The following is a 115,343-nucleotide window of genomic DNA, read 5'->3' on the forward strand; positions in this document are numbered from 1 at the left end:
ACTGTTGACCTAAAAATGTGTAAGAATAGTGACCTACTCTTGTTGATGATTCAAAGATAGGCAAGACGAAATATCCATGCAAGTTTATTTCATGTTTTTGCGCATTTTTTTTTCATTCACCACGAGAAAAGAAACAACAATGCTCAAATTTCGCCAAAATGGCCCATTTCAAGCAAATTTAGCCTCTTGGATTTTTTTAACACACCCGACTGCCCATGTATGAAATTTAACAACTTACGTCCTTTATTAACTCTTTCATCTTCCGTTTGGGCTAAAAATCCTCTCTCTAAATGCAAAACTTTAATGAATCAACTGGTTCAGGGTGTAATAAATGACCAATTTTCCGTTGAATCCTGCCCCAAATCGAGGCAGACGGCGAAAAATCGCCAAATTCCACCTTTCACAGTTGAACCACCCGCCTTAACCACCAAGCCGCAAGCGCAAGCCCACCCGCAAGGCACTTTGATTCCATGCAAATGATTCGCCCCATTCCCACACCCAAGGGCCTTCCGGCAGCGCCATCGCTCCAAGGCCGGAAGCAATGACCAACTAGAACCTCTATGCAGGAAAGCCAGAGGCTAAAGACAAAAAAGGGGAGCACCAATATGGCACTCCCCCTTTTTATTCCTAGTTGAATCGCTTCCTTACAGGCAAGGATTGCTATTGCAAGCACCGATCATATCCCCTGAGTGACCGCCGCCTTGATTGCCTTGGCAACCGCCGCCATGGTGTGAGCCGTGGCCATGTGCGTTCGAACCGCTGCCGTGACCTCCGCTGCCGCTGCCTTGGCCGCTGCCGTGACCGCTACCGCTACCACCGCTGCCAGAGCCGCTATGGCCATTGTTGCAATTGCCCCCTTGGTGGTGACCATTGCAGCTGTTGGAGTGACCGCCGCATCCGTGTCCGTTGCCGCCATTGCTGCCGGAGCCAGAACCACCGTTACCGCTTCCAGAGCCGCTACCGCCCCAACCTTGGCCAGAGCCAGAGCCGGAGCCGCTGCCAGAGCCGCCGTTGCCGCCACCACCATTATTGGTTGGGCATACGCCAGTCACGTGCTGAGAGAGTTGACCGTAGGTGACGCAGAGGGTTGTTGCACCGCCAGGGTTTCCTGGGGGCACATGGCAAACTTTCACACCTTGTACCGTGTTTGTGCCACCATTGCCACCATTGCCACCGTTGCCACCATGTCCAGAACCCGATCCGCTGCCAGAGCCACTGCCCGAACCACTTCCAGATCCACCATTGCCTCCATGACCGCCGTTGCCTCCATGACCACCATTGCGGCCAGGGCCGTTGTGGTTGCCACCACCGTTTCCGCCTCCACCTTGCGTGATTGTACAAGAAACATCAATTACGTTCACAGTGAAGATCACCAAGTGCGTCGGAACACCGTCGACACTAATCACGACGGAGTAGTCAGTGGTAACCGTTGGGCTTACAGCAAGATCTTGCGTGGTGGCTCCATTGCTCCAAGCATAGGTGATCACGCCAGACTCAGGTGTCGAAGGATGCAAAACGGTAGCGTTCAAATTATTGCCAGTACAAGTGAGACCGGTGTAAACCACTTCGCAAATGCGGGTTGTGTCGATCGAAGGTGGGGGTGGTGTGCTCATGCAGCGAGCAGGACTGAAGTGCATTACCCATTGCGAATTTGATGCAGACTTGTCTCCTACCTTATTCCAGTCTGCATTGCGACCCCACAAAGTGGTTGCTGAACCGGCAACGGCTGCGCCAAAGAGATTGAGCTTCACAGCACCTACGCGCAATGCCATGTCAAATTCGCCAGCAGGAAGGGAATCGACCACCAAACGCAATTGCCATTTATTTGCAACCGGATTGACCAATCGATGACTCCAGTCCACCGTCACCACCGGAATGCCATTTTGGTCAAAGCCAAAACCGTTGGTTGGACTAAACTCCCAATCATTGAACTCACAAAACCAACCTGGAGCCATCCAGAAATTGCAATCCAGATAGTTTTCGCTAGCAAGGTAACCTTCATTTATCACCAAGCCACCCCATTTCAACGGCATAGTCGGGTTACAAGCCACTGGCACACCGCCAGCCCCGAAACACTTGTCAACGACAGAACTGCCATTATCCTCCCTAAAAAGCCAAAGGGTATCCGATGTCTGACAAAGCGTATCGAGCATCGGATGCGGATCCCCTGCGGCTCCCGCAATTGAAGGTGCGCCCGAACGCCCCTCTTGCGGAGCAACCTTGTCAGCTTGACAGCCAAAGAGCACTGTGCCAGCAATCGCCAATACAGCGAAGTTGTTGAAAAACTTTTTCATTCTCTTAAAAATTGATGATTGATAAAATGTTGACCTGATCTCCACGGAGGACTCCACCTCCGTTGATGTTGATATACCAAAGATAACAGCCCGACATAAACCATGCAAGTTTTTCACATGTTTTGTCGAAAAAATATTTCTCCAAGAAATTCCATGTGATCCAGAATGGCTCAAATACGCCCGAAAATGGCATGATCAAACCCGATCAAAAAACAACAACCATATCTATCCAATAAATACCATGTATGATCCGCGAGCATATTCACAAAGAATGTTTGAATAAGCTGACGGCTCCAGCGTCAAAACAACCTCTTACATGACAATTCATACCCATTTTGATGCACCTTTCGCAAACGTACGTTTCGATTTGAATCAAGAATCGACAAAAAAAGGCTCCATCACGCTGGATGGAGCCTTGAAAGGTTGCCCTAATTCGGTCAACAAAACATCGATTCTTACAATATCAATTAACCATAATTTGGAAATCCAGTTGCACGTCCGTTGAACCCGGTGTGCAAGTCCCGTCTTTGGTGCCGTCAGGTTGATGCCTCAACTCTACCCTGACGGTTCCGCTACCTGGATTTCCGACCGACCACCGGGTCGTGATGCCGACTGGAAAAGTCCCGTCACTATCGGTTTTGATGATCGACACGTCTGCGGCAGACGGTGTGTAACAAAAAAGGTGATCCTGCGCCTCGGCAAGCACTTCATCTGTGATATTTACGATATTTCCGCCATCTGACTCGTCATACAAGGCAATGGAGACGTTGTAAGTCTTTCCCGAATCCACGCGGATCGAATCAAATCGCACGGCTGCATTGCCCCCGTCACCGTCGGGATCAGAATAAATCACCTGACTCACCGCCGCGCCGGTCGCGCTGTCAGTGAATGTCAGTTGAACCTTCGTGATCAACTCCTCTTCATTCGGATCCACGGGATCATCGGGTTTGCATGCGGCAAAGAGCAAAGTCATGAGCAAAAGGGCAAAAGCACTGAGATAAACTGTCTTTTTCATATTGATTCTGGAATAAGTTGCTTTGAAAATGAAATTGGAATCTTGATTCGAAGGGAATAGTTGCGCCCCATCTCGTCGGCATAGTACCGGAAACGGTTCAAATACTCACGGTATCGGGCATTCGTGAGGTTGTATCCGCCGAGGCTCACGTCCAGGGCAAGCCTACCGAATACCAAGGTTGCCGAAGCCTCGGCATTCAACAATGCCCAAGCCGCAGGCGGATTCGCATAGTCCACACCCTCGGGAAAGCGGTTTTGTTGGCGCACATACACACCCGAAACGCTCAACACCGGGGAGTGAACGTACTTGCCACCGTGAAATTCGAAGCTCAAACCTGAATCAAATCGGTCGGCGGGCATGTTGATCATGGGCAAATCGAGCGTCAGATTCTGCACCCTGACCATGGAAACCTTGCCATTCCAACGCCAATGGTGGGAAATCTGCCAGCCAAAAGCCGCATCCAACCCCACAAAACGTGCATCCACTTGCTTGTATACAAAGGTTGGAAAAGCGCCGCGAATGGTCAATGTGGCCGGCTGTGTGGGTTCCTGGTAAATGAAATCATTGATGTGATTATAGTAGACCCCCACTTCGCCGGAGAAATGCTCGTGGGCTTTGTACTGCATCGACAGCGTGCTATTCAATGCTTGCTCGGGACCAAGTGTACTGTCTCCGATCTCGTAGCTTGCCGCACCATGGTGCAACCCCTTGCTGTACAGCTCATTCATCGTCGGAGGACGCCAAGCTGTCCCGACGTTTCCATGAAGACTCAAGTGCTCATCCACACGCACGAGCCCGCCGAGGCTGCCACTGAAGTTCTGCCAGGATTTTTTCGGAGAAATGATTTCACCGCCTTGCCACATCCAAATTTGGTTCCAGCGTTTGTCAAATCGGATTCCCGCTTCAAGTTCCCAGCGCAACTTGACCAACCGTTCGATCCAAAACGGCCCGATGTTGAAATTCTGGAAGTTGGGAATGAAGAAAAAGCCCTCGTAGCGATTGACCTGTGTCTGCCCGGTGAGCCCGAAACTGCCCTTGAAGTCTTTGAATTTGTGGTGTTCCCAAACGATGTCCCCGGAAAGGGTACTGATTTCATAATGCAATTGCGCGGCATTAGGGGTGTTAGCTGCCGAACGGTGATTGTCAAATTCCTGCCGCAGATTGTGCTGGAAGGCGAATGTGGCGGTGAGATTGCCGACATGCCCGGTTTCCATCCAAGCCTTGACCTTGACCAAGTCGTGCACGATATGCTGCGAAGGCCTGCCGATCTTGTAAGTAAAGGTCCCATGCACCAATGGGGTATCGCTTGCAATGGCAGTCTGCAGGTCGGTCAAATTGCCGATATGTGAGCCCGCAAAAATGGCCAGATCGTTGCTGAAATGGCTGTAGAAGGCTTCGATGCCGTATCTTTCCTTGCTCCAGCCAACGGTTGCGCTATAATTTGCCTCGCGCAAGCCGGTATTTGCGAGCACATAGTCGGGCGTATGCACATTGCCACCGCGCTTGACCGAACCTTGGAGCCGCCAAGCGAGGGGCATCAGACCTTTGAATCGCCCTTCGACCATGGCAGCCGTGGCACCCATCCATCCGTTGCTCGATCCGACAAAATGAAGCCCACCTTTGACTCCTGCCGAATCGGGAAGCGGCCCCGGTTCCACCAAAACAACGCCCGCGATCGCATCGGGCCCGTAGCGCACACTATTGGCGCCCTTGATTACGGACAATTTGGTGGCGGTGAAGGGGTCGATTTCCGGCGCATGTTCGCTGCCCCATTGCTGACTTTCTTGACGCACGCCGTTGTTGAGTATCACGATACGGTTGCTGTGCATTCCGTGAATCATCGGTTTGAAGATCGAGGGACCTGTTTGAAGCGCATTCACGCCTGCAATTTCCTTCATTGCCTCACCAAGCGACTTGCCTGCAACCTTGTCGAGGTCCTTGCCGCTCAACGATGATTCCGCCTGCGTCGGTTTCGGGTCGGCGTGTTTGTCATGAATGTGTACCGTGTCCAAATGGCTCTGACTATGCGGAAGCTGAATGTCAAAGTGGGTATTTTCCTCGATGATGACTTCATAGTCCTGTTGACCGCAACCGATATGGGAAACGGTGAGGGTATCGGGCCCGTCACAGAGCCCGTCGATCTGATATTCGCCGTTCAAACCAGTGACAGCGCCTTTGTTTTTGGACTTGAAATAAACCTTGGCATACACCAATGGCTCCAACGTTTCGCTGTCGGTGACTACGCCAAATACGGTGTGGTTGCAATGCCGGCCCCCAGGCTGTGCCATGGCCAAAGGTGCCAAAGCCAACAGCCACAACATCCAGAAGGCAGACGACAATGTCGTTGACAATCTCATGGTAACAATCCGCAAAATGAATTCGAATGGAAAATCGGCCAATCAAACACATTTATATATATGTGTGGATCCGGCCAAAAGGATCGATCACTACTCAAGCAAACGGTGGACCTCTGAGATCAGCCTTGGGGAGGAAACGGTGGGAATGAAAATCAAGAATTGGTGAAGCTATTGCCCGATGGACTTCAGGGACAAGCAACGCGGCCATTTGCATCGGCGCGATCGAGGGTGCGGGCGCAAAATCACAAATCGGGCAGGAGGCATGGTCCACTTCGTCGTGATCACCTTCCTCATGATGCAAGCCATGCGCATCGCCCAGCGGACTGCAATCATGAATCCAAGTGCGTGGCACGGCGAATGTCACTGCAACAAGCAGCAGCATCCAAGCCAAATATGTACGCCTGCGTTTCATGAATCTAATCCTGATAAGCAAAGTTAGTCATAAAACAGCTGTTTGCAACATAGTTGCATAAAAGAAGCAAAATTTTTCGGCGTCAGCGCATTGAGCCCAGCGCGACATTTCGCCCAACGCATTTCGCTGATTGGCTTACCTTTGCACCATGTCTCCCTCCACTCTTCTCACGCTGATTGTCGCGCTGCTTTGCGGCAGTTTTGTTTTGGATCGCTTGCTCGACCTGCTCAACCTGAGCCGCATGAAACCGGAATTGCCGGAGAAACTTCGCCCCTTCTACGACGAGGAGCGGTACCGCAAGTCACAAAACTATCTGCGCGAGAAGTCGCGTTTCGGGTTGCTTACAGGTGCGTTGAACTTCGTGGGGACGCTGTTGGTGCTCATTCTCGGCGGATTGGGTGCATTAGACAGCTATCTCCGCACGTATGTGGACGATCCTTTTCTGCTGGCCTTGACCTTTTTTGGCGTTTTGGGCGCGGCGAGCAGCATCTTCGGGATGCCGTTTTCGCTGTACAGCACCTTTGTCATCGAAGAAAAATACGGATTCAACAAGACGACCTTCAAAACCTGGGTTTTGGACAAAGTCAAAGGCGCCCTCATCGGGGCGGTATTGGGATCGCTGATCCTCTTTGCATTCATCTGGCTGGTGGATACGCTCAAAGAAGATTTCTGGATCTGGTTTTGGGGCGGGATTTCGCTGTTTTCACTCGGTATCCAATTTTTCTATACCACATTGCTGATGCCCCTTTTCAACAAGCTTCAACCTTTGGAGGCTGGCGAATTGCGGTCTGCGATCGAGGCTTATTCCACCAAAGTGGGTTTTCCGCTCGGCAATATCATGGTAATGGACGGTTCCAAACGCAGCACCAAGGCGAATGCCTTCTTTTCAGGCTTTGGTTCGCAAAAGCGGATTGTACTCTACGATACCTTGATCGCGCAGATGTCCCAACCCGAAATCTTGTCGGTATTGGCGCACGAAGTCGGGCATTACAAACGTCGGCATATCATTTTGGGAACGATCTTGGGCATGCTCAATATCGGTTTGATGTTGTTTGTGCTTTCGCGGTTCATCCTGTTGCCCGAATTGTCGGCAGCTTTGGGTGCCGCAACGCCGAGCATTCACCTCAGCTTGATCGCTTTTGCGATGTTGTTTTCACCGATTTCGGAGGTGACGGGCTTGTTGATGAACCTCCTTTCCCGGAAAAATGAATACGAGGCGGATGCGTTTGCCCGGGAAACCTGTGATGGTCCGGCACTGGAGTCGGCCTTGATCAAGTTGCATGTGGAAACGCTCAGCAATCTCGACCCGCATCCGGCGTATGTGTTTCTGCATTATTCGCATCCCACGCTGATGCAGCGCATTTCTGCGTTGCGGGCTTAACCATTGAATAGGGCATTGTGCCCGTTGAAGCGGGAGGCTTGCCATTTTCTCCGCTTTCCACGAAATTTCACTTTATGAAACTGTCGAAACTCCTGTGGGGACTTGTGCCAATCCTCTTTTGGTCCTCTTGCCAGAGCATTTACGTGCCGAGCGGGCCCAATGTCCCCTTGATGAGCGAGGGCGACGAACTCCAAGTCGGCATGTCCATCGGCAGCAACGGCTACGGGGCGCAGCTTGCTTACAGTCCTTATTATCATTGGGCAATCACGGCAAATGGAAGCACATTTTCCATCAGCAGCGGAGGATCTTTCAGCACCAATGTCATTTTCCGGCATCTCTACGGCGAAATGGGAACCGGCTACTACACGAGACTCAGCAAATACATGCGTTTCGAGGCCTTGGCCGGATTCGGTTCGGGCAATTCGGGACATCCCATTGACGACAAGAACCTGTACCGCAAACTCTATTTTCAGCCGAGCATCGGCATCAGCAGCCCTTATGTCGACTTCGGATTTACACCGAGACTCAGCTGGGTCAACCATTACCTGACCAAATCCAGCGATGTCCCGACCAAATTCAATGAATCGGCCGTCTTCATGGAGCCCACGCTGACCGGGCGCGTCGGCTACGAGCAATTGAAGCTGCAAGTCCAAGGCGGACTGGCATTTGCACTCGGGGACTCGCCCTTTACCTACCGGAATTCGTTTTTGACCGTGGGCTTCCACCTGACCTTCGTCAAGGACTTTGAGAAATATCGGTAGGGACTTGCTATTTTTTCCTCACCCTTCGAATGCCGTCGCAAACTCCGAAAACAGCTTAGCTTGCCCCTCAGGATCTTGGTAGCGCCTCGAAAAATGGATGGGAACAGCCTTTTTGACGCCTGCCTCCCGCAACACCTTGCCTGACATTCCGGCCATGCTGTGTTTGTTTTTCAAGGCCATTTCGGCATCGTCCATACTGTAATAAGCTTCGATATAGACCTCATCCGCATGCTCACACAGCCCGCGAATGCGCTCAAAATTGGTTTCCGTAGCTGCGTGGTCCATCACATAAGCGACCCGGAATCCCGGCTCGACCTCCAAATATTGAAACAAGTCCTTGGCGGCAATGGCGGTGACCCCATCCACGATGATCAACCGTTCCCCATCTGATTCTTCAAATGCCGCTTTGAGTTCCGCCATCCATTTTCCCGGCCGATAAGGGCATTGGTCGGCGCGCACTTTCACCTTGGAATGGCAGGCAAAGAGGTACGCAATGCAATCCACGCCATGGTCCAAAATGGCCGTGGTGACCGCAAAAGCTTCATCCCGATACACTTCCGGCCCCTCCAAATCGGGCAGGGGCGCGAGGACCCAGGTCGGCGTCACGAGGTGAAAGCGTCGGATGCGACCGTCGGGATGCACTTCGCGCACTTCGTAACTCACCGCTTGATCGTCGTACACGAGCAGGTTCCAATTGAAGGCCAAGAGCGCATGTTGCACATGTTGCGCGAGTCCGGCAGGACCGCAGACGATCACGCGCCGCCCGATGGCCAATTGGTGACGCATCACCTGCCCAAAATTGACGAAGTGATCGATATGGGTATGGCTCACGAAAATGGCGGCCGTGTCACGGCAGTCCTTAACAGTCAAGTCGCTCCCAAATCCGCAATCGCAGAGATAGGTCAGCGGATGGTTCAATACGTTGAGCTGAAGACAGATGTCTTCGTGAAGTTTGCTCTTGAGTGTTGCGGTAATCATGGTTGTTGATCAGACATTGGATACTTTGAAAAATGCAGGAAGCTGGTACCTCTTCCAAAACAAAGTTGTTGTTCCATCGGGTTGCCAATCGCGCCGCCGCTTATCAGTTCAGCTCTCCGCCTCCTGCCGCAGCAGGTCGCGGGTTTCCATCAAGGCAAATCCAAGCAGATTTTCCCCTTGCCAATTTGCGGGATCCTGGACACCGGGTGCGTCGACGCTCAGACCGATGCCCCAAATATTGTCGTAAGGACTTGCTTCGACGAGGATTTTGTCCCCAGTACCCAGCAAAAATGCGCGGAGATTGGCATGTTGCCCGAATTTGAGGAGGTTGCCCTGCAAGACAAAGGCATATTTCTGCGCATCCCAGCGTCGGCTATCGAAATTGTGGACTTTTCGGCCGAGTTTTTTGGCATCAGCGGGTGTTTTGGCATGCAGAATTTGCTTCAACATGACGTCGTCACCAAAAAGCCTCGCTTTGCAAGCCATCATCCAGTGTTCGGCGGAGGCATAAGCGACACCGTCGAGGGCAAACGGGCTTTCCCACCATTGGCTGAGGCAGCCTTTGCCGATACTGCCATTGTTTTCGGGGCGATGGCCCCAGAAAAACAGGTATTCAACCGTGCCGAGTTGCCTTTGGGCTTGAATCCAGGGAATGTCGTATTTCATCTTCTTGGTGGTTGGAATCAGTTTTAGGGGACAAATCTCCTTGTTTATCCGCGCAATGACACCGCGGACATCATCAGCCGACGCGAATCAAGACTCAACGGTTATGATTCCGACACAAGCAGAACCCCTGTCGCAGAATAAGCGTCAAGTTCTCTACTTCGATGTCAGTGAACGTCCACTATTCGCAGACGCCTTCCAAACCCCTCAAATCGCGCCGCCGTCGGTCGATTGCTGCTGACCGCCGGTGAGGCTCTGACTTCCGCCGCCACCGCCACCGCCGAAGTTGAAGCCGACTTTGCCGCGGCCTGCGCCTGCGATTTCGTCGTTGTCCTTTTCAAACTCGATGACATCTGCCAAGATCAAGCTGTGCATCATATCGGGCTGCCGCTGAACTTCAGGCATATTCGCCAAGCGCAAATGCTGATTCTTTACGGCCTCCTCCACGACTTTGCGGACCGTACGGGCATTGCCAAAGAACTTGTCTTTGCGCTCGTAACGGAAGGCGAAGTACTTTTTCAAATGGGCTTCCGCAGCAATGTCGGCCACCAACTCGGAGGTCTTGAGCATTTGCACACAGATTTCCCAAAGATCGCTTGGCGAATAATCCTCAAAGTTGAATACCTTGTCGAATCGGGACTTCAAGCCGGGATTCGCCTCGAGGAAAGTCTTCATATTGTCTGGATACCCGGCCGCAATCACGATGAATTCGCCGCGCTTGTCTTCCATCCGCTTCAGAATCGTCTCCACGGCTTCCTTGCCAAAGTCATTGCCGCCCGAGGCGGTCAAAGCGTAGGCCTCGTCGATGAACAGCACACCACCCTTGGCCATGTCCAGCTTTTCGGTGGTCTTGATGGCAGTCTGCCCAACATAGCCGCCGACCAATGCCGAACGGTCGACTTCGACGATATGTCCGCGCTCCAGAATGCCCAAAGCCTTGAAAATCTTGGCCAAGATGCGCGCCACGGTCGTTTTGCCCGTTCCCGGATTACCGGCAAACACAGAATGCAAGGAGAAGGTGTTGAGCACATCCTTCCCGATTTCGCGGTAGAATTTGACGAGCTTGACCAACTCGTTGATTTCATTTTTGACGCTGCCCATGCCGATGAGCGCATTGAGTTCCGTCATGGCGTCGGAGAGCAAGGCATGATCGATCGGAATCTCGGCGATTTCCTTTTTGGTCTCCCCAAATATCTTGCGGATGTCTTCGGCCTTGATCAGGCTCAAATCCTCCTCGGTCAAGTCGGCGATGTCGATCCCCGAACTCATGACGCGGAGGCCCATGTTCATCTTGGCTTCGTCGATGTAGCCATTCACCAAACGGGCGTTGCCAAAGCTGCGGTCGCGGTTGCGGTAGGCTTCGACAAGCTTTTCGTTAAGCACGGTTTTAGCCTCCTCGGTGAGTTTGACGGCCCGCTTTTCCATACTGTACATTGCGATTTGCAGCAACTCCTGTGGCAAGTAGTCGGGGAAATCGTAGTACATGTTGAAACGGGACTTGAGCCCGGGATTGCTCTCGAGGAAGGTCCGCATCTCCTCGGGGTAGCCCGCCACCAGCACAGCGATGCCATTGGTGCCGTCGCTCATTTCCTTGATCAAAATCTCGATCACCTCGCGGCCATAGTCCTTGCCGTCGTCTTTGTTGCGGGCCAAGGCATAGGCCTCGTCAATGAAGAGAATGCCGCCCGCTGCCTTTTTGATTGCTTCTTTGACCTTCGGCGCCGTTTGACCGATGTATTCGCCAACCAAATCGGAACGGTCCACTTCGTGCACATGCCCTTTGGTGAGCAGGCCCATCTTCAAGTAAATCTGACCGAGCATTTTGGCCACCGTGGTCTTGCCCGTGCCGGGATTGCCCATGAACACCGCGTGCAGACTGATGCGTTGCGGGTCTTCGAATCCCTTTTCTGCCCTGATCTTGAGGAAGTTCAGATATTGGGTGTATTCGCGCAGCTTTCGTTTAATGGAAACCAAGCCGATGAGGCCGTCCAATTCGGCCATCAGGTCTTCGAGACTTGCCTCCTTGATCGGTGGCGGCACAAGGGCCGGGGCGCCTGTGGGCGTGAGCAGAACCTGTGTTTCGCCTTCGATATAGCCCGCGCCCACTTCAAAACTGACCACGGCCACCAATTGCTCCATGAAGACAATCTCCAAGGTATAGGTGTCGTTGAACCAGGTGCCGCGGGTGTCACTGCCCCAACCGGAGCAGATTTCGATGGTTTCCAAGTCTTTGCGGACCGTGACCAATTCCTCGGTTCGACCTTTGAGTTGCCGCGCGTCGTTGTAGAAATTGAACACGACTTCGCAGGTCCAGTCCTCGTCGCGGATTTGATTCGCCAGCGAAAACTCGCCCCAGATATAGCGGCTGTCGGCTTGGTCAAATTTGGTGAAATACTTCCGCGTAGGCTGTGCAGGCAAAGCATTCGGCCCTTCGAAGAGCCGCAACGACCGCAACATGAAGTAGGGATTGTTGTTGAAACTCACGGGGCCACGGGCCTCGACGTGAAATTTCGTTTCGCTCACGACCTTGCCATCGAGCGAAGCCACCCAAAGGAAACTACCCTTTTTCCAGAGCAGACCGGGCGTTGCATTGCCCCACCCTTCGCGGATGTAGACAATATTTTCGGCACTGCCGACCTTGCGATCGACGTCGATGCTGCAGATTTCCTTGACACGTAGGCCTTCCGGACTCAATTCGTGGCATTTGAGATTGACTTTTACGTCCCAATCCGACTCGTCAAAGAGCTTGTTGTAGAAGCTGAACTCCGTGTAAACATAGGTCAACTCGGCGCTTTCAAAGACGCGACGGTATTTTTTCTTGCCTTCGGCGAGCCACTCCGTGGAGGCGTAGCACTTGAGGTCGAGAAATTTGTAGGGGACGAAGCCCGGAACTTTTTCCATGGAAATGAGTCAGCTTTGAAACTGCGAATCGAACGAAAGGTAAATTTAAAGGAAATTGGAATCCCTACGCTATGATTCGGGATCGGAAGTGAATGATTTTGTGGAGGAGGTTGGCGAATGGGTGACGGGTCCAGTAGAACGGACAATTTTGGAGTTGCTTTTGGCGGAGGATAATGGCCGAAGGAGATGGAGGGAACTGGGGTGTTTCATTGATGTGGATTGAAGTCGAAAGCGGTTGAAATCCAAGGATTTCCCGCTCCTGTTGTCGCCTCACCCCCGCCCCTCTCCACGAATTTTCCTAACGGAAAAGTCGCGGAGAGGGGGGCCGAAATGCGGGATTTTTGCAGAAAATCAGTTGTTGCGGCCCCCCTCTCCAACGTTGAATCGGCGATGGAGCGCAGCGAAGGAGCAGATTCGACGATGGAGAGGGGCCGGGGGTGAGGCGAATAGGAAAAGCCGTTACGACTGGGAATTGAACCCGAATCTGAGCCCCATAACGCCTAAAATCAAAGGATTTCCCGCCTCCATTTGTCACATCACTACACACAATTCATCCCCCTCAAAAAAACACATTCTGCCGCTCTGCCTCGTCTTGCAACAAATCGACCGTGCCCGTCTTGGTGACAATGCCATTCGTCGTCGTGCGGGCGCAGCGGTAGCAGTACAGGCCCGGTGCGAGGTTGGCGAATTTGATTTTGCCCAATGCATCCGTGTCGCCGGAACGCAGAAACAGGCCCGAACTGCAGTCAGATTGCTGTAGCGCGATGCCGACCAAAATGCCTGGAATGCCCAGGGAATCCTTGCAGGTAAAGGTGATGCTTGTTTCGGGTGGCGTAGGATTGTTGTCGGGATCGGAAGGATCATCCTTCTTGCATCCGAAGGCGACCATCACCACCACAACCAAGGCCAGTAGAATTTTTGTCTTCATGCGGATTCCAATGCAATTGCCATTCGAAGATCAGATTAATCCATGAAATTGACAACGCTCGCCTCACTTCTTCATCATCGCACGGATGGCTTCCATTTGCCCGCTTTGCTTCAGGTACCAAATGGCAATGTCGCGGACGTCGTTTTTGGCTGGTCCGCCTTGGGCTGCAGGTGTCAGGGCAATGTCGCTCCAAGTAGTGAGGCCCTTGATGAAGCCCAAAGCAGCTTCGCCGCCGCCCGCCAAAAAGCCGGGAAGGCAAAGCACGTAGGTTTTGGCATCGTCGAGCGGCTTGCCGTCGATGAGGAAATTGCTGCCCTGCCGCGTCACATTGCTGCTGTATTGCAGGTGGGCGCCGCTCATGTTGAGGGCAGGTGCGAGTCCGGATTCGAGCAGGCGGCGCAAGTCGCGCCCGAGGACATTGCCATGCTGCAAATTGCCGCCAAAGGGCAGCGTTGCCAAAATATGCTTCTGCACCACAAAGCCGTTGATTTGGTCGTCGATGCGCACCGAACCGCTGTTCATGATGGCGAGATCAGCCTTGGAGTCGGCCTTCTTGAAGGCATCGCAGAGCAGGAATCCGAGGTTGGTCTGACTTGTGCGCATCGAGCCATCGCGGCCATCCATGGGGGCAAAGGCAAATCCGATGCTGTCATACGGTTGATATCCTTGGTCCTTCATGCATTGATCGCCGAATGTTTCCCACTTTTTCACCACCGCATCCACCGCAGGATCAGATGGAATGGCATCCGTGATCGGCATCAACTGCGACCAGATATCCATTTTTTTCGTGTCCATGTTCCAGGTGCACCAATGGAGGTAGAGGCTCTTGACATTCGCGTCGGCCTTGGCGATGAACGTTTCCCCGACTTTGCGGCTCATGTTTTGGTGCTCGTGCCCGCCCATGAGCAGCGGCATGCCCGGCACCTTGCGCGCAAGCGTATCGTCCTGCTCCATGCTCAAGTGCGTGATGCCAAAGACCACATCGCTGACCTTGCTTGCCTGGTCAAATGCATCCTTGCTCGCTTGGTAGGGGTTGATGTATTGCAGGTACTTTTGCTGTGTGAATTCGAGGGTGACGCCGATCAGGCCCAGTTTGAGCGTATCGCCTTGCTTGTTGGGAATCGCATGCACCATATAATCGGGCACCATTTGGTCGCCTTGGTTGAACCGGACCACGCCCTTGTCGGCCACGTAGCGGCAATTGCTGGAGATGATGCGGAATTGGCTTTCGTTGTTGCGGGCATTGAGGTCGGGCGCCTTGAGGTCAAATTCGTGGTTGCCAAAGGTCACATAATCGGTCCCGAGGGCATTGAGCACCTCGACCATGTGGCGGCCATTGACGCGTTCCTTGCCGGATGGGAAATTGCAGGAAAGGGTACCCAACAGCGACGGACTCAGATAGTCCCCGTCCAGGATCGTAATGACCGGCATCCCGGTTTCTTCGAGTTGCTTTTTGACCGTGGCCACCCGGGCCATGCCGCCGACCTTGCCATTGTCCATCGGCGAAATCTCATACACATCGTTGAACTGCAAAATCACAAATTCGACGGTGCGCGGAGAATTGGCCGCCGCCGGACCACTTTGCGCCGGTTTGGGCGTGCAGGCACTGAGGAAAAGTGCGGCGATTGCGAGGAAATAACCGACAATACGGTGGGATGAAGCCTTCATTTTTTCTGCGAATTGAAGCCGCAAGATACGCAGGATTTGATGTTGGATCGAATGACTTTTGTGGGATTTCCGGTGGAATTGACCTGGCAGTTAAGGATCAAACTACGACCTCCGCAATCCAATTTCTCCTAACTTGCCACCCAAATCCGATTCCCGATGCCTGCATTGATTACATTCGAAGACATTTTCCCGCGCCGTAAGCCGCTGATTGCCTGCATTCACCTGAAAGCATTGCCGGGGGCGCCGTTGTACAGGGGTGACTTGAAGGCGGTCTATGACCAGGCGATTGCCGAGACCGAATTGTTTGCCAAGGCGGGTGTGGATGCCTTGATCGTGGAAAATTTCGGGGATGTGCCCTTTTATCCGGACCGTGTGCCCTCCGAAACGGTGGCGGCGATGGCGGCCTTGTGCCGGGAGATTGTGAACCATGCGGGTGGTATGCCCATTGGCGTCAATGTCTTGCGCAACGATGCGGATGCGGCCCTCGGGATTGCCGTGGCGGTGGGGGCGCAGTTCATTCGGGTGAATGTCCACAATGCTGCCGCGCTCACAGACCAAGGCGTCATCGAGGGACGTGCCTATGCCACCCTCCGCAAGCGCAACAACCTCGGCGCCAAGGTGCTGATCTTCGCGGATGTGGCCGTAAAACATGCCGCGCCGATCGCCCACATTCCGCTGGACATCGAGACCCGCGACCTCAGCGAACGCAGCCTCGCCGACGCGTTGATCGTTTCGGGAACCGGGACAGGGGCAGCAACACGCCTCGAAGACCTCGCCATCGTCAAAGCCAATACCCATTTGCCGGTGATCATTGGCAGTGGCACAACCCCGGAAACCCTGCCCGGTTTGAACGAATTCGCCGACGGCTACATTGTCGGCAGCCATCTCAAAGTCAACGGCGTGGCCACCAATGCGGTCGATCCGGCAAGGGTGAATGCCTTTGTGGACCTGTTTGGCAAGACCGTCTGAGGACGAAGGTCATCTTGCTAGCACGGCTTTTGCGAATGCATTCGGGAAAATTCTCCAAATTTGTGGTATGCGGAAACGGATCCTGACGCTTTTTGTACTCTTGACCAGCCTATTGCCCTTGGCGACGATGGCCCAAACGCAGCCCTTGACCGGCCGTTGGATGGGGAAATTGTACCAAAATCAGGAGCAGCCCTTCATGGAATACAACCTGCGGATGGAGCTCAAACAAACGGGAACGCGGGTCACGGGCATTTCCTATATCTCGTTGATCAACAGGTCGGAGCTATTCGCCAAAATGGAATTGGAGGGACGCTGGGACAAAGGCGTTTTCAGTTTCCATGAAATCACGTTGATCGATTCGAAGCATACCGACGGATGGGGATGGTGTCTGAAGGCTGGCGAATTGAAACTCGAGCAGGTCGGCGAATACCAGCGTCTTTCGGGGAAATGGGAAGGGTATATGGATGATTTCCCCTGCAAACCCGGAACCTTGACCCTGGAGAAGCTCAATCAGCAACCCAAAGTCGCCGCGGATCCCGTGGCAGTCGATACGAAGGGCAATTTCGGGACGGTGAATGGCCGCACGATCACGCATCAAAAGGAAGTGCCGATGTACAATGAGGCGTTTACGGTGTATGTGTATGACGGCGACAAGGTGGATGGCGATATCATTTCGCTGCAATACAATGGGGTTTGGTTGTTGAAGAAATATCCGCTGAGCAAAAGCAAAAAGGCCTTGCGGCTCGAAATCGAACCGGGGGCCGAAAACCAATTGGTATTATTTGCGGAGAATGTCGGGACCTATGCCCCCAATACGGCAGCGATCACATTCTTTGACGGCAAACAGGAAAAAAACCTGAACCTGAGTTCCGACCTCTCCACAAGCGGGGCCCTGAAGTTTGTGTTTACGAAGTAGGGTGATCCCTGGTAAAATTTTGCCACGAAGACACGAAGGCACGAAGAAGACGTGGTTGACTTTGTGTCTTCGTGTCTTCGTGGCCTGAATACACAATCCTACAACGCCTCAAACCGATAACCCAACTGTGAAAAATGCGCGAGCGTCTGCTCCAACGCATACTGCATGTTGACTTTGGCCTTCTCGGAGTCGTGGAAGACGACGATGCTACCGGGTCGGGCATGGTCGATGACATTGCGAGCGACCCGCCCCGGACTGAGCTTTTGATTCCAGTCGCCGGCAATCACCTCCCACATCACAACCTCGTACTGCGTGCGCAGCCTGCGGCCCGCGCGGGGGGTCATTTTCCCATACGGCGGACGAAACAAGGTGACCTCCTCCCCCAACACGGCGGTCAAGGCCGCCTGACATTCAGCGGTATTGTCCAAATAGGTGGCGAGCGGCGTTTTCCAGAGATTGAGATGGTTGTGGGTATGGTTGCCGATGCGGTGGCCTGCGGCTTGCACCTTCAGCAGGGTTTCGGGGAATTGCCGCACCTTGTCACCGATGCAGAAAAACGTTGCCTTGGCATTGTACTTGGCTAAGGTCTCCAAGACCCATTCGGTGATGCCGGGCGAGGGCCCGTCGTCGAAGGTCAGGTACAAAACCTTGTCCTGCCGCGGCCCATGCCACCGCCACTGCGGAAACATGGATTGAACCAAGGATGGCATTTTGACCTGCAACATGCGGCAAAGATAGGGATTGAATTTGGCCGATACGATTGGCACGGAAATATTGACCATTCGACGGAAGCCGACATTACATGTCGCAACAGATGCTTAACTTGCTGTCTGATTGTCCGCACTTTACCTCCCACGTTCATGAAAAAATTCTATCTAGCCATTCTGTTGTTGACGGCACTGTTCACAGGCACATCCGCCTTTGCAAGCCACGAAATGGGCGTCGACATTACCTACCAATGTCTGAATGCCTGCACTACACGCATTTATTTGAAGGCCTACCGCGACTGCACTGGCTCCAATGCAATTGGCAACAATTTGACTTGGTCCGCCCCCGGCTGTACACCGCCAAACGCCATCAATGGTTGGTCCCCGCAATTCAACGCTGAGGTCACCCCCATCTGTCCGGGTTCCGCAACCGCTTGTACCGTTCCGGGCGCGCCCATCAATGGTGTCGAGGAATTGTCCTGGTTCAGGGACTATGACATCTGTACGGGCACACCCTGCGTCTTTACCTTGCAGTGGATGGATTGTTGCCGCAACCCGGTCATCACTTCGCTCAACAACCCTGGGGGCCAAGGCATTGCAACGAGCGGCACCACCATCAACACCTCCCTCGGAACCTGCAACAACAGCCCGTATTACACAAGTCCTCCGCTGTTTTACGCCTGTCAAGGGTATGACTACGATGTGCACCAAGGTGCTTTTGACGTCGAAGGGGATTCTTTGGTATTTTCCTTTGGAACTTGCTACCAAAACCTCGGTGCCCCAGTTGTGTATGCCAGTGGATATTCCCAATTGCAACCCCTTGGACCGACTTGGAATGTCACGATCAACTCTCAAACCGGCATGTTGCACTTGGATGCCAATCCCGGAAACATTGTGGTTGGCGTATTGTGCATCGCAATCCAGGAATACCGGAATGGTGTTTTGATCGGGACCATGCAACGCGACGTTCAGATTGTCATTTTGCCTTGCGGGAACAATGCCAATCCGACGTTTACGGGCATCACCAACCTCACCGGCGGCGCAACCGCGGTCGGCGACGATGTGTATCTGCCTTCTCCCGGACCGTTTTGCTTTGACTTGGGCATGGCGGATGTGAATTCGGGACAAAATCTGCGCATGTGGTGGGACGACAATACGTCGACCGCCACATTTGCCGATGCCACCAATGGCGCCGTGCTCGACACGGTGACCGGCAATACCTCAGCAACACCGACGGGCCGTTTTTGCTGGACCCCAACGACAAACGGCGATTACCAATTCCGCATTCGTGCTGAGGATGATTTTTGCCCCATCTACGGATTTGCCGACAAAATCATCACGGTTCATGTCGGTCAATGCAACGGTTCATCTGCCACGGGAACAGCGACCACCTGCCCGGATGCGATGTTTACCGCCACAACCTGCCTTCAAGGTCCGGTCACATTTACATGGTCGGGCGCCGGTGGACTTTCCGGGAATTCCGGAAATGTAAACCATATTTATCCGGCAGCGGGAACCTATCCATGGCAAGTGATCGTGAGCAATGGTACTGTCAGTGACACGATCCAAGATACCATTGTGATCGGCGCTGCACCGAGCCCAAACACCATCTTTGTTGGGGTGAACTTCGTATCTCCCTGCACCGGGAACCTTTATGACACGCTTCACGCCGGCAGTTGGAACAGCTATCTCTGGAACACAGGTGAAACGACGCCCGATATCACGGTTTTCCTCGGCGGCGTTTACAGCGTAACGGTGAGTGCCCCCAACGGATGCACGTATACGGATGATGTACAGCTATTTTGGTCATCCCCAGACATCTACGGGGTCGTGAACACAAGCTCCGGACAACCACTTCAAAATCAACGCATTCTCTTGATCGAGCACGATACCTTGACACAGTCATTGTGGGCCTCCGACTCGACGTGGACGGACAGCTTGGGCTACTATTTCTTCTGCAATGTGACCGATACCTTGGCCTTTTTGAAGGCGACTCCGAATGCATTTTACTACCCGACACAAATGCCGACGTATGCAGACACCACGCTGTTCTGGAACAACGCTGTGACCTTCCATCCGCAGTTGCAGATACCTTTCCAGCATGATTTCTCCACTTTGTCAGGTGTGAATCCCGGTGGTCCGGGTTTCATCGGCGGATTGATCACGCAGGGCGCCAACAAGGCAAGCGCCGTCGGGGATCCGGTTCCTGGGTTGATGGTGTTCCTGCGGAATGCGAACTCAGGTGCGATCTTGGGCAACGATGTCACGGACATCAACGGCTACTTCTCCTTCCCTGCCATCCCGTTGGGTGACTACGAAATCGTGGCCGACAAGCCCTTGGTGAGCACGACGAATGTCCCCGCGCTAACGCTCTCGGCGCAAACATCGATGATGGACAGCTTGGATTTCCAACTCCACAGCACGTGGCTCGAATTGGTCTTGCATCCTACCGGCGTGCCGATGGTGGCATCTGAGTTGGCCTTCACCGCGCAACCCAATCCATTTGGGAACAGCACAAGGCTCAGTTTGGAATTGCCCAATGACGCCGTCGTGTCGGTCAATGTCTATGATGTGTTGGGCAAAAACGTTGCGCACTTGATGAACGGTTCGCTTGAAAAAGGTGTGCACCGTTTCGAAGTCGGCAACGACTTGGAGGCTGGCATTTACTTCGTGCGCTTGCAGGTCAATGGTGCCACACAGATTCTGAAAGTATTGAAATCGAATTGATTACCCACTTCCTGAGTAGTTTCAGCAGCCCCCATCACGGTGCGCGGTGGGGGCTGTTGCTTGCTTTGGAAGCTTCAAATTGGACGGTCGTGCGCGAACGGTTTCCACTCAACAATGAATTCTGACCAATGAGCTGGTAGAATGTTACAATGTGCTGCAGGACATGGACATTCGAAGTATCTTACAAATAATAAAGATGATGGCTCCTACACGTAGTTTACTGAACATCAATCGGAAGCCCCTACGATGGCTCTGGCTGGTTTTGTGCATGCTTGGCTTAGGACCCTCGGCGTACGCCTCTCACGGCTTCGGAACGGACATCATCTACACCTGCATCAATCCTTGCACGACGCGCATATCGATTCGGATGTACAACGACTGCTCCGCCTCATGCTATTGGGGCTCGTGGTTTCGGCTCAAGGAGCGTACTCCTGGATGTGTTACGCCTCCCATTATCGGCCCTGTATTTGGACAAAATTACACGGAGCTATCACCAATTTGTCCCACCGTCTCTAGCAATTGCTCGATGTTGGGGTCGCCAATAAAGGGAATCGAAGAATGGGTTTGGTCTAGGGACTATGACTTATGTGCAGGCTCTGGCTGCGCATTTGATATCCTTTGGACGGAATGCTGCCGTTCTCCGATGGTGCAAAACCTCGTGAGTCCAGGATCTACAGGTAATGCCATCGTCGGAACGTTTATCAGCACCGGTCTTGGAAATTGCAACAACAGTCCGGTTTTTACCGATGCTCCGGTATCCTATTTCTGCAGTGGCCAAGACCATGAATTTGCCATGGGTGCATACGATCCCGACGGAGATTCCTTGGCTTATGCATTGATGCCCTGTTATGCTGACAGTGTCAATCAAGTGAATTATGCGGTGGGTTACAACGCCCTGCAACCCATGGGCCCAACTTGGAATCTCTCCTTGGATTCTCTCACTGGCATTTTGACCATGCAGGCCTTGCCCGGCAACAACGTCATCGCAGTTGTTGCCGTGCGCGTCGATGAATACCGGAATGGCGTCCTAATCGGCAGCATTCAAAGGGAAATGCAGTTTATTGTATCTGCATGTGGGGCCAATGTTGCGCCTTCGTGGCCCGGCATCACCAATGTCACAGGCGCAACCTCGGTCGTTGGCGATGTGATTTACCGCTGCTCACCCGGCACGATCTGTGTCGACATTCCATCAGCTGACCTCAATGCAAGTCAAAATCTGACAATGACTTGGGATCAGCACCTTGCCGGTGCGACCTTTGTCGATGCCAACAACGTCGGAATCCAAAATACCATTCTCGGTACAGGTGCCAATCCTCCCGTCGGCAGGCTTTGCTTCACAGCTCCCGCCAATGGACTTTACACCTGCCGCATCAAAGTCCAGGACGACAACTGTCCTTATTATGGCTACGCTGACAAGGTGATTGCCTTTGTGATCGGCCCGGTATCAGGCGGTTCGACTGCCACAGGCAACTTGAACTGCGTCATGAGTGGTTATTCGGCAACATTTTCTGCGAATGGCTGTGGCCCAGGGCCCTTCACGTACACTTGGTCTGGCGCTGGCGGATTTGCAGCGACTGGACAAAACACAACCTTTACTTATCCCGCAACCGGCACTTTTCCTTGGCAGGTGATCGTCACCGATGGCGCAACCGTACACGATACCATCCGCGACACCATTACTGTTTTGGGCCAAACTCCTTTTCAGACTTTGATCACTGGCAATTTGGGCATCGATAGCTGCGCCGGCCTATTCACAAATACCCTTTCTGGTGGACCTAATATCAATTTTGTTTGGAGCAATGGCGCGACGAGCCCGATTCTATTGGTGCAATCGCCTGGATACTATGCGGTCACCGTCACTGATCCCAACGGATGCCTGTTTCAAGATTCGACAACGGTCAATTTGCAGCGTGTCGACATTTCAGGGATCGTGCGCACAAGCCTCGGGACCTATTTGCAGAATCAGAAGGTCTATTTGATCAAACATGATACGGCACAGCAGGCCTTGATCGCCCTCGATTCGGTGATTACGGATGCATTCGGCTATTATCAGTTTTGCAATGTCGTGGACACGCTCGTTTTCCTGAAGGCAGCACCTGATTCGATGGCCTATCCGCTAGAAATGCCCACCTATGCGAGTCTTTCCTTGTATTGGAGCGGAGCGATTACGTTTTACCCATTGACACAACTGCCTTTGGTGCACAATTTTTCGACGCTTTCGGGAGTCAATCCCGGCGGCCCGGGTTTCATCGGCGGTTTGATCACACAAGGCGCCAACAAGATGAATGCAGTCGGCGATCCCGTCGTGGGGCTGCGGGTTTTCCTGCGAAACAGCAATTCGGGTGCAATATTGGGTTACCGCGACACCGATGCGAATGGCTATTTCTCTTTCGGAAATATCCCGTTGGATGACTACGAAATCATTCCCGACAAGCCTTTGGTAAGCACCACCAACGTTCCGGCGCTCACAATCACTGCTCAAACCCCCATGTTGGACAGCTTGGATTTCCAACTGCACCGCACATGGCTGGAATTGGTCTTGCAACCCAATGGCCTTCCATCCGCAACATCCAACTTTGCATTCTCAGTACAGCCCAATCCATTTGGCAGCAGCACAATGCTCAATCTGGAATTGCCCGAAGATGCGCAAGTGCACGTGCAAGTGGTGGATGCATTGGGAAAATTCGTAAAAAGCATCACCACCGGCGCATTGAAGAAGGGTGCACACCGTTTTGAATTCGGCAACGAATTGCAAGCCGGGGTTTATTTCGTACGGTTGTCAGTGAATGGGAATTCGCAGACAATCAAGGTCTTGAAAACCGAATGATTTTAGGTTACCATTCGAAGGGATTAATGGACAGTTCATCCAATGACAAGAATCCTGCATCTCATTATTATTGAAATTTGTAATGCATTGTTTGGTTTCATCGAAAAGAATTGAAAATGGCAAAAGGTAGGATCATCTGGTTAGTTTTGCTCTGGATTTCGATCGGATTCGGTTCGACGAATGCTTCCCACATTTATGGCGGCCAAATGACCTACAGCTGCCTCAATGCGTGCACGACAAGGATTTACCTCAAGGCTTACCGAGATTGCACAGGTGCTGCCGTGATTTCCACCGGTAACATTGGTTGGGTGGGAGCCCCTGGGTGCACTCCTCCACCTGCAGTATCTAATTGGTCGATGCAGGTCACCACGGAAATCACTTTAACTTGTCCGGGTGCGATCACAAGGTGTACAAATCCTGGCGCCGCGATCAATGGGTATCAAGAATATTCTTGGCACCGCGACTATGATATATGTTCTGGGACACCGTGTGTCTATGACCTGAGTTGGGGCGATTGTTGCAGGAACGCTAGCATTTCCTCCTTGGCAAATGCTGGCAGTGCAGGTATTTATATTGCGAATACTACGATCAATACCCTTCTTACACCGTGTAACAACAGCCCACAGTTTTTGAGTCCTCCTGTGATGTACCTCGCGCAAGGAACTTCGACTTATATCTCCGCAGGAGCCTCTGATCCTGATGGTGACTCGTTGGTTTTCAGCCTTGGAACCTGTTGGCATAGCCCCACGGTGCCAGTGACGTATTTGCCAGGGTATTCCGGAACAATGCCCTTCGGCCAAAGTTGGACGTTGAGCATCAATCCGGAAACAGGTTTGATTTATTGCGATGCCACTCCCGGCAATCTCATCACGGGCGTCATCTGTGTCAATGTTACCGAATTTAGAAACGGTGCAGAAATCGGGCGCGTGATGCGTGATTTTCAGCTAACCGTGATTCCCAATCCGAATGGGAATTTTATGCCCGTATTAGGTTCACCGACCAACGTCAGTCCCAATGCGCAGGTGATTCAAGACGAAATTTTTCTTTGCAGCCCTGGAACCGTTTGTTTTGATATCGAAACATCGGATCTGAATTCCAGTCAAAACTTGCTGCTCGCGTGGAGCGGTAATTTGCCGGGTGCCAGCTTTACGATGGTCGGCAATTCCAATGTTGCAGACACAATTCCAGGCACTGCCTTGGTTCCACCTGCGGGCCACTTTTGTTGGACTGCACCTGCGAATGGGCATTATCGCGTGGCTTTTGGTGTATTTGACAACCAATGCCCGGTGGTAGGCAGCGCAGAGCGTGTGATCGTGATCCACGTCGGCCAAGGTCCTGCACAGGCGAGCGCAACACTTGGAACTTGTCCGACCGCGAACTTCTCTGCATCGGGTTGCGGGACAGGTCCCTTTAGTTACGATTGGTCCGGTGCCGGTGGATTTTCAAGTACAGCGCAGAATCCAAGCTTTGCCTATCCAGGTCCAGGGACCTATCCTTGGCAGGTGGTGGTGAGCAATGGTTGGCTGATTGATACGATTCGCGACACTTTAGTGATCGACGCTACGCCTGATTATCAGAGCTTTTTGAGCGGTGTTCATTTTGTCGCGCCATGTTCCGGCAATTTGTATGACACGATCGATGCAGGTTTGGCCAATTCCTATTTATGGTCCAATGGCGAAACCACGCGCGAAATCGTCGCCTTCTTGGGCGGGAATTATGGTGTGACGATTGAGGCTGCGAATGGCTGCTATTACCATGATTCAACCGAACTGTTTTGGGCATCGCCGGATGTTTATGGTGTGGTCGAAACAAGTACGGGTGCGCCGTTGCAAAATCAGCGGATCCTGTTGGTGCAGCATGACACGCTCAATCAGGCCTTGTGGGCCGTCGATTCGGCATGGACAGATAGCTTGGGGTACTATTTCTTTTGCAACGGCACGCCTTCCATGATTTTTCTGAAAGCCACTCCGAATGCGCTCGATTACCCGCAGCAAATGCCGACCTATGCCGACACAACGCTGTTCTGGAACAGTGCCATTCCGTTTTATCCTGTGCCGTTCGTTCCGCTTGAGCATAATTTTTCCACCCTCTTTGGCATCAACCCCGGCGGTCCGGGTTTCATTGGCGGCTTGATCACGCAGGGCGCCAACAAGATGAATGCAGTCGGCGACCCCGTGCCGGGATTGCGGGTGTTTTTGCGGGATGCGAATACGGATGCGATTCTCGGCCACCGTGTGACGAATATGAATGGCTACTTTTCATTCGCAGGCATTCCTCTCGGCGACTACGAAATTGTGCCCGACAAGCCCAATGTGAGCACGACCAATGTCCCTGCGCTCGCACTTACGGCGCAAACGCAGGTGTTGGACAGCTTGGATTTCCAATTGCATTCGACGTGGTTGGAGTTGGTCTTGCATCCGAATGGGGTTGCGCCACAGCCAATGCCAATGGAGATTTCCGTAGCGCCCAATCCATTTGACGGAAGCACATGGCTGGAATTGCAGCTTCAAGAGCCCATGAAACTCAATGTCACGGTGTTTGACCTGTTTGGGCAATCGCTCGGGCAGTTGATTTCGGGGGAAATTCCCGCAGGTGTACATCGCTTTTCTATCGGCGAAGGTCTTCCAAACGGGGTGTATTTCCTGCAATGTGACTTTGGTTTGGCAAGAAGGAGCATTCGAATCCTGAAGGTGGAATGACCAAACGGTGGATTTTATTGACGACGCTCATGTTCTGCCTCGGGTGGTTTGGCGCGTTGCGCGTCCATGCATCTCACGTGTTTGGAGCAGACCTGACCGCCACCTGCGTCACTGCGTGTACCGTGCGCATACAAGGGCGGGTCTATTATGATTGTTCTGTTCAGGCCCCACCTTTTTCCTCCAACACAACATGGGTTCCACAAATTCCGGGATGTACAGCCCCGCCGACCGTGGGCCCAATTTCAGCGGTGACCTATACCGATATCACGCCCACCTGTCCTGCGATTGCCTCTTGGTGCGCAGCTCCCTTGTCTAGCGCCTATGGCGTCGGCGAAATCAAATGGTACCAAGACTACGATATCTGCGCCGTGGCACCCTGCGTGTTCGCCGTCAATTGGTCCGACTGCTGCCGACCCAATTTCGTCGACAACATCATGAATCCCGGCACGACAGGCTACGGATTGACGACCACCGTCAATACCTATCTGACCCCGTGCAACAGCGGCCCCTCCTTCATTGATCCTCCCATTTCGTGGATCTGCAATGACCGCGATCAGTACATCCACCAAGGCGCCTTTGACCCCGACGGCGACTCGCTCGCCTATGAACTCGGTCCTTGCATGGGAAGCACGGGTTCGCAGGTGACCTACATTCCAAATTGTTTTCCATCAGGACCCTACGGGGCCAATTGGTCGGTAACCATCGACTCGACCACCGGCATCGTCTTTTTTGATGCGCATCCGGGTGGTCCGTTGAATGCAATTGTCTGTATTTATATCAGAGAATACCGCAATGGCGTCTTGATCGGCATGACCTCGCGCGACATGCTGGTGATGGCCCAAAATTGCGCGGGCAATACGAATCCTGAATGGACACCGCCCGCGAACCTATCCGGCGGGGTTTCCGTGGTCGGCAATGACATCTACATCTGCGCCTCTGGCAATTTTTGCTTTGACATTTCGCCGATCGATCTGGACGTGGGCCAAGGTCTGCGTATTTGGTGGGACGGGTTGCTCCCCGGCGCAACCTTCTCAGCAGCCGGCAACGGCAATATTCAGGATACGGTGCCGGGAACGACTGCCTTGCCGCCCGTCGGACGGTTCTGCTGGACGCCTCCCGGAAATGGGGTTTACCCCTTGCGCCTGCACCTGGAGGACGATTTCTGCCCGTTGAATGGCCGGCACGACAAGGTTTATTGGCTCCATGTGAATACAACGCCCCCGACAGTCGTGGTGACTGCAGGGACCTGTCCGCAGGTGCAATTTGCCCTCACCGGCTGCGTTGGAAACGGGCAAACCTATACTTGGTCGGGAGGTGGCGGATTGAACAGCACGGCCGCGAATTTTTCGCATACCTATCCATCGGTGGGCAGTTACAATTGGCAGGTGATCGTTGCGGGAGGAAGTCAAATCGATACCTTGACTGGCACCGTTGTGGTCAATGGTGGACCGATCCCGCAGCCCTTGATCAATGGGAACCATGACCTGGATGCCTGTGCGGGTAGGATTTCGGATACACTGATCGCCACAAGCGGATTTACCAGCTATCAGTGGAATACAGGTGCAACAAGCGCCACGATTGTCACGGGATATGTGCCGGGGGTATATGTGGTTGAGGCCTACGATGCCGCTGGTTGTGGCTTTATTGATACAGCATTGGTCAATTGGATACAACCCGATATTTCCGGGAGGGTGACCACGAGCAATACGGCACCACTGGTGAATCAGGAAATCTACTTGATTCGGCACGACACGATGCTTCAAGCCTTGGTCGCAATCGATTCGGTTCAAACCAATCTCAACGGGTTGTATCATTTCTGCAATGTAACCGACACGCTGGTGTTCATCAAAGCCGCACCCGACTCGGGGGCCTATCCTACGGAAATGCCCACCTATGCAGATACGACGCTGTTCTGGAACCATGCGGTAACGTTTTATCCGCTGTTGCAACTGCCATTGGTACATGATTTCTCCACCCTCTATGGCACCAACCCCGGCGGTCCGGGTTTCATTGGCGGCTTGATCACGCAGGGTGCCAACAAGATGAGTGCGATCGGCGACCCCGTGCCTGGATTACGGGTGTTTTTGCGGGATGCGAATACGGATATGATCCTCGGGCACCGTGTCACGGACATGAATGGCTATTTTTCCTTCGCCGGCATCCCGTTGGGCGACTACGAAGTAGTGCCCGACAAGCCCAATGTGAGCACGACCAATGTCCCTGCGCTCGCACTTACGGCGCAAACGCAGGTGTTGGACAGCTTGGATTTCCAATTGCATTCGACGTGGTTGGAGTTGGTCTTGCATCCGAATGGGGTTGTCAATTCTGTCCCGCAGTTCCAATTGCAGGTCAGCCCCAATCCATTCGCAGAAAGCACACAAGTCATGTTCCATTTGAATGAGGACAGTGACTTGGAATGGGACGTTTATGACGCAATGGGAAGGCGACTTTCAGCATCCAAAAGTATGCGGTTGACGGAGGGGACACATCCTTTTGAGATCGGCGCATCCTTGCCTTGCGGGATCTATTTCCTTCGCATTCAAGTCAATGGCGAAGCGCGTTCTGTCAAAATCATCAAGTCGAAATGAGAAAACTAACGTTGTTCCTGATGTTGTTCATGCTCATTTCGCTGAGTAGTTTCTTGGGTTTGAAAGCCTCGCATATCTGGGGCACGCATCTCACCTACGAATGCATCAATCCGTGCACGACGCGGTTCTATTTCAATGACTTCGTGATTTGCCAATCGCAACCTGGCGGTGGGCATCTATTGACGATCACGGGGCCACAAGGCTGTACGGCACCTACGCCGATCAGCAACATGATTTTATCTTCCTATTTCGAAGTGACCCCGATTTGCCCTTCGGTTGCGACGCAATGCACACAACCTGGATCGAATATCTATGGTTGGTGGCAAGTCACCACATATCGCGATTACAATACCTGCAACGCATCCCCTTGCCAATTCAACGTTTCGTGGGATTATCAAATTCACGGTGGACAGACCTCAATTTCTTATCCAAATATTTGGTACCGGGCGGGCGAAACGATGCTCGACCTGAGCCTGCCAAGCTGCAACAACAGCCCGCAGTTCACATCTCCTAATTTCATGCAAGTCTGCATCAACATGCCCTTTGTAGCTTCCGTGGCGGCGTTGGATCCTGATGGCGATTCCTTGGTTTATTCATTGGATACGCTGGAGGATGGTCAGGGCATTCCTTTGCCATTTAACCCCGGATATTCGTTTGCGCAACCCATCGGGCCCAATTGGACGATTTCGCTGGATTCAATGACGGGAATTTTGACAATTGTTCCTAGCCCGGGGAGCCTCGAGGTGGCGTCGATTTTGGTACATGTCGATGAATACCGTAATGGCATCAAAATCGGCGGTGTAGAAAGGGTCCTCGACTTTATGACGATGAACTGCACCGGCAACAATGCGCCAACTTTGGCACCGCTTACGAATGTTTCAGGGGCGACGGTGAATGGGTATGATGTTTTCGTTTGCGAAGCAGGGAATCCGATTTGTTTGGACATTGCGGGCTCGGACGTTGATCCAGGACAAAACTTGCTGCTGACTTGGAACCAAGGTATTGCAGCCGCGACATTTACCAAGGTAGGCAATACCAATGTGCAGGACTCCATTCCCGGAACGAGCAATGCGCCCGTTGCCGGCAGATTTTGCTGGGCCAATCCGACGGTAGGCGTTTATTCCTTCAAGGTCAAGATTCAGGACGATGCCTGCCCCTATTATGCCTATACGGAACGCAATATTTTGCTGCGGATTGGAATTGCGACGGCGCCGATTGTATCGGTGACCTCCACTTCCTGCCCGTCAACCGATTTTTCCGTGAGCGTATGCGGTCCTGGCCCGATGACCTATCAATGGTCGGGCGCCGGCGGATTAAGTAGCAACAGCGCGCAATTCAGCCATGCTTATGCAACGGCCGGGAATTATCCTTGGCAGTTGATCGTCTCCAATGGTGCCACCAACGATACCCTTTCGGGCACGGTACAAGTCGGCTCCGCTGCCTTTCAGCCAAATTTGCTCACCGGAACCAACTTCGTAGCGCCTTGCGTCGGCAACCTTTACGATACTTTGGATGCAGGTGCAGGATGGAGCACTTATGCTTGGAGCACAGGCGATTCGACACAGGATATCGTGGTTTTCCTCGGCGGAAATTATGCTGTCACCGTCAGCGATCAGATTGGCTGCGAATATTATGACAGCACCACTTTGTATTGGGCATCGCCTCAAGTGTTTGGCGTTGTGACGACCCACGATGGCGACCCGCTTCAAAATCAGCGGGTTTTGCTGATTGAGCATGATACCTTGGCGCAGACGCTCACGGCTGTGGATTCGACTTGGACCGACAGCTTGGGGTATTATTTCTTCTGCAATGTGACGGATTCGGTGGTGACCCTCAAGGCAACGCCGAGGTTTGCAGATTATCCCTTGGAGTTGCCGACTTACGCGGATTCGAGCCTGTATTGGAATCAAGCGCTTTGGTTCTATCCTTTTCAGAATGCGCCGCAACATCATGATTTTTCGACGCTTGCGGGGGAAAACTGGGTCGGACCAGGTTTCATTGGCGGATTGATTACCTTGGGTGCCAACAAGACGAATGCCATCGGCGACCCCGTGCCGGGCGTGCGCGTGTTCCTGCGTGATCGCAATACAGGCGCGATTTTGGGCCACCGCGATTCAGATCTGAATGGCTACTTTTCCTTTCCGAATCTACCCTTCGGCGCGTACGAACTTGTTCCCGACCGACCATTGGTCAGCACGGGCAATGTACCGCAAATCGATTTGACGGCCCAAACGCCGTCGCGCGACAGCTTGAACTTGCAAATGCACCGGTATTGGCTCGAGTTGGTTTTGGAACCGAATGGGATTCCAAACCTGCATTCGCCGTTTTCTGTCCAGGTCTCACCCAATCCGTTTGGCAATACCACGTATTTGGCGCTGAATTTGGAGGAAACGGGTTCGGTGGTCGTTGAGCTTCACGACCTACTAGGCCGAAAGACGGGCCTGCTGTTTTCAGGAGAATTGCCCGAAGGAAAGCATGCAATTGCATTCGGAGAAGAACTTGCGAGCGGATTGTACCTCCTCGGTGCAAGTGGGCGCACCGAACACGCTCCGCGTGGTGAAACGATTGAACCGGTAGATCATTCATCAACGGTTGGCATTCGGCTTCCCTCATTCGTAAACCGGCATCTGCCGGTAGGCTCCTTTTTCGTTGTGGGAGGTGACCATCAAGTGCGTCCTCGGCACTCACGAGGGTCGCAACCCAAACGCTATCGAGGAAGATCGTTTTGTCGTCATTGATACGATGGGAACCGAATTCGGAGAATCCAATCGCCTGACCGATGGAATATCCGCTTTCATGGCCCCAATAACCGTCTCTTGCCCAGCTGACACTGCGGTCGCATCCGAAGAGAAAAAGGGGGATCAGTATCCAAAACCAGCGTTGTCCAATGTATTTTGCCTTCAAACCTGTTTTCATCCTGTGAGGTGATCTTCCATTGAAAGTTAATGATTTTCTGAGGAATGGCACTCAGTCGCCACCGCAGCCGCCACCGCAACCACTGCATCCGCTGCTGCAACCGCTGTCACCACCTCCACTGTCGCTTCCGCCGCTGCATCCGCTGTCGCCACTACAGCCACTGTCACCGTCGTGCCCATGTCCGTGTCCATGACCGCTGCATCCGCTGTCAAATTCGTTGCTCCAGCTTCCCCAATTGACGTCACTTGAACAGCCGGTGCTGCAACCCGAGCTACATCCTGTGCTGCCTCCTGTATCAGTGGTCGTTGCGAGCGGATCGGTATTTCGAAGGTGCTTGAAAGCCTCCTCTGACATTTGGTACTGGGCAAGGTTGATTCCAGGTATCATCAGCGCCAAGGCGCCAATGCCGATCAGGAGCTTCTGGGCTGCGGCGGCGTCCTCGATGGAATTCCTCCGGAAGGCATCCTTTACGTCATCAAACTCCCGCCGCAGTTGCTCCCGCACAAGCAGGCCAGAATCTGACAAACCGAATCCACCCGTTAAGTGATGCCAGAAATTTCGTTTGAAAAGCGGCGCGGTGGGTCCGTGGAGGTAAATCCGGCGCTGAAACATCAAGCTGCTGAGCGCATTCCGACGGGCGAGCTTGACCACCGTTTTCAGCATCATCTTGGTTTGCGGATGCTCGAGGAAGAATTTCGTAAAGACTTCCTCGTGCGGCAAAGCGGTGTAGTTTCCGGCACCCTCGCCTAACTGAACAAAAGCCATCTTGGGCGGATCGTTGGCTGTGCGTGGCTCGTATTCGTCTTCCGAAACTTTCAGCACCTTGCGGTTTACCAAATCGAAAAATGTCAAACGCAACAAGTCAGGTAGCAGGGCATCGCTGCCATGAAGGATGAGCCATGCAACGGCAGGGTTGAGCTTTTGAAGGGTATCTGTTTTTACCATAAAAATTTGGGTTTTTTGATGATCCAATGTTGGCGTTTGTTGATGCGCTCGAAATGAATGTCGCTGAATCGCTGTTTGTCATCCGGCCATATTTCCGGCGGCGGGGCTTGCTGAAAAACCTCCGCATACAATGCCAAAGTCAGTGCGTACCAGTCTTTGTATTGTTGGCGTTCGGTGGGGCCGCCTTTGGTTGGGCCGTGGTTGATGCGCTTGCCGAGGGTATTTTCGCAGAAATCGATCCAGTAAGATTCCGTGTACAGCAGGTGAAGGTGCCAAACTTGGTCGACTTGATCGGAAGGCGTCTGCGGATAAGGCGAAACGCAAATGAGAAACATAAAACGTTTGTATTCCTCGATGGCGCGGAGGGCAAATTCGTAGGTCCAGCCATTTTCACTTGCCAATCGGTCACTGAAAGTGTAGGCAGACGCGGGGTCGTCGAGGAGGAAGGCTTGAATTTTTGTCCAGAGGGCGCTTTGTGTCTGCGTCATGTTGGGCATTTTTCAGGGTGTACGGATGGATTGGGCCGTTGGACATCCAATTTCGCACAATTCACGGAATGTTCATATACGCCCTTAAACCTTTGTTTTACAGCCGAATTCAGCTTCGGTTGTAATGCAACACCGGCAATTCGAGGTCTTGCACCAGGGTGCCGTCGGCGGCATAGAAGGCATAGTACCATTCGACTTGGACGGTCCCGCGACCGGGGTTGAGGATCAGTTCGCGGGCGGTGAGTTTGGCTGCATAAGGTGTGTCGGGAAAATGGGGTTTGGTGAAATTCCAGTTGCGCACACCAAGGCCGCAGATCACGGACGGGGCAAACATGGGAATGAACCAAGCCTTGTGGGCGGTCATGTAGAGCATGGATCCTGAGGCGATGATGCCGCCGAAAATGGTCTTTTTGGCGACTTCGGTATCGATATGAAACGGCATCGGATCCACAAACCGGGCAAATTCGATGATTTCCGTCTCCGAATGGTTCAGAATTCCCAATTCGAAGGTCTTCCCCGCAAAAACTTCATGGCCATTCAGGAAAATCGTCTCTTGCTGCAGCTCTGGCATAAATCTTGTAATTTTACAGAAAGGCAAATGCCTTCATCTCGCTATCAATGCTGCAAAATTCGCAAAAAATCTGGCTTTTTCTCCTGCTCGCCGTCGTTTTGCCGTTGACGTCCGTTGCGCAAGTCGACGAATCCACGACCATCATGGGCTACACCCTTGGCATGCACCTGGATTCGATTCCCAAGCAGAATCTCCTGAAAATGGGCAAGTTCCAAAAGCTCTACCGCTACGACCGGCAGGACGAGAACCTGACGCTGAACGGCATGCGGCTCGGCTATGTACGGCTGTTTATTTGGGACAACCATCTGCATTCCATTGAAATCAAGGCAGTTGCAGAAGACGGCGAAAATTTCAAAGCCTCCTTGAAAGCGCTTTACGGCGAAGGAAAAAAGCAGGACGCGATGGGCTACCGCTACCAATGGTTTCTCCCGACGTCGCGGGTGCTGTGGGACCAAAACTTGGCCACGAAAGAAGGCGTCGCGACGTATGTCGACGAAAAAACCAACGACAGCTACTTTAAATTCATCTACACCCAGCAAAACCGCGAACGATAATCCACCTTTTCGTTGGGTTTGGGGCGGTCTTTGGTAATTTTGCAGCTATGAAAGTGAGCAATTGGGGGAATTATCCCAGCACGGAGGCAACGGTACGGAGTTTTGCAACTCAGGAAGAGGCCCTTCAAAACCTGCAATCGACGCCGGAGTTTATTCCCCGCGGCCTTGGCCGCTGCTACGGCGATTCCGCGCTCAACACCAATATCCTCAGCACGCTCAAATTCAACCGTTTCCTCGACTTCGACCCTGAAAATGGCATCCTTCATTGTCAATCAGGCCTGAGTTTTGCCGAGGTTCTCGATGTGATCGTCCCCTCCGGATGGTTCCTGCCGGTTACACCCGGCACAAAATACATCACCCTCGGCGGCGCCATTGCGGCCGATGTCCACGGCAAAAACCACCATGGCGAGGGTTCGTTTTCCCATCACGTGCAGTTTTTGCGGCTCCTCGCTCCCGACGGGCAGATTTATCAGTGCTCGCGCACAGAAAATGCGGACATTTTTTGGGCAACGTGCGGCGGAATGGGCCTGACGGGTATCATCCTCGACGCCCAATTCCAACTCAAAAAGATCGAAACGGCCTATATCTACGAAGAAAGCACCAAGGCCAAAAACGTCGACGAACTCTACAAACTCTTCGAAAATTCAGGACATTTCACCTATTCCGTGGCTTGGATTGACTGTTTGGCGAAGGGAAAAGGTCTCGGCAAGGGCATTTTGCTCAATGGCGAACATGCCAAATTGGGCGACTTGAAGACCGACAAACAAAGGCAGTCACCCTTGGTGTTGCCGAAGAAAAAGAAGCTGATTGTCCCTTTCAAATTGCCGTCATTCACGATCAATCCGCTTACCGTCAAGGCCTTCAATACGCTGTACTACGCCAAGGCCAAAAGTGGCCAACACCAACATGTGATCGACTACGACACCTATTTCTATCCGTTGGATGGCATTTTGCATTGGAACCGCGTGTATGGGAAAAAGGGGTTTGCGCAGTACCAATTCGCCATTCCGCCCAAGACGAGTTACGAAGGCATGGTCAAAATCCTCGAGGCAATCAGTGCAGCGAAGATGCCAAGCTTTGTGAGTGTGCTCAAGACCTTCGGTCCCGGCGAAACGGGCATGATCGGTTTCCCGATGGAAGGTTACATGCTCGCCTTGGACTTCCCGATCACGAACCGGCTGTTTCCATTCCTCGACAAACTCGACGACATCGTATTGGACTGTGGCGGAAGGCTTTACCTAACCAAAGACAGCCGCATGAAACCCGAGATGATGACCAAAGGCTACCCCAGACTCCCGGAGTTTCTGGCGGTCAAGTCCAAACTGGATGGCGGGAAGATGATGCAGAGCTTGCAGTCCAAGCGGGTTGGGATTTAGGAATTTATTTTAGTATTAATTTGATTTTTCTAATACAAATATTAGCTTTGCACTAATAGTCGAGGGGTGATCGGATTGACAGGCTGTGGAGGTGACTATTGCAAATCAAGTTACCGGGCTACATTCGTCCCAAGCAGTCACCCTGAGTCGGCAATTTTTAAAAAGTTGTTTTTTTGTTATATTTAATCATTCACGAAATCCAATAGCGATGGAAAGAAAACGAAGCGAATTGATCGGCCTTATTGGTGAAACGATGGACGAGGAACTGCTCAACCTTTTATGGGAACAAGTATTTCTGAACCAACCCGAATTGAGTCCGGAGCAAGTCAAATGGCTAAATGCAAGACTTGAACAATCGGAGAAGTCATTTGCAGAGGGGCGCGTCATGACGCACGAGGAGGTGAAGTTGATGATCGAGGGATTGGGTGATGAAGATCGTTTGGTCGGATGAAGCTGGAATTGATTTAAAGAGAATTTTCCATTTTCTTCAGCTTCAAGGCTTTGACAGGTTTCGTTCAAGGGCAATCACGATCAGAATCGTAGAACGGATAGAGATTCTAGGCAGATTTCCGATGTTAGGTGCCCCATTGGATTCCTCAAAATTCAAAAGGAAGTCGAAGAATAGTTGATGGACCCTATTGGATTGTTTATTCAATCGTGGCAAATGAGGTACATATTCAGGCTGTTTTTGATTGCCGCCAAGACCCTGATAAACTCCGATTGTGATCCAACGAACCAATACGATTGCTCTCATTCTCCCAAAATTTCAACGAAATGAAGCTCCAATTCGCACGTTGCGTTGCGTTTATAGGATTTTGCAATGTAGTTCAATAAAAACCGGCTACATAAATGCAGATTCTTCCATTCGGTCTCCCAAAAATATTCCCCACCTCCCCTTCCGTCCAATTTCCTAACTTGCGGGCATGAGCAAGTACTGCTTGATTTTAGGTGCCAAAAGCGACATCGCACGTGCCATCGCGCACGTATGGGCGCAAAACGGTTACCATCTTTATTTGGCCGGCCGCAAAGCGGCCTCCGAAATCGCGCCCGACGTCCAAGACGTCAGCATCCGTTATGGCATCACTGCCAAGGCTTTGGAGTTTGACGCCCTCGCCTACGAGACGCACGATGCATTCTACGCCGCGCTGGAACCCAAGCCCGATGTAGTGATCTGCGTCCTCGGCTACATGCCCGATCAGAAGGAATCCGAAAAAAACCCGTCATTGGCACGCGCCGTGATGGCCACCAACTACGTCGGCTGCGCCAACATCCTCGGCATCGCCGCCAACGACATGGAAGCCCGCAAATCGGGCAGCATCATCGGCATCAGTTCGGTCGCCGGCGAACGCGGACGCGCGAGCAACTACCTCTACGGAAGCGCGAAAGCGGGTTTCACTGCATTCCTGAGCGGCTTGCGCAACCGCATGGCGCTCAATGGCCTGCACGTGATGACCGTCAAACCGGGATTTGTCTATACCAAAATGACGGAAGGGCTACCACTGCCCGCGCCGCTCACCGCCTCGCCTGAAAAAGTCGCCCAAGACGTTTTCAAAGCCTGGAAAAAGAAGAAAAATGTCCTCTATACCAAATGGATGTGGCGGTGGATCATGGCGATCATTCGCAGCATCCCGGAGTGGAAATTCAAGAAAATGAAGCTCTAAGTCTCCATGAGCGTGCATCCCAAGATCGAATTGCAGCGCCAAGATTACCTGCTGCTCGGTTTCGCTGGGCTGCTGATGGTGATTGGAAATGTAATCTCTTGGCAATTTCCGTTTTTCTGGGATACTGTCCTCAATTCCCGCACGGCCACTTGGTACTTGGAAACGGGGTTTTCAGAGATACCTGTGCCCGAGAATCTCGACGCGGGCCATCCTCCGTTTTTCAGTTTGTATTTGGCTGGGGTTTGGAAGCTGTTTGGGCGGTCGCTGACGGTTTCCCACTTGGCGATGCTGCCATTTCTCGGGATGATTTTGGTACAATTTCATCGGCTGACCCTGCGTTGGCTAGGACCTCAGGGGCGGATTTGGGCCATGGCTTTGCTGTTTTGTGAGCCGACATTTTTGGCGCAGGCGAGCATGGTCACGCCCGATCTCGCATTGCTGGCATTTTATCTACTGGCAATCAATGGATTGCTGGATGGAAAGCGGTGGTTGACGGCGATCGCTTTGGTGCTGATGGCGAGCATGAGCTTCCGAGGAATCCTGATGGTGGGCACCGTTTTCCTGACGGATGTCGGCTTGGCTTGGTTGGCTGGCATTCGGAGGCCGAATCTGCGTAAAATCTGGCCCTATTTGCCTGTTGCTGTATTGACAGCAATCTGGATGTGGGTGCATTGGCGGGCCGTGGGGTGGCTGATGTCGCCGCCGGCGGAGACCTATGGCGGGCAGCGGCAAATGCTGGGCTTGATGGGCATCCTGCGGAATGTCGCTTTGGTCGGCTGGCGGCTGATGGACTTCGGAAGGGTATTTCTGTGGGTGTTTGGGCTGTTGGGGGCAATTTGGCTGGGTAGGAAGCGGATTTTGGAGGCCTTGTCGCTCCGGCAAAGTTTTGTGGCAATGGCGGCATTGGTCGGTGGATTGGCCATGCTTTTTGTCCCATTTTCCAATCCGCCGGGTCATCGCTACTTTTTGGTGGGTTATTTGATGCTGATCCTCGTTGCCGTTGGTTTGGCTGAATTGGGTGAATGGCGAATGAAATGGAAGGTTGGACTGATGGTCGTCGGCCTTGGCATGGCAACCGGACATTTTTGGGTATATCCAAAAGGCGTGGCACAAGGCTGGGATGCCACTTTGGCGCATGTACCCATTTTCAAGCTGCAACAACAGGCCGAAGAATTCTTCAAAACCAACAAAGTGCCTTTCGAGACTGTTTGCGCAGATTTCCCCCTCCTGCATGCGCCCAAATTCACCCGCCTTGAACCCGAAACGGATCCCTTGTGGTACCAAAATGCGCTGGACAGTTCGGATTGTGAATGGATCTTGGTCGCGAATTTCAACAACGGATATTCAGAAGCGGAACACCAAGCATTCGAAGACCCCGGAAAATGGACGCCACGCGCTGAATTCCGCTCCATGCAGCTTTGGCTCCACATTTATCAGCGGCGATGAATTCCACGTTGAATCGACCATTTTTTGAATTCTGGCATTCCGTTTGAGGGAAAACCTGTCTAAATTTAGCTCATGGAAAGATTGAACCGCGTCTTGCTCTTGACCGTTGCCATGCTGTTGATGGCTTTTCCTGCATTTTCACAAGGCGTTCTCAATACTGGAAACGGTGATGATCCTGCGGATCCGACCATTATCCAATTTGAGAAGCTGGATTACGATCTTGGCACTTTCAAAGCTGGTGATCCTGTCAAGGCTGCTTTCACGTTCAAAAACGTAGGCGACGCTGACCTGATCATCGACATGGTGAAGCCATCCTGCAAATGCACCGAATTGACTTGGACCACAACACCCATCAAACCCGGGGGCACGGGCGAAATCAAAGCCGAAATCGACACGGCCGATTTGGAAGGTAAGAAGGAAAAATCCTTCGCAGTGATTTACAATGGCAATCCCCCTGTGGAACGTGTCAATATCACCTTCACCGTTTTGGCGCCCGAAGGGGCTGCTCCTCAGGGTGATGCCGATGGAGATGGCATCAAATGAGCCGATTTCGAGCCCTACACTTCCTGTTTTCATTGCTGATTTTAGCAGGATTACTTTCGTCCTGCGAGATTGACACCCAAGCGACTGGAATCGTGCGCGATGCGTTCTCGAAAGAGCCTTTGGACAGTGTGCGCGTGATTGAATTCGCGGTGCAGAAAAAGGACGAATTTATGGTCGCAGATGGCTATACGGACAGTACCGGCCGATTTGACATTGGTGGTGGATTGTTTGGCGGCGGTCCACGCAAAACCCGGCTCGTGATTGTGGTGGACAAAGAAGGGTACACACCGACGTCGGTCGAGAATTTTTACACAGACCTTTCGGTTGAACTGATCCCTCACCAATAGGTGCAAGGCGTTATTGGAGGTTGCTTCGATCTTTCCAATCCTCCGAAATTCATCGTTGAATCCCGTGAGATTTGAAATTGAATTATCTTCGACCATGCGCCTGCGGTTGATTTACATCTTTCTTTTGTGGTTGTTTCTGAGTGGCCTCGGGTTGAAAATCGATGCGGAAACGATTTCCACGACCGAATGGACAAAACTTGTTCCCTCGTCCGGCTTACCCTCCGAAATTGAGATCCAAAAAGGCAACAACAACCTCGACGTCAGCTTTTTCAAAGGCAGATACTACTTTGCATTCCGCACCGCGCCGTCACATTTTGCCTCTCCAAAGGCGCATTTGTTTGTGTTGAGCAGCCCTGATCGGAAAAACTGGCGGTTGGAGAAGCAAATTTGCTTGGGAGCCGACCTGCGTGAGCCACGGTTTCTCGCCATGGATTCGGCCTTGTATTTTTATTTCTTCGAAGCCGGAAAAAGTCCATTTTCCTTTGCGCCGGAGCATATCTGGGGTTGCCATTTGGGCGCGAATGGGCAATTTTCAGAGATCAAAAACCTGAATTGGGATGGCTACGTCCCGTGGCGAATGCGGCGGCGCGGCGACCAAATGTTCATGAGCGCTTATTGGGGACGCGACCTTTACAATGGCAAACACAAAGGCGAAGTGCGGTTGCTCAAAAGTGAAAATGGCTATGATTGGAAACCGATCAGCACCCAACCGCAGACCGGCGACAAAGGTGGCGAGGAGGCCGAATTCATTTTTGACCGGGAAGGAAATTTGTGGGGAACGATCCGATTGGAAGGTGCAGGCGCACAGGTGGTCTTTGCCGACAAGGATAGCCTGGACAAGTGGCAGACCTTTCCGACACGTGACAAATACGACAGCGCCTTGCTGTTCAGCTACAAAGACAATATTTATTTGGTTTCGCGACGCAATCTCGACGGCCCTTCGGAGCGCGGTGGATTGCTGCCACCCAAACTGCAACGCAATTACAACTTGATCCGTTATTCGCTCACGCGAAAGTGTACTGCGCTCTGGAAACTTGACAAACAAAAGAAAAAGCTGATTCATTTGGTGGACTTCCCATCCACTGGCGATACCGCATTTCCTGCGATCACGGAATTCGCTGCCGGGCGATTTTGGCTGCTGAATTATTCAAGCGACATCGAGGGACCGCAGAAGAATTGGATCAGGGGGCAACTAGGAAAGACCTACATTTATGAGACTGTGTTGGAGATTGGTGCTCAATAGGCAGCCTTTTCGCTGGATTCGTACTGATAACCATTCCACTTCCAAGTTTCTTTTTTCACCGACTTCACGATGCGCTTTGGAGTGAGCTTGAACTCAGTGCGCTCGATCTCCAAATCCCGGAGGCCCAAATTGGAGCCCTTGCCCATGCCGATGCGGCTGTAGGTTTCGCAAATGCAGTCTCGATGATACTCCTTCGGGACATATTCGTCGATGTTGTCATAAACTTCTTGGATAAACTCCCGGTCATCGGCGCTTTCGGATGCAAGGTCGAGATTATAAAAACCATCGTAGTTGGACAACTCCATCACTTGTTTGATTTCATTGTCCATCAACGCAAACAAGTATAAAACGGTGTTTTCAGTTTGAGATGCCATATGACCTGAGCCCAATTCTACGGTAAACCCAACAATTCCATCCCCTAAGGTCCAAAGCGAATCAGAAAGTTCCGGTTCGCCAAACCTTTGGGTCCCACCACCATACTCAAATTGCCCCACGCCATCGATGGTTATAAGCCTAAGCGTAGTTTCCATCCGCTCAAATTCGTAGAAATCGGTCACAAGTCCGCGCGTGTACTCGGGCCCCCAAGTGACCATGGCAACAAAACAGATGGTATCTTGGTCCAGCGGCAAAATTTCGACCGACTCAGGATAAAAAAGGCCATCGTCGTCGGACATTCTCCGTCCCCATTTCGCCTCCGGCTCCTCTTCGTCAGTATCCTCCCTCACTAGATCATCAGGATAAAGCTCCAAAATCTTGGAGAGCATGCTGTCTTGGTCGATCCTTGCTTTGGAGAACGCAAGACAAGGTAGCATCAGCCAAACAAAGAGGAGGAATTTCATATTCCGCATGACCAATTACAACAGGGTGATGCGTTTGACCACCAACTCCGTGCCCGATTGAGCCCGCATCAGGTATTGTCCTGCAGGAAGACCCGACGTAGGAACCGATATTTTGGAAAGTCCTACCTCCCCGTCAAAGGTCATGTTTCGGACTTCACGACCCTGCATATCGATCAACAATACATGGATCGGTTGTGCAATCTCCATGCTGAAGGTCAACTGAATCGGCATCCCAACCTGCGCCGGATTTGGGTGGCTATTGACAAAATGGGTCCCGCTCAATCTCGTTTCTACACCTACCGCATTGGAAAAAGAGGATTCGCCGTTGTTGTCCACCACCTTGAGACGGTAGTAATTCATTACACCAGGCGCATACCCCGGGTCATCAAATACATACTGCAATGCTTCGGAGGAATTTCCGGCACCCATGCGTTCGCCAATGGCTTCAAAATGCTGATAATCCCCGACGCTTCGCTCAACTTCGAATTTCAAATTGTCCGTTTCGGTTTTCGTTTCCCAAGTAAGCGCCACAGAATTGCCATTCTCCTCAGCTTTAAGCTCTTGAAGATCCGCCGACAAAATCACCGATGGCTGCAAGACCCCATCGTCAAAATAGACATAGCCCGTGTTGTAGGCACCCGCGCCGTTGGCCATGACACTCGTAGCACCATCAAGTAAGAAGTTGCCCATCGTCAAATAGCGTTCTCCACCAGCAGCCGTGAAAGTCGCTGAAACGAGATTCCACCCCAGCTTGTTGGTGATGAAAGTGCCACTTGGAATCGCGCATTGTGGGGTGTATGTCGTCATGGAATTCCAATTTCCAACCCAAGTTGGTGCAGCAGCGCTCAAATAGAACTGCAGATCGTCCGTGGCCATCGAAGAATTGTCGCCTGCGGAAACATACCACGAAATCGTATAGGTCTGCCCTGCCGTGAGCCCGAGCGCAGGTGTCAGTTGGCAATAGATGTACTCACGGAACCCCGGTGTCGATTGATAAAACAAGGCAAAACCCATATAAGCGTTGCCCGCATGCGGCATTTGCGAACCAAATGCGTTGCTCGGAACTTGTACCCAAGCATTGGTGCCACAAACATGATGGTAGTCAGCACTCCCGGTATGGTTGGTAGGATTGTTCCACCCTGTGGCCTTCCACATTTCGGCAATCCAACCGGGACATGCGGAATACACCTCAAAGCCAGGATTGGGAAGCAAATTTTGGCCCCGCAAACCGACGCATGCCGTCATCCCGAAAAATAGAAGGACAATGGAGAATAGGCGCTTTTCCATGAGAATTAGTGGCAAAAGGAAAACTGACAAATGAAAACGAAGCTATTGACGATTCAACAGACAATTTAGCGAATCTTGCCAAGAAAGGAAAAAAATCCGGCACATCTGTTCAGGATGCAATGCGAGAAGATGTTTGTCGAATGGAAAACAGGAATTCGTCAGCAAGCTTTGACCCAAAACCCAGAATTCAACACAAACCCCGATTCTGTAAATTCTGCGAAACGTAAGTTCAGCGAAGCTAATTCTGCTCAAATTTTGCTCAAAAAAATTAGGGCGCTCAACCCACCTTAGTGAGGAGCTGCCCTAACCCTTGCTCTTGTAATCCAAAGATGCACCCATATTCTCCGAATTGTATCGGGTTTTGATCGAATGGTTCAACTTCAAATCTGATTGGAAAATTCTCAAGGATGAACGGGAATCCAGTCGCTTACGAACTGTCGTGCATGGGCAATGTCGGGCTGCATGAAACGATCTGTCGTCAGCGGAGGAACCACTTTACGGAAACTTTCCAGAATGTTTTCGAGCACGGGGCTCGTGCGGTCCGGCTTGCGAAACCACATCGCTTGGGAGGAGGCGATCATCTCGATGCCAAAAATGGTGCAGAGATTTTCACAGACTTGCAGGCATTTCACTGCACCATTGGCGCCCATGCTCACGTGGTCTTCCTGCCCATTGCTGCTTGGAATCGTATCGATGACCGAAGGCGTGCACAATTGTTTGTTTTGGCTGGCAATTGCTGCGGCCGTGTATTGCGTGATCATCAAGCCCGATTCCAGGCCAGGATTCACAGCAAGAAACGCCGGCAAGCCTCTTAATCCAGCCAACAACTGGAATATCCGCCGTTCTGAGATCGAACCCCATTCCGCAAGGGCGATCGCCATCAAGTCCAAGGCCATCGCAAGCGGCTGACCATGGAAATTCCCTCCGCTCAAGATCAGGTCCTCGTCGACAAATACATTCGGATTGTCGGTCGTACTGTTCATCTCGGTGACAAAGGTCCGCGTGCAAAAATCGAGGACGTCGCGGCTCGCGCCATGCACTTGTGGCACACAACGAAAGGAATAGGGATCCTGAACGTCAGTCTTCTTCCGGTGAATCAACTCCGAACCGGCCAATACAGCGACAACGTTGGCCGCCACCTGAATTTGCCCGGAATGTGGCCTGATTTGATGCAATTTCGGATGAAAAGGGTCGAGTCTGCCGTCGAAGGCATCCAAACTCAATGCGGCAATCTGATCCGCAGCATTCGCCAGACGGCGTGCCCGCAAAAGGATATGCATGCCATAGGCGAGCATGAACTGCGTGCCATTGAGCAAGGCAAGTGCCTCCTTGGACTGCAACCGAATCGGCGACCAGCCTTTTTGCTGCAACATTTGCGCAGCCGGCATACGTTCACCATTTACGACCACTTCGCCTTCGCCAATCAACGGCAAACAGAGGTGGGCCAAAGGCGCCAAGTCGCCGGAAGCACCAAGCGAACCCTGCGTATACACCACCGGCAAGACCCCTTCGTTGTAGAAATCGAGCAGCCGCTTCACTGTCGCTACCTGCACGCCCGAATGCCCGTAGGCAAGCGACCGCGCTTTCAGGAGCAGCATCAACCGTACGATTTCGCCCGGAACCAAGGCGCCTGCACCGCAGGCATGCGAGCGAATCAGGTTGTATTGCAGCTCTTCCAGATGTTCAGCGCCGATGCGTTTGTCGCGCAAAGCCCCAAAACCGGTATTGATTCCATAAATCGCATCGGTGTTCACCGCCATTTTCTGATCCAGAAAAATGCGGCACCGTTCGATGGCGGTCGCTGCAGCATCCGACAAAAGGACCTTTTGACCAGGATCCGAAACCAATTGTTCAAAGGTTTCCAAGCTGATCGGAGCTGCTGAAATTTCGAATTGGGAACTCATGCGAATGGAATTTTAGGCGTCGACGTCCACCGTAAGAACTTTGGAAAAGAAATCCATCGCCTCGGCAAATGGAATCGTTTGTTGCAAGCCCGTGGTCAAGTCCTTGAAATTGAGCACCCCCGTCTCTACTTCACGGTCGCCGATCGAAATCACGTAGGAAAATCCAGCTTGATCGGCATACTTAAACTGCTTGGCAGGTTTTGCAACCTCCGGATAAACTTCGGCAGCATACCCGGCATCCAGCATGTCCATCCAAACCTCCACAGCCTTCGCTTCGCCACTGCCTCCAAAATTTGCGAGCAAAACACGCTTGCCATGGCGGCGCAGCTTCTCCAAAATGCCTCTAGACTGCAGAATGTCAAAAATCCGGTCTGCGCCAAAGGAAATGCCGACCCCCGAAACGCCATCCAAGCCAAAAACGCCTGTCAAGTTGTCGTATCGTCCGCCTCCGAGGATGCTGCCACGGAAATCATGGGTACCAGCCTCGAAGATGGTTCCCGTATAGTAGCCCAAACCACGGGCGAGGAAGATGTCCAAGGTCACCTGAATGCTATTGGCCTTCCGCAGATCGATCAATCCAAAAAGGGTGCTCAACTCTTGGATTCCCAATTGTCCCACCGCATTGGCGGGGCCAATCAGTGTTTTCAATTCCTCCAAAGCGCGAGAAACGGGCATTTTGGCCAGCGATTGAATGAACCGGAACCGTTCAGGCTCCACCGAGAAGCCCTTTTCCGTCCATTCGGCAAAAATCCCATCCTCTCCAACCTTGTCGAGTTTGTCCAGGATGGTGATGAATTCGACGAAGCGATCGCCTGCACCAAAATACACCGCGATACCTTCCAGCAATTTGCGGTTGTTGACCCGCAAGGTCACACCCTCGACGCCGAGTTGGCTGAATCCCTCGTCACAGATACGTACGAGTTCGAGTTCGTTGAGCAGGCCATTGGAGCCGACCACGTCCACGTCGCATTGGTAGAATTCGCGGTAGCGCCCTTTTTGCGGACGGTCTGCCCGCCAAACCGGCTGGATTTGGTACCGCTTGAAGGGAAAAGTGAGTTTGTGCTGATTCATGACCACGTACCGTGCAAACGGCACGGTGAGGTCATAGCGCAAAGCCTTTTCGCTGATTTTGGGAAGCAATTTGAGGGAGGCAGCCGGCTGATGAAAGTCGAAGTTTTGCTTCAAGGCATCGTCGAGATAGTCACCGGAGTTGACAATCTTGAAAATAAGGCGGTCGCCTTCTTCGCCATACTTGCCGGTGAGCACGGAAAGTTGCTCGATGCTCGGCGTTTCGATCGGCTGATAACCATAGCGTTTAAAAACGCGGCGCAGGGTATCAAAAATAAATTCTCGCCCGAGCATTTCGGCTGGGCCAAAGTCACGCGTTCCCTGCGGGATGGTGGGTTTTTGCTTCGACATGGGACAAATTTAGAGCAGAATTTTAAGAATCTTGAGATCAGCGAAGCTAATTCACAGAATCGATAGAAGTGTTGAATTCAATAGCGCGAATGGATTGGGGCAATATTGGGCTTCAACGAATTGTATGTTGTGTGGACCCCAGTAAAAGGAACTGAGGAAATCGTTTCGAACTTCCGGGCAAGGGTCGTCGCATCTTTTAGCGGCAAGTGAATTGCAGCTTGCGAGATCCATTTGGGGATTACCGATGATCGCTGAAAGGGTCCTTTGAATCAAAAAAAAGGCGAACCATCGGCCCGCCTTTTTTTGTATTGTGATGAGGGGATTAGTCCTCGTCGCTATCTTCTTCGGCGCCTTTCTGACGATCGGCTTCCTCGGTGATGCGGTCTTCTTCACGCTTCTTCTTGCGCTCGTCGAGGCCATCGTTGATGGCGTCGCAGATGGCACGCACGATCAGCTGAATCGACTTTGCTGCGTCATCATTGGCTGGGATGGCGAAGTCGACTTCATTGGGGTTGCTATTGGTATCGACCATAGCGAAGGTAGGGATGTTGAGTTTCTTGGCTTCAGAAACTGCAATGTGCTCCTTCTTGATGTCGACGATAAAGATCGCGGATGGGAGGCGATTGAGGGTAGAGATACCTTTGAAGAATTTCTCCAATTTGGCCTTCTCGCGGCTCTTCATCAACCTTTCCTTCTTGCTCAAACGCTCAAAGGTTCCGTCGGTTTCCATCTTCTCGATGGCACCCATCTTCTTGATGGATTTGCGAACGGTAGCGAAGTTGGTAAGCATACCACCCAACCAACGTTCGGTAACAAACGGCATGTTGACGCGGATTGCTTCTGCTGCAACGATGTCTTTTGCCTGCTTTTTGGTAGCGACAAAAAGAATCTTGCGACCTGATGCAGAAAGCTGACGCACTACTTTGAGTGCTTCTTCCAGCATCTTGTGCGTCTTGTTGAGGTCAATCACGTGGATACCATTGCGCTCCATGAAAATGTAGGGCGCCATGGCTGGGTTCCACTTGCGGGTCAAGTGACCGAAGTGTACACCTGCCTCCAAAAGATCATTATAAGTAATTGCTGCCATAAATTCAGGTATCCGAGATTAACGCTTGGAGAATTGAGTCTTTTTACGGGCTTTTGGTTGACCGTATTTTTTACGCTCGACCATGCGTGAATCACGCGTCATGAAGCCTGCACCACGCAATGGCTTCTTATTTTCCTCGTTGATCTCTACGAGCACGCGAGAAAAGCCCATTCTCACGGCTTCGGCTTGACCTGTGATACCACCGCCATTGACATTCACTTGGATGTCGTAGTCAGCGGCGCTCAGGTTGAGCACAGCAAAGGGCTGCATGACCTTGATCTGCAGAATATCTACCGGAAAGAAAATTTCCATTGGACGGTCATTTACCATGATCGTACCACCACCGGCCTTTTTTGCAGGCTTGAAGAAGCACCTTGCCACGGATGTTTTCCTTCGGCCTACTTTTACAATCGTATCCATATATGCTATTATGCTTTGGAATCGTATTTCAACTGATAGAGTTCTGGGTTTTGGGCCTCATGGCCATGGTTGGTTCCAGCATATACACGCAAGTTGCGGTACATGTCATTGCCCAACTTGTTTTTGGGGAGCATGCGCTTGACAGCGAGCTCGACAGGACGACGTGGGTCACGGCGCATCAGCTCGATCATGTTCAAGGAGCGCTGACCACCAGGGTGACCTGTGTACCAAACGTGCTCTTTTTCTACCCACTTCTTACCGGTGAGGCGAATTTTTTCTGCGTTGATCACGATCACATTGTCACCACAGTCCACGTGAGGGCTGTAGGAAGGCTTGTGCTTTCCGCGCAGGATAGAAGCGATCTGGCTGCAGAGACGACCTAAGATTTGGCCTTCGGCGTCAATGATGAGCCATTTTTTCTCCACCGTCTGCGGCTTCGCGTACTGGGTCTTGTAACTAAGCGTATCCATCTAAATACTTCAAACTCCGTGTAAAATGGGGGTGCAAATACCAAATTTCCCGGATCCTTTCCAAGGAATCTCACAAAAATATTTACAAAGAAATCGTACCCATGGTCAGGCACGCTTTCCGGGCGTTGTGAAATCCCTTTCTTTAATCCGGGCAGCAAATTTACAGTTTGATTTTGAGAAAAGTGAATGTGAAATGGATTTTTAGCAAGATTTCTTTCGAAAGGCACCAATTTTTCCACAGATTCGGCTTTTCCTGCTTATTTTTGCATACATAGAGCATGGAAATTTTTCTGCACCACCACCCTGAAACATCTTTGAACGTCTCGGCGTTTAATGAGAACATGAATTGCCGAAAGTCCTCACCGCTTGCCTTGCTGAGTTCTCTGGGTGCATTTTTCCTGATCTGGCTCGTCGGATTTGGCGCACTTCACGCCTCCCACAACCTCGCAGGAGACATCACCTACCGCTATCTTGGTGGCACTCAAGTCGAAATTACCGTAACGACTTTCACCGATCCCTCCGCAGCATTCGTGGATCGTTGCAACATCGACATCGAGATTTTCAATTCGACCGGCACCAACCGTATTGCCCAAGTGACCAATATCCCACGGCAAAACGGACCTTGGAACGTAGATCCTCAATTCCCCAGCGTAACCTGCTCCAACGCGCAAATGGGCGAATACATCATCGGATCCATCAAAAAGAACATCTATCGGACTACATACACTTTGCCAGGACCGGGTTATTACCTTGTGCGCTACTATGATGTCGCCAGGTTGAATGACATCATTAACATGGACAATTCCGGAAGCCAAGCCTTCTTTATAGAGTCCACCATCCTCATCAACTCTTATCTCGGGGCACAAAACTCTCCGCAGTTTCTCAATCACCCCATTGATGAGGCTTGTACCGGCAAACTCTGGACGCATAATCCAGGAGGGTATGACCCCGATGGCGACTCCCTCGCTTACAAGTTTGTCAATTGCCGGCAGTACGATCCCCCATCCATCCCGTCCCCGATTACCTGCTCCGGCTTTGTAATGCCCGATGTCATCAGCCCCAACGGACCCATTTCGATCGATGTTCATACCGGACTGATCACTTGGGATGTCCCGAATGTCATCGGTATATATAATATAGCGTTTGTGATTGAAGAGTACCGTGACGGCGTTCGAATCGGATTCTCTTACCGGGACATGGCGATATTTGTCAATCCCTGCGACAACGATCCGCCCGTCATCGAGGCGCCGACTGAACTCTGTGTTTTTGCGGGAGACACGGTGACCATTGACTTCAAGATTTGGGACCCCAACTTCTTCTCCTCGGTGTCGCCGCCCGGAGACAGTATCTACTTCTATCTTAACAACGGCGGAAATCAGCTCAATGGACCGTTTGCGGTAACCACGAGCCCTGCCGAAATCGTCATCACGGAGCCGGTGGGAACGCAGTTTCCTCCAGACTTTCCAGTGGCCTACGACGACACGATCAAAGGACGCATCACTTGGCGCACGGATTGCGACCATGTGCGACCTTCATTTTATCAAATCGACTTCTATGCGCACGACAACATCTCTTACTACGACGACAATAGGATGTTGAGCGCAAATCTGATCACCATGATCAAGGTCTTACCAAGACCACTCGAAGGACTTACGGCCGTTGCCGCCAACCGTGAAATCACCTTAAATTGGACGCCTCATGTCTGTGATTCTGCACGAGGCTACGAAATCTACAGGCGTTTGGGTGGAGGCGCATGGAATGAGGATACCGTTTGCTGTAGCAGCGATCCAAGTACCGCAGGTTTCCAATTGCTCGGCACAACCCTTGGTCGTAACAACACCACATTTGTTGATGACAATGGCGGACTTGGCTTTGATTACGGTGTTGAATACTGCTATATCGTCAGGGCATTCTTTGACGAAGGCCTCCGCTCCTGTGCTACAGATATCGTTTGTGTCGAAATTCAGAAGGATTTCCCGGTATTGCTGAAGGACAGCGTCGCCGTGACGGATGCTGCGCTTGGCGAAATTCAAGTAGAATGGTCACAACCGGACAATGTCGATTCCATCTTCCAAGGTCCATACACCTATCATTTGTTGCGGGCAACGGGCATTGATGGCCCCCCTGTCTGGACCACCATCGCCACCGGACTTGCTTTCGATGATACCACCTATCGGGATACAGGACTGAATACCGAGGCAACCGGGTTCCGGTACCGCGTGGACCTCTACGATGCCAATGACGTGTTGATCGTCACGGGGAATTCCGGGTCCAGTATTTTCCTTACCATTACCCCCGGAGACAAGATTCTGAATCTGGAATGGCGCGAATTTGTGCCTTGGCGCAATCGAAAATATTATATCTATCGGGCAGACTTCCTTGCTGCGCCTTATGTTTTGATAGATTCGGTCGTCGGTATCGGCACCAACAGACATATCTACCGCGACGACAGCCTCACAAACTTTGAGGACTATTGCTACGTGGTTGTATCTGAGGGTGAGTACCTTGCTGGCGAAGGTGTGCCTGATTCCGTAAAAAATGCCTCGCAAAAGACCTGTGGAATTCCGCAGGATTTTGAACCGCCGTGCATCGGCACGGTGACGATCGATACTACGCGCAACTGCGAAAACTTCAGCCTCGGATTTTCTTGGACCTATCCTGACAGCGCCTGCGGTGCGGATTTGGATTATTTCACAATCTATCGCGCCGACAACCGCGAGGGAGTTTACCAAGAAGTGGCCCGTATCGACAGTGGAACAACGAGTTACAACTTCGGCGGATTGCCATCTTTGGCCGACTGCTACGGAATCACCGCCACGGATACCAACGGAAATGAAAGTTCGATGCGGATTTACTGCTTTGAAAACTGTCCCGAGTTGGACTTGGGCAACGTATTCACTCCGAATGGGGATGGTATCAATGACTACTTCTCTCCAGTCTTGGACCGCAGCTTGCGCGTGACGGTGGTGCAAGTCTATGATCGCTGGGGCAAGGCGGTGTTTGTCTCCAATTCGGTCAACAACAATGATCAACTCTGGGACGGCAACAACAACAATGGAAATGCGGTGCCTGAAGGTGTCTATTATTATGTGATCCGATTCGAAGAGGACCATCTCCCTGGGTTCGTGCCCCGTCCTCCCGTCACAGGCGTCATTACATTGCTCAGATAATCCCATTCGAAGTGTTTACTGGAATCATTGAAAGTACCGGTCGACTGATTTCCCGGAAATCAGAAGGCAGCAACATCGTCTTTCGCATCGCGACCGTCCTGGACGAGCCCATTAAGGTCGATCAAAGCATTGCTCATAACGGGGTTTGTCTCACTGTCACCGAAATCTTTGAAAATATTCCGGAAGGCAACAAGGAATACACCGTTGTGGCCGTCGAAGAAACGCTGAAAAAGACCAATCTTGGAAGCGTGCAAGCAGGCGACATCTTCAACATCGAACGCTGCCTGAAGGCTGGACAAAGAATGGATGGCCACTTCGTCCAAGGGCATGTGGACACAACCGGACTTGTAACAGGCGTCAAAGACGTCGACGGTTCCTGGATGTTTCACTTTTCCTTCCCCGCCGAATTCAGCAATTTGATGGTTGATAAAGGGTCGATTTGTGTGAACGGGGTGAGTTTGACCGTCGTGGAATCTGGAACCGGCCACTTCTCGGTGACCATCATTCCCTACACCTACGAACATACCAACTTCCATGCATTCAAAGTCGGGGATCAAGTGAATCTCGAATTTGACATTCTCGGGAAGTATTTGCACAAAATCTACGGACCCAAGGATTAACACCTTGAAGGGTGTCCATAAGAAAAGCGGCTGAAACCTGGATTTCAGCCGCTTTTTTATTGGAGTGAACGAACCTTAGTTGTTCGCGGGCGTCCTTTTAGTGTATGTTTTATCGTAGTCTTCCAATTTGGAAAACAATGCCTTTGCGGAATTCAAGGATGCTGCATCGGTCAAGGTCAACGCTTTCAAGTCGGCAAGCACAGCCTTTTCTGTTACCATATCGGTTGGCTTGGACAGGTTTGTCGCCACATTGGATGCTGTAACGGACTGAATGTCACGCTCCATGAAAGCGACCAACTTCGTGCGATGTGCCTGTGCCATTTGAAGATTGCCTTGGTTCACAGCATTTTCAAAACTGTTGACATAGGCTGTCACGACTGGCATACCGGAAACAACCGGTTTCAGCGGTGTTGAATTTTGAAGGCTTTGAGCATTCAAACCCGAAAAGCCTGTGAGGATCATGGCGAGCAGGGAGAGTACAAAAACTGTGCGTTTCATGCGTTGCGCTATTTGATAAGTATCAATTTTCAAATCTAGAACCAGAATCGTGCCGAAAACAATTCCAAAGCACCGATTCAAACATGAATTTACAAACATTCTTGGAGAGTCCTTCCAAAATTCTTTCAAAACGGCTGAACGGTGCAAAATCGGTGCTGGAACTGCATTCCTCCTTGCTGAATGTAAAATCGAAGGCGCTAACCAGCTTTCATCCAATTTTGGTCTCCAAAAGGATACACAAATCAGCATTCAGCTACCCAATTCTCCTTGGCATTTCCTACCTTTGCGCATCTTTTTAACCCTGCATCAATTTGAAAAGCATGGCTCAGAAATCAGTCGATCAGCCCGCCACCCTCGAGCAAGCCAAAAAGCTCGGACTCTTGGAAGAAGAATTCAACAGAATCTGTGACATTTTGGGTCGTCAACCCAATTTCACGGAGCTGAGCATCTTTTCCGTGATGTGGAGCGAGCATTGCTCCTATAAAAATTCGATTTTGCAGTTGAAGCGCCTTCCGAAGGAAGGAAAACGCGTTTTGGCCGGTGCAGGCGAAGAAAATGCAGGCTTGATGGACATTGGCGACGGCCTCGCCGTGGCCTTTAAAATCGAAAGCCACAACCACCCCAGCGCGATCGAACCGTACCAAGGTGCGGCTACGGGCGTCGGCGGCATTCACCGCGACATCTTCACGATGGGCGCACGGCCGATTTGCAGCCTCAATTCGCTCCGATTCGGCAACCTTGACCTCGCCAAGACCAAACACTTGGTCAAAGGTGTCGTCAAAGGTATCGGTGACTACGGCAATGCCTTCGGAGTGCCAACGGTCGGCGGCGAAGTCTATTTTGACGATTGCTACAATACCAATCCGCTCGTGAATGCCATGAGCGTCGGCATTGTGAAAATCGGCGAAACGGCAAGTGCCATTGCAAAAGGCCCTGGAAATCCGGTGTTTATCGTCGGTTCGACGACAGGCAAGGACGGCATCCACGGCGCGACCTTCGCATCAGGAGACATCCACGAAGATTCGATCAAGGACCTTCCGAGCGTGCAAGTCGGCGACCCCTTCACAGAAAAATTGCTCCTCGAGGCCAGTTTGGAGGTGATTCGCTCCGGCGCTGTCGTCGGCATGCAAGACATGGGTGCCGCCGGCATCACTTGCTCGACCTCCGAAATGAGCGCGAAATCCGAAACAGGCATGGACGTTTGGCTCGACAAAGTGCCAACGCGTCAGGAAAACATGAAATCCTGGGAAATCCTGCTTTCGGAGAGCCAAGAGCGCATGCTGGTGATCGTCGAAAAGGGCAAGGAGCAGATTGCCATCGACATTTTTGACAAATGGGACCTCGAATGCGTGCAAATCGGCGTCGTGACCGACACGGAGATCCTCAACTATTATATGAATGGCGAATTGGTGGCTTCGGTGCCGGCCAAACCGCTGGTCTTGGGTGGCGGCGCACCGGTCTATCAGCGCGAGCAACGCCTGCCCGCCTACGTAGAACTGATCGAGGACTACCATATCGACAATATCCAACAGCCCGAAGACCTCTGGGAAGTCTTCACGTACCTCTGCGGATTGCCGACTGTCGCCTCCAAGCGCTGGATCACGCAACAATACGACAGCATGGTTGGCGCCGCGAATATGAGCACCAACCGTCCGAGTGACGTCGCGGTCGTCTCGATCAAAGGCACCAAAAAGGCCTTGGCCGTGACGACGGACTGCAACAGCCGTTATGTGAAGGCTGATCCGCTGGCAGGAACCGCCTTGGCGGTGGCAGAAGCTGCGCGGAACATTGCTTGTTCCGGTGGCGAGCCCTTGGGCGTGACCAACTGCCTGAACTTCGGCAACCCTTACCGTCCGGAGGTGTACTGGCAATTTGCAAGCGCCATCGAAGGCATGCGTTTGGCTTGTACTGCTTTCAAGACCCCCGTCACCGGCGGCAACGTGAGCTTTTACAACCAAAGCAACGACGATGGTCCGGTGGATCCGACTCCGACCATCGGCATGGTGGGCCTTTTGGAAGATGCTGAGAAGCAGATGATGGGCCTCGAATTCCGCAAGCCCGGTGACCTGATCTACTTGTTGGGTCACATCGTGGAGGACATTAACTGCTCCGAATACGTTTACCATTACCACGGTGTCAAGCTGAGCCCCGCGCCGTATGTGAATCTGGATGAGGAAGTTGCGCTTTGCAAAGCTCTCCGCAAAGTGATCAAGGCAGGCCTTATCAAAAGTGCCCACGACGTTTCCGAAGGTGGGCTCGCGATCTGTTTGCTGGAAAGCGGATTCCCCAACAACCTGGGCTGCAACATTTTGCTCGATGACAGCATCCGCGCCGATGCCTTCTTGTTTGGCGAAAGCGGCGGACGTGTAGTGGTGAGCGTGAGCACACGCGACCAAGACGCCTTCGAAGACCTGATGGAAACCACCGGCGTGCCGGTTTTGGTTCTCGGCGAAGTCACCGATGGCAACATCGACGTCGATGATGAGGACTTTGGCCACATCTCTGAGTACAAGGAGGTGTATATGAATGCTTTGGAGAAGAAGTTGGGATTGTAATATGCTCGGTCTCAAACTCAACACCGACCCGAAATGGGTCAAAAATGTCGTCGAAGGCAATGTCTCCGAGATCCTGACCGACCATGCCTATTGTGAGCAAAAGGCTGCAAGCCACGCGATTACGTTTATCGTGAAGTTCCCGGAGCGCACCGAACTGGTCAATGCCATGATCGACCTTGCACGCGAGGAAATGGCCCATTTCAAGATGGTACATCAACTGATTCAGCAGCGCGGATTTGTGCTCGGGCGCGAACGCAAGGACGATTACGTGAACGAACTGAGCAAATTCGTTAGGAATGGGCTGGATCGGGAATCGCTGTTGCTTGATCGTTTGTTGGTTTCAGCGATGATTGAGGCGCGCAGTTGCGAGCGCTTCAAAGTGCTGCACGACCACATCAACGATCCCGAATTGGCCAAGTTTTACTACGACTTGATGGCTTCGGAAGCGCGGCACTACACGATGTTCATCCGATTGGCCAAAGAATACAATGATCACGCTGTTGTGGACAAACGATGGGAGGAAATGCTCGTCTTTGAAGCAGATGTGATTTCGCGCTACGGGACAGTCGGACGGATCCACGGCTGATCTGTGGGTGGAATGCGTGGTGTTGGCCGGTCGCCAATGTCGATGATCAACGAGTCTTTTGGAATTCTACGGAGGTAGGGAATTGTCGTCAAATGAACTTTGTTTCCCGTCTTCCAATCCAACCCAAGATGTGCCGGAGGCAGGTGTAGAGACGCTTGCGGCCGCAGGTCGAAGCGTCTAGCGGTTGCTAGAACTATTTCCAGATATTGTCGATCACGACCTTGATGTCGTCTGCCACAGTGATGCGGGCATGGTAATACAGCATCCCCGGGCCTGAACTTGCTTTGAAAATGCCGTCGGTTTGGAGCTCGCCGATGGAGGGATCCGTCACGTCAAAACACTCTTCAATTGGACCTTCGCAGGCCATGACCTCGGTGACGGAAGCCGTCGTGTATTTTTTTGTCACTGCTGCTGAAATGGCTTCGTTGATCGCAACCTTTTGACCCTCGCATTTGGCGATAAACGCAGCAGTTTTTCCCCAGCGACTGCCCACCAAGGCGGGCTGTGAACGCTCCAAATTGGAGATCATGAGCTTCATGCAATCGTTCCAAACGTGATCAAAAATCGCATTCGGACCCAAATGGCGGCTTTTTCCGTCTTCCAGCATCATGATTCCGGGCTGCACCTTCTTCACCTTCCAAGTGGAATCCATCAAAAACAACAGGTCAAAATCCAGCATCGTCACCGTTCCAGGGGCTTTGAGCAGGCATTGGGAAAGGTCGTAGGTATGCCAAACCGGATGATGTTTTTCGCCGGGATACTCAGGATTGAAACGCACGGAATACGGCAGTAGTTTGTTTCCGGTACTTGTGACGCTGAGATTCGGCTCAAAATCCCACATCTTTTTGAAATTGTTCATGCCAAACCAGCTCATTTCCTGCTTTTGGAGCGCTTCATAGTTCTTGAGCCAGAGGTCGGGGTTGTTTTTGACGAATCCCTGAATGGTTTTGGCCAATACCGAAGGCTCGGGTTGTTGCGCCTTCAATTGCACCAATCCGAGGAGAATGAACAAGCCCAAAAGAAGTGTTTTCGATTTCATCCAACGAAGTTTTGCTTCATCAACCACATTTCGTGCCAAGTTGCACATAACAAAACCGACCTCCGAAACGCATTCCGAAGGTCGGTCATCACAACGACAATGCTCAATTGGCAGTGTCGGCAGGGATCAAGTGGAACTCCCAAGTCGCGGTGTCGGTGACATCGCGAAACCAGAGTTGGTTTTCCATGAGGCGCAAAATCGTGACCGTTTTCCGATCAGGATCGACTGCGGGCACAGAATACAAAAAGCGGATTTCGGCTTCGTCGTTGACAAAGTCCCAAAATCCATTTTGTGTGACTACCGTCGAATCGTCATCAGCCAGGTCGGTGATCACGATGCGGCCATCTTCGCGCATATCCAGCGTCCAATCTTTGTACCAAGCGCTCGCATCAACGTCATCGCGGTAGGCATATTCGGCTACCCAAGTATTGATGGCGCGTTCGCGTTTGGTGCGCAGGCTCATTTTGGGGCCATTTTCGTAATCATCGCATCCGACAGTGAGAAGGCTGAGCATCACGAGAACAAAACCCAGTTGAAAGGCAAATTTCTTCATATTTCAAAAGCGGGCACATCGCCCATTTTTCATAATCAGGCGGTAATTTAGGAAGATTTTGGATTTCTTGGCGAAAAAGTTCGAAGCGATCAACTCCTTCAGGGGTACTTCCTCGAATCACTGTATTTCTGCGTGCTTGAGAAAGGCTATTCTGCCCCCTTCTCCCGTGGGTTGGAATCCCCAACGAATTCACTAATTTGGATTGCGAATTGATTGGCATCGAAAAGGGACAATATGAGATGGTTGCTTGGATTTAGAGTTGGCCTGCTGCTTGTGGTTCTCAACCTGCTTTCAATAAATATGATGGCTCAACAGGAACGTGGAACGGTCAACCTGACGTATTGGGGAGTGACCTTGACTTTGCCTACCGGGTGGTCGGCACAACGGGGAGACAATGCCTTGGGCGTATCGGCCGATGACGGCTCGGGAGTCATCCTGATCATACCCCATGCCTTGAAGACACTTGCGGAAATCAAGACAAATTTGGAGCAAGGCTTCAAAATCGGAGAAGATACCGACATGCAGGCCACCGAATATGCCACAACAATTTCACCCACCCAGGCAGGGGCCCCGTTGGCAGGAACCTTCAATGGCGGGGATGCCATGGGCTACCTTCTGGGAATTACAAATGCCAAAGGTCAAGGACTGACCGTTTTTGCCTTGACGAATCCGGAATTTTATGACGCAATCAAATTCAAAAACCTCGCGATTGGCATCGGTGCTTCCTTGAAATTTACCACGCCCGCTCCGCCACCCAATGCCAACTACTGGAAAACCAAACTCGGCGGATGCGTGCTGAGTGCCTTTGAGAGCTACAATGGCGGCAGTAGCGGCGGATACAGTTCGGAAATGCGAATCGACCTCTGCACCAACGGCAATTGCCGCTATTTCAGTCAGAGCTCGGTTTCGATGTATGGGGGCGGGCTGAATGGAGGAAGCAACGACAGCAATTCCGGAAATGGCAAGTGGACCCTTTCTGCGGACATTGAAGGCCATCCGATGCTGAATTTGCACCTCACCGACGGTGCGGAATACGCCTTCCTCTTGGGTGAAAATGGTGGGAAAATCTCGCTCAACAGCAATGCCTGCAACCGCACCACTGCGGCAGACGGCGGCCAATGGGCACCCCAATGCGACTGAGTTGCATTGCGAACTGGTCAAGAAGTCGCCTCAGGCAGATTCCGGACCACCTTCGCAAGGACCGCACCTGTCTACAATTCGATTAGCTTCAACGGAAAATAAATTGCCCTATGCGCACGATCAGCCTCACAACTTACATGTTTTTCATCGCACTGACCACCATTGGATTCAGCTGCAAAAAATCATCCGATTCGACATCCGCCTCGACCCAAGAGACCATTGCCAATGGAAGCGAATCGGAGGAACCTAACGAAGCCCTCGGCAACGCCCAAGATGAAAATATGCCCAATACCATGGCTTTGGCGGCGGGATTGGTGACAAAAACGAACCTTTCCGGGAAGATCGATGGAAAAATCGAGGCTTCGTTGGAGCTCTATCAGGCCGATGATGTCATTCGCGGAACGATCACCTACAAAAAAAGCGGAAAGCCGATTTTGGTTTTGGGCAACGGAGGTCAAAACGGGATGATCTTTCTCCGCGAATTCCTCCCCGATGGCAAAATCTCGGGAGGGATGTCTGGAGAATTGGACGACGAGAAGTTTTCGGGAAGCTGGTACGGGAATGACAAGGATTTAAAGCTTGAAATGAATGTCACCAACCAAATGGAAGATGTCGAATGGCCTTTTGACGTCAGTGGTTCGGTCGCTGGCGAATATGCCTATCATTATCCCGAGGAATCAACGGGCGATCCCGGTGCTGCCGGCACGCTCAAAGTCAAACAGTCGGGCAACAAAATCACATTCTCCTTTGACTGCGTCAACGGTCCGCCGGCTTACAGCATCGCGACGGTAGAAGATACCGAGGCAGTTTTGGACGGAAACAGGGTTGATGTGAAGCTTTCCGGCTTGGATTGTGCTTTTTCCATTCAATTCTTCAAAGGATTTGCCATCGTGCATCAGGAAAATGGCTACATCCAATGCGAATTTGGAAACGGCGCCGGCATCGAAGGCCAATACGTGAAAGTCAGGTAGCCTCGGTCCCATCTGCCTGCCCAAAACCCATTCGAATTTTCCCTAAATTCGCCCAAATGCGAAAAAGACTGCTCCTGATCGGCTTGCCGATGCTTTGCCTGCTGCTGACCGCTTGCACCGGCGGCCGGATGCTGATTTACAACTTCAGTGACATCAAGGATTACAAGCGGTTTCCTGCGCGCGAACTTCCGGCCGCTGCCACGCCTTTCCGATTTGCCGAACGCGACGCGGCCTACATTCAGGGAAAAGACATCCGCATCAGCCACAAAAACCGCCATGAGCACCTCGACAGCCTGCTTTTGGGCAGCAATACCGTCGCCTTCCTCATCATTCAGCACGATACGATTCTCTACGAACGGTATTTTCGCAAATATGATCGGGAAAGTCTCGTGGCTTCGTTTTCGATGGCCAAAAGCTATACCTCAGCGCTTGTCGGCTGCGCCTTGGCCGATGGCTTGATCAAAAGCATCGAGGACAAAATGGTCGATTACCTCCCCGAATTGCAGGGCAAAGGGCTGGAGGATGTCAAAATCAGGCACTTGCTCCAAATGACGTCCGGCATCCACCACGAGGAAAACTATTACAACCCCTTTGCCGGCGTCGCAAGGCTGTACTACGGGAAACACTTGCACCGGCAAATCCGACACATCGGCAAAGACATGCCTGCAGGGCATTATTTCAAGTACAAAAGCATCAACACGCAACTGCTCGGCGAAATTGTGGCCCGCGTAACGGGAAAGTCGCTCACGCAGTACATGAACGAAAAAATCTGGTCACAAATCGGCACGGAATATCCTGCCACGTGGAGCATTGACCAGAAAAAGGACGGCATGGAAAAGGCATTCAGCAGCATCAATGCCACCGCACGCGACTTTGCAAAATTTGGGCGACTGTACCTGCACAAAGGAAATTGGAATGGCAAACAGCTGATTTCCAAGGAATGGGTCGAGGAAAGCACCAAGGTCGATGCGCAGGACGGTTCGGTCACTTATTATCAATATCAGTGGTGGCTCCCCACCAAAACCGGCGACTTCATGGCCAACGGCCACCTCGGACAATATATATATGTGAATCCCGCCAAGGATTTGATCGTCGTGCGCCTCGGAAAAAACGAAGGCAAGGTCAGTTGGTGGCAGGCATTCACAGAAATCGCCGCACAATTGTAACTTAGCCGCCCAGATGAAGATCAGCGCTTATATCAAGCTTTTGCGGCCCCATCAGTACCTGAAGAATGCCTTCATTCTGTCGCCGCTGTTTTTTGCGTTCAAGTTCAATGACTTGCACCTCCTCGGGCGCGTGGGTTTGGTGACCTTGTTGTTCTGTTTCGTAGCGAGCGCGATCTATGTGCTCAACGATTACTTCGACATCGAAGCCGATCGCAACCACCCTGTCAAAAAGGACCGTCCGATGGCCTCCGGGGCCGTTCCGGTTTCGCATGGCCTGATCATGATGGCTGTTTTTGCCATTGTCGGATGCGTTGGGATCTACCTGATCAGTCCGGCAGCATTTTGGCTGACAGTGGTTTACATGGTCAACAATCTGCTGTATTCCTTCCGTTTGAAGCATATTCCGATCCTCGACATCACCCTGCTCAGCGTCGGATTTGTGCTGCGCTTGTATATCGGTTCTGCAGCGGCTGCCGGTGAGGTTCCGCTGTCCATGTGGATCGTCTTGATCACCTTCCTCTTGGCGTTGTTTTTGGCCTTGGCCAAGCGCCGTGACGATGTTTTGTTGAGCGCCGAGGGCAAAAAAGTGCGCAAAGCGATCGACGGTTACAACCTCGAATTCATCAACGGTGCCATGATGGTCATGGCTTCTGTGGTGATCGTGAGCTATATCTCCTATTGCATTTCGGAAGAAGTAACCACACGTTTGAAAACAGAAAACCTGTATTTCACGGTCATTTTCGTGGTTTTGGGCATCCTGCGCTACATGCAGATCACATTCGTCGAGCAAAAAAGTGGAAGTCCGACGAAGGTGCTGATCCGCGATCTTTTCTTGCAGTTGGTGATTTTGGGTTGGCTGATCAGCTTTGCGATGCTCGTTCCTGCTGCCCACGAACTGATCTTTGGCTGGGTCGGTTAAGTTCCGATTCCCTTCGAATCAAATTTTATGGTCTGAATACATCTTTGCCGCAGCAATAATCCCGCTGAGGCATGCGCCGGGGATTCCCTGTCCGGGATATGTGCTGTCCCCGCAGATATAGGCGCCTTTTCCGTCAAGTCGCGCGTCTTTCATTTGCCAAGGTTTGATGTCGAGATACTGCGGATAGCCTCCCACAAAACCGTACGCCCTGCCCGTCCATTTCTCCCAAGACTTTTGACTCGACGAATGCTGATAAAGGATGTCCTCCTTGCGCAGAAAGCCTTTGCTGACCAACAAATCGACAATCGCAGCCTCAATCGCAGCTTTGTCGGTCACCTGCTGCACATGCGGATCAAAAATATGGGTACTGATGCTCGCGATGCATTCGTCGGGTTTGCAGCGGGTGGTGTCGTCGGAATGGCTGAGGCTCACGAAAATGCTTTTCCCACCAATTTGCGGAAGCGGTTCGGGCAAATGCAATTGATGGTGGAGGCAATCAAAAACCGCGCTGCGTTTGAAGGCGATGCCCATCGTGAAGGCGCTGCGCAGGCGTGCCGGCGCCATCGTCGCGGATTCCCAGCGCTGCTGAAGCGCATCGCCGAGCATCGGCAACGTGTTGTTGAGCGGAATCGCCGAGAGGAAATACCGCGCAGTAAAGGTTCCGTGCTTTTGCGTTTCGACGGCATAACCATCGGCGGTTTGCACCACGCGGGTGGCTTGGTGCCGCAACAGCACCCGCCCACCACGTGCCTCGATATAATCCACGAACGGCTTGACCATTCCCATCATGCCACCACACATATAATAGTTGCCGAAGTTGGTGTAGCACAAAGCGGTTGCACCAAAAAGCGCATTCACCTCCGAAGCATGGTTTTGAGCAGTGATCAGCAATTGTTCGTCGACAAATTCGCGGAAGCGGATGTTTTCATGCAGGCCGAATCGTTTCAAAAGTGATTCCAAAGAGGAAAATGCCTTGGGAATCAGGCTAATTTGGCCAAAAGAGAACCCGCGGGCCATCCCGAACAAATCGGCCAATTTACTCGGTGGAAAGTGCAATTGCTGTCCGGAGGTTTGCCAGACTTTTTGGGCCACGCCCATACAATATTCCCAGAAGGGGCGCTGCCCGACAACGCCAAAAACCCTTTCGGCCTCGGCAATCCACAGCTCAAGGTCCTCGAATCGCGTAATTACTGTGCCGTCCTTCAAATAGACCTTCATCGGCGTTTCCAACCGAATCGGATTTAAATCGATTCCCGTTTTGTCGAGCACCAACCGCAACGGCATTCCCGCATCCAATCCGACGAGGGTCGTGGCACCAGCCTCAAACGTGTAACCATGTCTAGGATACGAACTTGTGCATCCGCCGGGCAACCAATTTTGCTCGAGAATCATTACCTTTGTACCGCGTTCAGCCAAAAGGGCAGCGGCAGTCAACCCAGCGATGCCTGCCCCGATGACCAGGACGTCAGCGTGCAATTCAATATTTTGTTTAATATTCTTCACTGAAAACTAAAACAAAACCACGCACGTATTGTTGTTTGCTTAGATGAAGAAAGTCACTGTATCCAGGAAAGCTCACTTTAATGCCGCGCATCGGCTGCACAATCCTTCATGGACCGACGAAAAAAATCGGGAAGTGTTTGGCAAGTGCAACCGCACCAACTACCATGGGCACAATTATGAGCTCATTGTCAAAGTAGGTGGCGCGATTGATCCCGAAACCGGCTATGTTTTGGATCTGAAGTGGTTGGCTGATCTGATCGACGAGGTAATCGTTGAGCGTTTTGACCACCAAAACCTGAATTTGGATACAGTTGAATTTAAGAACCTCAATCCCACAGCCGAAAATATCGCGGTGGTGGTCTGGGATTTGCTTCGTCCTCACATTGATTTGGACAAGACTTTGAAGGTAGAACTCTATGAAACGGAACGAAACTTTGTTGAGTACAGTGGAGAATGATGCCATGACGCACGAGGAATTGGGCGACATGCATGTGGGCACCTCTTTTGAGACCCCGCTCCGCCCGGATGCTTTTGACCGTGACGACGACCTGAAAGTCGAACTCATTTCCAAGCATTTCAAGGAAATCATGCACATTCTGGGCTTGGACCTGGAAGATGACAGCCTCAAAGGCACGCCGATGCGTGTCGCCAAGATGTATGTCAAGGAGATTTTCAGCGGCCTGAATCCCGAGAATGCCCCGGAAATCAAGTTGTTTGAAAACAAGTATCAATACAATGAGATGCTCGTGGAACGCAACATCCCGTTTGTTTCCAATTGCGAGCACCACTTTGTGCCGATCGTTGGAAAAGCGCATTGCGCCTACATCTCCAATGGCAAGGTCGTGGGCCTGAGCAAGATCAACCGCATTGTCGAATACTACGCGAAACGTCCTCAGGTACAGGAGCGCATGACGATGCAGATCGCCAACCATCTCAAGGAGGCCCTTGGAACTGAAGATGTTGCGGTGATGATCTCAGCTGCACATATGTGCGTGAGCATGCGCGGGGTGGAGCACGACGGAGTCGAAACAATCACAAGTGCCTATTCTGGTAGATTCCTTGAAGAAGCACGGAAATCAGAATTTCTCAGGCTGATCCAAGGTTGATCCAACCTTCAGGATTTTCCGTCAAAAGACGTTCGATTCCAATCGATTCATTGCCAAGCAGTTTTGCTTCTGCTTCCTCCACATGCAATTTACTTCGTCGAAGCCCAGCATGAATTCATCAATTTTTTTGATTGCTAAATCGATTTATCTGTCGATTGAATCCGCCTACCTATTATCTTGGCATCGTTAAAATTTGGAAGCTGCTCCAACAACGGAATTAATTGTCGATAGAGCTTTGAACAGGTTGCTGAAACTCAAGCACTGCCCTCAAGAAGCAGCTGTTTGGAATTGTTTGCAAGGAATGAAAACCGATGCCCTGCGCTTCAAGCGTCAGTTTCGCATCGGCCCCTACGTGGTGGATTTCTGCTGCCCTTCGATGAAATTGATCATCGAGGTGACCAAAGAACCCGTGACGGTTCGCCCACCTGATGCCTATGATCAGATGCGTATCGGTTATTTGGAAGCGGAAGGATTTAATGTCCTCCGTTTTGCTGAAGAAGATGCCCGTGACCATGGAGACCGCATCGTAGAAGCGATCCGTGGCATTATTTCCGCATCCAGCCCATCCAACTGAATTTCCCGAACACATTCATTTTGACTTCCAAGTGCAACCCTGCCGGGTGAGTTTCTAACGCGTTGGATTTTAATCCTTCGAATGCACTTTTTTTATCCAAGCGAACCCACCGCATCCTTTTTGTGTCCTCATTTTTTCAAATAGGATGGCAAAATTGCCCTTCCCTGACAGCAATCGAATTCTCATTCAGCCACCATCTCAAAAAAGAACCCGCTTTGCCGTTGAAGCCTCCTTCTTCAATCGCCCAACTCCCGATGAAAGAAATTCATCGTTTTTGAACCATTTCTCCTGCGACATTATCTTCCTGAACGTCCACACAGCCTCGAAAAGGCAGCTTAACAGCTTGAAAGTGTCTGAATAACACATTCAAGAATGGAAAATAGCTTTAAGATTAGATGTACGAATTCTTGAAAAAATTCATAAAACGTTTTGATTTGCCAGAAATCCTTCACTACTTTGCATGAAAGAAATCAATCAGAAATCAATGAAAAATTTTAGACTCCTTCTGGTCTGCCTCATCTTGGGTTCATTTGCCTTCAGCTGTGGAGTAGACAATGTCGATCCCGCCGCGGCTCCGCAGAATATTTCTGGCAGCTATCAGCAGGTTGCACGTCCGACACAACAGTGCGGTCCCTCTGTTTTTTCGCGCCTCAAGGACGGCACCACCGACCTCGGCAGCTTGGAAATGCTCAACAGCAGCGAAAACATTTATTTGATTTTTGACCTCAACCAATTCAAGTATCTCGACGAATTGAAAGTATTCAAAGGCGATATCGGCAATTTGCCGATGGACTCCGATGGCAACGTTGATCTAGAAAACTTTGGTTTTCAGTCGCTCCTGAGCCAGCCATTAAACGAATACACCATGATTTCGGGTTTGAGCAGCACACCTTCCTGCACCGATTTCGTCGTTTGGGCACGCATCACAACACGCGGCATCTTTGGCAACGTCACCGCAACCAACTATGCTTGGGTCACGGGCACGCCAATCGCAAACGGCTATACCTTCAACTATTGCTCCCCAGCATGCGCCACCGTCAATTCGGCTCCACAGACCAATTGATTGTTGTTTGCACGATAAAAAAGAGGCCGCTTTCAACAAGCGGCCTCTTTTTTTATGCTTCCCCCTCGCTGTGAGAAGATAGATTCAACAATCTTAATCGAAATGAAGGCGTTTGCTTTCAATCGGTCCGACTTTCTTCTTTTCCGCCTTGGCCATGGCACGGGCCATTTTGGCCGAAGTCAAACCATCTTCGCGCTTGTTTTTGAGCTTGGGCTTGTAATTGCCCGTTCCGGCAACTGCCGGACAATCCGTGCGGCCAAAAGTGCGCCGCACGCCACGTGAAGCCGTATTTCCGGTACCATCCACGGCAGGACAGTAGGACTTGCAGGAGGTCATCATCAGATTGGAGATGACAACCGCCGCAGTGACAACAAACGCTTTAACAAACCTTGAATTCATTGATTCGGAATTTTCTGCATCAAATTAAGCAATTCGGGACATTCGAAAAAACAGGAATCTACCAATGCCGAAAGTCCGGGATAGATCGTCATGCCGCCTTCCGAAGAAGATTCCGGGCAATTCCTTTTCAAATAGCGCACCGCAGCCTCGAAATTCCATTCGTCAATGCGGTTGTTGGGATCGTGTTGACAGAGATGCGCCTCCCGCCACGCGATGGCCAGCGGATCCTTTGCCCAAGCCTTTCCCGGCCAAAGCATGTGCACCACTCCGCCTTTGAACGCCTTTTGGGCATCGTAGCGCGCAAGCCCTCCGACATTCGGAGCCAGAATCGTGGCCGCTGCATACATCACAATCGGCAAAACCCATGCTGCAGGAAACAACCAACCCAACATTCGCGGCCTTTTCATCGCCTGATTCGCAGCAAAAAACACCAAGGGCAAGACCAATACGATGTAGAAACAGAGGTAAAAAACATGATTGTCATTCACCGAATACTTGACCGCAAACGCAAGGTAGGGCAAGGCGAGCACCAACAGCCAAATCATCAGCCGACGATTTACCTTCCACAATTGCCACCAACCCAAGCCAATCGGCACCAACAAAAGCTGAAAATTGTAAACCAGCATCGCCGTTCCCAACACCAGCCCATTTATCATCACAAGCAAATCCACCCCGAGCAACTCGTCCTGAAATTTGGATTCGAAGAATACTGCCCGCAAGGAATGCTGGTGCGTGAGCGCCGGCAGAATAAACAAAATGCTCATCAATGCCATCCAAGGCAACATTCCCAAGATCTTTTGGGCAATTCGAAGGTCATTTCGCCACCAGAGGTAGGCCAGAAAAAAGGGGATGGACAAGATGTGCTGAATGTGCGTGAGCAAACCGAGGCCCAATAACAAACTCAACAGCAAGTAGTTCCGTCGTTGATGGGATAAAATGTCTTTGAGGGCGGCGAATGCGAATCCAGAAAAAAGCAGGTTGTTGAAGGCATACACCTCGATGATTTCCGACTGTTGCCAGAAAGTGAAACTGATGCCCAACACGACAACCGGCAACAGGGCCAAGCCTGGACTTGGAGCCAACAATCGCCCGATTCGGTAAACGAAAAACAGCGTCCCCAGAGCGCAGGAGATTGAAAAAAGCGTGAGCACCACAACATGCGGCATGAAAAAGAAAACCTTCAGCAACACATGCTGCAAGTTGTTGTATAGAAAATGGCTGGTGGCGTTGGTCGCAAAATCAAAACCATGCGCAGCTGAATCCAGGAAGGTCAGGCCATCGTTGAATCCGACAAAAGGACTGCGGTTGATCAGGTAAATCACCGCAAATCCACCGAAAACAAGCCAAGGAAACCATTTTTGGTTCCAATAGCGCGGTGTTGATTCGGGGATTGTGCTTTGTGCCATGCGGATGAATTCGACCGAAAGGCAAAGATAAACTTAAATCAACATCCCCATTCCACGCCAAAATGCGTAATTTGCCCACTTCCCAATCAGGAAATGCGTATGCAACCCATCAAATTTGGCACGGATGGCTGGAGAGCCATCATCGCGGAGAGTTTCACGATCGAGAACCTCACCCGTGTCACCGAAGGCATGGCGATTTGGCTCAATGCCACCTATCCCAAGCCCAGCGTCATGGTCGGCTATGATTGCCGGTTCAATGGATCCTTGTTTTCCAACCAAGTCGCTCGCGTTTTGGCGAGCCATGGCATCCAGGTATTTGTCGCACAGCGTTTTGTGAGTACGCCGATGGTGTCGCTCGCGGTCGCCAAGCGTCAGGTCAGTGCGGGCATCGTCATCACCGCAAGCCACAATCCGCCGGAGTACAACGGCTTCAAGATCAAAGGCGACTTCGGTGGGCCGGGCCTCCCGAGTACCGTCGCAGAAGTCGAAGCCCATATTCCCGATACGCCTTGCGACTATCCGTTGACGTTTTCCGAACTCGAAGAAAAAGGCCTGATCCAGCATTTCGATATGGAATCGCTGTATCTCAACCACATCCGGGAAAGTTTTGACCTGGATTTGATCAACCAATCGGGTATCAAAATCGGCTATGACGCGATGTATGGCGCGGGCCAACGTGCTTTTCGCAAGCTGTTTCCCAAAGCGACCATGCTCCATGCCGACTACAATCCCTCCTTCATGGGAACGGCTCCGGAACCGATCGAGAAAAATCTCACCGAATTCCAGGCCTTGATTCGCTCAGCCGGATTGGACTACGGATTGGCGACCGATGGCGATGCCGACCGCATTGGCTTGTTTGACGAAAACGGCACATTCGTCGACAGTCACCACATCATTCTGCTGCTCATCCACTACCTGCACAAAGTCAAAGGGCTGACGGGCAAGGTGGTCTATACCTTCTCTGTGACGCCCAAGGTCGACAAAATGGCCCGCCTCTACGGATTACCCGTCGATTGCACCAAGGTCGGCTTCAAGTACATCTGCGAGATCATGCTCAACGAAAATGTACTCGTCGGCGGCGAAGAATCCGGCGGAATTGCCATTGCAGGCCACGTCCCTGAGCGCGACGGCATTTACATCGGCTTGACCATCCTCGAAATGATGGCAAGATCCGGCAAAAAACTCACCGAACTCGTTCAGGAAATCTACGACATCGTCGGCGCCTTCAATTTCCAACGCCGCGACCTGCACCTGCCGGAAGCCGAAAAAAATGCGATCGTCGCAAAGCTGCAATCCAGCCCCTATACTGAATTCGGCGATTACAAGGTCATCCGCACCCAAACATTGGACGGCTACAAGTTTGACTTTGCCGACGAGCAATGGGTGATGATTCGTCCCTCCGGCACTGAGCCCGTTTTGCGCATTTATGCCGAAAGTGCCACCCGCGCCGGTGCGGAAGCCATTTTGGATGCCGTGATCGCAGCCATTCGCAAAGGATGAACAGTGGCCACTTCCAAAGGAAAACCGTTGCAGGAATTCTCCTGACTGGGTGGATTTTGCTTCTTTTTTCTTCGAATGTGAAGGCCCAATCCGCTCTGCCTTACAATTGGCAACCGCGGAAAAACGAATTCCTCCGTGGGGATTCCTCGTTTTTTTTGCAGGATACCGTTCGGAACAAAAAGCGGGTTTTGGCGGTCACCGGCACAACTTTGGGTGGCTACGGCGTCGCCTATTTGGGAATGGCTTTGACTTGGTATCAAGACTATCCGCTGACCAAGTTTCACTTCTTTGACGACAACCACGAATGGGCGCAGGTCGACAAAATCGGACATACGATGGGCGGCTACCAAGGTGCCCGCGGCATGATCGGCCTCTTCAAATGGAGTGGCCTTCCCCGCAAAAAAGCTGCGCTCTATGGCGGCTTGATCGGCGGATTGGCGATGGTGCCGGTGGAATTACTGGATGGATTTGCTGAAAAATGGGGCGCCTCTTGGGGCGACATTGTGGCCGACATCAGTGGGGGCGCATTGGCTTTCGGGAATGAAATGCTTTGGTCCGAGCAGCGGATTCAAGTCAAGGTTTCCTATCATCCAACTCCCTATTCCGATGTGCGGCCCGACCTCTTCGGGGACAAATACACCAGATATTTGAAGGATTATAACGGCCATACCGGTTGGCTCAGTTTCCGAGTGCATTCCTTCCTTCCCGATGGCAAATTCAAGCAAAAGTACCCCCGTTGGCTCAATTTGGCAGTCGGTTACGGGGCGAATGGACTTTTAGGAGGCTATGACAACGGCCTTACACCTGCCATCCTTGAACGGGAATACCGTCAATATTACCTCAGCCCAGACATCGACCTCAGTGCGATCAAGACCCGCTCAGGTGCTTTGCGGCTGATTCTGGACATTCTGGATTGCATTCACCTGCCAAGTCCCGCCCTGGAATACAACAGCAAACATGGTTTGCGCTGGCATTGGTTGTATATGTAATTGAGAATGGAGAATTGAACCTTCAATATGGTTTACTTGTTGGGTTCTCAATATTCGGTTTAGGGTTCTTGGGGCCATGATTTGAATGGATTTCGAAATCTGAACCCGATCTGCAGGAGGGCTGTTGGATTAAGCCACGAATCTACATCCCCTCAATCCCCAAGATCTCGGAAAGCAGCCGCACGAGCCGCGGACGACCCGCCTTGCCCTCTATTTCGCATTCCCAGAGGATGATCACGTTCCAGCCCAATGACTGGAGCTTGTCTATGGTTGCTGCATCACGCGTTTGATTGGCTGTGATTTTGGCTTCCCAAAATGCACGACGAGTGGCGGGAAGTTTGAATTGTTTGCAATTTGCATGCCCGTGCCAGAAGCAACCATGCACAAAAATCACCGTTTTGTACCGACTGAGGACGATATCCGGCTTGCCAGGAAGTTGCTTTCCGTGCAACCGGTAACGGAATCCGCTTGCCCAAAGAAAGTGACGGACAAGCAGTTCCGGCCGCGTATTCTTGCTCGGAATCCGCGCCATCATCTCGCTACGCGTCAGAACTTTGCGTTGATGGGTCATCGGCAAATATGCTGAAAGCTGCGTCAGGAGAAAGATACGGTCAAAAGCCCTCTCCCACTCAGTACTGCAACAGCCAGTCCAATTGCTTGGCCACTTTGTCCGCGTTCGGCAGCATCAGGCCTTCCAATGTCGAATTGAGCGGAATGGCAGGCAATACCTCGGCACCGACAGCTCTGACTGGAGCGTCCAGCACCTCAAACAATTCTTCAGAAATCCGTCCGGCGAGGCTTTGGGCGAATGAATTTTCGATGCATTCCTCGGTCAAAACCAAGGCTTTTCCGTGCAGTTTCACCCTTTCGCAAATCATTTCCCAGTCGTAAGGTTGCAAACTCCGCAAATCGAGCACCTCGACGCGACCGGGGAAATTGGCCTTGGCCGCATTTTTTGCCCAGTGGACGCCCATGCCATAAGTGATCACAACGCAGGATTCGCCGTTTTCGATGGCATCGGCATCCGCTGCCAAATACGTACGCGCCTTTCCGATCGGGACGATGTAGTCATCATCCGGTTCGATGCAACGCGCATCCTTTGAACCCGGAACCTTGCCCCAATACAACCCCTTGTGCTCAAACATCACCACGGGATTCGGATCCAAAAACGCAGCTTTGAACAGACCTTTCATGTCGGCAGCATTGCTCGGATAAACGACTTTGATGCCTTTGATCGTCACAATCGCCGATTCGACGCTGCTGCTGTGAAACGGTCCGCCGCTGCCATAGGCGCCAATCGGCACCCGCAACAACATTTGAACCGGCCATTTTCCATTGCTCAGGTAGCAAGAACGGCTGACCTCGGCATACAATTGGTTCACACCGGGCCAGATATAGTCGGCAAATTGGACTTCGACGACGGGTTTCAGTCCCACGGCGCTCATGCCGACGGTCGAACCCACGATATAAGCTTCCTGAATGGGGGTATTGAAAACGCGGGAATCGCCATATTTTTTGGCCAAAGTCGCTGCCTCGCGGAACACGCCACCCAATTCGCCGCCGACGTCTTGCCCGTAAAGCAGGGCCTCGGGGAATTGCGCCAACATTTGGTCCATCGCATGCAATGCCGCGTCGACCATCGGAATCTCGGCAGCACCAGCAGGTTCGCGCACGCCCAACTCCTCGGTCACCGTTGTGGGCGCGAAGAAATGGGTTTTGAGGTCTTCAATTCCGGGTTCCGGTTCGAGCAGGGCACGCTGATAATCAGCGGCGACAAGTTTGCGGGCTTCATCTTCGATTTGCAGCAAATGCTCCTCGCCGATGCCGATTTTGAGCAATTCGTTGCGGAGTTTGGGCCAAGGATCGTTTTTGGCATGGGCCTCCAAGTCTTCTTTGGGACGGTACCATTCCTTGCGAACCCCTGAAGTATGGTGATTGAGCAGCGGCACCTCTGCATGCACCAAAAATGGGCGGCGCTCGCGGCGAATCGTATCCAAAACCCGTTGCAGGGTGTCGTAACTCTCAATAAAATCGCTGCCGTCGATGCTGATGGCCTCGAGTCCTTTGAAGCCTTGGGCGAATTCGAAGGCATTTTGCGACCGCGTCTCCCGCGCATGCGCCGAAATGTCCCATTGATTGTCCTGTACAAGGTAAAGGATCGGCAAGGAATTCAGGACGGCCTCTTGCAGGGCTTCCGAAATTTCGCCTTCGGTCATCGCCGCGTCGCCCAACGAACAGACGGCCACCGGAGGAAGGTTGTCAAAATCCAGGATGTTCCAATCGGCCAATCCGGTTTTTTCCATGTACTTGAAGCCATGGGCGACGCCGGTCATCGGAATGGCCTGCATGCCGGTTGCCGAAGATTGGTGTGGAATCTTGGGTTTGTCGGCATCGCGCAAACTCGGGTGGCCATAGTACGTGCGGCCGCCGGAGAAGGGGTCGGTCTTGCGGGCCAAAAGCTGCAACATGCAGTCATAGGGCGTCATGCCGATGCCCAGCAAAATCGAATCGTCCCTATAATAAGGTGCCACAAAGTCCTGCGGCAACAATTGCATGGCCAAGGCGAGTTGAACCGCTTCGTGCCCGCGCGAGGTCGCATGGACGTACTTGGCCGTGACCTCCTTGTTGGCTTCGTACAGCAGGGTCATTTCCTTGGCCGTACACATCAGGCGGTAGGCGTCGATCAATACATCCAGCGAAATTCTAACTTTGGTAAGCATTCGGAGAATTCACGTTTCACAAAAGACCAAAGTTAGTCACGGAGGGGCAAACGGACAAAACAGACTTCGCGATCGTCAAGTCCTTGTTGCAAGCGCCCCATTGAACAAGGTCAATTCAAAAACTGACGATTGTCAGGTTTTGGGCACCATTCCTGCGATAGCTTTGAATTCCACGAAAAAAGCGCAGAAAATGTCCTCACTCAACGAATTGCACAAAGACCACAAAACTTGGCTCGGCGAATTGGATTTTTACCAAGACGAGATCAAATTCTTCCAACAGAAGCTGTTTACGGCCATTTTGGACAACGATCATACGCCCATGACCGAGGAACATGTGCAGGAATACCGCGACCTGTTTTTCCTGACGCTCCAACGCATCGACGATCAACGGCATTTGATTTTGCGCCACGAACTCATGATCAAACGCGAAGGCCGGGAATCCTTTGATCCCAATCACGACCACGATCACCTCCGCGAACAGATGGCACACCTCGAAACTTCGCTGATGGATTTGCGCAAGCGCTTCAAGGCGTTTGCAAGCCACCATATTTGAGTTGGAGGACAATGCGAAGAGGGCGCTACCCAAATGCGGTGTGTGCGCCCTTTTCGCTCATGGATGGTGCAAGTTTAGCGAAGGTGGCGCTTACACCTTGTGCTGGAAGCGCCACCTTCGCGGACCAAACTAGCGCCACCTTCGCAGGGCAATTCTGCTGAGATTTTCCTTAATTTCAGGGCATGAAAATGTTCCTGATGCGAATTGCTTGCTGCGCGCTGCTGCTGTTGCCCGCAGCCTTGATGGGTCAATCCTACAATTACACCCTTAGTTGGACGCATGCTGCCTCGCATTTGTATGAGGTCAGTTTGAAGACGGCTCCGGCGCCCGAGGGCTTTTCCGATTTTCAGATTCCGGCGTGGCGCCCTGGACGCTATTATATACAGGACTACGCAGCAGGTGTTTCGGCCTTCCAAGCCTTTGATGCCAACGGCGCAAAACTCAGCTTTTCAAAGGTCGATGCCAATACTTGGCGCGTACCGACCCCGGCAGCCGGCGGCGAAATCGAGGTTCGCTATCAATTCTACGCCAATACGATGGATGCCGGTTCCAGCGTACTGAACAAAGCCCAAGCCTACTTCAATCCGGTCAATTTTTTCATGCACCTGCGCAACGACTACGCGCGCCCTTGCACGCTCACGGTCGCCTCGATGCCCAAGGACTGGAAATCCGCCACAGCGATGACCAAGCTTGCGGGCACCCACAATGTCTTCGTTGCGCCTGATTACCATGAATTTGTGGATTGCCCGACTATTCTTTCCCCTTCCCTCAAAACCCTGCAACGCCGCATCGGCGACACCGAATTCTACTTCCATTTCCAAGGTGAATTCGCAGGGGGAAAGGAAACCGAAGACGCATTTCTCGGCAATATCCAGAAGGTCATCGCAGAGGAAAAGGCCATTTTCGGCGAATTCCCCATGACCGAATACCATTTTATCTACCAATTGCTGCCCTACAACATGGGGCATGCGGTGGAGCATAAAAATTCTTCCTGTTTTGCCATGCCCAATACCGTGGCGCAATCTGCGGCTGCCATTGGGCGGCTCAACAGCATTTCTGCCCACGAATTTTTTCACCTTTGGAATGTCAAACGTATCCGGCCGGCTGCGATGTGGCCTTATGACTATCAAAAGGAGAATTACACGACTTTGCAGTGGTTTACCGAGGGTGTGACCGACTATTACACCTCACTTTGCCTCGCCCGCGCAGGTTTGTACACGCGGGAGACCTATTTTTCGATTCTGGCACGTACCATTCAGGCTTTGGAATCGAATTATGCCAGCCAAATCATTTCCTCGGGGCAAAGCAGCTTCGATTCTTGGCTGGAAAGGTCGGATTACCACGCCCCGTATGCCCATATTTCCTACTACACCCTCGGAACCCGCGTCGGATTGTTGCTTGACCTGCAAATCCGGGCGAAATCTGCGGGAAAATTGAGCATGGACGACGTTTTCAAGAAGCTTTACGCCGAATATTTCAAACAAAACAAGGGTTTGGAGGAAGATGCCGTACAACGCGCCATTGAAAACCTGACCGGACAAAGCTGGAAAACCTTCTTTGACCAATATGTCAACGGCACGGTTCCGCTGAACTATGCCGACTATTTTGGTCCGATGGGGCTGGAATTGGAAGAAAAGCCACTGGCGAATCAAACCTGGGAATTGTTGGGCATCGAAAAGTCGTCCAAACAATCCGAAGGATTGCTCCTCGAATCGGTGCGTCCGGGAACGGATGCCGCCATGTCGGGCCTCGGCGACGACATGCTGATCCTCAAGGTTAATGGCAAGGATTTCAAAGACTTTGACGCTGCCAAGTTTTTTGCCGAATTCAAAAAAGCCAAGGAACTTGACCTCGAAGTGGCAAGCGAAGCGGGAATGGAAACTGTCAAAGTGACATGGACAGGCACTTGGGTGCCCAAAACCTATGCGCTTGCCGTGAGCAAATCCGCCAAACCTGAACAATCGGCCTTGCTGGAAGGCTGGCTGAAATCAAGGCAATAAAAAAAGTTCGGGGATGGCACTCAAAACTGAATGCCATCCCCGAACTTTTATTTCAGATCAATCAGTGCTGATGACCGTCGCCGGGCGTATGCGCTGGTGCTGCGCCATCGGTTGGCGGTGCAATCACAACGCCGGTAAAGGTAAGGCGCTCCAAGTGCTCGACGGTATTCAAGGTGATGGTGATGTTTTTCAACTGATCGCCGACTTTGCCGGTGCTGTTAAATTGGGCTTCGATTTCGCCAGTTTGCTGAGGCGCAATCGGCTCCTTAGGCCAATTGATCGCGGTGCAACCGCAAGAAGGCTTCACATTTTCGAGCACCAAGGGATTGGCACCTGTGTTGGTGAATTTGAACTTGTGGGTGACCGTTTCGCCCTGCTTGATCTGACCAAAATCGAAGGTTGTTTCTTCAAATTTGATGGTGGTGACGGGAATGGCCGGTGCGGCTTCTTCGGCTACCGGGGCATTGGGTGTGAAGCTCACGCCTGCGGGAGTGGTTGCATCATCCGTGCGAACGGCTGCGGGCGCTGTGGGCGTGACGGCGGGTGCTGCAGCTGCATTTTTGGCAGCCGCGGCGACTTCGGCAGGTGTCATTTCGGAGGCTGGTTTCTGCGCAGAAGGTGTGGCGGAAACAGCTTTGGTGTTCTTGGCGGCCGCTTTGCGCTTGGTTTTGGTGGTTTTTGTGGTCTTTGTCGCTTGATCCGCGACGGCCGACGAGGTTTGGGCAATGGCCGTCACCGAAATCAGGAGCGCCATCAGCAGCAAGGAGGTACGTAGGATATTTTTCATTGTATTCTCTATGTTAATTGAATCAAATTGAAGTTGAAAGATACGAATTCGGTTCGGAGGTTTGCAAAAACTGGGCCAATTTCTGTCACGTAGGGGCTATCTGCGAATGCTTTCAAATTTTGCCACGAAGACACGAAGGCACAAAGTCAAGCAGCATTTCTTCGTGCCTTTGTGTCTTTGTGGCCAGAAAAACGCAACAATTACATCCCAAATACCCGCAAAGCCGTGGCACTTGTGACCCGGGCGACCTCGGCGAGGCTCACTTCCTTGACTTCGGAAAGTTTCCTGGCTATCAAGGGGATATAGCTGCTTTCATTGCGTTTGCCACGGTGCGGCACCGGCGGCAGATAAGGCGAATCCGTTTCCAAAACCAAGGCCTCCAACGGAATCTCCTTTAATACTGCCGGCAAGTCGCTGGTTTTGTACGTCAAAACGCCGCCGATCCCCATCACAAAACCGAGGTCCTGTACCTGCTTCGCATGCTCCACGGTTCCGGTAAAGCAATGGAAAATGCCTTTGAGGCGCCCATCCTGCCCTTCCCGGACCAATTCGATGACATCGTCCATGCTGTCGCGACAATGCAGTATCAACGGCAGATTTTTGGCTTTTGCCCATTCGATTTGAAGGCGAAGGGCCGCTTTTTGCTGCGGTATAAAGGTTTTGTCCCAATAATAATCCAAACCGCATTCGCCGACGCCGACATAGCCGCCCCGGTCCCATTCCTTTTCCATCGCCGCCAAAACATCCGCCCAATCCTCCCCGACCGAACCCGGATGCAGGCCCATCATCGGAAAAAAGAAGCTGCGGTCCCGGTCGGCCACGGCATTCATCTCTGCAATCGAGGGCAGGTCGATGTTGGGCAGGAAAACATGGGACAACACTTCCTTGGCCCGTTTCACGGCCTCGTCCAAATCGCCCTTGAATTGCTTGGAATACAAGTGCGAATGCGTATCAATCATTTTCATTGTCAGAGTCTTGCGAGCAATTCGGCCTTTTTGCCTTCGTACTCGAGCATGGAAAGTTTGCCGTCTTGGAAGCGTTCGTAGAGTTGGTCGATCGTGCGCATCACCTCGTCGCGCAACAATAGCCAATCCAATGCTTGCCCTTCGAAGGCCTTGTATTTTTCAGGATCGGGCGCGGTTTCATTCGCTGCATCCTTGTCAAAATAGGCCAAATCGTCCATCACCTTGGCAATCGTCGCGGCCGCGTTTTCATCCCCGAGCTTGACCTTTTGGCTGTAGGTGCTGCCCATTCCCGAAATCATGAAGTCGATGGTTTTCCCGTCTGCCTTGCAACTGCGCAGGGTTTCGAGGTCAAACATTCCGCCGTCGTAGAAGCATTTGGTATCCGTGACAATCAGGTAGGTACTGCCCCAAAATCCGGTTTCCACGTACATCGCGATCACCTCGCTCGGCTGTTTGACGCGGTTTTCCTTCATCAAAATTTTGCCGAGTTTGGTGGCAGGCAACCTCGGGGCGACAAAAAGGCCGATGTCTTCGTTGTGAGGGAACTTCCGTTTGATGAATTCGCGGTACATAAGGGACAAAATTTGATGGACAAAGTTGCGGAAAGGCAGGGCAAAACACAAGGTTGTGCAAGTTTAGAGGCATTTTCAGGACGAATGAAAAGCGATGTGGGAAAAATCATCGTCGGAAAATCCATCCATTTACCGAAATTCATCGGCTGAAGCCGACATTTCGCTCTGGTCTGCTGTTTTACCCGTAAAGTCACAATGCGCAATCTGGCCAACATTGGTTTTGAGGCACATAGCTTGGAAGAATTTCAGGCTTTGGCAGAGATGGTCTACCGCAAAGGTAAAGCCTTTAGGGCGGGCCGCAACCAATACTATTGTTTTCAAGATCCCTCCGGCGGCGAATTGTGGGTTCAAATCGACAGCGACGAACAAATCGCGGGGATGAATTGCCATTTCCATTCCTCCAATGCCATCGAAGTCGAGCTCCTGCATGCCCAAGGTTACGAGGAACGTCCGCTCGACGGCACATTTGAGGCGCGCGCGTTACATGCGGATGCAGGTACTCCCGCATCCGCACCGCATCCGATCTTCGCCTTCGACCTGCCCGACGCCCACCTCGTGCCGCATGTGCTCCTGCCCGCCAAGGCGAGCGTGCAACTCGTCGGCTTCGCCCGCGATGTGCACGTGTACGAAAACGTCGAAGACTACCGCAAAGCCCATCCCGGCAAGCCGCTCGAAGGTCTGCGCCCCATCGAGCAAGACCGTGCCCACAACGAACGCATTTCCTCCTTGATGCGCCTCGACGGGATCGTCGTCCATGCCGCCCATAAACGCAACCACCATACCCAACAGGAATTTTACTGGCTGGAAATCAAGACCGTATTCGGCAACATCGACGTAGTCGTCGCCAACCGATCGCTGCCGTTCGTTCCGCAACAAGGCCAAGTCTTCGACGGCGAAGTCCGGCTCACCGGCCGCGTCCAAATCAAAGATGCCCACGCCCAAAAACCGGGACTGATTGAGCGAATGTTCTGGAGATGAGCGTGTTGTCTGAATCAGAATTCTCAGAATTTACCGAATTCTCAGAATCAGCCTTTCTGAATCAGAATTTACAGAATTCCCGGAATTTACAGAATGGCGCTCACGCTAGCCTTCCCATTTTGGAAATTCTGCAAATTCTGTAAATTCTGATCTAGATTCTGCCCCCTAGTGGCGTGGTCTGTACACAAAAAAACCGTTCACCTTGCCGGCGCGGCTGCGCATGTACATTTCGAGGTCTTGGCCGACGACGACTTTGTCGTAGAGTTGGGAAGCGTGGTTGAGCTTGGGTTCGCCGTCTTCCACGGTGACGATGCCGCAGTGGCTCACATCGAGACCGGGTTCCGAGGAGGCGAAGGCGATGATGTCACCGTCTTTGGCCATCGGATAGTACATTTCCCGGTTTGCCGCCGGATAGAAGTACCTTGGGGTCTTGTTCAGGACCGTTTCATAGCTTTTGTGCTGCGCGCTCGTGGACAATTCGCCGTAGATGCCGGTGTTTTGGGTGATGTAATCGATCTTTTTCTTGAAGGGGAATCCATTCGCCAGCGCGACATTGAAGGCCAATCCGCTGCGGTCGAGTTCCTCCAAGGCCTGGGTAAAATAATGGATGCGGTGTTCAATGCCGCAGTTTTCGCCCCCGAAGTAGCGGATGCGGTTCAGGTTCTTGCAAAAGACATCGAAGGGTTTGCTCGCCTTGGGCACCTTGTTGCTCTGCACCTCAAACAGCGAATAGGACAAGGCCCACCATGTCTCCACAAAGGTCACACAATCAAAGCTTTGGAAGTTCACCAGGGTCTTGTCGCTCGGGCAACCCGCGCCACCGGAACCGTAGGGAATCCCCTTGAACTTCGGCAGAAGTTTGCTCGTGAGCTCTTCGTAAAAAAAGTAGCCCATCCCCTTCCCTTCCTGATACAAGGATTCGAATTTGGCCATCGACCCATTGACCACATAGTGGTTGCTCGGCGGAACCGGACCTGCACCCGCAGAGCCGCCCGAGGCGTAGGAGACGAAAGCAAACAGACTGAAAACCAACGCGCAAAGCAAGATGCGTGTCATAAGCCCTTTTCCCAAATAAGCATTAATCCCAAAATTTCCCGGCCCAGCAAAGCCGTTCTTTCTTCCAAACTAAGCTCAAGTTAAGGAGTACCTGTGAATTCTGCAACTGTTTTCCTTTGGATTCTTGCCACCCTCCTTCGGCGGACGCGGCGAAGACACAAAGGCACGTAGAAAATGCTGCCTGACTTTGTGTCTTCGTGACTTCGTGGCCAAACAAGAAACCCTACAAATTGAACCAATAATTCAATTTCAGCACGACGGCGCGGTTCTTGACGCTGATGCCGGGCATGTTGTAGTTGTCGGTCAATACAAGGTAAAGGTCACTCATCGGCTTGAAGCGCCATTGCAACCTTGCATTGATGTTGAAATTTTGCGTCTGCGTATTAAACTGAAAGAAAGTCGTGAAAAACAGGCTTCGCGTAAATGACAATTCGAAGCGAGGACTGATCAAACTCAAAAATACCGTCGTATCGGGCAGCACAATATAGTTTTCGTCGAAGTCAATCGAAAAAATCCCCCAAGGCTGCGCACGGAAACTGAGTGTGCCGCCAACATTTCCGCGCTGCCCATTGAAGTATCCCCCATAACTCGCCCGGGCAGTGTAGGTAAATTTCTTGCGGAAGTCGGATGCATATTCGATCGTGGCGTCGCGCCATGCATACCCCGTCGAATCGGCCAAGGGCGTCGCGCCCGTATTGCTCGGGTCAAATGAGTTTTGCAAAAACACGTAAGACTGCTTGGCGCCGACACCAAACTCCGCCCGGTTGCGCATCACGAAACTATAACCGAGGCTCGTCACGCGTTCGATACTTTGCCAGCTTTCATTGTCCCAATACCAGCTCGCATAAAACTCCGGACCATGGCTCAATACCGGTCCCTTTTTCGGATAAAATTTGTAGGTGCCATTTGGTTCCAGCCTGAAATATTGCAGACGCGGCACAAATCCGACCTCTGCATTGTAGTTGCGGTCCACCCATTCATGGTTGTAGTGGAAGGTGAGAAATTGGTCGCTGTACATCATCCAGACGCCATTGGCACTCTCCTTCTTTTGTCTTTCAGGGCCGAATGAGCGGTGGTAAAATCCCTTTCCGCGCCAACGGTTGTCTTTGGAACCGTAATTGTAGTCCAAACCGCCCACCAAATTGTAGTCGGTAAAATCCGGACGTTTGCCGTTGAATCCGAGGCGGTTCACCAACATGGCACCGACGCTGCTGCGGGCCAACACCTTCCGCTGAATGGACATCACACCATAATTTTGCCCCTGCAAACCCAAGGCCCCGATGCCCTCCGTTTGCATGTCCATCACGCCGATGCGCCAATTGGGATTGAGCTTGCCACTGAGCCTTGCACCGCCTAATATCGGCACCTCACGTCCCTGTGCCAAACCAATTCGCCGCGAAAAGAAGGGCCGTATCTGCGAAAACCCATTCTGTGCAAACAAGTCACTGTTCTCTATGAAAAACTGCCGACGTTCAGGAAAAAACAGGCTGAAACGGCTCAGATTCGTCACCTGTCGGTCCACTTCTACCTGCGAAAAATCCGGATTGACGGTCAAATCCAAATTCAAGGAAGAGGTGACCGCAATCTTCGCATCGAGGCAAATATTGGGCTTAAATTGTTCGTCCCCTGCCTGATAATCGCCCGTGTACCTCCCCAAAACGTAGGGAATCAAGGACACATTCGGGCCAGAACGCTTGGGCGGCTCGTCGAAGATCATCTCCCCCGTAAATGCAAGTGTCGCAACATTAAATGCTCTGGGGACTGGCACCCAGCAGCTGTTTTCATTGCATTTGAGGTTATTGCGGCTAAAGTTGATGCGCCAAGAATTTGCGCCCTCATTAAACCGCAATGTTTTGAAGGGAATGGCCATTTCGACCTCCCAACGGTCCTCATATTGCGCAACTTCCGAATACCATTTATTGTCCCAATTGGTGGTCACACCAAACGAGCCACCATTCTCCAAAAGTCCCTCCCGCTGCACGCCAAGAGGCGAAACGGTAAAATTGAAACCATTCGTTTTGTCATTGAACGGATCAATATATACCCCAAATGCATCCGTCACCGGATAGGAAAAATCACGTTTGAGCGACTGCACAATATAGTCCCCCGCCTTGTCGTCCCAACAGACCGCCGAAATGTACAAAAACTGATCGTTGTAGGTCACGCGCACCTCCGTATGCGAGACCGCATCAGCCGTATCGTAAGGATATTGCTGCCAAAAATTCCGCGCTACTTCGGCGGATTTCCAGTCTGATTCCTCGATTTTCCCATCCACCTGAATCGGGGAAACGGCCTTGTGAATCCGAAGGCCCTTGGCAGGCTGCGCGACAGAATCCATCTGTGAATAGGCCCCCACAGGCGCAAAAAGGCATATCCACACGCCCAACAGGCGCACGACCCACGACATCAATTTCAATTTTGCTCTCATCGACAAGGCGAAGATAGCGCATTTGTGGATACTTGGCGGGGGCGGATGTTGCGGGAATTGGGGGGCTGGGCCACCCAAACCCCACTCACTCAAAAATTCCAACCATTCGCGCATCCCCAAGCACCAATCCAATGCCGCGGGCGCTACCTTCGCGGCATCAAAAAAACAGAAACAAAATGAGCACAACATACTTCACAGCAGACACGCATTTCGGACACGAAAACATCATCAAATACACCAAAAGGCCTTTTGCTACTGCCAATCATATGGATGAAATCCTGATTGCGAATTGGAATTCGGTGGTGGGGCCCGACGATGAGGTTTACCATTTGGGGGATTTTGCCTTGTGCAATGTCGAACCTTGCAAACGGATTTTGGACCGGTTGAATGGGAAGATCTACCTGATCAAGGGCAACCACGAGAAAACGGCACTTTCGATGCCCGACCGGTTTGAGTGGGTCAAAGATTACCATGAAATGTACCATCCGGATCCTGCAGGAAATGGCAAACAAATGATCGTATTGATGCATTACGCGATGCGCGTCTGGAACGCGTCGCACCATGGATCCTGGCAATTGTATGGCCATAGCCACGGGACTTTGCCCGATGATCCGACGCTCCTCAGCATCGATGTCGGGGTGGATTGCCATGGTTATGCCCCGATTTCGTTTCAGCAGATTCGGAAAATCATGGAACAGAAAACTTGGGTTAGACCGTTTTGAGTTCAGAGTTCAGAGTCAGCATTGGGCTGTGTTCGTGTTTGGGCTGATTGTGGAGAGTTGAGAGTTGAGAGTTACTCGTTAGTGGCTGCGTTTTATACGGCATATTTCTGCCTGAAGGCTTCCAACTTTACGACGCGCCCAGGAGCGATGTTAGCATCACCTTTGGCACTGGAATCGAGATGAGGCTGTGCGATCTCTACTTTTCTATACGAAAGACTTTCTGCCACTTTCCGAACGCTTTGCGGGCGGCGCCTGTCCCGCGAGCGGGGCGTTTAAACCGTCCGCAACAAAAAACCAATCCCCATTCGTAAATTGCGGCATGTTGCTACGCCGAATTTTGCTGTTTCTCTCGCTCACACTCACACTCGCTTGCTCACACTCGCTTGCGCATGCGCAAGCGTTGCCCCGCAGGATGGTCGCTGTGATGCCCAATGCGCTGACCGAGACTTCGGGATTGATTTTCACGGGACCGAACCGGCTGTGGAGCCACAACGATGGCGGCAATCCGAATGAAATCCATCAAATTGATACCAATGGCACGGTTTTGCGCACGTTGACATTGTCGGGCGTGAGCAACAACGATTGGGAAGACCTGACCCAAAATGATGCGGGCGAAGTGTTTGTCGGCGACTTCGGCAACAATTCCAACAACCGCACAGGCCTCGTCATTTACAAGCTTCCCAATCCCGACAGCATCGCCGGCAACAGCGTTGTTCCGGGCCGCATCGACTTCAGTTATCCCGATCAATTCGACTTTCCGCCGGCGGATTCCTTGCTCAATTTTGACATGGAGGCCTTTGTGGCCTATGGCGATTCGCTGTACCTCTTCTCCAAAAACAGGACAAATCCATTCGACGGCTACACCAAAATGTATCGGCTGCCGCAAGATACAGGCACGTATGTCGCCGAATTGATCGACAGCATTTACCTCGGTCCGGGTCCGATGCTCAATTATTGGGTCAGCGGCGCAGCTTTGAGTCCGGGCAAGGACCACTTGGTGCTGCTCTCCTATCCACGGTGTTGGATCTTTTCCTGCTTCCAAGGTGCGGACTTTTTTGGCGGGTCCAATGTGATGCGCACCTATGCCTTTACGCAAATCGAGGCGGCAGCTTGGAAGGACAGCACCCACCTGTACATGACTGACGAATTGCTCAACGGCGTATTGGGCGGCAATCTTTACGAAGCCGACATGACCACGCTTGTGACGCCTCCGAATGCGGATTTGGGAGCCGACATCGTCTTTTTTGGGGATACCTTGTTGCTGCAAGCGCCAGTCGTGCCCGGGGCGCAATATCTCTGGAGCAACGGCGCGACGACCAATCCTGCTGTAATTACGCAGGCGGGAACTTATACGCTGGTGGTCACGGCGGCGAATGGTTGCACGGATACCGATACGATTGTCGTGACGTTTCTTACGCAAAATGACACAGAAACCCATGATGCAATGATGATTGCAGCCCAGCCGAATCCATTTGACAGCGCAACCCAAGTACATCTTTCCCTGGTCCAACCCGGAACTTTGAGCTGGAAATTGTCGGACTTGCAAGGTCGAATCGTTGCCTCGGAAGGCGAAAAGACGGTTCAAGCCGGAAAATGGACGCAAGCAGTCGGAGCCAACCTCAAAAGCGGAATCTATTTCATGGAAGTGACCTTCGAAAGTGAACGCCTTACCGTGAAGTTGGTGAAGCAGTAATCGTGGAGGAAGACAAAAGATGCTGCAACCGTTTCGGCGGAATACAGAATTTTGACTAACTTTCGGGCCGAATTATCATTCTAGCGTCCTGTGGAGCTGTTTCCATGAGGGCGGATTTACTTAACACCTGAAATTAGAAAATGGGATTTGTACAGGAATTCAAGGATTTTGCCATGCGTGGCAACTTGGTCGACCTCGCAGTCGGTGTGGTCATCGGCGCCGCATTTGGCAAGGTTGTGACTGCCTTTATTGATGGGATGGTCATGCCCTTGATTGGAATGCTCACTGGCGGCGTGGACTTTAACAACCTGTATTTCAGTTTGAGTGAAAAGGTGACTGCGGCGCAAGCAGCAACACCGGGACTCCCGCTGGAAGAAGCAAAAAAATTGGGTGCTGTCATTGCTTACGGCAGCTTCATCACCGTGGTCATTGACTTTTTGGTCGTCGCTTTGGTGATTTTCATGGTGATCAAAGCCATGAACCGCATGAAGAAAAAGCAAGCCGAAGCGCCTGCCGCACCGGTTGCACCACCTGCACCCACCAAGGAAGAGCTTTTGCTCACCGAGATTCGCGACGCGTTGGTCAAGCGCAACTAATCACTCATGTCAAAAAGGGCAATCTGCGAGGGGAAAAAGCTTCCCTTGGCGGGTTGCCCTTTTTTCAATTAAGCGCCAAACGATGCGGACTTTGAAAGGCTCCGCATTTAGCTTCGCTGAACTTCGTTTCTCATTTGCTGACGCGATTGCTCACAGATGACTATTTCAAAGGTCTTCGCGATGTACGCAATGTTGCCTCTCCATCTTCGGCTCGGAGCTGCGTTAGCTTCGCAATTGGCTGCGCCGATCTTCGATGAGCTTCGCTGATTTGCTTCGCAGTTCTCCATTATCCATTATCCATTTTCCATTCTCCATTTTCCATTCATCATTTTCCATTCTCCATTCACCTCATGAAACATTTCATTTTCTTGTTGCTGCTGCTTTGCGGCGCTCAGGCCTTCGCTCAAACAACCGATACCATCCCAAAACCATGGACCAAGGGCGGTCAGGGTGGCATTACCTACAATCAGGTTGCCCTCTCCAACTGGGCTTCCGGTGGTCAGAGCAACATGACCTTGATCGGCAACCTCAATGTATTTGCCAACCGCAAGGCGGCTACGAGTTCTTGGGACAATTCGCTGGATTTGGCCTACGGATTCTTGAAAAACAACTTCATCTACGATCCAAAAGGACCGGTGACCAAGGCCGAGGACAAAATCGAATTGAACTCCAAATACGGCAAAAAAGCCTGGAGCGAAAAGGTGTTTTATTCGGGTTTGGCCACGTTCCGCACGCAGTTTGCCAAAGGTTTTGCGAAGCCATTGGACAGCGTGTACATTTCACGTGCCCTATCGCCTGCCTACTTGATCCTTGCCGCCGGACTCGACTGGAAACCAAAGGACTATCTTTCCGTCTTTGTTTCTCCTATTTCTGGAAAAATGACCATTGTGGGTGACGACAGCCTCGCAAACGTCGGGGCTTTCGGCGTCAATTCCCGGGACCAATTCGGTGATTTCCGGCCAGGTTCCTATACCAAGATGCGCATGGAATTCGGAGCGACATTGAAGGCCAAATTCAAGAAGGACATCATGAAAAATGTCGGATTGGAAAGCAACCTTGAACTTTTCAGCAACTACATCGACCGTCCGGAAAACATTGACATACGCTGGTCAAATGCGGTTGTCGCAAAAATCAACAAGTACTTGGTGGTAAATCTGTTTACGGACATGATTTATGACCACGACATCGCGATTCCGCAGGTCAATCCCCGCACGGGCGAACCAGTACTCGATGGCAATGGCGTGCAACGCAAAAGTCCGAATCTGCAATTCAAGGAGGTGTTTGGCCTCGGATTTTCGTATAAATTTTAAGGTAGCATAGGGTTCCACCCCGCATCTCAGGGCTTGGCCTGTAGGGCGACGAGCGCTGCGATGCTTGCTTCAGCAGATTTGATCAAGTCCTCGACGTGCGGCACAATGGTTTCCAAGTGTTGATTGGCATTGATGGCGGATTCGATTTCATTGATTAATTGCGCTGCATAGGGCACATTAAACAACAGCAGCGAGGGTTTAACGCCATGGACGACCTTCGCGAGGGTATTTGTATCCCCATATTGCAGGGATTGTTGCATTTCATTGATCGCTTTGGGCACCTCGGTGAGGAAGATGTCGATCATTTCCCGTCGAAAGGCCTTGTCGTTGCCAACAATGGCTTCCAAGGCCGTCAGATCGGGTTTGGGTAGCGGTAGACTGTCGCTCAAATTCTGCTGCCTTGATTCCGTTTTGTGCGCGAGTTCGGCGATTTTTGCGGCCAATTGTGCCGCTTGAAAAGGTTTGGCTACGAAAGCATTCATCCCCGCTTCGAGGCAGCGATCGATTTCGGAGCGAAGTGCATGGGCAGTGAGCGCGATGATCGGGAGGGTGCGCAATTCAGGGTCACCGAGGTTGCGGATCGCGCGCGTAGCTTCCAAACCGTCCATTTCGGGCATTTGGACGTCCATCAAAACCAAGTCGGGTCTTTGGGATTGTACCATCTCGACGGCTTCGCGGCCGTTGTTGGCTACGAGGACGGAATGCCCAAGATTTTCAAGGACAATGGTGGCCAATCGCTGATTGAGGCGATTGTCTTCGGCAAGCAATATCCGCAGTGGCAACACGATCGGTGCGGGTGTAGGCGCCTCCAATGCGGTCGGAATTCCAGAGGATTGGTCTGAGGGTCTGCCAAAACTCAATTCGAAGAAAAACAACGAACCAACCCCTGGCGTGCTTTCAAGACCGATTTTACCTCCTTGAGACTCGACAATGCGCTTGCTGATGGTCAGGCCAAGGCCGGTTCCGCCAAATTTGCGCGTCGTTTCGCTGCTCGCTTGCGTGAAGCTTTCAAAGATGGCCTGCTGTTTTTCCAAAGGAATGCCGATCCCGGTATCCGCCACCTCAAACAGCAGGCGTACGGTGGATTCATTTTCTTCGATCAGCTTGACTTCGACGTCGATTTCACCTGTCGAAGTAAACTTCAGCGCATTGCTGATCAGGTTCATCAACACTTGTTTGAGCCGCGCCATATCGCCCACGACCACGGGCGGCACGCCGGGCCCAGCGGAGACATTCAATTCGAGACCAGATTCAGCAACTTTCTGCTTGAAAATTTCCTTGAGAGAATGCAGCAATTCGTTGATGGAAAATGAATCGGTTTCGAAGATCATTTTCCCTGCCTCGATTTTAGATAGATCGAGAATGTCGTTGATGATGGCAAGCAAGGCAGCCCCTGAAAGATCGATGGCCTCGAGGTATTCCCGTTGCAGGGGCGACAGTTTTGATTCGAGCAACAATTTGGAAAACCCGATGATGGCATTCATCGGCGTGCGAATCTCATGGCTCATATTGGCAAGAAATTCCTGCTTGGCGTGTGCATTGCGCTCCGCGAGTTCTTTGGCATCCAGCAATTCCTGCTCGATTTCCTTGCGGGTGCTGATGTCTTGGATCGTTCCGATGACCTTCAATACATTTCCCCCGACATCCAAAATCGGCTTGCCTTGCATTTCGACAGGGATCATCTCGCCATTTTCCTTCACGATTCGCAGGTCTACCTTAAATGCCTGTTTCTGGAGAACGCAGCGTTGGAAGGCATCAACAAAGCGCTCGAGGCAATCCCGCAAAAGGTATTTTGTGAAGCTTTGGGAAGGCATGAAGCGGTTGCTTGCATCGGCCCTGCCAAAAATATGAAAGACCTGCTCGGTCCAATATTCCTGTTCGGTAACAGGATCCCATTCCCAGCTGCCGATATTGGCAATCCGCTGTGCTTCAGCAAGTCTTGCCTCTGATTCGGAGAGCGCGATGGCGGTTTTTTTCCGTTCCTCCTCGGCAAGCTGCATGCGCAAGGCGTTGCGCAAAACGGTGCCGACCGCCTCGGAATTGAGCAAGTTTTTGGTGATATAATCACTTCCCCCTGCGCGCATGACCTCGACGGCGATTTTTTCATCTCCCTGCGAAGTCACCACCACGACGGGCATGTGAAAGCCCTTTGCCCTGAAGAGCTTCAACAATTCCAACCCATCACCACCGGGAAGCCGGTAATCCAAAAACACGCAATCCCAATTCCGGATGCCGATTTGCTCCCAAGCCTGCCGGATGCTCTCTGCCTCCACCAAATCCACGTTCCATCCATCCTTTTGCAAGGCGCGCGAAATCGTGCGACGATCAACTTGATCATCGTCGATCAGCAGAATATGTCGCAATTGATTCATGGTAACAGCCTTCTCTGGATCAGACTTTCCAAGTTTCAAAATCTTTTGGGAAAGCACCTACGCAAGCGATGTTTTTCTTGAGCGATTCGTCAGAAAAATCAGCGTCTTACCACTGGAAATTCGGAGACGGCCCATAACTCGACCAAACGCTTGATTACGAGGTTGTACTTTGCCGGTGAAAGGGGTTTGAGAAAATAACCTGCAACATGGAGGCCATAGGCATTTTCAATGTCTGCCGAATGGTCTGAAGACGAAAGCACAAACACGGAGACATGTTGCAAGTCGGCATCCATTCGCAGGGCCTCCAAAAACTCGAATCCGCCCAAAATCGGCATGTTCAAATCCAAAAGGATGACATTGGGAACGTAACGTGGCTCGTCGCGCATCAGTGTCAATGCCTCTTTGCCGTTGTTGACATGTTTCACTTCATGTTTCACATTCAGCTTCTTGAACACGCGCCGCAGATTCATGGCGTCTACTGCATCGTCATCGACGTGCAGCACCTTCAATTCCTGCTTTGGAAATTCAGACTCCATGAATCATTGTTGGCAATTGTATGCAAAATAGCTATCCATAAAAGGTATCAACGGCATTTTCGATAAACGACACAAAGTCAGCGATGAAAACAGCTGTCGGGGAATCGGATCAATTCCAAAGGGTGCCTTGGTGTTTCCCCCATCAAACGGGGAACCCTTGACTAGGCTTGAAACGTTTTGGGCCAAGTGAAGATGAATGTAGTTCCTCCGGCGCCTTGTGACTCGACCCGGATTTCGCCACCGGCCGCGTCAATGATCTTCTTTACAATGGCCAATCCCACGCCGGTTCCTTCTACATTGGGACTCTCTTCCAGGCGTTGGAAAATTTCAAAAATCTTGTGGTGGTGCTTGGGAGAAATGCCAATCCCGTCATCATGAATCCTGAATTCGCATTTATCGCCTAGGCTCCGACAGGAAATCTGGACGTGGCCGAGGTCACTTGAGCGGTATTTTACGGCATTGACGAGCAAATTTTGAAAGAGTTGAAAAAGTTCCACGCGCACACCCTGAACCAACGGCAGGGTTCCGTCGATTTCGACCTGAAAGCCTTTAGGAATTTCAATCGTTTCAAGAATCTCCTTGATCAGTTGGTGGAGGTCCACGGTAACAATTCTCGACTGACTGCGGCCGGTCCTGGAATAAACGAGCAGGTCATTGATCAAGTTTTGAATGCGTGTCACACGCTCTTGCAACATGCGCAGGTGCTCCGCGACCTCCGGTTTGAGATTTTCCCCCATGTCCTCGACGATCCATTCGGTGAGGTTGATGATGCCGCGCAAGGGAGTTTTGAGGTCATGAGAAACAACGTAGGCAAAGCGATCCAGCTCCTGATTGGTCATTTCCAATTTCCTCAGGAGAAGTTCGGTCGCCTTGGCATCCTCTTTTTGGGAGGTAATGTCACGCGCTACGGCATAGATACTCCCGTCTTCCTGTGGAGAGGCCATCCACGAGAGCCATTTCCAAGAGCTGTCTTTGGCTTTGTAGCGGTTTTCAAAGTTGATCACATACTTTCCCGAAGCCAGCATTTTTGCGGCTCCGTAAGTGGCTTCCTTGTCATCGGGATGTACAAAATCCACGTACGGAATTGCCAACAATTCATCGCGTGTATAACCTAGACATGATTCCCAGGCTTGGTTGAGGAACTTAAAATAGCCGTCCTTACCCGCCAGACAAAACATGTCGAGCGACAATTCATAAAACTGGGCAAGCTGGACGGGGGTGATCTCTTGCATCCTGGGGTTTTGAATCGAATGAGCAATCAATATAAAGAGGTGCGCGGTGAATTGCAAATCTCATTTAAACAAGGAACCCGCCTCGCGGCGGGTTCCCAGGCAGTCTTATAAGCCGGATTCTGTGCCCCGCGTGCGGGATCGCCATCATTTATCTAGGCCGGCCGTCACCAGCCGGCTCCATCGGCCTACCCTCCGGCTTGGGCGGGCACCCTTCTGCCTGCCAGACCTTCACTTATGCCCGTCGCGAGACAGGAAGGTCCTTGACAGACAACGCCGGTTTACATGGCCTTTCAGCTCCCGGGGTTTACCTAGCTGCCGATGTTGCCACCGACACTGGTGGGCTCTTACCCCACCCTTTCACCCTTACCCCGCCGCTTGCGCAGCGTGGCGGTCTACTCTCTGTTGCACTTGCCGTCTCCGTTTTGCAACGAATCCTACCCGTTAGGTAGCGAGATGCCCTATACTGTCCGGACTTTCCTCTTTGGCGGGCGACTGCCGCCACAGCGATGACGCAGACTGCGATTCAAAATTACCAAAAAAAAATGCGAACACATTTGCATGTGCCAAACAATCTCCCTAGTTTCACGTATCGATACCACAGAAGACTATCTGTAGAGATGAAAAAGTTGTTGCTCATATTGCCTTTTCTGTTCCTGACTGTAGGTGCGTTCGCGCATTTGCCCAGCTCAGTGACTGAAGAAGTATATGCCAATACCTTCCTCAAAGAGTTTACTGTCTATCCCAATCCGACTTCCGGTGCTTTGACCCTCACGATGGAAACTTTTGGCGAAACCCAAGCTTTGCAGCTGAAGGTTTACAGCCTCATCGGTCAGGAAATGTACACCGAGTCGATCTCCCCCTTTGCTGGCCTCAAGCAGATTTCGCTGGACTTGAGCAAGTTCCCCAAAGGAATTTACATGGTGGAAGTCTCCAACGGTGAGAAATCCAAAATGAAGCGCGTTTCCGTGATCTAAATGATTCCGGATGCCAACAGCAAAGAGACCTTGGGTCTCTTTTTTTTTTTGCTGCAAGGGTTTGTCAAAGGCTTAACCTCCAGGCAAAGCCGACTTCGTGTCTTGGTGTCTTCGTGGCAAAACTTCAGCACAAAGCTGACTTCGAGTCTTCGCGGCCAAACCTCACCTATCTCCAAAAATCTCCTGAAACACTGTGAGGCTTTCCGGAATTCTGAAGCCTTCGACGTGGATTTGGTAGTATTCCATCATGGCCGCGATCAGGTCATTCTTTTCAGCCTTGCTCACCGGGATCGAATGACAATTTGCCAAGTCAACCCTCGAAAAAGCGAGCGTCATCCAGGCGCCCTTGTCGGCGAGGGCGGCATTCTCCAAGAATCCGTTGCGCAGGTCAAAGTGAATCGGTTTGGTCGGGTCTTCGACCATGTCGCTCGGCAAAAATCCCAGGTAGCTGCTGAGCTGCACCAGAAAATGCAGAAAAACATGGATCAGGTGCTTGTCCCGACGGTCCAATTCGGCAAGGACATTCCCCAAAAACTCAAACAAGGGGTAGTTGGGCTCCTCTTCCTTGACGGTCTGATGGAAAATCTCCATCACGACCATGCCGAGCGTGATCTTAACCGGGTCGGTTTGGAGGGTATGCAGGAAGTAGCGGTTGCTGCTTTCGGTGATGATTTGCAAGTCGCGATTGTCTTTGTGGTAATAGACAATCTCGATCATGCTCATTGGCTGAAAATAGCTGTGACGCTTGCGTGCGCGTGTGCTCCGGTAACCTTTGATGATGAAATTGCGGCGGCCATACGACTTGGTGTACATGGTGCAGATCAAGCTCGTATCACCAAACTTCCTCGTATTCAGGACAATGGCCTCCGTCTTGCGGATCATGGTTGCGCTGAGAGGGCCTTCAGGAAATTGGATGGGGCGGCAAGTACAACGGGCAACAATTTGCTGGCATTGGCAAGGGTTTGGGCCTCCTCTTCATAGACCGCACGCAATGGCTCTATATCGGCGAGGGATTGAAGGCTTCGCGCCGACACGACCATCGGGGAACGGCTGTTGCGAGGGAAGACGTGGATATGTTCCAAGCCCCAAACTTCGCGCAGGCGAATGGCCACATCCAAAGGATCAAGTGCGACCGAGGATGCGTCTTGGGTTCCCAATGCATTGAGCACCAACAAATCCACTGTTTCTAGCGCCTGCTCCAAAAATTCTTTTCTGACCTGCAATTCAAGCGCTGTTTTCGCAAAAATGCTCCGCTGATCCCCTGAAAAGGCGTTGTTGGTGATCATTTCCTCACTCATCAACGCAGAGATGCGCTTGGTAACAAACCGCGTATCGGCTACGGAACCAAAATGGTCGTGCAGGATGATGCTTTTGCCGACTTCCTTGTAATTCCAGACAAGATCCTTGATAAAAGGGGTACTCTTGAGATTTTCGGCGCTGAGATAAAGCAGTTTCATGGATTCCTTTCCAAAATGACAAATTTGGCGATGCCTGAATTTTTTCCTTCCTTGTCGGCCACCATCGCGAGGTAAACGCCGGGCGTGACGCGGTTGCCTGCAGCATCATTTCCGTCCCAGATAGCCTGACCACCCAAGGCCGAAAGTGCCCTGACGAGCCGTCCGGAAACGGTGGTAATCTTGACTTCGACGTCCTTGTAGGAGCTTGTGATGGCAATCGGACCGTCATAATCGCCTGCAACGGGATTGGGGTATACATAAAGACTGTCGCTGTTGTCCATTCCGCCGACGGCCTCTCCCATCAAGCTCAACAATCCCTTGCTCGTGCCGACAAAAATTTCGCCAGTCTGCTGATCGATCTGCAGCTCAAGGATTTGATTGCTGAAAAGCGGGCTGTTGTCTACCGTATAATGTACGACAAGCCGGTTTCCCTGCGGGTTCACGACATACAAACCATTGTCAGTGCCGATCCATTTACGGTTGGCCCCATCGACAACAATTGCATTGACGCGTTGGTCACGCAAAAGGCAAAAACCTTCGATCACCGGGCAACTCGCATCTGGAAAGGTGGTATTGAAAACGGCGCTCGGGTTGGCGAATACGGCTACGCCTTCCAATGTCCCCACCCAAATCTGCCCTCTTAAATCCTTTACCATCGAATAAACCGTATTCGTAGGTAGGCCGCCCCGGCCGATTTCGGATGTGAGACGTTTTACTTTGTCGTCGGTGGTCACATCCAAGGTCCCATTTTCGTTAAAAACGGTGATTCCTAAGCCTTGGTTGTTGATCCACTTGCTTCCCCAATCATCGATGACCATTCCGATCGGATAGGTTCCTCCAAGGGAATAGGGATACCAAACAGAATCCTCCGAACTGAACACATTGAGATTGAAGTCCGCGACGATGCCTGTTGCCCAGAGGTTTTTGCTCTTGTCCACCGCAAGCGCGCTGATGCGGATGGAGTTCCCAACCCCGTTGTTGAGGTTGGAGTTCATCGGAGTCCAAACATGGGTGATTTTGCCAGCTTGGAGGCGAATAACGCCATGGTTCCAGCTACCCATGTAGCATACGCTGTCTTCCAATTGATAACATCCTCGCGCAAATTCCGCCCAGACGGAGTCGCGTGAAAGTTCGTCGTCCACGTCAAAGCGGTGCCAACCTTTGTTGGGATTGAAGTGCCAGAATCCGTCGGTATTTCCGGCAGGTGCCGATGAGCCGCCCTTCCCTTCAGGGCCTACATAAAACTCTTGGTTACCCACGGCAAGTGCGGTGACTTTGTTGTTGTAGGGTCCCGGCGGATAGGCAGCTTCCAAGGAATCAAATACGCCGAGGTATTTGCTCAAACTTGTGACCGTATCGCCGATCATGACCAAATTGGAGTCCACATAGCCGCATTGGGTGTTGCCGCGTGCAAAAACAAGGGATTGCTGTCCACCGGGGGCCACGATCCTGATCACCGTACTGTAGGTGAGCAGCAAATAGTCGCCCCATCCCTTCACATAACGCCACCGCTGTGGTGGAATCGGTGCAGCGGACCATTGTGATGTTCCTCTGTTCCTATGATACAAGGTATCTTCAATTTCCAAATAGTCTTTGGAATCGGTGCTTGCCAAAAAGTTGGAATGGCCGGGCTGCAGTCCATTGGATCCGGTGACTTCGGTCCAAGCACTCGGGAGGGTCAAGTTGGGGTGATCGTAGGAGGCGCGCCAAGCGCCATGTTCGCCCATCGCCACAAAAATCGAGTCGCCAAATACATGGATGTCGCGCACCGGCACGCCGGTCGGACAGCCGCCAACCTTGGTCACCGTTGCACGCGTTTCTTCCTTCGGAATGTCATATATCACCACGCCAAATTCGGTGGCGATGTAGAGCAAGTCACCGATGGAAATCATTTTGTTGATGGTTTTGGCAGGGTACAATTCGGTGCGTTGAATGTCACTGACAAACCCAAATCCATCCTCGGGATTTGTAAACGTGTTGATCATCCCATCGCTAAAACCGACAAAAAACTTCCCGGTTGCTGCGTGGTAATGGATTGCTGTGGGGTCAATTTGGCTCATTCCTTCGACAGAAGTGAAGGAGCGTGTCTTTTTGGTGATGAGGTTGTAGGTAAACAATCCGCCTTTGGAAATGACATAAAATTCATCCCCGACCTTGACGATCTGCTTCGGCGAATTGTGGCTGGTATAGGCAGTCCATTGATTGACAGGGGCAATCCGCTGTGCCGAGACCATTGAAGTCAAACCTCCCAACCCGATACCTAGCAAGAGCAAAACGGCAATGGAAATCTTGCGCACAACAGCAAAGGAATTTGCGCAGTGTTTCATGTCAATTTTGTTTTTCAAGAATTGCGATTTTAGTGATTCCAGCGCCCTTGCCGTCAGGATCAGCCACAAATGCCAAATAGATCCCGGGAGTGACCATGTTTCCGTAAGTATCCCGCAAATCCCAAGGCACTTCACCGCCATGTGAGTCGAGTTCACGCACCAGCCTTCCGGAAACCGTGGTGATTTTGACCTTCGAATACCGACGCATGCCCTTGATCATCACTGCGGTTTCCTGATCCAGTATCGCCGGATTGGGATAGGCATAAAGTTCAGCAGCATTGGCGCGGCCCTCAATGGCATCGCCGATATAGCTGATGGTTCCCTTGGCAGTACCAAAGTACACTTCACCCGTCCATTGGTCAATGGCGATGCTTTGAACGACATCATCCAACAACGGCGAATTTTCCGTGGTAAAATGCTTGAGCACCTCGGTCCCGTCCAAATTGACCAAAAAGGCCCCGTTTTCGGTGGCTATCCACTTGCGGTTGTAGCCATCCACGGCAATGTCATTCACCTGCTGATCCCTGAAAAGGCAGTATCCATCAATGATGGGGCACGCTGCATCCTGAAAATCATTGGTCCACAGCAAACTTGGATCATACATGATGGATACCCCTTCGCTCGTACCGATCCAGATCTGCAAGTCATGGTCTTGGACGACGCAATTCACGGTGCCATTGGGGAGTCCTCCCCTGCCGTAGGCAGTGGTGATTGCAATCCAACGGTCATCTGACAGCACCTCGGGCGTGTAATTGTCATTGAAGACCACCAAACCGGAGCCGTTGTTAATGATCCACTTGTTTCCGAGGTCATCGACCGTGATCCCAAACGCATACAACGGAATCGGAGATACAAAGGCATGCCATTGGCCTTGTGGGTCCAGCATGTTAAGCTGGGTATTGTTCAAACCTTGGGTGATCCAAAGGTTCCCGACATCGTCAAAAACCAATCCGGAAACCATGTGGCCCGCTGTGCCCAACCTTAATCCGCTATTTGCCGAGGTGTAGGTGCGCACAACCTCACCGCCTTGCAATTCGACGAGCCCTTCTCCCCAAGAACCTACGAAACAGCGACCACTCAACGTATCGATCGCCACACGGTAAAAGTCCATGTACACCGAGTCAACCGAAAGCGTACCAATACGGTGGTCGTTGATTTTCCATCCGTCTTTGTGCAGGTTGAAATAAGGGATGCCGGATTTGTCATACGATCTCGCCGAACTGCCAACGCGACCTTTGGGGGCAATGTACATTTCACCTTTGTGGGCAGCGATATCTACGACTTGGTTGTTGCGGGGTCCTGCGGGTCCGGCAGGCAAAAGTCCCGTTCCGAACTTCAGGTGTTGGAGCCCAGCAAACCGGTCTCCGATCATCATGTCACCAAATTTGTGAATGTAATTGCAGCGAATGATTCCCTCATTGTCAAAGGAAATGATGTTGCTGTCGGGATAGAGCACCACGCCTGTCGAGGGAGACAAGGTTGCGTAAACGTTGCGGTTGGAGGCATTAAGGTAAAGATATTGCCCGACAGGCAGATTGGAGCGTGTCCAATTTTGCCCGGGCCGCTTTTGAAATACAGTATCTGCAACTTGGGCAAACACCACATCCTCAGTCGCGCAGACATAGTTGCTGCTTCCGCTAGGCAATCCAAGTTGCCCCGATTCTTGGCGCCAAATTCCGGGCAGGGTCAGATTCGAAGCCGACAAATCTGACGACCAAACACCCAATGCCCCCATCGAAATCCATAGCCTGCCGTTTGCCTTGGTGACGGCTCGTACGACGATTCCGGTCGTATTGCTCGCAACCTTTGTAATGGCATAACGCGTTTCCTTGGCAAGAATGTCATACACGACTACCCCAAAATCAGTCGCAACATACAGCAGGCCTTCGCTGGCAAAAAAGTGATTGATGCCTTTGGTGGTAAACTGCTCGTTGCGATGGATATCGGTGACGTAGTGGAGTTGTCCATCGGCATCAAGGTAGTTGATCATGCCATTTTTGAACCCGATAAAAACACGTCTCGTGACGGGATCGGCCAACAATGCCGTGGCATCGACGCTGCTCAGTCCATTGACGCGCGTGTAGGTAGCGATACTGGCATCTCCCACATTGTAAAGTACCACGCCGCCGTCGGAGATCGCATAAATCGAATCCCCCAATCCGGAGATTTCAGTGATATTTTTGTGGCTGACATAGGCATGCCACCCGTCATACGGCGCGATCAGGCCCTCGTTTTGTGCGGCAAGTTGATCCCACCCCCAAATCAAGGACAACAGCAGAAGGTATTTTGAGAATTGTGCTTTCAAAAGTCTTTCTATAGGCTGGAAAATCTGATTTCCGTCGCCTTCGGAGACAAAGTTAATGAAATCTTGAGGGCAGAGATAGGTAAAAAGAACTACCGAAACTGGAATCAACAACCTTCCAAAACCATCCAAAATGGAGCTTCGAAGGACATTCCACCTGAAATCCTGTTGTCCCTTGCAATTTCTGCCAACTAGCTTTGCACAACCACAGACCGAACCTGCTATCTTGCAACACCTTGAATCCGGAAAACAATCGACTGCTGCGCTGGGTCTGCCATCTTTTGCTGGCTGTCTTTGTCGCCAATGCTGCCAACAAGTTTTTTGTTGCAGACCTCGAGCACGAGCAGTTGCTGGGGTTTTATGACCGCATTTTCAAATTCATCGGCGATGCACCCGACCAATTTCGCATCCTGCCGCTGCTTCCTTTGAAGTTGCTCTGCGAATTTCTTCCCTTCAACCATGCCGTTTTGGCTTACAATTCCGTATTCGGATTTGTCGTATTGGAATTGCTTTGGCTTCTGACCAACAAATTGTCAGTCAGTTGGCGCTGGGGAATCGGTTTCGGATACTGCATTCTCTACATTTTTTTTCAATACACGGGTTGGCGTCCCGACACGATGGGGCTCATGGCACTTTGCCTCACGGCGGCACTGATTTTGAGAGACATGCGGGATTCAAGCCTCCGCGCTGTCTTGTATGCCTTGATGGTGGTTGCCCTCAGCTTCAGTCGTGCAGACATCGCACTCATCTACGCCCTGTTTGCAACATTTTACCGCAATCGAGGCTATGCCATCTTGATTCCGATCCCCATTATTGCCCAAATCTTGCTCGGAGAAGTCATTTTTCCCGAAGCTGCCTATTATTCCAAAGTGATCATGATCGAAGACAACATCAAGTTGTACTACTTGTTGCGGAACCCGGCGACCTACCTCATTTTAGCCGCTTTGATTGTCTTCCGACAACAAATCACGCAGTTTGTCAAGCGGAATTTCAAGATTAACTATTACTTTTATTTGCTGTTGGTCGGATACTTCCTTTTAACAATGGTGGTCGGCCGAATCAATGAGTATCGATTGTATATGCCTTTTATTCCGCTTTTGTTGATGATATCGGATGGAGCAAAGCACAGACAAAGAAAGCCATAAGCTCGCCCTATTTGACTTTGATGGTACCCTCACACGTGAGGATACGATGTTTGCTTTTGTGAAATTCGCCAAGGGGAGCTCACAATTGTTCTGGAGCTTTGTCGTCCTGGGACCGATGCTGTTCTTGTACAAGATCGGGCGTTATCCTGCAGAAAAGGCAAAAAAACGCTTCCTCAAATTCCACTTTGACGGCATGCTACGCACCGACCTCGAGGAATTGGGTACCAGTTTTTGCGCCGACGAGCTTCCTCGGCTATTTCAAGACGAAGCCCTTGAAAAACTGCATTTCCACCGTTCCAAAGGCCATGAAGTTTATGTCGTAACCGCATCCCTTGACATCTGGGTCTGCCCGTGGCTCGAAACGCAAGGCATCAAAGGCATTTGTACCAAAGCAGCCTGGCAAGACGACAAGTTCCACGGCGAATTTGATGGACCCAACTGCAACGGACCCGAAAAGGCCCGCCGGATTCTGGAAGAGATTGACCTCAAGCAATTTGAGCGGATCTACGCCTACGGGGATTCAAAGGGTGACAATGAGATGTTTGCGCTGGCGCACCGGAAATTTTACCGGAAGTTTGCTTGATCGGGGCGGCTGCATATTGATCAATTGACTCAAAATCAACGACTACCAAGTCGGATAACAAATAAAATACTTCTTCACCGGACTCGAAAGCGCCATGATGTTGTGCATGTCGCTCGCCGTGCTGATGTTTTCAATGGTGCCGTCTTTGTGCACGATTTCAATAGGCTCCTGCGGACCGGCGACGTAGGCCATGTTGCTGATGTCACCCGAAAACACGAAATACTTGATTTCCTGATCGTTGAGGCCCAATCGACGGCGATAATCCGCTCTCAATTCCTGGATTTTGGCCTCGGGGAATGGGGTATCCTGCAATCTTGCCTTCAAAAGTTTCCGTTGCAACAGATTGTCGCAGAGGATTTCCAAGACCTTGTCCCCCGAATGCCGCCATTGTTTGATGGCGACCATGATGTCGTTGTCATCCAACTCGATGTAGCGCTGAATGATCTCGGGTGTGATCGTGGGTTCGAGCAAGGTATTTTGGCCGAACAGGAATTCCAAAGCCTCTGTTTTCCAGAGCTTGTGGTTGCCATACATCAATTCCTTGGCCCGCTTGAGGATGTTCACGATCATGTATTCGCCAGCAAGCACTGCGCGGTGCAAGTACACCTGCCAATACATGAGCCTGCGCGCCACGATGAACTTCTCGACCGAATAAATGCCCTTGCTTTCCACGACGATACGGTCGTCGACGACATTCAAGGTCTTGATGATGCGGCTCGCACTCACCAAACCTTCGACGACGCCCGTGAAATAGCTGTCGCGTTTCAGGTAATCCAAGCGGTCCATGTCCAGCTGACTCGACACCAACTGATGCAAAAATTTCCGCGGATAGGTCCCTTCGAAGATCTGAATGGCCAAGGTCAGCTTACCGTGAAAACGCTGATTGAGATACTGCATCAGCGCCTTGCTCATGCGCTCGTGGTGCAAGCCCTGCAAGATCACGCTCTCCAACGCATGCGAAAACGGGCCATGGCCGATGTCGTGCAAAAGAATGGCGATGAGTGTGGCCTCGTATTCCTCGGGACTGATCGTCGCGCCCTTGGAGCGCAGCACATCCAAGGCTTGACCCGTCAGGTGCATCGCGCCAATGCAATGGTTGAAGCGGCTATGCACCGCGCCCGGATACACCAACGAACTCAATGCCAATTGCTGAATGCGGCGCAGCCGCTGAAACACATCGGTATCGATCAAATCCAAGATGATCCCCCGTGGAATTTCGATAAACCCGTGCACGGGGTCGTTGATGATCTTGTTTTGATTCACAATGCGCAGTCTCAGAACGGGCAAAGATAGCATTTCGGAACGCATTTTCAGAGGCCAATTCGAAGGCGGAAAAATCAACATTTGTTTTTCCGATTCGCCACAACCATCTTTACCCATTCTCGTAAGTAGCACAGTTACTCAAAATTTTCGCCTATCGTCCCTGCGTTTACATAAGGAATATGCTTTTGATAAAATCCATGATGATGCGCAGGATTTTTGGTTTCTGGCAAGGCGCTTGAAACGAGTCGTAGCAGCGCTACGACCGTTTTAAGCAACGCAGCCAGGGGCCAAAAAAACAAGCATTAGATTGGATTTTATTGAAAGCTTATTCCTAGGCTCTTTTTCAATCAATTGCGTACTTTCGCCCTGCTGCAAAGCCGCAACAACGTAAAATGCTGATGGAAAACGCAAAAATTCTCTGGGTCGACGACGAAATCGAACTGCTCAAACCCCATGTCAAGTTCCTCGAACTGAAAGGCTTCCAAGTCTCAACGGCCTCCAACGGCTTCGATGCCATGGAACAGGTCCGCGCCGAATCCTTTGACATTGTTTTCCTCGACGAAAACATGCCGGGCATGTCCGGCCTCGAAGTGCTTTCAGAAATCAAAGTCCTGCACCCGCATCTTCCCGTGGTCATGATCACCAAAAGCGAGGAGGAACACATCATGGAGGATGCCATCGGCTCCAAGATCAGCGACTACCTCATCAAACCGGTCAATCCCAGCCAAATCCTGCTCGCTTGCAAAAAGATCCTGCAAAACAAGCAACTCGTCAACCAAAAGGTCAATACGGGCTATCAGCAGGATTTCCGCAAGATCGGGATGCAATTCTATGAGAAGAATGACTACAAAGACTGGATCGACATCTACAAGAAGCTGAGCCACTGGGAAAAGCAGATGGAAGACAATGAGGATCAGAGCATGCTCGAGGTCCTTCATAATCAAGTCGTGGAGGCAAATCTCAACTTCAGCCGAACGGTGATGGACAATTACCTCGACTGGGTCAACAGCGACGACCTTGACGAGCGCCCCATTCTCAGCCCGGACGTATTGCCCCAATCTGCATTCCGTGACATCGGCGACAAATACGAAAGCGTGTTTTTCATCTTGGTGGACTGCATGCGCCACGACCAATGGAAGGAACTCGAGCCGCTGATCTCCGAATACTACTACATCGAAAGCGAGCGGCATTATTACAGCATTTTGCCCACCGCGACGCAGTATTGCCGGAATTCGATTTTTGCAGGCTTGCATCCCGGTGAAATTCAGCAGAAATACCCCCGCTACTGGAAAAATGACAACGAAGAAGGCGGCAAAAACCTCCACGAGGAAGACCTCCTGCGCGAGCACATCACCCGTCGCCGCCTCAACGCCAAGTTTTCATACCACAAAATCCTCACCAACGACGAGGGATTTTCGCTGAATGAAAACTACAAAAACCTGCTGAAAAACGATTTCAACGCAATCGTCTACAACTTCATCGACATGCTCTCCCATTCGCGGACGGAGGTCAACATCATCCGCGAATTGGCACCCACGCCAGCGGCCTACCGGGCGGTTTCACGCAGTTGGTTCGAGCATTCGCCGCTCTTGGAATTGCTCAAAAAGCTCGCACAACACAAAGTCAAAGTGGTGATTACGAGCGACCACGGCACGGTGTATGTCAATCGCCCCGTCAAAATCATTGGCGACCGCGAAACGACGACCAACTTGCGCTACAAGCAGGGCCGCAACCTCAGCTACGACAATGAGAAGTTCCTTTTCACGATCAAGCACCCCGAGGAAGCCAAATTGCCCAAGATGAACATGAGCTCCACCTACGTGTTCACGAGCGAAGACTATTTCTTCGCCTATCCCAACAACTACAATTACTACGTCAAATTCTTCCGCGACACCTTCCAACACGGCGGCATTTCCATGCATGAAATGATCGTGCCGTTGATCGACCTGGTCCCGAAGAAGTGATAAGTGAATAGTGAAAAGTGAAAAGTCGGGTAACCGCTGTTGACTTTGCGTCCTTCGCGAACCGGCGCCTGTCCCGCCTGCGGGGCGCACTTTGCGTTTAAGTCAGCGTTGATCATACCCCACGGACCGTGGGCCGGTAGCAGCTCCTCCTTTGCGTCCTTCGCGAACGTTGGCGCCCGGCGCCTGTCCCGCGTGCGGGGCGTTTAAATACAAAGCTTTCAACCCCAACAATGCGGAAAACTCGTGTTGGGCATTCGCTGCAATGCGATTACCTTTGTATTTATGCACAGGACAATGCTTTGACATGGGGCAACCGCTGACCCAAAACGACGTGACATCCATCGAGACCCACGATCTCGACGATGTGCGTTTGGCTGCTGCCAAAATACTGGAGAGCTGCGGTTCTCACAGGATTTTCGCATTTTACGGCACCATGGGCGCAGGCAAAACCACCCTCATCAAATCCATCTGCGAATTGCTCGGCAGCGAAGACGTGGTCAAAAGCCCGACGTTTTCCATTGTCAATGAGTACGATAGTCCCGCAGGAAGCATTTTCCACTTTGACTTCTACCGAATCGAGAACCTCGCAGAGGTCTTTGACATTGGCTTTGAAGAATACCTCGCATCCGGCAGCTATTGCTTCATGGAATGGCCTGAGCTCATCGAGCCGCTTGTTCCTGAAGAAGCCGTCACAATCAACATCACGGTCACGGGGCCGGAACAAAGAAAGATCACAATTGCAATGCATTAAGGCATGGGGAAATCTAAAATAGGCGGCGGAATACTTGGCGGACTCAATCCCACGGCTTGGGCGGTTCCCATGGAAATGCCCACCAAGGTGCGGCGGGAAAAAAAGGTGATGCGCATTGGCGTACCCAAAGAGTCGGATCCTTCCGAATACCGCGTGGCACTCACGCCTGAATCCGTCGGCATCCTCGTCGCCAATGGCCACGAAGTATTTGTCCAAAAAGGCGCGGGCGAAGACAGCAGCTATCCCGACGGTGCCTACAATGCCGCCGGTGCCCATCTTTGCTACACGCTCGAAGACATTTATACCAAAGCAGAGACCATTGTCAAGGTTTCTCCCCTTTCCACCGACGAATTGGAAATGCTGCGGCCGCATCAAACGCTGATTTCGGCGGTGAACATGGGCAGCATGAGCGCGGAACATATCCGCACGATGAGCCGCAAAAACATCCTGGCCATCGGCTTTGAATTTTTGCAGTCCGGCGACGGCGAATTGCCACTCGTGCAAAGCATGAGCGAAATCGCCGGTGTGACCTGCATCCACATCGCCTCCGAATTGCTGAGCAAGCATACGGGCGGCAAAGGCCTCCTTTTTGGCGGCATCACGGGCGTACCGCCTGCGGTGGTGACCATCATCGGTGCCGGCACCGTGGGCTTGGGCGCGGCGCGTACCGCCTTGGGCATGGGCGCCACCGTGCGCGTGATCGACGAGGAAGTGCATCAACTCCGCAACCTGGAGCAGGCCCTTGGGCAGCGGATTCAGACTGCGATCAGCCTTCACAACTACATCGAGGATTTTGTTTTGAGCAGCGACGTCATCATCGGCGCCGCCTTCAAGCCCGGCCACCGCGCCCCGATCGTAGTCACCGAAGACATGGTCGCCAACATGCGCGAAGGTTCGGTCATCGTCGACGTCGCCATCGACCAAGGTGGCTGCGTGGAGACGAGCCGCCCCACCACGCACAAGCAACCGAGCTTTGTCGAGCACGATGTCATCCATTATTGTGTGCCCAACATCGCCTCGCGCGTGCCCGCAACCGCATCCGCAGCCGTGAGCAACATCTTGGGGCCTTTGCTCATCAAAGCAGGCGACATGGGCGGCATGGAGCAACTCATGAAAATCAACGAAGGCGTGAAACACGGGGTGTACATCTACCGCAGGCATTTGACGAAACGTTCGATGGCCAACATTTTTGGTCTCGAATTCATGGACATCAACCTGCTTGTGGCGAGCACGCTCTGAGCAGCTAAAATGTTGCAGATTAAGCGTTCAACGTTGCTAAATTCACGGATTCAGACGAATTTTATCCATTGGCACACGTTTTGCAACGATATTTGTGGATTAATACCGAAAATCAATTTTATGAAGAAAATCTCACTCATCGCAGCGTTCCTCACAGTCCTCTTTGTTTCCGGATGGGCACAAAAAGCCACCGAAGGGACTGAAAAATCTCCCCTCGGCACCGATGGCAAATGCTTGACTGTCGAATTGACAGGTCAGCAGAAGAATGTCGAGGCCGTCATGGAAGACAAATTCAAGAAGCTGAAAGGCAAAAAGGAAAAAGGCTACGAAGCGTTCAAAGCGCAGGTCTTTCCTGAAATTTCCTCCAACATGATCGACATTTACTACAAAGTCGAAACCAAGAAGGAAAATGAAAGCAAGGTGATCCTGTTCCTTTCGACGGGTTATGATAACTGGTTGAACCCAACCGATCATGCCTCCGAATTGAACAATGCCAAGAAAATGCTCGAAGGTTTGGCAAAAGAAGTGCGCACCTACGAATTGAACTTGGCCATCGAAGCCCAAACAAAAGTATTGGAAGGCGAAGTGAAAGAGCAAGCCGACCTCGAAAAGGAATTGGCCAAATTGGGTTCCGATCTCGAAAAACTCCAAAAGGAAATCGAGGAAAACAAGAAGACCCAAGAGCTGAACAAGAAGACCCAAGAAGAGCAAAAGAAGACCATCGAAAACGAGAAAAAGACCCTCGATGAACTTCAAAAGCAACTCGGGCAGGTCGGAAGTAATTGGCAGTTAGCGCTTAGCAGTTAGCAGTTAGCAGTGGAAAATGGGAAATGAGCGATTGTTCATTTCCCATTTTGCTTCACTGTCAATGGCTTAGGGCAAACTCGAACGATTCATTGCGGACTTTGCGAACCTCTGCGGCCTTTGCGTTTCAAAAAGACAAAGGAAAACGTTAAGAACGCATGGTTCGCAAAGTTTTCGAAATGGGTTCCTTGGTTTTCGTTTTCAAATGCTCCAAACAATGACTAAAAAAACTTCTACCTTTCTCACTACTAACTCCTTATCCCCTTCCCTCCGATCTTCGCCTTGAGCCAATGCACGACAAATACAAAATTGTCGGCGCGGACCTGCATGCCGCCGCTGAGGTAGGCCTGCACATTTTCGAGACAACGGGCCATTTCCTGCAGAATCTCCTCTTTACCGGCCATGCCGATCATTCTGCCCATGTGGTCGCCCAGGATGCGTTCGATTTCGTAGGCGGGTGCCTTCTTTTGCCATTGTCGCCGCCAAGCGCGCAACAGGGTCGCAATCGCATCCAAATCTTCCTGTTCCCAGGCAAAAATCAGCAGAAAGGTCTTGCAGGCTGCTTGATAGTTGATCCGTCCCGCCGGATTCTCGACCACCTCCTTGGCGTAGCGTTGCGCGCGGCGCAGGTCGCCTGCCATCCAAAATACAATCGCAAACAGGTAGCGAATGTAGGCCAAAGTCGCCGCAGGCGTGCTCTCCGCATGCGCCCGCAAGCCCGCGAGCAGGTAGCTCATGTGTGTGCGCAGTGGCGCCACATCCCCGCTCAGCAATGTGTACGTGCAGATATTCGTCGCGAAATTGAGGAAAATACTGCGTGCAACATTGTCTTGATTCGCCTTGATATTCAGCAACTTCAACGTCGCAGCCAACGAAGCCTCGTATTGCCCGATGGCATTCAGGCAAGTCCCGTAACCACCAAGCGAAAACACATAACGCACGGTTTCCTCGGCGATCAGAAACGGATGCTGTTCAAACAATTGCAAGGTCTTTTCCAATACCAAGGCGCGGTTGGCAAAGTCGAGCTGCTGCATCCGGATCACGTTCCAGATGCGGTGCTTGAGGGATTGACCGCGAACCGGCAAAGCCTCATCGGGCAGCGACAGTGTAGGGTGGCGTTCGATTTCCGCAACAAGCTCCGGCCCAAAATGCCCCGACTGCGAACTTTTGTCCAATACAGCATTCAAGTCGCGGTCGTGCAGGTTTTTGAGCTGTTGCAGCAATTCGAGCTTTCCAAAGGCAAGGCTGCGATCGGCCACCACGGCTTCGCGGCGCTGCTGCAGGGTTTTGACGGGCGCCACAAAAGGCAAAGCCACCAATTCGTAGTCGGCCAAGGCCCGCAAGGCATCCAATCGCTCCTCCACCACGGCAATTTCCCGCGCTTGCTCGATCCGCTTCATCGCAAAATGGTACAACGACCGGTCCAACAGGATGCGAATCTCCGTCAACCTATTCTGCATCAGCGTTTCCGGGTGCTCGTCATACACCGCAAGCATGCGCAAGAGCAAGTTGGTCAGATGGTTTTTGGCTTCGGAGAAATTGGCGAAGTCAAAGGCGGTCTTGAGTGCAGCCTCGTTGTAGGTCTTCTGCCCTTCGATCGCGCGGTAGAGTTGCACGTATTTGAGATCGCTCCGTTTCCCGCGCACGCGCGCAAACCGCATGAAATTGTCCTTGTCTGCCTTGGACATCGAATGAATCAATTCAAACAGGAATTCAGAATTTTTCATGAAAAATCAACCCGAAAAAATCGGCCATGGAAACAGACCAATCATTTGATAATGATTGCATTATTTTAGATATTCTCCAAAAGCAAAACTTATTTTTTATCGAAACTGGCTTGAGTTCCAGCGAGGGATGGGGCAAATTCGTATCGTAGCCTGAAACGGTTGCCAGATCGGTCCGCGAGACCCGTTCTTTCGCAAAACGTAAAGCATTGACAAAATTCTATACTGTACCCGGTTGAATGCCTAATTGTACACCAGCCGCCGGCGGCTGGGAACATGGAGATAGTATGGAGCAGGTGCGAATCCTGCAAGCAAAGGTCTCTATCTGTCGCGACGGATGGGGGCTTTTGTTTTGTGGCTATAGCGAAGGGGGCATTGACGGTGGCAAGGGGTGGGTGTGAGGCAATAGCGAAGGGGCGCACGTTCGCAAGGCGGCTCACACGTGAACTGCGCCCCTTCGCTAATTCTCACACTCCTCACTCTCAACGCATTCACAGCCGTCACCCTTAAAACCTCGGGTGCAGCCTTCTTGATGGCCTCTTCAAGGCCGGCTTTCATGGTCATATGGCTCATGTGGCAGGTTTCGCAGCTGCCCATCAGTTCCAATTCGACGGAGAGGTCGTCGTGGATTGCGTGGATGCGCACATCGCCGCCGTCACTGCGGAGGTAGGGCCGCACCGATTCCAGTGCCTGCTCGACACGTTGCCACAAACTGCTATTTTCGTCGTTCATCATTCTATTGTACCTGCATCTGTACCTTGGCTGTCGGAGGCGTCTGCGAATTGCGAATCGCCACCTGCCTTGCCACTTCGGCTGCAACACTTGCAAAAGCCTTCCCTGTTGGCGAATCCATATTCAAGGCGGAAGGATTTCCTTCATCACCCCGCGTCCGCACATCCTCGACCAATGGAATCTGCCCCAACAGCGGAATTCCCAAGGTTTCGGCGAGTCTCGCGCCTCCATCCTGCCCGAAAATGAAATATTTCTTATCCGGAAGGTCCTCAGGAACAAAGAACGCCATATTCTCTACAATTCCCAACAACGGGACATTGACTTGTGGCGTACGGAACATCTCCGCGCCTTTGCGGGCATCGGCGAGGGCGACCTTTTGCGGTGTCGTCACCAACACCACACCCGTCACGGGCAATTGTTGCACGATGTCAAGTGCAAATCCCCCGTTCCGGGCGGCATGTCCAGGACGAGATAGTCGATTTCGCCCCATTCGGTGTCGAAAATGAGCTGTTGCAAGGCTTTGCTTGCCATCGGCCCGCGCCAGACAATGGCATGCTCGGCCGGCACGAGGAAGCCGATCGAATTGACCTTGACGCCATGGCGTTCGATGGGAATCATCAGGTCGCGGTCGCCGACTTTTTGCACCATCGGCACCTTCCCTTCGAGTCCGAACATGATCGGCACGCTCGGACCGTAGATGTCGGCATCACAAAGCGCGACCCGTGCCCCGCTTTGAGCCAGGGAAACCGCCAAATTGGCCGCCACGGTCGACTTGCCGACTCCGCCCTTGCCCGAAACGACGGCGATGATGTTGCGCACGTTGGGAAGGCGGTCTTGACGGGCCACCGTCGTGACATTCGCCGTCATAAAAGGCTCAACAACAGCACCGGGATGCACATATTTCTGAATCGCCGCGATGCAATCGGCCTTGATCTTCTCCTTCATCGGACAAGCCGGCGTCGTCAACACAACTGTAAATGCCACCTTGAGTCCGTTGACGGAGATATCCTTGATCATTCCAAGGGTTACCAAATCCTTTTTCAAGTCCGGATCTTGGACATGCCGAAGGGCTGAGAGTACTTTTTCTGCGGAAATCATGTTGCAATGCTCAATCGAGTCGCTAAACTAACGGTTTTTGATGGGATAACCCGTTTGAAACGATAAGGTTCCGTCATCTTCCTCGCATCATTTCAATTCAGCCAAAATCGTGCCCATCCAAGATTTCAATTTTCAGATCAAAAAGGGCAGGAAATGCTCCCCGGCTTTCAACCGCATCTCTTCCAACCCTATCTGAATCAACACTAGGGTTCAATGCCACAAAAAGTGCAACCACCAAAGTTCCGCTTTTAATACTTTGCCGATGCCTGCACTTTTCCTTGTTTGAACCCTTAGGTGCCTTCCCAATCAAAAAACTGGGTCCAAGGCAAACGATTCAGGAACCATCAAATCAACTAGATTCGGCCCGGTGCCAACCTGATGAAAAGACGGAACCAATACGTTAGGACCAAATCGAGCGCAACCCATTTTACTTGACAGCGTTTCGGATGGAATATGCAGAACTGGATAGATATTCCTATTTTACATCCGAATAATTAAGACATCATCATTTCTAGCTTATGAAAGAACGTTTTTCACCACTAAAACTCTTGCTTTGCGGTTTGACGGTCGCAGGCAACCTGGCTCTGATGGCCCAGCCATGCACTACACCATCGGCGGTAACAGCCAGCCCCATGGTAATTTGTCTGGGCGGGTCCTCTGACCTCAATGCCATTTCCACAGGAAACAACATCTCTTGGTATACGGTCCCTTCCGGTGGCGTTGCACTTGCAACCGTGGCGAGTGGGGCAAACTATACGGTAACACCCGGTGGCACGACGACCTATTATGCCGAAGGCGTTGCAGGAGGTTCATCAGGCACGCAAACCTTCAATTACAATGGCAGTTCGCAGTCATTCACTGTCCCTTCAGGGATCTATTCGATTCATATTCTGGCCAAAGGGGCGAGAGGGGGAACCAACACGAACGACTCAACTTCCTGTGGCCTCATTGGTGGATTGGGCGGATCGGCTGAAGGCGATTTGGCGGTTACTCCTGGTGAAGTCTTGACAGTTTACGTCGGCGGCCGCGGAAAACCGGGATCCGTGGGAGGATTCAATGGTGGCGGAATAGGTTGTTCCAATACCGCCACCTGCGCAACCGGCGGCGGCGCATCCGATGTGCGCCAAGGTGGTACCGCTTTGACCAACCGTGTCGTCGTAGCTGCCGGTGGAGGTGGCGCAGAATACTCTGCCTGCAACGGAGGTGGAGGAGCTGGGGGTGGACTGAATGGAAACAATGGAACCGAAAGCGGAACTTCCGTCAAAAATGGTAGAGGAGGAACGCCCTCCGCCGGAGGGATCGCAGGCGTAGGAAACTACAACGGGCAACCAGGCACCCTCGGACTTGGCGGAAATTCGGGCAATCACCCCAATGGGCATGCCGGCGGTGGCGGAGGCGGTTACTACGGCGGCGGGGGAAGCTCCGAAGACGGCCATGGTGGCGGCGGATCCTCTTACCTCGGCGGGGTAACCAATGGTGTCACCGCTACAGGGGTACAAACAGGTGACGGCCAAGTCGTATTTACTTGGATCGCCAGCAATTGTACTCCTTCACCTCGGGTTCCTGTCACCGTTTCCCTTGACAATGTGGCTCCTACGGCAGTTTGCCAGCCCATCAGCGTGACCTTGGATTCCCAAGGAAATGGCAGCACAACCGCAGCAGCCGCCGACGGCGGAAGCACCGACAATTGTGCCGTCGATTCCCTTTCGCTCAGCCAAACGGCTTTTACCTGCGCCAATGCCGGGACAAGCACAATCATCCTGACCGTATTTGACGGCAATGGAAACACCTCCACTTGCGCAGCATCGGTCACCGTAACCGGAGGCAATTTTGCCGGTTCCACATCGGTGGACACCACGAGCTGCGGCTACAATGTCTCCTGCGCAAATGCCAGCGACGGCGTCGCACATGCAGCAGGAAACGGTGGTTGTGCCGCATATACCTACCTCTGGAGCAACGGGGCCACGAGCGCCACTGCAACCGGACTCGCCGCCGGCATGCATTACGTCACGATGACAGATGCGGGAGGCCTTACCTATCTGGACAGCGTATGGCTTTCTGCACCACCTGCAATTCAGGTGACTGCCAATACGAGCCCCAGTTGTGCATTGAATGCCAGTGGAGGCATCAACATCTCGGTGGCAGGGGGCAATGACTGCTTGGGTTACACCTACCTTTGGAGCAACAGTGCATTGACGGAAGACCTCACCAATGTCGGCGCGGGGTCCTACTCCGTCACGGTTACCGATGCATCAGGTTGCACAGGCACCCAATCGTTTACCGTCGGCGCATTGCCTGCTCCCGTCCCGACATTCACCCAATCGGGAAACCTCCTGACAGCTTCGCAAGCATGGCCCACCTACCAATGGTTGATGAATGGAAGCAACATCCCCGGTGCCACCAACATGACCTATACAATCGCGCAAACCGCCTCATATTCCTTGAGGGTCACCGACTCCGTCGGTTGCGAGGGAATCAGCGATACGACTACAGTCGTGGGTATCGATGCCCAAATGGGACAATGGTCCGACTTGGCGATCTTCCCCAATCCGACAACCGGCCAATTCACACTGGAAACAGGAAATCCGATCGGCTTCCCTATTCAAGTCCTGATCCGGGACATGTTTGGACGCACCCTTCGAATGGAAAATCTCCAAGATTTGGGCCAACGGCAGACGTTTGACATCAGAAACTTTGCGGCAGGAAACTACATGGTGGAAGTCACTTCCGACTTGGGACACCGCAAGGTATTCCGGCTCGTGGTGCAGTAGCCTGTTCGGCAGCCTTTCAAAAAGCCCGCGGATTTCGGTTCGTGGGCTTTTTGTTTTGTTTCATAGGAGCTATTCTTTCGCAAATCCATCACGGGATCAATTCCTTGGGAAACTGACACCAGAGGACCCAAAACGACGCTACGGTCGTCAAGGGTCAGTTAAAAGGCGATCAAATCCAAGTTGGTCTCCCACGACACTTACAACTTCCACCAAGCCTAAAACTCCCAACAGCGCATAAGCATCCTTCCAAACCTTTGGCGTTTCCCCTGCTGCCTTTCCGGGATTGTCACCTTCGAGGAATGCCTGCAAGGCTTCATCATTTCGATGGTAATAGCCGAATGGACTTGGTCCAAGGCCACCTTTGTACCGCACCTCCGATCTTCCACCCCCTACCGCCCATGGCTCACAATCTTCCCGTCGCTCATTTCGATGGTGCGGTCGCTTTGGCGGGCGAAGTCCAGGTCGTGGGTCACCGCGATGATCGTTTGATTGTACACCGTGCTCAATTCCTTGAAAATGTCGAACACGATCCCCGCATTTTTGCTGTCGAGGTTGCCGGTCGGTTCGTCGCCCATGATCATCAAGGGATCGTTGATCAAGGCGCGGGCAATGGCCACACGCTGCTGCTGCCCGCCGGAGAGCTTGCTCGCCTGCTTGAGCGCCTGATCCGCCAAACCCAACATTTCCAGCTTTTGGTAGGCCCGTTCCTCGATTTCCTTCCGCGAATATTTACCCAACTTCAAGGCCGGAATCATCACATTCTTCAGGCAGGTGAATTCGGGCAAAAGGTAGTGGAATTGAAAGACGAAGCCGATTTTTTCATTGCGAACTGCCGCGAGCCGGTCGAGCTTTTTGCCGCTGAGCACTTCGCCGTCGATCATCAAATTGCCTTCGTATTCGGTGTCCATGGTGCTCAGGATGTAGAGCAGGTCGATTTCCCGCAGCCGGATTTCCCCACAAGGGTGAGGAATTCGCCACGGTGCGCCTCGAAGCTGATGTCGTCGAGCACCTTGATCTTGACCGGATCAGTGAAATATTTCCCGATGCCCTTGGTCTCCAAAATGTTTTCGCGTGTGATCATTTTCTGAAAATGGCTACAGGATCCACTTTTGCGGCTTTGCGTGCAGGTAAAAATCCTGCCAAACTGGTCACGATCAAGCCAAACATCGTGGCCATTCCGAAATACATGGGTTCGAAGCGAATCGGGAAATAACCGATGTCACCGCCGACATAAACCTTGGACAACAGCGTCACAATCAGGCTTCCCAAACCCCAGCCCATCATCACGCCGATGACGCCGATGAGCAAGGCCTGCATCATAAATATTTTGGTCACATCCCATCCGGAAAAGCCCATAGCTTTGAGGATCGCAATGTCGTTCATCTTTTGCATGATGGTCATATTCAGGATATTGTAGATACCAAATCCGGCGACGAGCAAAATCGACATGCTGATACTGAAGGCCATCACGCGGCGGATACGGTTGGCGGCCATGGCCGACGAATTGGCCGTTTCCCAGTCCTCGACGTCGTAACCCGTGGCGCTGCGCAGTTCCGGGATATAGGTTTTGGCCTTGTTGGCGTCCTTGACATTCACAAAAATGTCCGTAATATAACTTGGTCCTTGGCGCAGCAATTGTTGAGCCGTCGCAATATTGATATAGGCCTTGGTCTTGTCGATGCTCGTGATGCCGGTTTTGAAAATGCCGATCACCTTTAGATTCTTGGAAACGCCTACGGCGCTGCTCACCGTAATATTGTCCCCAACGCGTACGTTCAGCTTCTTGACAATTCCTTCGCCGAGGGCAATCCCGTCTTGTCGCGTTTCGATGGCTTTGATATCGCCCTCCAACATACTCGCCGTCAGGTTAAACATCGCATCCTCTTCCCGCACATCGACACCAGAAACACGGCCTGTCACTTGTGCTTGACCATTGTTGTAGAAGACATTGACGGCAACATCGGGCGTCACGGCGGTCACGTAGGGCAATGCCTTGATTTGCGCCATCACCTGATCCGGATTCACAATCTTCTTGCTCTGATTCGTGATTTTAGGGTTGAGAATGACCGCTGCCGAATTGCTGTCGCCCGCAGGCACTTCCGCAATGGGCGCACTCATCGCATCCTCGCGGTACACCCGCAGGTGCGGGACGGTCTTGAACAGCGATTCGGTCGAATAGCGGTCAAAGCCTTTCATCAGCGAATTCATGAAGATAAAGATGCCAATGCCCACCGTCACGCCCATTGCCGCCATCAGAATCTGACGCTTGCGGGTGACGAGGTGCGTGACCGCAATCTCCGAATTCACCTTGTGTTTGACATTTTTTTTCATTTGAGTACGTCCGTAATGATGGCTTCACCTTCCTTCAATCCTTCCAGAATTTCCACCCACTCACTCGAAACAAAGCCGGTTTTCACGACCTGTTTCACTTCGCCTTCCTCGCGTTTTACCCGCACGATATCGCCGTAAGTCAAGTAATTGCGGGGCACGACGAGCACCTGTTTGCGCTGCCCGGTCTCAATATTCGCTTCCAATTGCGTACCCGAAATCTTGAAAAACAGCGAATCGGTGAAGCTAGCCTCCACAAAAAACGATTGCGTTTGTTCGTCGAATGCAGGCCGTATCTCGCTGATTTTGGCCGCGATGCTGCGGTCATTGTCCACGTTCAGGCGCACCTGCGCAGGCTGACCCAACCGAATCTTGCTGATATTCCCTTCGTCCACACTGAGGCGGGCATGCAAGGTATCGGGCGTTCCGATTACCGCAATCACTTCACCGCGGCGCACGAAATCACCCAGCTGCTTGAAGCGACGGTACACTTTTCCGGAAAGGATGGCCTTCACCGCATTGTTCCCCGCAAGCACTTGATTGACATCACTTTGGGAACGTTGCACGACCACCTGCTGATTGGCTTGGCGCTTCAGGTTGGCGAGTTGCTGCTTGAGTGACTCCAAGTTTGCGCGGCTGCTGCTCAATGCAAGTTGCGTATTTTCATATTCCAGCTTGGAAACGCTTTTGCCTTCCCACAATTTGCGGAAACGCTCGACCTGCAATTCGTCCTGCTTGACCTTGTCTTCCGCCGCCGTAATATTGGCCTCCACTTGCCGCAAGGCCGGCGCATCTGCAGCTGCATTGTCCTTGGCAATGGCGAGCAATTGCTGCGCACTCCCCGAACTGATCTTGTTTTGTGGGTTGTCGATCACGGCGAGGACATCGCCCGCCTTGACCAAATCACCTTCCTCAATGCCCAAAGCGATCAAATAACCATCATTTTGGGCCGTGAGATTGTATTGATATTCGGGTTCCAAAATACCCGTCGCAAAGACAAACTCCGTAATGTCCCGGCGTTCAACCTTGCTCTCCTGCTGCTTCTTGCCGCAAGATGACAGCAACACCACCGCTGCTGCAAAAAATAGAATATTCAATTTTGATTTCATGTCTGACAAAAGGTATTCATTCTTCAAAAAGAAATGCGTCCGTCAAAACCATCACACCGCATCTCCAGATCCAAAACTGCTAACTGCTAATTACTATCCGCTAACTGATTCAACCCCAACTTATTCAACTGCAATTGCAAATTCCACTCCGCATTGATTTTGGACAGGATGGCATTGGTTTTATCGGT

General features: G+C 51.8%; 93 protein-coding genes, 1 other RNA gene and 2 pseudogenes (1 of these 96 cut by a window edge). 46 read left to right on the plus strand and 50 right to left on the minus strand.

The window, feature by feature from the left end:
* Window positions 1–644: 644 nt before the first annotated feature.
* The 4 genes from IPN95_05925 to IPN95_05940 all read right to left on the minus strand — a co-directional run bounded on the left by IPN95_05925 (window position 645) and on the right by IPN95_05940 (window position 6,078).
* Window positions 645–2,294, minus strand: coding sequence for a hypothetical protein (locus tag IPN95_05925; protein MBK9448941.1), 1,650 nt, complete (start codon window positions 2,292–2,294; stop codon window positions 645–647).
* 463 nt (window positions 2,295–2,757) lie between these two features.
* Complete coding sequence (locus IPN95_05930) at window positions 2,758–3,309, minus strand: hypothetical protein (GenBank protein MBK9448942.1); 552 nt, start codon at window positions 3,307–3,309, stop codon at window positions 2,758–2,760.
* A complete protein-coding gene (locus IPN95_05935; GenBank protein ID MBK9448943.1) occupies window positions 3,306–5,666 on the minus strand; it encodes a TonB-dependent receptor in 2,361 nt (786 codons plus the stop codon). Before IPN95_05935 ends, IPN95_05930 begins: the two co-directional genes overlap by 4 nt.
* Window positions 5,667–5,760: 94 nt before the next feature.
* Window positions 5,761–6,078, minus strand: coding sequence for a DUF2946 family protein (locus tag IPN95_05940; protein MBK9448944.1), 318 nt, complete (start codon window positions 6,076–6,078; stop codon window positions 5,761–5,763).
* Window positions 6,079–6,226: 148 nt separating this feature from the next.
* Here IPN95_05940 and IPN95_05945 point away from each other — a divergent pair, with 148 nt between their 5' ends.
* Together IPN95_05945 and IPN95_05950 are read left to right on the plus strand one after the other, a co-directional pair.
* Complete coding sequence (locus IPN95_05945) at window positions 6,227–7,459, plus strand: M48 family metallopeptidase (GenBank protein ID MBK9448945.1); 1,233 nt, start codon at window positions 6,227–6,229, stop codon at window positions 7,457–7,459.
* A 74-nt stretch (window positions 7,460–7,533) separates the two neighbouring features.
* The gene (locus IPN95_05950) at window positions 7,534–8,220 is read left to right on the plus strand and encodes a hypothetical protein (protein MBK9448946.1); all 687 of its coding nucleotides are present in this window, start codon (window positions 7,534–7,536) and stop codon (window positions 8,218–8,220) included.
* A gap of 18 nt (window positions 8,221–8,238) precedes the next feature.
* Here the strand turns inward: IPN95_05950 and IPN95_05955 are convergent, their stop codons facing one another.
* From IPN95_05955 to IPN95_05975, 5 genes are all read right to left on the minus strand, one after another.
* Complete coding sequence (locus IPN95_05955; protein MBK9448947.1) at window positions 8,239–9,198, minus strand: peptidase; 960 nt, start codon at window positions 9,196–9,198, stop codon at window positions 8,239–8,241.
* A gap of 108 nt (window positions 9,199–9,306) precedes the next feature.
* Window positions 9,307–9,864, minus strand: a complete 558-nt coding sequence (locus IPN95_05960) for an NADAR family protein (GenBank protein ID MBK9448948.1) — start codon at window positions 9,862–9,864, stop codon at window positions 9,307–9,309.
* 204 nt (window positions 9,865–10,068) lie between these two features.
* The gene (locus IPN95_05965; GenBank protein ID MBK9448949.1) at window positions 10,069–12,762 is read right to left on the minus strand and encodes an AAA family ATPase; all 2,694 of its coding nucleotides are present in this window, start codon (window positions 12,760–12,762) and stop codon (window positions 10,069–10,071) included.
* A 559-nt stretch (window positions 12,763–13,321) separates the two neighbouring features.
* Window positions 13,322–13,690 (minus strand): hypothetical protein, encoded by a 369-nt coding sequence (locus tag IPN95_05970; protein ID MBK9448950.1) that lies wholly within the window; start codon window positions 13,688–13,690, stop codon window positions 13,322–13,324.
* A gap of 63 nt (window positions 13,691–13,753) precedes the next feature.
* Entirely contained in the window at window positions 13,754–15,358 is a 1,605-nt protein-coding gene (locus IPN95_05975; GenBank protein MBK9448951.1) for a bifunctional metallophosphatase/5'-nucleotidase, read from the minus strand.
* 156 nt (window positions 15,359–15,514) lie between these two features.
* On the opposite strand from IPN95_05975, the gene IPN95_05980 reads away from it, so the two are divergent.
* Together IPN95_05980 and IPN95_05985 are read left to right on the plus strand one after the other, a co-directional pair.
* Window positions 15,515–16,327, plus strand: coding sequence for a BtpA/SgcQ family protein (locus IPN95_05980; protein MBK9448952.1), 813 nt, complete (start codon window positions 15,515–15,517; stop codon window positions 16,325–16,327).
* Between the two features lie 67 nt (window positions 16,328–16,394).
* A complete protein-coding gene (locus IPN95_05985; protein MBK9448953.1) occupies window positions 16,395–17,243 on the plus strand; it encodes a hypothetical protein in 849 nt (282 codons plus the stop codon).
* A gap of 98 nt (window positions 17,244–17,341) precedes the next feature.
* Here IPN95_05985 and IPN95_05990 read toward each other — a convergent pair whose 3' ends face one another.
* Window positions 17,342–17,968, minus strand: a complete 627-nt coding sequence (locus tag IPN95_05990; protein ID MBK9448954.1) for a polysaccharide deacetylase family protein — start codon at window positions 17,966–17,968, stop codon at window positions 17,342–17,344.
* A 135-nt stretch (window positions 17,969–18,103) separates the two neighbouring features.
* Here IPN95_05990 and IPN95_05995 point away from each other — a divergent pair, with 135 nt between their 5' ends.
* The 5 genes from IPN95_05995 to IPN95_06015 all read left to right on the plus strand — a co-directional run bounded on the left by IPN95_05995 (window position 18,104) and on the right by IPN95_06015 (window position 31,529).
* The gene (locus IPN95_05995) at window positions 18,104–20,677 is read left to right on the plus strand and encodes a T9SS type A sorting domain-containing protein (GenBank protein MBK9448955.1); all 2,574 of its coding nucleotides are present in this window, start codon (window positions 18,104–18,106) and stop codon (window positions 20,675–20,677) included.
* A gap of 199 nt (window positions 20,678–20,876) precedes the next feature.
* A complete protein-coding gene (locus IPN95_06000; protein ID MBK9448956.1) occupies window positions 20,877–23,504 on the plus strand; it encodes a T9SS type A sorting domain-containing protein in 2,628 nt (875 codons plus the stop codon).
* A 116-nt stretch (window positions 23,505–23,620) separates the two neighbouring features.
* Window positions 23,621–26,203, plus strand: coding sequence for a hypothetical protein (locus tag IPN95_06005; GenBank protein MBK9448957.1), 2,583 nt, complete (start codon window positions 23,621–23,623; stop codon window positions 26,201–26,203).
* Window positions 26,200–28,791 carry a T9SS type A sorting domain-containing protein gene (locus tag IPN95_06010; protein ID MBK9448958.1) on the plus strand — a complete coding sequence of 864 codons (2,592 nt, stop codon included), beginning with the start codon at window positions 26,200–26,202 and terminating at the stop codon, window positions 28,789–28,791. The genes IPN95_06005 and IPN95_06010 overlap by 4 nt, the downstream gene beginning before the upstream one ends.
* Window positions 28,788–31,529, plus strand: coding sequence for a hypothetical protein (locus IPN95_06015; protein ID MBK9448959.1), 2,742 nt, complete (start codon window positions 28,788–28,790; stop codon window positions 31,527–31,529). Before IPN95_06010 ends, IPN95_06015 begins: the two co-directional genes overlap by 4 nt.
* A 229-nt stretch (window positions 31,530–31,758) precedes the next feature.
* Here the strand turns inward: IPN95_06015 and IPN95_06020 are convergent, their stop codons facing one another.
* The 3 genes from IPN95_06020 to IPN95_06030 all read right to left on the minus strand — a co-directional run bounded on the left by IPN95_06020 (window position 31,759) and on the right by IPN95_06030 (window position 33,711).
* Entirely contained in the window at window positions 31,759–32,652 is an 894-nt protein-coding gene (locus IPN95_06020; protein MBK9448960.1) for a hypothetical protein, read from the minus strand.
* Entirely contained in the window at window positions 32,646–33,140 is a 495-nt protein-coding gene (locus IPN95_06025; protein ID MBK9448961.1) for a hypothetical protein, read from the minus strand. The genes IPN95_06020 and IPN95_06025 overlap by 7 nt, the downstream gene beginning before the upstream one ends.
* A 109-nt stretch (window positions 33,141–33,249) precedes the next feature.
* Entirely contained in the window at window positions 33,250–33,711 is a 462-nt protein-coding gene (locus IPN95_06030; GenBank protein MBK9448962.1) for a hypothetical protein, read from the minus strand.
* Window positions 33,712–33,758: 47 nt separating this feature from the next.
* Between IPN95_06030 and IPN95_06035 the strand changes: the two genes are divergently transcribed.
* From IPN95_06035 to IPN95_06070, 8 genes are all read left to right on the plus strand, one after another.
* Window positions 33,759–34,265, plus strand: coding sequence for a hypothetical protein (locus tag IPN95_06035; GenBank protein MBK9448963.1), 507 nt, complete (start codon window positions 33,759–33,761; stop codon window positions 34,263–34,265).
* A 47-nt stretch (window positions 34,266–34,312) separates the two neighbouring features.
* Entirely contained in the window at window positions 34,313–35,641 is a 1,329-nt protein-coding gene (locus IPN95_06040) for an FAD-binding oxidoreductase (protein ID MBK9448964.1), read from the plus strand.
* Between the two features lie 208 nt (window positions 35,642–35,849).
* Entirely contained in the window at window positions 35,850–36,092 is a 243-nt protein-coding gene (locus tag IPN95_06045) for a hypothetical protein (protein ID MBK9448965.1), read from the plus strand.
* 472 nt (window positions 36,093–36,564) lie between these two features.
* Window positions 36,565–37,302 (plus strand): SDR family oxidoreductase, encoded by a 738-nt coding sequence (locus IPN95_06050; GenBank protein MBK9448966.1) that lies wholly within the window; start codon window positions 36,565–36,567, stop codon window positions 37,300–37,302.
* A gap of 6 nt (window positions 37,303–37,308) precedes the next feature.
* Window positions 37,309–38,748, plus strand: coding sequence for a hypothetical protein (locus tag IPN95_06055; protein MBK9448967.1), 1,440 nt, complete (start codon window positions 37,309–37,311; stop codon window positions 38,746–38,748).
* Between the two features lie 72 nt (window positions 38,749–38,820).
* The gene (locus IPN95_06060) at window positions 38,821–39,291 is read left to right on the plus strand and encodes a DUF1573 domain-containing protein (protein ID MBK9448968.1); all 471 of its coding nucleotides are present in this window, start codon (window positions 38,821–38,823) and stop codon (window positions 39,289–39,291) included.
* On the plus strand, window positions 39,288–39,638 hold the full coding sequence (locus tag IPN95_06065) for a hypothetical protein (GenBank protein ID MBK9448969.1): 351 nt from the start codon (window positions 39,288–39,290) through the stop codon (window positions 39,636–39,638). The genes IPN95_06060 and IPN95_06065 overlap by 4 nt, the downstream gene beginning before the upstream one ends.
* 64 nt (window positions 39,639–39,702) lie before the next feature.
* A complete protein-coding gene (locus IPN95_06070) occupies window positions 39,703–40,881 on the plus strand; it encodes a hypothetical protein (protein ID MBK9448970.1) in 1,179 nt (392 codons plus the stop codon).
* On the opposite strand, the gene IPN95_06075 is transcribed toward IPN95_06070, so the two are convergent.
* The 7 genes from IPN95_06075 to rplM form a co-directional block, all read right to left on the minus strand.
* Complete coding sequence (locus IPN95_06075) at window positions 40,875–41,720, minus strand: hypothetical protein (protein ID MBK9448971.1); 846 nt, start codon at window positions 41,718–41,720, stop codon at window positions 40,875–40,877. The two genes, IPN95_06070 and IPN95_06075, sit on opposite strands and share 7 nt — an antisense overlap.
* Before the next feature lie 15 nt (window positions 41,721–41,735).
* The gene (locus IPN95_06080) at window positions 41,736–43,007 is read right to left on the minus strand and encodes a T9SS type A sorting domain-containing protein (protein MBK9448972.1); all 1,272 of its coding nucleotides are present in this window, start codon (window positions 43,005–43,007) and stop codon (window positions 41,736–41,738) included.
* A 401-nt stretch (window positions 43,008–43,408) separates the two neighbouring features.
* Window positions 43,409–44,911 carry a histidine ammonia-lyase gene (hutH, locus tag IPN95_06085; GenBank protein ID MBK9448973.1) on the minus strand — a complete coding sequence of 501 codons (1,503 nt, stop codon included), beginning with the start codon at window positions 44,909–44,911 and terminating at the stop codon, window positions 43,409–43,411.
* Window positions 44,912–44,923: 12 nt separating this feature from the next.
* A complete protein-coding gene (locus IPN95_06090; protein MBK9448974.1) occupies window positions 44,924–46,330 on the minus strand; it encodes a histidine--tRNA ligase in 1,407 nt (468 codons plus the stop codon).
* 322 nt (window positions 46,331–46,652) lie between these two features.
* A complete protein-coding gene (gene rpsB, locus IPN95_06095; protein MBK9448975.1) occupies window positions 46,653–47,417 on the minus strand; it encodes a 30S ribosomal protein S2 in 765 nt (254 codons plus the stop codon).
* Between the two features lie 18 nt (window positions 47,418–47,435).
* A complete protein-coding gene (gene rpsI / locus IPN95_06100) occupies window positions 47,436–47,837 on the minus strand; it encodes a 30S ribosomal protein S9 (protein MBK9448976.1) in 402 nt (133 codons plus the stop codon).
* 8 nt (window positions 47,838–47,845) lie between these two features.
* On the minus strand, window positions 47,846–48,307 hold the full coding sequence (gene rplM, locus IPN95_06105) for a 50S ribosomal protein L13 (protein ID MBK9448977.1): 462 nt from the start codon (window positions 48,305–48,307) through the stop codon (window positions 47,846–47,848).
* A 278-nt stretch (window positions 48,308–48,585) separates the two neighbouring features.
* Between rplM and IPN95_06110 the strand changes: the two genes are divergently transcribed.
* Window positions 48,586–51,477 carry a gliding motility-associated C-terminal domain-containing protein gene (locus IPN95_06110; GenBank protein MBK9448978.1) on the plus strand — a complete coding sequence of 964 codons (2,892 nt, stop codon included), beginning with the start codon at window positions 48,586–48,588 and terminating at the stop codon, window positions 51,475–51,477.
* An 11-nt stretch (window positions 51,478–51,488) separates the two neighbouring features.
* A complete protein-coding gene (locus IPN95_06115; protein MBK9448979.1) occupies window positions 51,489–52,097 on the plus strand; it encodes a riboflavin synthase in 609 nt (202 codons plus the stop codon).
* Window positions 52,098–52,172: 75 nt separating this feature from the next.
* On the opposite strand, the gene IPN95_06120 is transcribed toward IPN95_06115, so the two are convergent.
* Complete coding sequence (locus tag IPN95_06120) at window positions 52,173–52,595, minus strand: hypothetical protein (protein MBK9448980.1); 423 nt, start codon at window positions 52,593–52,595, stop codon at window positions 52,173–52,175.
* Between the two features lie 320 nt (window positions 52,596–52,915).
* Between IPN95_06120 and purL the strand changes: the two genes are divergently transcribed.
* Both purL and IPN95_06130 read left to right on the plus strand, forming a co-directional pair.
* Window positions 52,916–55,150, plus strand: coding sequence for a phosphoribosylformylglycinamidine synthase subunit PurL (gene purL, locus IPN95_06125; protein MBK9448981.1), 2,235 nt, complete (start codon window positions 52,916–52,918; stop codon window positions 55,148–55,150).
* A gap of 1 nt (window position 55,151) precedes the next feature.
* Window positions 55,152–55,736: a tRNA-(ms[2]io[6]A)-hydroxylase gene (locus tag IPN95_06130; protein ID MBK9448982.1), complete on the plus strand. Its 585-nt coding sequence runs from the start codon at window positions 55,152–55,154 to the stop codon at window positions 55,734–55,736.
* Between the two features lie 193 nt (window positions 55,737–55,929).
* On the opposite strand, the gene IPN95_06135 is transcribed toward IPN95_06130, so the two are convergent.
* Both IPN95_06135 and IPN95_06140 read right to left on the minus strand, forming a co-directional pair.
* The gene (locus tag IPN95_06135; GenBank protein ID MBK9448983.1) at window positions 55,930–56,775 is read right to left on the minus strand and encodes a hypothetical protein; all 846 of its coding nucleotides are present in this window, start codon (window positions 56,773–56,775) and stop codon (window positions 55,930–55,932) included.
* Between the two features lie 103 nt (window positions 56,776–56,878).
* Window positions 56,879–57,328 carry a hypothetical protein gene (locus IPN95_06140; GenBank protein ID MBK9448984.1) on the minus strand — a complete coding sequence of 150 codons (450 nt, stop codon included), beginning with the start codon at window positions 57,326–57,328 and terminating at the stop codon, window positions 56,879–56,881.
* 234 nt (window positions 57,329–57,562) lie between these two features.
* Between IPN95_06140 and IPN95_06145 the strand changes: the two genes are divergently transcribed.
* From IPN95_06145 to IPN95_06160, 4 genes are all read left to right on the plus strand, one after another.
* Complete coding sequence (locus IPN95_06145; protein MBK9448985.1) at window positions 57,563–58,468, plus strand: hypothetical protein; 906 nt, start codon at window positions 57,563–57,565, stop codon at window positions 58,466–58,468.
* Between the two features lie 110 nt (window positions 58,469–58,578).
* Entirely contained in the window at window positions 58,579–59,439 is an 861-nt protein-coding gene (locus IPN95_06150) for a hypothetical protein (protein ID MBK9448986.1), read from the plus strand.
* Between the two features lie 56 nt (window positions 59,440–59,495).
* Window positions 59,496–60,605 carry a serine hydrolase gene (locus IPN95_06155; GenBank protein MBK9448987.1) on the plus strand — a complete coding sequence of 370 codons (1,110 nt, stop codon included), beginning with the start codon at window positions 59,496–59,498 and terminating at the stop codon, window positions 60,603–60,605.
* A gap of 13 nt (window positions 60,606–60,618) precedes the next feature.
* Window positions 60,619–61,524 carry a UbiA prenyltransferase family protein gene (locus IPN95_06160; protein ID MBK9448988.1) on the plus strand — a complete coding sequence of 302 codons (906 nt, stop codon included), beginning with the start codon at window positions 60,619–60,621 and terminating at the stop codon, window positions 61,522–61,524.
* Window positions 61,525–61,542: 18 nt separating this feature from the next.
* Here IPN95_06160 and IPN95_06165 read toward each other — a convergent pair whose 3' ends face one another.
* Complete coding sequence (locus tag IPN95_06165; GenBank protein MBK9448989.1) at window positions 61,543–63,000, minus strand: FAD-dependent oxidoreductase; 1,458 nt, start codon at window positions 62,998–63,000, stop codon at window positions 61,543–61,545.
* Between the two features lie 70 nt (window positions 63,001–63,070).
* Here IPN95_06165 and IPN95_06170 point away from each other — a divergent pair, with 70 nt between their 5' ends.
* The 4 genes from IPN95_06170 (at window position 63,071) to IPN95_06185 (ending at window position 65,770) form a co-directional block, all read left to right on the plus strand.
* Entirely contained in the window at window positions 63,071–63,484 is a 414-nt protein-coding gene (locus IPN95_06170) for a 6-carboxytetrahydropterin synthase (protein ID MBK9448990.1), read from the plus strand.
* Window positions 63,444–64,133, plus strand: a complete 690-nt coding sequence (folE, locus tag IPN95_06175) for a GTP cyclohydrolase I FolE (protein ID MBK9448991.1) — start codon at window positions 63,444–63,446, stop codon at window positions 64,131–64,133. The genes IPN95_06170 and folE overlap by 41 nt, the downstream gene beginning before the upstream one ends.
* A gap of 235 nt (window positions 64,134–64,368) precedes the next feature.
* On the plus strand, window positions 64,369–64,707 hold the full coding sequence (locus IPN95_06180; protein MBK9448992.1) for a DUF559 domain-containing protein: 339 nt from the start codon (window positions 64,369–64,371) through the stop codon (window positions 64,705–64,707).
* A gap of 484 nt (window positions 64,708–65,191) precedes the next feature.
* Window positions 65,192–65,770, plus strand: coding sequence for a hypothetical protein (locus IPN95_06185; GenBank protein MBK9448993.1), 579 nt, complete (start codon window positions 65,192–65,194; stop codon window positions 65,768–65,770).
* A 93-nt stretch (window positions 65,771–65,863) separates the two neighbouring features.
* Here the strand turns inward: IPN95_06185 and IPN95_06190 are convergent, their stop codons facing one another.
* Both IPN95_06190 and IPN95_06195 read right to left on the minus strand, forming a co-directional pair.
* Window positions 65,864–66,169: a hypothetical protein gene (locus tag IPN95_06190; protein ID MBK9448994.1), complete on the minus strand. Its 306-nt coding sequence runs from the start codon at window positions 66,167–66,169 to the stop codon at window positions 65,864–65,866.
* Window positions 66,166–67,575, minus strand: a complete 1,410-nt coding sequence (locus tag IPN95_06195) for a DUF2723 domain-containing protein (GenBank protein ID MBK9448995.1) — start codon at window positions 67,573–67,575, stop codon at window positions 66,166–66,168. Before IPN95_06195 ends, IPN95_06190 begins: the two co-directional genes overlap by 4 nt.
* A gap of 99 nt (window positions 67,576–67,674) precedes the next feature.
* Between IPN95_06195 and IPN95_06200 the strand changes: the two genes are divergently transcribed.
* Complete coding sequence (locus tag IPN95_06200) at window positions 67,675–69,075, plus strand: phosphoglucomutase/phosphomannomutase family protein (protein MBK9448996.1); 1,401 nt, start codon at window positions 67,675–67,677, stop codon at window positions 69,073–69,075.
* A gap of 77 nt (window positions 69,076–69,152) precedes the next feature.
* Window positions 69,153–70,064 carry a DUF2279 domain-containing protein gene (locus tag IPN95_06205; protein MBK9448997.1) on the plus strand — a complete coding sequence of 304 codons (912 nt, stop codon included), beginning with the start codon at window positions 69,153–69,155 and terminating at the stop codon, window positions 70,062–70,064.
* Window positions 70,065–70,206: 142 nt separating this feature from the next.
* Here the strand turns inward: IPN95_06205 and vsr are convergent, their stop codons facing one another.
* Both vsr and IPN95_06215 read right to left on the minus strand, forming a co-directional pair.
* A complete protein-coding gene (vsr, locus tag IPN95_06210) occupies window positions 70,207–70,635 on the minus strand; it encodes a DNA mismatch endonuclease Vsr (GenBank protein MBK9448998.1) in 429 nt (142 codons plus the stop codon).
* Between the two features lie 58 nt (window positions 70,636–70,693).
* Entirely contained in the window at window positions 70,694–72,784 is a 2,091-nt protein-coding gene (locus IPN95_06215) for a tungsten formylmethanofuran dehydrogenase (GenBank protein ID MBK9448999.1), read from the minus strand.
* Window positions 72,785–72,974: 190 nt separating this feature from the next.
* On the opposite strand from IPN95_06215, the gene IPN95_06220 reads away from it, so the two are divergent.
* Together IPN95_06220 and IPN95_06225 are read left to right on the plus strand one after the other, a co-directional pair.
* Window positions 72,975–73,337, plus strand: coding sequence for a hypothetical protein (locus tag IPN95_06220; GenBank protein ID MBK9449000.1), 363 nt, complete (start codon window positions 72,975–72,977; stop codon window positions 73,335–73,337).
* 182 nt (window positions 73,338–73,519) lie between these two features.
* A complete protein-coding gene (locus tag IPN95_06225) occupies window positions 73,520–75,337 on the plus strand; it encodes a M61 family metallopeptidase (protein ID MBK9449001.1) in 1,818 nt (605 codons plus the stop codon).
* A 61-nt stretch (window positions 75,338–75,398) separates the two neighbouring features.
* On the opposite strand, the gene IPN95_06230 is transcribed toward IPN95_06225, so the two are convergent.
* The 3 genes from IPN95_06230 to IPN95_06240 all read right to left on the minus strand — a co-directional run bounded on the left by IPN95_06230 (window position 75,399) and on the right by IPN95_06240 (window position 77,661).
* Window positions 75,399–75,929: a DUF1573 domain-containing protein gene (locus tag IPN95_06230; protein ID MBK9449002.1), complete on the minus strand. Its 531-nt coding sequence runs from the start codon at window positions 75,927–75,929 to the stop codon at window positions 75,399–75,401.
* A gap of 395 nt (window positions 75,930–76,324) precedes the next feature.
* Window positions 76,325–77,089 carry a TatD family hydrolase gene (locus tag IPN95_06235; protein ID MBK9449003.1) on the minus strand — a complete coding sequence of 255 codons (765 nt, stop codon included), beginning with the start codon at window positions 77,087–77,089 and terminating at the stop codon, window positions 76,325–76,327.
* Between the two features lie 2 nt (window positions 77,090–77,091).
* On the minus strand, window positions 77,092–77,661 hold the full coding sequence (locus IPN95_06240) for a hypothetical protein (GenBank protein MBK9449004.1): 570 nt from the start codon (window positions 77,659–77,661) through the stop codon (window positions 77,092–77,094).
* A gap of 195 nt (window positions 77,662–77,856) precedes the next feature.
* On the opposite strand from IPN95_06240, the gene IPN95_06245 reads away from it, so the two are divergent.
* A complete protein-coding gene (locus tag IPN95_06245; protein MBK9449005.1) occupies window positions 77,857–78,639 on the plus strand; it encodes a hypothetical protein in 783 nt (260 codons plus the stop codon).
* Between the two features lie 165 nt (window positions 78,640–78,804).
* Here the strand turns inward: IPN95_06245 and IPN95_06250 are convergent, their stop codons facing one another.
* Entirely contained in the window at window positions 78,805–79,695 is an 891-nt protein-coding gene (locus IPN95_06250; protein MBK9449006.1) for a DUF1460 domain-containing protein, read from the minus strand.
* Between the two features lie 223 nt (window positions 79,696–79,918).
* On the minus strand, window positions 79,919–82,123 hold the full coding sequence (locus IPN95_06255) for a carbohydrate binding family 9 domain-containing protein (GenBank protein MBK9449007.1): 2,205 nt from the start codon (window positions 82,121–82,123) through the stop codon (window positions 79,919–79,921).
* A 176-nt stretch (window positions 82,124–82,299) separates the two neighbouring features.
* Here IPN95_06255 and IPN95_06260 point away from each other — a divergent pair, with 176 nt between their 5' ends.
* From IPN95_06260 to IPN95_06275, 4 genes are all read left to right on the plus strand, one after another.
* Window positions 82,300–82,845 carry a phosphoesterase gene (locus IPN95_06260; protein ID MBK9449008.1) on the plus strand — a complete coding sequence of 182 codons (546 nt, stop codon included), beginning with the start codon at window positions 82,300–82,302 and terminating at the stop codon, window positions 82,843–82,845.
* A gap of 319 nt (window positions 82,846–83,164) precedes the next feature.
* On the plus strand, window positions 83,165–84,538 hold the full coding sequence (locus tag IPN95_06265) for a T9SS type A sorting domain-containing protein (GenBank protein MBK9449009.1): 1,374 nt from the start codon (window positions 83,165–83,167) through the stop codon (window positions 84,536–84,538).
* A gap of 140 nt (window positions 84,539–84,678) precedes the next feature.
* Window positions 84,679–85,134: a large conductance mechanosensitive channel protein MscL gene (mscL, locus tag IPN95_06270; protein MBK9449010.1), complete on the plus strand. Its 456-nt coding sequence runs from the start codon at window positions 84,679–84,681 to the stop codon at window positions 85,132–85,134.
* Window positions 85,135–85,484: 350 nt separating this feature from the next.
* Window positions 85,485–86,444, plus strand: a complete 960-nt coding sequence (locus IPN95_06275) for a DUF3078 domain-containing protein (GenBank protein MBK9449011.1) — start codon at window positions 85,485–85,487, stop codon at window positions 86,442–86,444.
* A 26-nt stretch (window positions 86,445–86,470) separates the two neighbouring features.
* Here the strand turns inward: IPN95_06275 and IPN95_06280 are convergent, their stop codons facing one another.
* From IPN95_06280 to rnpB, 4 genes are all read right to left on the minus strand, one after another.
* Window positions 86,471–88,816: a response regulator gene (locus tag IPN95_06280; protein MBK9449012.1), complete on the minus strand. Its 2,346-nt coding sequence runs from the start codon at window positions 88,814–88,816 to the stop codon at window positions 86,471–86,473.
* Between the two features lie 98 nt (window positions 88,817–88,914).
* Entirely contained in the window at window positions 88,915–89,352 is a 438-nt protein-coding gene (locus IPN95_06285) for a response regulator (protein ID MBK9449013.1), read from the minus strand.
* A gap of 161 nt (window positions 89,353–89,513) precedes the next feature.
* The gene (locus tag IPN95_06290) at window positions 89,514–90,584 is read right to left on the minus strand and encodes a PAS domain S-box protein (GenBank protein MBK9449014.1); all 1,071 of its coding nucleotides are present in this window, start codon (window positions 90,582–90,584) and stop codon (window positions 89,514–89,516) included.
* Window positions 90,585–90,676: 92 nt separating this feature from the next.
* Window positions 90,677–91,107: RNase P RNA component class A (gene rnpB, locus IPN95_06295), an RNA gene on the minus strand.
* 94 nt (window positions 91,108–91,201) lie between these two features.
* Between rnpB and IPN95_06300 the strand changes: the two genes are divergently transcribed.
* The gene (locus tag IPN95_06300; GenBank protein ID MBK9449015.1) at window positions 91,202–91,558 is read left to right on the plus strand and encodes a T9SS type A sorting domain-containing protein; all 357 of its coding nucleotides are present in this window, start codon (window positions 91,202–91,204) and stop codon (window positions 91,556–91,558) included.
* A 162-nt stretch (window positions 91,559–91,720) separates the two neighbouring features.
* Here the strand turns inward: IPN95_06300 and recO are convergent, their stop codons facing one another.
* Genes recO through IPN95_06320 form a run of 4 tightly spaced genes read right to left on the minus strand, consistent with a single transcriptional unit; the run spans window position 91,721 to window position 97,647 of the window.
* Window positions 91,721–92,440 (minus strand): DNA repair protein RecO, encoded by a 720-nt coding sequence (gene recO / locus IPN95_06305; protein ID MBK9449016.1) that lies wholly within the window; start codon window positions 92,438–92,440, stop codon window positions 91,721–91,723.
* The gene (locus IPN95_06310; protein ID MBK9449017.1) at window positions 92,437–93,015 is read right to left on the minus strand and encodes a hypothetical protein; all 579 of its coding nucleotides are present in this window, start codon (window positions 93,013–93,015) and stop codon (window positions 92,437–92,439) included. The genes recO and IPN95_06310 overlap by 4 nt, the downstream gene beginning before the upstream one ends.
* The gene (locus tag IPN95_06315) at window positions 93,012–95,342 is read right to left on the minus strand and encodes a hypothetical protein (GenBank protein MBK9449018.1); all 2,331 of its coding nucleotides are present in this window, start codon (window positions 95,340–95,342) and stop codon (window positions 93,012–93,014) included. The genes IPN95_06310 and IPN95_06315 overlap by 4 nt, the downstream gene beginning before the upstream one ends.
* A gap of 1 nt (window position 95,343) precedes the next feature.
* The gene (locus IPN95_06320; GenBank protein MBK9449019.1) at window positions 95,344–97,647 is read right to left on the minus strand and encodes a hypothetical protein; all 2,304 of its coding nucleotides are present in this window, start codon (window positions 97,645–97,647) and stop codon (window positions 95,344–95,346) included.
* A 233-nt stretch (window positions 97,648–97,880) separates the two neighbouring features.
* On the opposite strand from IPN95_06320, the gene IPN95_06325 reads away from it, so the two are divergent.
* Window positions 97,881–98,789, plus strand: a complete 909-nt coding sequence (locus IPN95_06325) for a hypothetical protein (protein MBK9449020.1) — start codon at window positions 97,881–97,883, stop codon at window positions 98,787–98,789.
* Window positions 98,758–99,372 (plus strand): HAD-IB family hydrolase, encoded by a 615-nt coding sequence (locus IPN95_06330; protein ID MBK9449021.1) that lies wholly within the window; start codon window positions 98,758–98,760, stop codon window positions 99,370–99,372. The genes IPN95_06325 and IPN95_06330 overlap by 32 nt, the downstream gene beginning before the upstream one ends.
* 42 nt (window positions 99,373–99,414) lie before the next feature.
* Here IPN95_06330 and IPN95_06335 read toward each other — a convergent pair whose 3' ends face one another.
* The gene (locus IPN95_06335) at window positions 99,415–100,668 is read right to left on the minus strand and encodes an HD domain-containing protein (GenBank protein MBK9449022.1); all 1,254 of its coding nucleotides are present in this window, start codon (window positions 100,666–100,668) and stop codon (window positions 99,415–99,417) included.
* 365 nt (window positions 100,669–101,033) lie between these two features.
* On the opposite strand from IPN95_06335, the gene IPN95_06340 reads away from it, so the two are divergent.
* From IPN95_06340 to IPN95_06355, 4 genes are all read left to right on the plus strand, one after another.
* On the plus strand, window positions 101,034–102,599 hold the full coding sequence (locus IPN95_06340; protein ID MBK9449023.1) for a bifunctional response regulator/alkaline phosphatase family protein: 1,566 nt from the start codon (window positions 101,034–101,036) through the stop codon (window positions 102,597–102,599).
* Between the two features lie 304 nt (window positions 102,600–102,903).
* On the plus strand, window positions 102,904–103,350 hold the full coding sequence (gene tsaE / locus IPN95_06345) for a tRNA (adenosine(37)-N6)-threonylcarbamoyltransferase complex ATPase subunit type 1 TsaE (GenBank protein ID MBK9449024.1): 447 nt from the start codon (window positions 102,904–102,906) through the stop codon (window positions 103,348–103,350).
* 3 nt (window positions 103,351–103,353) lie between these two features.
* A complete protein-coding gene (locus tag IPN95_06350; GenBank protein MBK9449025.1) occupies window positions 103,354–104,589 on the plus strand; it encodes an alanine dehydrogenase in 1,236 nt (411 codons plus the stop codon).
* A 120-nt stretch (window positions 104,590–104,709) separates the two neighbouring features.
* A complete protein-coding gene (locus IPN95_06355; GenBank protein ID MBK9449026.1) occupies window positions 104,710–105,396 on the plus strand; it encodes a hypothetical protein in 687 nt (228 codons plus the stop codon).
* A gap of 245 nt (window positions 105,397–105,641) precedes the next feature.
* Here the strand turns inward: IPN95_06355 and IPN95_06360 are convergent, their stop codons facing one another.
* The 3 genes and pseudogenes from IPN95_06360 to IPN95_06370 form a co-directional block, all read right to left on the minus strand.
* A complete protein-coding gene (locus IPN95_06360) occupies window positions 105,642–107,120 on the minus strand; it encodes a hypothetical protein (protein ID MBK9449027.1) in 1,479 nt (492 codons plus the stop codon).
* 318 nt (window positions 107,121–107,438) lie between these two features.
* Window positions 107,439–107,852 carry a NifU family protein gene (locus tag IPN95_06365; protein ID MBK9449028.1) on the minus strand — a complete coding sequence of 138 codons (414 nt, stop codon included), beginning with the start codon at window positions 107,850–107,852 and terminating at the stop codon, window positions 107,439–107,441.
* 1 nt (window position 107,853) lies between these two features.
* A pseudogene (locus IPN95_06370) lies at window positions 107,854–108,947 on the minus strand (Mrp/NBP35 family ATP-binding protein).
* 632 nt (window positions 108,948–109,579) lie between these two features.
* Between IPN95_06370 and IPN95_06375 the strand changes: the two are divergent.
* Entirely contained in the window at window positions 109,580–111,718 is a 2,139-nt protein-coding gene (locus IPN95_06375) for a T9SS type A sorting domain-containing protein (GenBank protein ID MBK9449029.1), read from the plus strand.
* A gap of 147 nt (window positions 111,719–111,865) precedes the next feature.
* Here the strand turns inward: IPN95_06375 and IPN95_06380 are convergent, their stop codons facing one another.
* The 5 genes and pseudogenes from IPN95_06380 to IPN95_06400 all read right to left on the minus strand — a co-directional run.
* Entirely contained in the window at window positions 111,866–112,090 is a 225-nt protein-coding gene (locus IPN95_06380) for a hypothetical protein (GenBank protein MBK9449030.1), read from the minus strand.
* Window positions 112,091–112,107: 17 nt separating this feature from the next.
* Window positions 112,108–112,799 (minus strand): annotated as a pseudogene (locus tag IPN95_06385) (ABC transporter ATP-binding protein).
* Window positions 112,796–114,049 (minus strand): ABC transporter permease, encoded by a 1,254-nt coding sequence (locus IPN95_06390; GenBank protein MBK9449031.1) that lies wholly within the window; start codon window positions 114,047–114,049, stop codon window positions 112,796–112,798. Before IPN95_06390 ends, IPN95_06385 begins: the two are co-directional and overlap by 4 nt.
* Window positions 114,046–115,155, minus strand: a complete 1,110-nt coding sequence (locus IPN95_06395; protein MBK9449032.1) for an HlyD family efflux transporter periplasmic adaptor subunit — start codon at window positions 115,153–115,155, stop codon at window positions 114,046–114,048. The genes IPN95_06390 and IPN95_06395 overlap by 4 nt, the downstream gene beginning before the upstream one ends.
* A gap of 86 nt (window positions 115,156–115,241) precedes the next feature.
* Window positions 115,242–115,343, minus strand: the 3' end of a protein-coding gene (locus IPN95_06400; protein ID MBK9449033.1) for a TolC family protein. The gene runs 1,251 nt beyond the window's last position; 102 of the gene's 1,353 nt are visible here — the last part of the coding sequence; its start codon lies off the right edge, out of view; it ends in the stop codon at window positions 115,242–115,244.

The sequence above is a fragment of the Bacteroidota bacterium genome, assembly GCA_016718825.1.
Lineage (GTDB): Bacteria > Bacteroidota > Bacteroidia > J057 > JADKCL01 > JADKCL01.

What these genes read in the sequence shown, in the direction of transcription:
- IPN95_05925 (MBK9448941.1), bottom strand. Translation starts at nt 2,294, where the DNA reads ATGAAAAAGTTTTTCAACAACTTCGCTGTATTGGCGATTGCTGGCACA.
- IPN95_05930 (MBK9448942.1), bottom strand. Translation starts at nt 3,309, where the DNA reads ATGAAAAAGACAGTTTATCTCAGTGCTTTTGCCCTTTTGCTCATGACT.
- IPN95_05935 (MBK9448943.1), bottom strand. Translation starts at nt 5,666, where the DNA reads ATGAGATTGTCAACGACATTGTCGTCTGCCTTCTGGATGTTGTGGCTG.
- IPN95_05940 (MBK9448944.1), bottom strand. Translation starts at nt 6,078, where the DNA reads ATGAAACGCAGGCGTACATATTTGGCTTGGATGCTGCTGCTTGTTGCA.
- IPN95_05945 (MBK9448945.1), top strand. Translation starts at nt 6,227, where the DNA reads ATGTCTCCCTCCACTCTTCTCACGCTGATTGTCGCGCTGCTTTGCGGC.
- IPN95_05950 (MBK9448946.1), top strand. Translation starts at nt 7,534, where the DNA reads ATGAAACTGTCGAAACTCCTGTGGGGACTTGTGCCAATCCTCTTTTGG.
- IPN95_05955 (MBK9448947.1), bottom strand. Translation starts at nt 9,198, where the DNA reads ATGATTACCGCAACACTCAAGAGCAAACTTCACGAAGACATCTGTCTT.
- IPN95_05960 (MBK9448948.1), bottom strand. Translation starts at nt 9,864, where the DNA reads ATGAAATACGACATTCCCTGGATTCAAGCCCAAAGGCAACTCGGCACG.
- IPN95_05965 (MBK9448949.1), bottom strand. Translation starts at nt 12,762, where the DNA reads ATGGAAAAAGTTCCGGGCTTCGTCCCCTACAAATTTCTCGACCTCAAG.
- IPN95_05970 (MBK9448950.1), bottom strand. Translation starts at nt 13,690, where the DNA reads ATGAAGACAAAAATTCTACTGGCCTTGGTTGTGGTGGTGATGGTCGCC.
- IPN95_05975 (MBK9448951.1), bottom strand. Translation starts at nt 15,358, where the DNA reads ATGAAGGCTTCATCCCACCGTATTGTCGGTTATTTCCTCGCAATCGCC.
- IPN95_05980 (MBK9448952.1), top strand. Translation starts at nt 15,515, where the DNA reads ATGCCTGCATTGATTACATTCGAAGACATTTTCCCGCGCCGTAAGCCG.
- IPN95_05985 (MBK9448953.1), top strand. Translation starts at nt 16,395, where the DNA reads ATGCGGAAACGGATCCTGACGCTTTTTGTACTCTTGACCAGCCTATTG.
- IPN95_05990 (MBK9448954.1), bottom strand. Translation starts at nt 17,968, where the DNA reads ATGTTGCAGGTCAAAATGCCATCCTTGGTTCAATCCATGTTTCCGCAG.
- IPN95_05995 (MBK9448955.1), top strand. Translation starts at nt 18,104, where the DNA reads ATGAAAAAATTCTATCTAGCCATTCTGTTGTTGACGGCACTGTTCACA.
- IPN95_06000 (MBK9448956.1), top strand. Translation starts at nt 20,877, where the DNA reads ATGGCTCCTACACGTAGTTTACTGAACATCAATCGGAAGCCCCTACGA.
- IPN95_06005 (MBK9448957.1), top strand. Translation starts at nt 23,621, where the DNA reads ATGGCAAAAGGTAGGATCATCTGGTTAGTTTTGCTCTGGATTTCGATC.
- IPN95_06010 (MBK9448958.1), top strand. Translation starts at nt 26,200, where the DNA reads ATGACCAAACGGTGGATTTTATTGACGACGCTCATGTTCTGCCTCGGG.
- IPN95_06015 (MBK9448959.1), top strand. Translation starts at nt 28,788, where the DNA reads ATGAGAAAACTAACGTTGTTCCTGATGTTGTTCATGCTCATTTCGCTG.
- IPN95_06020 (MBK9448960.1), bottom strand. Translation starts at nt 32,652, where the DNA reads ATGGTAAAAACAGATACCCTTCAAAAGCTCAACCCTGCCGTTGCATGG.
- IPN95_06025 (MBK9448961.1), bottom strand. Translation starts at nt 33,140, where the DNA reads ATGACGCAGACACAAAGCGCCCTCTGGACAAAAATTCAAGCCTTCCTC.
- IPN95_06030 (MBK9448962.1), bottom strand. Translation starts at nt 33,711, where the DNA reads ATGCCAGAGCTGCAGCAAGAGACGATTTTCCTGAATGGCCATGAAGTT.
- IPN95_06035 (MBK9448963.1), top strand. Translation starts at nt 33,759, where the DNA reads ATGCTGCAAAATTCGCAAAAAATCTGGCTTTTTCTCCTGCTCGCCGTC.
- IPN95_06040 (MBK9448964.1), top strand. Translation starts at nt 34,313, where the DNA reads ATGAAAGTGAGCAATTGGGGGAATTATCCCAGCACGGAGGCAACGGTA.
- IPN95_06045 (MBK9448965.1), top strand. Translation starts at nt 35,850, where the DNA reads ATGGAAAGAAAACGAAGCGAATTGATCGGCCTTATTGGTGAAACGATG.
- IPN95_06050 (MBK9448966.1), top strand. Translation starts at nt 36,565, where the DNA reads ATGAGCAAGTACTGCTTGATTTTAGGTGCCAAAAGCGACATCGCACGT.
- IPN95_06055 (MBK9448967.1), top strand. Translation starts at nt 37,309, where the DNA reads ATGAGCGTGCATCCCAAGATCGAATTGCAGCGCCAAGATTACCTGCTG.
- IPN95_06060 (MBK9448968.1), top strand. Translation starts at nt 38,821, where the DNA reads ATGGAAAGATTGAACCGCGTCTTGCTCTTGACCGTTGCCATGCTGTTG.
- IPN95_06065 (MBK9448969.1), top strand. Translation starts at nt 39,288, where the DNA reads ATGAGCCGATTTCGAGCCCTACACTTCCTGTTTTCATTGCTGATTTTA.
- IPN95_06075 (MBK9448971.1), bottom strand. Translation starts at nt 41,720, where the DNA reads ATGAAATTCCTCCTCTTTGTTTGGCTGATGCTACCTTGTCTTGCGTTC.
- IPN95_06080 (MBK9448972.1), bottom strand. Translation starts at nt 43,007, where the DNA reads ATGGAAAAGCGCCTATTCTCCATTGTCCTTCTATTTTTCGGGATGACG.
- hutH (MBK9448973.1), bottom strand. Translation starts at nt 44,911, where the DNA reads ATGAGTTCCCAATTCGAAATTTCAGCAGCTCCGATCAGCTTGGAAACC.
- IPN95_06090 (MBK9448974.1), bottom strand. Translation starts at nt 46,330, where the DNA reads ATGTCGAAGCAAAAACCCACCATCCCGCAGGGAACGCGTGACTTTGGC.
- rpsB (MBK9448975.1), bottom strand. Translation starts at nt 47,417, where the DNA reads ATGGCAGCAATTACTTATAATGATCTTTTGGAGGCAGGTGTACACTTC.
- rpsI (MBK9448976.1), bottom strand. Translation starts at nt 47,837, where the DNA reads ATGGATACGATTGTAAAAGTAGGCCGAAGGAAAACATCCGTGGCAAGG.
- rplM (MBK9448977.1), bottom strand. Translation starts at nt 48,307, where the DNA reads ATGGATACGCTTAGTTACAAGACCCAGTACGCGAAGCCGCAGACGGTG.
- IPN95_06110 (MBK9448978.1), top strand. Translation starts at nt 48,586, where the DNA reads ATGGAAATTTTTCTGCACCACCACCCTGAAACATCTTTGAACGTCTCG.
- IPN95_06120 (MBK9448980.1), bottom strand. Translation starts at nt 52,595, where the DNA reads ATGAAACGCACAGTTTTTGTACTCTCCCTGCTCGCCATGATCCTCACA.
- purL (MBK9448981.1), top strand. Translation starts at nt 52,916, where the DNA reads ATGGCTCAGAAATCAGTCGATCAGCCCGCCACCCTCGAGCAAGCCAAA.
- IPN95_06130 (MBK9448982.1), top strand. Translation starts at nt 55,152, where the DNA reads ATGCTCGGTCTCAAACTCAACACCGACCCGAAATGGGTCAAAAATGTC.
- IPN95_06135 (MBK9448983.1), bottom strand. Translation starts at nt 56,775, where the DNA reads ATGAAATCGAAAACACTTCTTTTGGGCTTGTTCATTCTCCTCGGATTG.
- IPN95_06140 (MBK9448984.1), bottom strand. Translation starts at nt 57,328, where the DNA reads ATGAAGAAATTTGCCTTTCAACTGGGTTTTGTTCTCGTGATGCTCAGC.
- IPN95_06145 (MBK9448985.1), top strand. Translation starts at nt 57,563, where the DNA reads ATGAGATGGTTGCTTGGATTTAGAGTTGGCCTGCTGCTTGTGGTTCTC.
- IPN95_06150 (MBK9448986.1), top strand. Translation starts at nt 58,579, where the DNA reads ATGCGCACGATCAGCCTCACAACTTACATGTTTTTCATCGCACTGACC.
- IPN95_06155 (MBK9448987.1), top strand. Translation starts at nt 59,496, where the DNA reads ATGCGAAAAAGACTGCTCCTGATCGGCTTGCCGATGCTTTGCCTGCTG.
- IPN95_06160 (MBK9448988.1), top strand. Translation starts at nt 60,619, where the DNA reads ATGAAGATCAGCGCTTATATCAAGCTTTTGCGGCCCCATCAGTACCTG.
- IPN95_06170 (MBK9448990.1), top strand. Translation starts at nt 63,071, where the DNA reads ATGAAGAAAGTCACTGTATCCAGGAAAGCTCACTTTAATGCCGCGCAT.
- folE (MBK9448991.1), top strand. Translation starts at nt 63,444, where the DNA reads ATGAAACGGAACGAAACTTTGTTGAGTACAGTGGAGAATGATGCCATG.
- IPN95_06185 (MBK9448993.1), top strand. Translation starts at nt 65,192, where the DNA reads ATGAAAAATTTTAGACTCCTTCTGGTCTGCCTCATCTTGGGTTCATTT.
- IPN95_06190 (MBK9448994.1), bottom strand. Translation starts at nt 66,169, where the DNA reads ATGAATTCAAGGTTTGTTAAAGCGTTTGTTGTCACTGCGGCGGTTGTC.
- IPN95_06195 (MBK9448995.1), bottom strand. Translation starts at nt 67,575, where the DNA reads ATGGCACAAAGCACAATCCCCGAATCAACACCGCGCTATTGGAACCAA.
- IPN95_06200 (MBK9448996.1), top strand. Translation starts at nt 67,675, where the DNA reads ATGCAACCCATCAAATTTGGCACGGATGGCTGGAGAGCCATCATCGCG.
- vsr (MBK9448998.1), bottom strand. Translation starts at nt 70,635, where the DNA reads ATGACCCATCAACGCAAAGTTCTGACGCGTAGCGAGATGATGGCGCGG.
- IPN95_06215 (MBK9448999.1), bottom strand. Translation starts at nt 72,784, where the DNA reads ATGCTTACCAAAGTTAGAATTTCGCTGGATGTATTGATCGACGCCTAC.
- IPN95_06220 (MBK9449000.1), top strand. Translation starts at nt 72,975, where the DNA reads ATGTCCTCACTCAACGAATTGCACAAAGACCACAAAACTTGGCTCGGC.
- IPN95_06225 (MBK9449001.1), top strand. Translation starts at nt 73,520, where the DNA reads ATGAAAATGTTCCTGATGCGAATTGCTTGCTGCGCGCTGCTGCTGTTG.
- IPN95_06230 (MBK9449002.1), bottom strand. Translation starts at nt 75,929, where the DNA reads ATGACACCTGCCGAAGTCGCCGCGGCTGCCAAAAATGCAGCTGCAGCA.
- IPN95_06235 (MBK9449003.1), bottom strand. Translation starts at nt 77,089, where the DNA reads ATGAAAATGATTGATACGCATTCGCACTTGTATTCCAAGCAATTCAAG.
- IPN95_06240 (MBK9449004.1), bottom strand. Translation starts at nt 77,661, where the DNA reads ATGTACCGCGAATTCATCAAACGGAAGTTCCCTCACAACGAAGACATC.
- IPN95_06245 (MBK9449005.1), top strand. Translation starts at nt 77,857, where the DNA reads ATGCGCAATCTGGCCAACATTGGTTTTGAGGCACATAGCTTGGAAGAA.
- IPN95_06250 (MBK9449006.1), bottom strand. Translation starts at nt 79,695, where the DNA reads ATGACACGCATCTTGCTTTGCGCGTTGGTTTTCAGTCTGTTTGCTTTC.
- IPN95_06255 (MBK9449007.1), bottom strand. Translation starts at nt 82,123, where the DNA reads ATGAGAGCAAAATTGAAATTGATGTCGTGGGTCGTGCGCCTGTTGGGC.
- IPN95_06260 (MBK9449008.1), top strand. Translation starts at nt 82,300, where the DNA reads ATGAGCACAACATACTTCACAGCAGACACGCATTTCGGACACGAAAAC.
- IPN95_06265 (MBK9449009.1), top strand. Translation starts at nt 83,165, where the DNA reads ATGTTGCTACGCCGAATTTTGCTGTTTCTCTCGCTCACACTCACACTC.
- mscL (MBK9449010.1), top strand. Translation starts at nt 84,679, where the DNA reads ATGGGATTTGTACAGGAATTCAAGGATTTTGCCATGCGTGGCAACTTG.
- IPN95_06275 (MBK9449011.1), top strand. Translation starts at nt 85,485, where the DNA reads ATGAAACATTTCATTTTCTTGTTGCTGCTGCTTTGCGGCGCTCAGGCC.
- IPN95_06280 (MBK9449012.1), bottom strand. Translation starts at nt 88,816, where the DNA reads ATGAATCAATTGCGACATATTCTGCTGATCGACGATGATCAAGTTGAT.
- IPN95_06285 (MBK9449013.1), bottom strand. Translation starts at nt 89,352, where the DNA reads ATGGAGTCTGAATTTCCAAAGCAGGAATTGAAGGTGCTGCACGTCGAT.
- IPN95_06290 (MBK9449014.1), bottom strand. Translation starts at nt 90,584, where the DNA reads ATGCAAGAGATCACCCCCGTCCAGCTTGCCCAGTTTTATGAATTGTCG.
- IPN95_06300 (MBK9449015.1), top strand. Translation starts at nt 91,202, where the DNA reads ATGAAAAAGTTGTTGCTCATATTGCCTTTTCTGTTCCTGACTGTAGGT.
- recO (MBK9449016.1), bottom strand. Translation starts at nt 92,440, where the DNA reads ATGATCCGCAAGACGGAGGCCATTGTCCTGAATACGAGGAAGTTTGGT.
- IPN95_06310 (MBK9449017.1), bottom strand. Translation starts at nt 93,015, where the DNA reads ATGAAACTGCTTTATCTCAGCGCCGAAAATCTCAAGAGTACCCCTTTT.
- IPN95_06315 (MBK9449018.1), bottom strand. Translation starts at nt 95,342, where the DNA reads ATGAAACACTGCGCAAATTCCTTTGCTGTTGTGCGCAAGATTTCCATT.
- IPN95_06330 (MBK9449021.1), top strand. Translation starts at nt 98,758, where the DNA reads ATGGAGCAAAGCACAGACAAAGAAAGCCATAAGCTCGCCCTATTTGAC.
- IPN95_06335 (MBK9449022.1), bottom strand. Translation starts at nt 100,668, where the DNA reads ATGCTATCTTTGCCCGTTCTGAGACTGCGCATTGTGAATCAAAACAAG.
- IPN95_06340 (MBK9449023.1), top strand. Translation starts at nt 101,034, where the DNA reads ATGGAAAACGCAAAAATTCTCTGGGTCGACGACGAAATCGAACTGCTC.
- tsaE (MBK9449024.1), top strand. Translation starts at nt 102,904, where the DNA reads ATGGGGCAACCGCTGACCCAAAACGACGTGACATCCATCGAGACCCAC.
- IPN95_06350 (MBK9449025.1), top strand. Translation starts at nt 103,354, where the DNA reads ATGGGGAAATCTAAAATAGGCGGCGGAATACTTGGCGGACTCAATCCC.
- IPN95_06355 (MBK9449026.1), top strand. Translation starts at nt 104,710, where the DNA reads ATGAAGAAAATCTCACTCATCGCAGCGTTCCTCACAGTCCTCTTTGTT.
- IPN95_06360 (MBK9449027.1), bottom strand. Translation starts at nt 107,120, where the DNA reads ATGAAAAATTCTGAATTCCTGTTTGAATTGATTCATTCGATGTCCAAG.
- IPN95_06365 (MBK9449028.1), bottom strand. Translation starts at nt 107,852, where the DNA reads ATGATGAACGACGAAAATAGCAGTTTGTGGCAACGTGTCGAGCAGGCA.
- IPN95_06375 (MBK9449029.1), top strand. Translation starts at nt 109,580, where the DNA reads ATGGTAATTTGTCTGGGCGGGTCCTCTGACCTCAATGCCATTTCCACA.
- IPN95_06390 (MBK9449031.1), bottom strand. Translation starts at nt 114,049, where the DNA reads ATGAAAAAAAATGTCAAACACAAGGTGAATTCGGAGATTGCGGTCACG.
- IPN95_06395 (MBK9449032.1), bottom strand. Translation starts at nt 115,155, where the DNA reads ATGAAATCAAAATTGAATATTCTATTTTTTGCAGCAGCGGTGGTGTTG.